This window comes from Endozoicomonas sp. ALB115, assembly GCF_049310245.1.
Taxonomy (GTDB): domain Bacteria; phylum Pseudomonadota; class Gammaproteobacteria; order Pseudomonadales; family Endozoicomonadaceae; genus Endozoicomonas.
This window is the reverse complement of sequence record NZ_JBLYZG010000008.1, coordinates 57,348-145,290: the sequence shown is the minus strand read 5'-3', so window position 1 is coordinate 145,290 and position 87,943 is coordinate 57,348. Positions and strand designations below refer to the sequence as shown.

The following is an 87,943-nucleotide window of genomic DNA, read 5'->3' as shown; positions in this document are numbered from 1 at the left end:
CTGTTGCCGCTGGCGCCACTCCCGGCGCTGGCGCTGCTGGAGCTGCTGCAGGCTGGGGCGCTGGCTGGGCGTGAGTGGGAAAGGTGGCCTGGCCGATCGCCTCCCACTTCTTGATCTCGTTGGACGGGTCCCGCCCAGCTTCCTGTCTGATCTTCAGGGTGATCCGGCAGGGGATATTGACCAGCTCTTCAGTGGTACCGGCTTCAGGACGACCAATGGCGTGGGCAATGGCGCTGATCTCTTCCCGGGCGATTTTCTGCGCTGTTTCATTGAGGTTGATGATGTTGTGGTTGCTCCACACTTTGCGACCAGAGTACTGGCCATCCATCACCGTCCAGGTGAGTTTCAGGAACTGGCCGTTACCGGCCTTGGTGGTTTTCATCTCCGCATCGGTGATCATGGCCACATAGTCACCGTTGGGCAGTGGTTCAAACCCCTGGGCCGGGCTGTAGTCGTTGGCTTTAAATCCTAAACCTGCCATGGTCAGGCTCCTTGCTGGTTGCTGTTATTGGCGGATGTGTTCAGTGCCTGGCTGAATGCGTCCCAACTCATGGGCAGTTCAGCAGGCAGTGAGTAACGGTTTTTGGCCACAAAGGCCGGGCGGGCTTCGGTGTACAACACCCGTTGTCCGGTGGCGATGCCCTTGGCCTTGGTTTTGCCAAAACCGGATTCTTCTTTTTTGATCACCGTCTTGTAGTTGGCGAACAGGACACAATCCATGCTCTCCTGGACCAGTTCCGAGGCCCGCTTGTGCAGCTTGATCTGGTAGCGGTCGTAGCTGTCCACTTCCGGTGATTCAAAGCGCTTGATCTCGGCATGGGCGATCAGGATGATGGTCATGCCTTTCTCATTGCGCAGGGCATTCAGCCACTGCATCAGGTTGCGCCAGTGGGACAGGGCCTCCACATACCCCTTGCCGTAGCCAAAGTCCTCGATGGAGTTTTTGTCATGCTCCGCGCACGTCTGGGCCCAGATCAATGGCTCCAGGTGGTCAAGGCTGTCCAGCACCACCGTCTTGTAGTCGTGCTCTTCGTGGTAGAGGGCAGACAGTGCCTCGATCAGCTGGCTGTACTGGGTCAGCATGGGAAAGGCGTCCACTGCCAGGGTGCCCAGACCGTCCTCGGTGCAGAGGAAGATCGGTCTATCGGCACCGGCCGCCAGGGTGGTCTTGCCCACACCGGCATCGCTGTAAATCAGCAGGCGGGGCGCGGTAAAACCGGCCGCCCGGCTGATGGAGTTGAGAGAGAAAGCCATCAGTTGCCCGCCTCCAGTCGTTCAATTTTTACCGATGCCTTGCGGGGCTTGCTGGTCACCGCCTGTGCCACAATGGCGTACTGCTGCGGGTTCAGGTCCTTCAGGGCCTTGAACTGGCGGGTATCCAGTTCCGGCTTCAGGCGCACCACGTTCTGCACCACCTCGTTGGGCAGCTGGCCGTTGATCTCGGCCCACTTCTTGCCGTTCAGGGTGCGGGTCATGCCGCCGGTGGTGGTGACCTTGTAGTAGTCACTTTTCACCGTGGCGCTGCCTTCCTCCTTAACCCCCACATGGGTGAGGATCTGCTCCTCAATGGCAACACGGGCATTGCGGGCCTCGGCCTCCTGGCGCTTGGCCTCTTCCAGCTCATAAGCCAGCCGGTCCAACAGGCCTGGCTCATTCAGTGGGCTGTGTGCCGTGGTGGTCTGGTTCTCGTTCATGGTCTACGCTCCTGGCGTTATTGTTGTTGTGTCGTTTTTATGGCGTTACGGGGTCTGCTGTTAATGGAACTGGCTGGTGTCTTCCTCGTTGGTCATCGGTGTGTTCGGGCAGTCGATGGCGTGATGACTGGCGATCATCGCCTCCAGTGCTTCCGGATCCTCACAGCTTTCTGTCCAGTTACAGTGTGGGCAGCTGTAAGAGCTGGCCGGTTCTGGCAGTGGCTGTTGGTTGACCGTGCGTTTGCCATGGTCGTCCGGTTTGCTGATCACGCCGGAGGCTTCCATGGTGTCGATCATCCAGGCAGCGCGGTTGTACCCCACTTTCAACTGTCGCTGCAGGTTGGAGATGGAGGGGTTGGTCATGGCCAGTACCAGGTCAACCGCTTCCTGGTAGAGCGGATCGTCCTCACTCTCAAAGGCAAGGGTGGGCTGGTCGAGATCGGCCTCAGGCAGTTCCCCGCCCATATAGGCAGCGGTATCCGGAATCACGATCAGTACCGTTTCCCCTTCGGCGTCGGCCAGGTCATGACGGCCCGGGGTATTGCCCGGCATTTTCAGCACGGCTTTTACGCCATCCTTAAAGGTCACGGTGTCCACTGCTGCGGTCAGGGTGACCCGGTCACCGGACGCCATCAGTCGCACAGCCTGGGCGACAGCAGAAGTACACCGTTGTTTGATCCGGAACAGCACCTCTTCCTGTTGCAGTTGCGGCAGCTTCTGCCAGACATCGGGCATGGCTTTCAGCTCATCCAGTACCAGTGACATCAGATCACCCAGCAGGGTGCTGGCAGAGAGGATCATCACCTCATCGTCTTTCAGCTGGCCGAGCGAATCCGCCAGACCGTTTTCGTCTGTTTTTTCCATGGTCGTTTACCTGGTTAGGGTTGGTGGGTTACAACTGTCTGGTTGCGGATCTACCGATCCGGGTCCAGTACGTCCAGAAGTCGTTCGATCGCGGTGAAGCATTCACCTTCTGCATGTTGCTGGTAGTTCTTCAGGGCGACGTTCATTACTGCCAGCTCTTTGGGGGAGAGGGTTTCAAAGGTGCTGGCCAGTTGTTCCAGTTCAGTGACGATGACATCGCTTTCGTCTTCGGCGTCCTCAGGAATTTCGATCAGGATGTTGCCGATGAGTAGATTTACAGGAAGACGATTTTCGTCGTAAAGGGAATTTCTTTCAGTATCATTTTCTGTTTGAGTATCAATACAATGCCAAAGGGATTCGGAGAATTGATGAATCTCGCTCAGGATGTTTTTCTTGGTCTCGCAGCTTCGACGGATCAATTCACTTTGTTGCAATTCCAGTGTTGAAATTTGCTTGCGCAACTCTACTAACTGATTGTGGTTTTCCAACTCCTGCTCCGCCAATAATTTAATATTTGAAATAGCCTGCTGCCTTTCTTTGTCCATGGTTCTCTTCTCGATCCGAACTATAGTGCTGTTGTTGGAATAAATAGTGAATCCAATATGGATTCATGTCAATACCTAATAGGTACAAATTTTTTTATTCATGGAATCCTGCTTGGTTTTGATTAGCCGTAGACGATCTGAAAAGGGTGACGGAAAAGGATTTAACTGTTTTTATATAGGCGTCAAAACAGTTCAGAAAAACCAGCAGTTAAGTGTAGAGATGGCAGGTAGGAAGCGATGATTGGGCAGAACATAAAGATGTTGAGAGAAGGGAAGAGCTGGAGTCAGGAGCAGCTATCAAAGGAATTGCATTCCTTAACGGGGCGTAGAATTACACAGCAAAGTATCGCCCAAATAGAAAATGGTCAGACAAATAATCCCCGCTATTTGGAGGATTTCGCCAAAGTCTTTGGGGTTACTGAAAGTCATATCCGCTTTGGAGAAGCTGACGCCACTGACTTGCAGGTCGATGAAAGGAGCGAATTTTCCAGGCGTCTGAATGAAGCCCTGGACAACATCGGTTTTCCTGCAAAAGGTAAAGGGAGACAAATGGAGCTTGGGAAGCTATTTGGTATATCCCAGCATGCCGCCCGGAAGTGGCTGGAGGGAGAAGCGATACCCCATACCAAGAGACTTCCGGACATTGCAGACAAACTGAAAGTCAATGCCGAGTGGCTATTAAGTGGTCGTGATGGTGGAGATGAACTTTCCAATAAGGAAATGGCCCAGGAGCTTCTGAAAGAGTTGAAGATCATCAGTCAGCGTCAATCAGCTATTGAGAAAACTATGAGCCGCTTATACCACCAGGTGTCAGCTATTCAGATCGGTCAGGTGGAAGTTGAACAAAAGCTTGATGAACTGCTTGGCAGTGTCGTCAAACATAAGTGAGTTTTTAATCAAAGCTCATGGTTGTACCAATAACTACACCGCAAATATCACCATCCCTTGGAAACTTCTGCGTAACATACTGAGGATTCAAGGGTTTAAGGTAGAGGGTACTTCCGTCTTTTACCAGCTGCTTGAAGGTTACCTCATCACTATCAGGCATTCGTACAATCACGTAATGGCCGGGCATGGCCTCCCTGGCGGGATCAACAATAATCCTGCAACCAGGTAAAAAAGACATTTGTCCACTATGCGGCGACACCATTGAGTCGCCTTTTACTGCCAGGGCGTAAGCACTGGTACTAAGTCGACCAAAATAGGCTACATGTTCGGTGGTGTCATCAACGGGAGGGAATGGCCCGCCAGAATCACAAAAAGCTCCTGCCTGGACCCAGGAAAGTACAGGGACGTGTCGAGCCGTTTCAATATCGTATCCTGCCAGCACCAGGTCAGCAGATGTCGACAGGGTCTTAATGTCATGCACCGACTCATGAAAAGAATCCAGCCAGCCAATCGGCTTACCGCATACCTCTTCAATTTCTCTGGCAACTTTTGAGCCGATGCCCCTGGTGGGATTCTTTCCCATAAAGCGACTGACATTACTGTGAGTGCGACCAATTGCATCTGCAAAAGCGCTCAAGCTCTTGAAAGTTGCCGCAAGCAAGCGAGCGTTGTGACGTCTTATTTGTTGTATATCCATGCGGAATATTAAAACGGTTTGTACCTTTATGGTATATATCCAAAAAGGATTTTTTTGTTTGTAAAAATAAAACCAAATAGGTACAGTTACAGCATGAAACTAATAACTTATTACAAACAGCTCAATGCTGAACAAAAAAGGGCTCTGGCTAAGAATGTCGGTACATCCCTGGCTTACCTGCGCCATTTAGCGCACGGGCGAAAAATGGCTAGCCACAAGCTAGTCAAAAAAATCGTAACAGCCACTGATGGAAAAGTTACACGACAAGAACTTCGTCCAGATATCTACGGCTAAATAAGGCAGGAGGTGTTTATGAATAGTGGGTTAATGGCTATTTTTTCCCCGCAAAGGACATCCCTCACTACACCCTCTCTAACACCGGATACCCAGTAGACATAAAGAAAAACCCCGCACTGCGCCAACAGGATACGGGGTTTTCAAGGAAGAGAGTTGATCATGACATATTTATTTTTCAGGGGGAAGCATGGCCATACTTTTCGGGGCATCGCCTGACTTTGCCCGGCAGTTCGCCCATGCAATGAACGACGCCGGCCTTCGTGGTCCCGAGCTTCCTGTTGCCGATGGTAAAATCCAGCGTTTCCATGTGGAGGGCGACAAACCCGGCAAGAAGAACGGCTGGTATGTGCTCTATGGTGGACGTTATCCCGCAGGCTCCTTCGGCAGTTGGAAGACAGGTGACAAACACGTCTGGTCATTGCACGACCATCGTGAACTGTCGGCGGAAGAGTTCCAGGAGCAGGAGCGGATCATGGCCATGGTCCGGGCTGAGCGGGAGCGGGAACAGCAAAAAGTCTGGGCCGATGTGGCCAGGGCATCCCAGGACGAGTGGGAGCAGGCCCGGGCCGCCGATCCGGAGCATCCTTATCTGGTCAGCAAAGGGGTGGGTGTCCACGGTATTCGCCAACGGGAACAGACTCTGCTGATTCCGGTGCACGATGAGCAGGACGCGATCTGTTCCTTGCAGTACATTTGGCAGGATGAACAGGGACAGTTCCAGAAGCGTTACAAAACCGGTGGCAAGAAAGCCGGTGGCCTGCATCTGATCGGTGAGGTTACCGACACTCTGTACCAGGCGGAAGGGTATTCCACCGCAGCTACTATTCATGAAGTTACCGGCTGTGGTGCCGTGGTCTCCTTTGATTCCGGTAATCTGGAAGCGGTTGCCCGCAGGCTCCAGCCGGTTGCACGACAGCGGATCATTGCTGCCGATAATGACAGTGCGACGCCCAATAATCCCGGGCTGACTGCGGCCATCGGTGCGGCACAGGCAACCGGTGCGACCGTGGTGTTCCCTCAGTTCCCCCCGGGCAGCGCCGGTACCGATTTCAATGACCTGAAACAGGTTGCCCCGGAATTGATGCTGGAGCAGTTAAAAGCCCCCTCCCGTTTAATGTCTTCCAGTTTCAGCCTGGTCTCTGTGGGCGAGATGGTCAGTGAGCCCCGTCCCATCAGTTGGCTGATCAAAGGGTTTCTGGAGACCGATTCACTGGCGCTGATGTTTGGTGAACCCGGTTGCGGCAAGTCCTTTGTGGCCATCGATATGGCCTGCTGCATTGCCACCGGCAACCCGTGGCACGGTGCGGAGATTAAACGACCGGGACCGGTTATCTATCTGGCCGGTGAAGGTTTGAACGGGCTCTCCCGACGGTTCAAGGCCTGGGAGATAACCAACGGCCAGAGTCTTGCCGGTGCTCCCCTGTTTGTCAGCAAGTGTGCCGCCAGCCTGTACGATGCCGCCAGTGCGGCACAGGTCTGTCAGGCGGTGGAGATCATGGTGGAGCAGAATGGCGGGCAACCCCCTTCCACGGTGGTTGTCGATACCCTGGCCCGGAACTTTGGTGGGGCGGATGAAAACAGCACCCAGGATATGAACCAGTTTGTCCGGCACCTGGATGACTTCTTTCGGCGCAAGTATGGCTGTTGTGTGTTGATCGTCCATCACACCGGGGTAGGGAGTCAGGATCGGGCCCGGGGGAACTCGGCATTAAAGGCGGCACTGGATGCAGAATATGCCGTTCGCAAGACCGACGACACCGTCAAGATTACTTCCAAGAAGATGAAAGATGCTGACGAACCGGATCCCCGTGAATTCAACCTGAAGGTGGTGGAACTCCCCTGGCAGGATGAGGACGGGGAGGTTCAGACCAGTTGTGTGCTGGAGGATCTGGAGGCCCCTGCTGTGCAGAATCTTGTTCGGCAAGCCAAGACCATGGGTAAGACCAAAAAGGCCGCGATTGCCCTTCTGGGGGATCTCTATGAGACTCACAGGCAGCGTTTACAGGAAGGTGGTCGTATGGATTGTGAGGCGCGGGTCAGTTTTGTGGATTGGCGTGATGCCTGCCTTGAAAGTAACCCGCCGGTGTATACCCACCGGAACAATTTCAACCGGGATAAAAAGTTTTTCGAAGACTCAAAAATCATTCGAATTGACGGCCCTTATGTGTACCTGGTGGAGGGGTGCTGAGATGGATTTTCTGACCAGAATCGACTGCGAAAAATCATGGTTAAGTTGCCCTCTGTTTTCTGGAATTGATCAAAAATTGGGCAAAAGCGACATCAAAGTGACATCAAACTGGCCGGTTTCATTTGATGTCGCTCAAAAAATGTACAGCAAACCGACATCAAACGACATCAAAAGCGACATCAAACCGACATCAAACGACATCAAACGGTCTAGCGTGGCGACATCAATCAGTCCCCCCCCCTTTAGGGGGGGACCTGATGTCGTTCGCGACCCGGATTTTGCCACCGGGTTTCAGGGAATTATTTCCGGAATATTTTCAGCAGTGTTTTCCGGAGGTCTGGCATGAGAATTTCGTTACCCCTGCCACCGACGGTAAACCATGTTTGGAAGCACCGGGTTATTCGCAAGGGCCACAAGCATATCCCGTCGGTGTACATGTCCGAGGCGGGCAAAGAATACCGTCGTCGTGTTCAGGTGGCCTGCACCGAACAGGGGGTTCACAACCGCAAGCTGGCAGGTTCCCTGCGGGTGATTGTCCGCCTGCACTTTCCCACCAATCACCGCTCCGATATCGACAACCGCATGAAGGCGTTGCTCGATGGCCTCACCCACGCCGGTGTCTGGATCGACGACAGCCAGATTGATCAACTGGTGGTGATGCGCGGGCAGAAGCTGCCCCCGGAAGGCATTGCCCTGGTGGAAGTTATGCCCATGACCTCAGGAGACCCACGCCATGCAGAGCGATAATCACAAGGATTACCTCGACAAGATCTGGCTCAATACCGATGAGCTGTTTGAATACCTGGATCAGCAGTTCAGCAAAGGCACCTTGCGGAACTGGCGAACCCAGAAGAAAGGGCCCAGGCACTCCCGCATTGAGGGCAAGGTGCTCTATGCCCGGGGCGATGTGGACCAGTGGTTGAATACCCAGGTGAGAGGCGCGGGCCAATGAGTGTTGAGATGGATCTGTTTCTGGATATCGAGGGCCTGACCCGGCAGCTGGATCAGTTCCGAAGACGGCAGGTGCCCTTTGCTACGGCGCTGGCCATGACCCGGCTGGGTGGGATAGCCAAGGGGGAAGTGGAAGAGGAGATGCAGCGGGTCTTTGACCGTCCAACCCGTTACACCATGAACTCCCTGTTTCTCCGACCAGCCCGGAAGCGGGATGTCAATCCCAAAGCGGTGGTCTGGTTCCGGGACTGGTCACCCAAGGGAACGGCGGCCACCAAGTACCTGGCACCGGAAGTCCATGGTGGTGAACGGAATACCAAGCGTTCGGAATCCCTGCTTCGTCGTCGTGGCCTGCTGGGATCGGAGGAGTTCCTGGTACCATCACGCACCGCCAAGCTGGATCGCTATGGCAACATCAGCCGTGGACAGGTAGTGAAGATGCTCTCCAATGTCCGCGCCCAGTTTGATACCAGTCAGAACACCACCAATTCCCGCAAAACCCAGTACTTTGTCGGTCGTCCCGGAGGCAAGGCCAAGGGTGTCTGGATGCGGCGGGGAAGGAAGGTACAACCCTTCATGATGATTACCCGGCAACCCAAATACCGTCGTCGTCTGGACTTCCATGGCGTGTCAGAACGGTCAATCCGTCGCCATTACAACAAAGAGTTCGGAAAGGCGCTCGCTTATGCCATCGCGACGGCAAACCGTGGCTAGGGCAGGGGGGGAGCCCATTGGGTCCTTCCCGGGGCATTTTTGGCGCGGGTAGTTCGAACCCCGGTGAAAGACGACATTTTGAGAATTTCTAAGGGCAACAACATAACAGGGAGCCGGAACGATGCCGCTGTTGAGTACCAACAAGCTCCATGAGCTGACAGGCAAAACCCACCGAACCATCAAGGCCCGGCTGGAAACGATCGAACCGGTGATTGAAGGCCGCAGCCATCTGTACGAGAGCAAGACCGTTTTGCCTTTGCTCTACGATGCGGACAAAACCGCCGGTGACTATGACCTGGAACAGGAGCGGGCACGACTGGCCAAGGAACAGGCCGACGGCAAGGCGCTGGACAATGCCCGGAAACGGCAAGAGCAGCTGGACGTACCCACCATGGTGGAACTGGTGGCCGGTGAATACGCTTTCGTCCGTGCCAACCTGATTGCCATTCCTGGCAAATACTCACGACGGCTGGCGTTGATGGATTCACCAACGGAAGTGCAGGAGCTGCTGATGGAAGTTGTCACCGAAGCGTTAAAGGAGCTGACCGCCGATGAGCCAGGCAGTATTGAATCCCGATGCGATTGACTTCGCCCGGCAGCTGCTGGGCAGGGCACGGCGGGAAAACCTGAAGCCGCCACCCAATATGGGACTGGTGGAGTGGGCCGATACCTATCGCTACCTGTCGGCGGAGTCATCGTCCGAGCCGGGCAAGTGGAAAACCAGCAATGTGGAGGTGTGCCGTGGTCCCATGGAGGCCTATTGTGACCCGGCGGTGAAAGTGGTGACGGTGATGTGCTGCACCCAGCTGATGAAAACCGAGCTGATCAACAACATCGTCGGCTATCACATTGACCTCGACCCAGCCCCCATGATCGTGATGCAGCCCAATGAGAAACTGGGGGAAGCCTGGTCAAAAGACCGGCTCAGTACCATGCTGCGGGACTCGCCTACCCTCAAGGGGCGAATCCGGGGCGATAAGATTCTCCATAAAACCTTTGCCGGTGGTCATGTATCCATCGTCGGCAGTAATGCCCCGGGGGATCTTGCCATGCGTCCGGTGCGGGTGGTGCTCTGTGATGAGGTGGACAAGTACCCGGCCTCTGCCGGTGATGAAGGGGACCCGATCGCCCTGATCGCGGAACGGCAGGCGGTGTTCTGGAATGCCAAGCGGGTGCATGTCTGCAGCCCCACCATTGAGGGGAAAAGCCGGATAGCCCGGGAATACAAACTGTCAGATCGGCGGGTGTTTGAAGTGCCCTGTCCGTCCTGCGGTCATCGTGAAGAGATGGTCTGGGCCAATGTGGTGATTCCCAAAGACGACAACGGCAAGAAACTGCCGGAGCAGTCTCACTATCGTTGCCCTCACTGTGAAACCCCCTGGACTGAACCCCAGCGACAGCAGGCCATTACCCAGGGAAGCTGGCGGGCAACCCGTCCCTTTACCGGTCATGCCGGGTTCAATGTCTCCAAACTGGCCAGCCCCTGGGAGAGCATTCCCCAACTGGTGGAAAAGTGGATCAATGCCCAGGGCAATACCCAGCTGTTGAAAACCTTTATCAATACCCAGCTGGCCCAGACCTGGAAGCAGAAAGGCGATGCACCGGAGTGGCAGCGACTCTATGAGCGTCGGGATGATTACCCCATTGGCAGGGTGCCTGAAGGGGGACTGTTCCTGACCGGCGCGGCGGATATCCAGAAAAACCGGATTGAGATCGAGATTGTCAGCTGGGGGCGGGGTAAACGATCATGGTCTGTGGATTACATCGTGATCGAGGGAGGCATTGAAACTCAGGAAGTACAGGACCAGCTGAGCCGGTTGGTCAACGGCACCTGGAAACACGCGAACGGTGTGGAAATGTCCCTGCTGCGTTTTGCCATTGACACCGGCTACAACGCCCAGGTGGTTTACAACTGGGTGCGTAAACATCCGGGACTGGTGATGGCGATCAAGGGAATGCCCCCGGGCCCTTATCCTATCCTCTGTCGTCCATCCTATGTGGATCTCAATTTTGAAGGCCAGCATGTGCAGAAAGGGGTGCAGCTGTGGGGCATTGGCACCGATGCTGCCAAGACAGAACTGTACTCCTGGCTGCAGCTGGATTTCACAAAAGACCATGATTCGTCATCACAGCCGCCCGCTGGCTATTGCCGCTTTCCCCAATACAACGAAGACTATTTCAAGATGCTGACTGCCGAGCACCTGGTGGAAAAGCAGACCAAGCGGGGGATGCAATACGGCTGGGAGAAGTTCCGGGAGCGCAATGAAGCCCTGGACTGCCGGGTCTATAACCGTGCTGCCGCTGCCGCCGTCGGTATCGACCGGTTTGAGGAAGAGCACTGGCGGGAGCTGGAACAGGCGCTGGGACAACTCTCTACACCGTCGTCTGCTGCCCCGGCACCAGTGGCAGAACAGCAACGTACCCGCAAAGGAAGATGGATAAAACGCTAATGGCCTTTACACAACAGCAACTCACCGCACTGGAAGACGCCATCGCCATGGGTACCCTGGAGGTGGAGTATGGCGACAAGAAGGTTCGCTATCGCAGCCTGACCGAAATGATGCGGATCCGGGACATGATGCGCCGGGATATTGAGAAACCCCAGCACGCCAGGGTGGTTTCATTCAGCAAGGGATTACAATAATGGCCAGAAAAACGGGTGAGGAGATGGGACTTTACGAGCGGTTACTGATCAACGTCGCTCCCCGTTTTTACATGCGACGGCTGCAGGCCATGAGCGCGGCCAATGTGTTCAAGCGCCGGTATGAAGGGGCGGCCAAAGGACGCCGGACGGAGGGCTGGGTCGCCCATGGCAGTTCTGCCAATAGCGAAATTGGTAAAGACTTTCAGACACTGATGTTCCGCAGTCGGGACCTGTTGCGGAATAATGCCTGGGCACGACAGGCCCAGCGGGTAATCCGGAACAATGTGGTCCGTTATGGCATTGTGGCCGAGCTGAAAGGGCAGAACCAGAAAGCCCTGAAAAAGCGCCAGAAGCTGTGGTGCAGCTGGGCCGAGTCCATCCAGATAGACGCCGATGGCCAGAGAAATATCTACGCATTGCAGGCACTGGCCATGAACACCATTTTTGAGTCCGGTTCGGTACTGATCCGTCGTCGTCGACGTCGGGCCAGCGATAACCTGGCCGTTCCCCTGCAGCTTCAGGTGCTGGAACCGGACTGGATTGATACCGGCAAAACCCAGACGCTGGATAACGGTCACAAGATCGTCCAGGGCAAAGAGTTCAATGCCATTGGTCAACTGGTGGCTTACTGGTTGTTCGATCAGCACCCCGGTGACTATCACCACTTCCGCCGTTATAACGCCCAGTCCCGTCGGGTGGATGCCTCGGAAATTCTCCATGTGTTCGACTCGGATCGACCGGAACAGATTCATGGTGTGCCCTGGCTTGCTGCCGCCATGCTCCGGCTTCGGGATTTTGATGAACTGCAGGATGCCAAGCTGATGCAACAGAAAATTGCCAGCTGTTTTGCCGTGCTGGTGAAGGGGACCGATGCCAACAGTGTCTCATTGCCCAAGAAAAACAACGGTGACCCGACGCTGCCGGTAGACTCGATCGAGCCGGGTATGGTGGAGTATGTAGGGCATAACGACATCACCACCGTGACACCGCCCGATGCGGACAATGGCACCGACTATACCCGCACCCTGTTGCGTGAAATTGCCATGTCGTTTGGTATCACCGCCGAACAGCTGACCGGTGATTACTCCCAGGTTAACTTTTCCAGTGCCCGAATGGGTCGATTGGAGTTTGTGGCCAATGTGGAGCACTGGCAGTGGAATATGCTGATTCCCGGATTCTGTGAGCAGGTTTATGGCTGGTTTGATGAAGCGGCCCGGCTGATTGGTGAGTACGAACCGGTCACTGCCGAATGGACGCCACCGGCGGTGCCTGCCCTGGATATGGAGAAAGAGGGCAAGGCAATCCGGGAGTATATCCGTGACGGCCTGATGACCCAGTCGGAAGGCGTCCGTCGTCTGGGTTATGATCCGGTGAAATTTTTTGAAGAGTATCAGGGTGATCTGCAGCGGTTGGATAAGATGGGGATTGTGTTGGATACGGACCCCCGGAAAACCGCTCGCGGGGGGACGTTGCAGGCAGAACCTAACGACAGTGATTAGCCACAGGTTTCTCTGGCATTGGCTGATACCAGATTATAGGCATCCCCAATCTCAAGAACTTGCCCATGCATGTTATTATGTGATTTACACATAGGGACAATGTACCAGCTATTATCAATCATTAATCCACCTTTCTGTACATGGGCACCTACCTCCGCATAAGAGAGGCAATTCTTTACAGAACAATAGATAGATGATTGACCACTGAATCTCTGCCAGTGATGTAGCCAGCTTCTGCATTCGCAAGTATTGTCACTGGTTCCGTTGATGTTTTTAACTTTCACTTTCAGCTCCTGCTTTAATATTTTCAGCCGATAAATATATGGCTGTAATTAAGAGCAATAGGGTGGGGCTAGCAGCCACCCTATTGCAGGTTGGAAGAATTACTTCTTCCGTTTTTTCGGGAACTTAAAGCAGAAAGCCTTGAGCCCGTATTGATGGGCGTAAATGCGTTTTCCAGCTTTCTTGTTAAAGTAGCTGGTGCAATACACCACTTCATAGTCGTCATCACGCATGAGCGGATTCCTTCTATTGAGCGGCGGCCAGAAAACTCAAGACATAATCGAACGGGGGGATTGACCCGATTGCCGATCAGGTCTACCATTCCGAGCAGGGATCGCCAAATTCCTGCATTATGGCTTGAGAGATATGAGTCTCACCGCATTAGTCTCATACCTTTTGAGTATCAACGGCTTGGAGTGCCACCTCGAAGTCGTTCTCTTACTTTTTCTTATACCTTTTGTTGATATTCCTCAATCTTGCTTCTGCAGCGGACCTTGAAACTCCGTACATCTCACATAGTTCATCCTCTGAATTACACTCCAAAGCTACTTCAAGCGGCATAAGGAACGCACTGGCAAATTCGTCAGCTTGCCATTCGGAGTCTTCATAGATTTGATGTTCTCTGCCTTCATTGCTTCTGGCGAAACTGGCAGTACCTTTATGAAGAAAGAAATGTCCAACTTCATGGGCGAGGGTAAAAATGTCACGGGGATTTTCTGCACAGGCGCCATCATAAACTTTCTGGGTGCAGCGCATGAGGTTTTTGTCTGGGTAAGTGTGAGCAGCGTCTCCACCAAGCTCATGATTTTCTACCACTTCGAATTCTAACCCCATTATTGGGACGAGCAGCAGTTCGATAAAGCGGACGACATTGAGGCGTTCCTTGGGATCCGCAAGGCCACTGCGAATCCCGGAAGCCGTCTTCTCTATCTTTTTAGCACTTAGTGGAGGCACCATGCGGCCTTTTTTTCGCTGGATCTTCATTTGTTTTTTAGCATCCTCTTAATATCATCCTGTTTTTCTTTACTTAATCCTGAGAAGCTGCGGGCAAACATGGTTACCATTTCCTTAGTATCATCACTGCAGCCAGAGCCCTTCACACTGTATTCAAGTCTAGATACGTCTACTGATTGATTTAGTTTTTTAACATCCTCTCGATTGAGCATTAGCAGCTTAATAATTTTGTCCACCAGTTCCGTTGTTATTGTTTTTTTCCCTGTCTCTACAGAGGAAAGGTAAGCAGAAGACACTCCTACACCATCAGCCATTTCCTTCAGAGTCATGGCGTGGTCAATTCTGTATTTCCGAACCTCCTTGCCGAACGGGGTGATCATATTTGCTCTCCAAAATTTTCGTTATTGAAGCTACTGCTTCGGGCTGATTAAAGTATCAGGGGTTAACTGTCTTAACTCAGCCTGTACACGATGTTAACCAAAAAAGGTTAATCCTGCAAACTTTAATTGGTTTTTTCTATACATAATTGGTCGTTTGATTATAGGAGCGATCATTAATCTTGTCCGGTAATATCAATTTGTAAAAAACGACAACGTACGAACACAACAGAAAAACATTGTGCTGAGAAATACCCTCCTGTGACAAAAAATGCCCCCGCCTGAACTACCACCACTCCCAACCCCCTTCCCCCCTGCATACCATCGTGTCTGAACCAGCGAATTTTCCAACGGGAAGCCGGACACAATGGATGAAGATCATGTAACCGAACCACAGCAGACCCGCGATATCCCTCCCATGCAGCTGGAAGCCCGGGCCATGCCGGACAGCTGGAATGAGGAAGAGCGGAGTCTGGACGTGGTCTGGTCTACCGGTGCCCGGGTGCGTCGGTACGATTGGTGGAAAGACGAAGAGTTTAACGAAGAGCTCTCCATGGATCCGGCCCATATCCGCATGGGGCGCTTCAACAACAACGCGCCGGTCTGTGACTCCCACGCGACGTATTCACTGCGCAATGTGATCGGCAAGATTCAGCCAGGGACGGCATCTACTGACGGGGCTGAAGGCCGTTGTCGTGTGCTGCTCTCCCAGCGGGAGGAGATCAATGGCGTGGTGCAGGATATCCGCGACGGCATTCTCTGCAACGTCTCCATCGGCTACCGCGTATTCAAGTTTGAAGATGTGACGGAGAACGATGACAAGATCAAAACTCTCCGCGCCATCGACTGGGAACCCTATGAACTCTCTTTTGTGCCCGTGGGCGCAGACGATGAGGCCGGTACCCGCTCCCAGAGCATTGACAGCAACCCCTGTGAATTTGTAACCCGGGCCGCAGCGCCCATCACCCCTGAAAAGGAAACTCCAATGGAAGAGAATGAAGATCTGTCCCAAGATGGACAGCGTTCCGACAAGGGCCAGGGCGGCGCTGCACCGACAACGTCGCCTGATAACACCATCACCCCGGACCAGGTCCGCAGTGCCGCCGATGCTGCCGTAAAAGCGGAGCGCCAGCGGGTCGCCGATATCCGTCAGGCGGTGCGTGCTGCCCGTCTCGGTGATGAGTTTGCCGATGAGCTGATCACCAACGGTACGGTGATCGAAGAGGCCCGCAAGCTGATTATCGACAAGTTTGCCGACCAGGGTGACCAGCAGGAGAGCCGTGGTTTTGTCACGTTCACCAATACCGCCACCCTGGATGCCAAGCGTGCCGCCATGGAAAACGCCCTGATGCACCGGGTCAACCCGTCCAAGGTGAAATTAACCGACGACGGTCGTGATTTCCGTGGTCTGCGCCTGCTGGATCTGGCCCGTGATGCGGTGGAAACCGGTGGTGTCAGTACCCGTGGCATGAACCCCCTGGAAATTGCCAGGCAGGCCATGTCCACCAGTGACTTCAAGCTGATCCTGGCCAATGTCACCAACAAGACCCTGCAGGACAGTTATGCTGGCAGCCCGCAGACCTTCCGCCCACTGGTGCGCCAGGTCAGCCTGAACGACTTCAAGCCGGTGCAGCGTACCCGCCTCGGGGATGCCCCCAACCTGGAGAAGGTGAACGAAAACGGCGAGTTCAAGTACGGCAAGCTGGGTGAAGAGGCGGAAAGCTACCGTCTGGAAACCTACGGCAAGATCATCCCGATCACCCGTCAGGCCATTATCAATGACGACCTGGAAGCGTTTATGCGCCTGGCCCGAATGTATGGCCGTTCCGCTGCGGATCTGGAGTCCGATCTGGTCTGGGGACTGTTCACGCAGAATCAGAAGATGGCGGATGGGAAAACCATCTTCCATGGCGACCACCTCAACTACAACAGCTCGGCCACGGGCATCACCATTGCCTCCATTGGTGCTGGCCGTACTGCCATGCGCAAGCAGAAAGGCGTTGATGGTCGTCTGATCTCGGTCATGCCGGAATACATGATTGTCCCGTCCAGCCGGGAAACCGAAGGCGAGCAGTTTATCAGCCAGAACCTGGCAGCCACCAAAAACGAAGACATCAACCCCTTTGCCGGGCGTCTGCAGCTGATCGCTGAGCCCCGTCTGGAAGAGAACGGCGGCAATGCGAAGGACTGGTTCCTCGGTTGCGGCCCTGACCAGATCGATACGATCGAACTGGCCTATCTCTCCGGCGATGAAGGGCTGGTGTTGGAAGAAGAGGCGGGCTTTGATGTGGATGGCATCAAGTTCAAGGCACGCCTTGATGTCGCGGCCGCCTTTATCGACTGGCGCGGCTTCTACAAGCAGAAAGGCTAAGGGCAGGATAACGGGGGCAACCCCGTTATCTGTTGCATAGATCCTCCAGAGGACAGGAACATGGCGAGAAACAAGATACAGGAAGGACGGTTGATCACCGTCATCGCCACCGGTGCCATCACCAGTGGCCAGGGCGTGTTAACCGGGGCGTTGTTTGGCGTGGCAATGACCGACGCCGCCACCGGTGAGGCCTTTGAAAAAGACACCTGTGGTGTATACGAACTGCCCAAAACCGTGGCAGACGACATTACCCAGGGGGCCAAGGTGTACTGGACCGGTTCGGCGGTGAGCAAAACCGCATCGGGCAACACCCTGATCGGCTGCGCCAGTGAAGCGGCCGGTAACGGGGCGGCGGTGGTACGTGTTCGTCTGAACGGTACCGTCTGATCATGGATTTCGGGCAGCTGGCCAACGGCATGCACCGGGCGATTCTGGCCAGTCCCCTGGCGGAGTCGGCCACGGTGGCGGGCGTGACCACCCGGGTGATCTTTTTTGGTGAATACCTGGAAGCGGACCCGGTCAGTGGTGCCCCGGTGGCGTCTGCTGAGCCCAAGATTGCCGTTCGGCTCAATGACTTCAGCCAGCCACCGGAACCGGAAGACCGGGTACAACTCCGTGGCCTCAGCTACCGGATAGACGAGATCCGGCCCGATGGGGAAGGCCTGGCGGAACTGATGCTGAAGCGGGATTACTGACCATGAAACACCATCGGCAAACCATACGGGCAGCGATAGCTACCCAGCTGAAAGGCAAAACAGACGCCGGTGACCGGGTGTTTGTCAACCGTCAGCGTACCCTGAGGCGGGACGACCTGCCCTGTCTGCTGGTGTACACCACCACCGAAAGCTGTGATACCGGCTATGCAGAGCAGACCGCGCCCCGACAGGACAAACGACGGTTGACCTGCGTTGTGGACATCCGGGCAGAAAGCCGGAACGGACTGGATGACCTGCTGGATCGCCTGGCCTTTCAGGTGGAACAGGCCGTGTTTGCCGATGTCAGCTTTGGCCAGACCGTGGCAGACGGTTTTCTCAACAGCACCAATATCCAGTTCAGCGAAGAGGGTGAGCACTGCATTGGTGCCTGTGAACTGAGTTTTGAACTGCACTACTACACCGATGCCAGTCCCAACCCGGACAGCTGGCCCTACTGGAACAGTGCCGGGGTGACTATTAATACCGGCAGCGGTGAAAGCACTGAACAATCCATCAACCTACCGGGGAGTGACCAGCCATGACGCTGCATATCAAACCCAGAAACGGCCTGCAGGTGCGTACCCCGGCGGGTCATCATCTTCGGGCTGAAGGCGAACAGGTACCACACAATAGCTACTGGCTGCGTCGGCTGAAAGCCGGTGATGTGGTGCTGGTCGAGAACCCAACCGAACAGCAGGGAGCGAAGGCGAAATGAGCATCAGCTTTAACCAGATTCCCAACGGCCAGCTGACGCCGTTTGTCTTTGTGGAGTTTGATAACTCCCATGCCAACCAGGGCCCGGCCATCCAGAATTACCGGGCACTGGTACTGGGTCAGCGTCTGGCATCCGGCACCGTGGCAGCGGATGTGCCGACCCGGGTGACCAGTGAGGAGCAGGCAGCGGAATACTTTGGCCGTGGCTCCATGATCCATCAGCAGGTGCAGGCGTTTCTGGCCAATAACCGGGTGACTGAGCTCTGGGTGATTGCCCGGGATGATCTTCAGGCCGGTGTACAGGCGACACTGGATCTGACCATTACCGGCACGGCTACCCAGTCTGGCACTTTTAACCTGATGATCGGTGGTCGTCGTGTACGTGCCGGTGTCACCGTAGGGGATAACAGCACCGCCATTGCAACGGCGGTGGCTGCGGCCATCAATGCCGATGGTGAGCTGGCGGTCACCGCTACGGCGTCGGCTGCCAAGGTGACCCTGAGGGCACGGCACAAGGGCGAAGCGGGCAACGGTATTGATGTGCGCTGCAACTACTACACCGGGGAGCGATTCCCGGAAGGGGTCAGTGCCCCACGGCAGGCCCGACTGTCGAACGGTACCGGCAACCCGGACATCAGCCCGGCCATTGCCGCCATGGGCGATGAGGCCTATCACATCATCGCCATGCCGTACACCGATGGTGCCAACCTGACGGCACTGGAAAGCGAACTGGCCTCCCGCTGGGGACCGGAACGGCAGCTGGACGGGCTGGCCTTTGCCAGTGCCAACGGTACTCACTCGGAGCTGGGTACGCTGGGGGATTCCCGAAACTCTGAGCATGTCAGTATCGGCGGTTTTTCCGGGGTACCCACCGTGCCCTGGCAGTGTGCCGCAGCCCAGGCGGCAGTGGTGGCGCTCCATGGTCAGATTGACCCGGCCAGACCGTTTCAGACCCTGCCCATGGTGGGCGTGCTGGCACCCTGGCCGGAAGACCGTTTTACCCGGCAGGAACGCAACCTGCTGCTGAACGACGGCATCAGTACATTTACCGTGAGCCCCGGTGGTGAGGTGCTGGTTGAGCGACTGGTCACCACCTACAACCTGAATGCCCAGGGGGCACCGGACCCCAGCTATCGGGATGTGAATACGCTGCTGACCCTGAGTTACCTGCGGTTTGATTTCCGTACCTACATCACCAACAAGTACCCACGGCACAAGCTGGCGGGCGACAGTGTCCAGGTACCGTCCGGACAGGCGATTATGACGCCCTCGCTGGGCAAGGCCGAAGCCATCGCCAAGTTTATGCAGTGGCAGAACCTCGGTCTGGTTGAAGAGCTGGACCAGTTCAAGCGGGACCTGGTGGTGGAGCGGGACCCACAGGACCCGAACCGGCTGAACTGGCTGTTGCCACCGGATCTGATCAACCAGCTGCGTATCAATGCCGCCCAGATCCAGTTCCGGGTCTGACGGCTGAGCCACAGGGAGAAGAAAACCCATGAGTCAAATGAGAAAGGGCGGCATCATCGAAGTGACGGTGGACGGCAGCCGCATGGATGCCAAAGGGGCCTTCAGCTATAACCTCGGGCATCCCCAGCGGGAAGCCCTGGTGGGGGCCGACAAGGTACACGGCTATAAGGAGACGCCCCAGGTGGCTTACATCGAGGGTGCCATTACCGACAACGTCAACCTCGACCTGAAACAGCTGGTGAACTCGGTGAACATTACCGCCGTGCTGCGTCTGGCCAATGGCAAAAGCGTGGTCCTCAGCGAGGGCTGGTATGCCGGTGAAGGAACCGGCAATTCCGAAGAGGGGGAGATCCCCTTGCGCATTGAAGGCCTGCGGGCAGAGGAGATCAGCTGATGACGGCAGTCGCCTACACCCTGAAGCATCCGGTCGTGGTGGGAGAAACCCATGTTACCGAGCTGACCTTCCAGCGCCCCAAGGCCAAGCACATGAAAGGCATACGGCTGGGGAACGAGATTGGCATGGACGACATTCTGCTGCTGGCCGGTCGCATTGCCGGTCAGTCGTCGCTGGTGATGGACGAGCTGGATATTGAAGATGTGATGGCAGTGGCGGAGGTGATCAGCGGTTTTTTGCCCGCTGGCGATGTGACTGGGCCGACTGGTTCGGAATAATCGCCGGTACCTTCCACTTTCCCCCCTCTGAACTCTGGGCCATGGATGACCAGGATCTGGAATTCTGGATTCATCAGGCCCGGCAATGGATTGAAGCCCGGGAGCCCTCCTGATGTCGCGCAATAACCCGAACCTGAGAATTGAGATCAGCGCCCTGGACCGGCTGGCGCAACCCATGCGCCGGATTAACCGACGGTTCGAACAGCTGCAACGGCCGGTGGGCCGTCTGCAACGTTCCCTGCGGGGTCTGGGTCGTGAAGCTGGCCTGCAGCGGATGGGCACGGCCTTTGCCGGTATCGGTCGCAGTGTGGGCAAAGTGGGCAAGGAGTTGGGGGGCGTTATCACCAAAATGGGCGTGCTGGGTGGCCTGGCCGGTGCCGGTGGTTTGGCCGTTGGCAAGTCCTTTGTGGACACCGCTGCCCAGTTTGAAAAGTTTGAGACCATTCTTTCCCGGTTGGAGGGCAGTAAAGAGGCCGGGAAAAAATCAATGGCATGGATTGAAGACTTTGCCGCCAAAACCCCTTACGAACTGGAACAGGTCACTGATGCTTTTGTAAAGCTCCGTGCTTACGGCATGGACCCGATCAATGGCGATCTGCTTCGGACCCTGGGTGATACCTCGGCCGCCATGGGCAAAGACATGATGCAGGCGGTTGAAGCCATTGCCGATGCAGTGACCGGTGAGAATGAACGACTGAAGGAGTTTGGAATCAAGGCGGCATCATCGGGCAACAAGATCGTTTATGAATACACCAACAGTGCCGGTAAAACCATGCGCAAGGCGGTACAAAAGGGTAATCGTGAGATGATCCAGAGCACCTTGCAGATGATCTGGAACGATAAGTATGGTGGTGCCATGAAAGACCTTTCCGGCACCTGGCAGGGAATGATCAGCAATCTGTTGGATCAATGGAGCCGATTCAAGCGGCTGGTCATGGAGTCAGGCCCGTTTGAGTTATTGAAAGAGAAACTGGGTGGGCTTCTGGATCGCCTGAACCAGATGTCCGAAACCGGAGAGTTAAAACGGCGAGCTGAAGAACTGGGTAAAACACTGGTCTCCGCGTTTTATAAAACCCGTGATGCGGTCAAAGAGCTCTACAGCGGATTTCAGCAGTTAAAACAGCATCTGCAGCAAATTATTGATTTCGGTTCTGCTCTGGTTGAACGCTTTGGTGGCGTTAAGGTTGTACTGACTGCCCTTGCGGTGCTGATCGGTGGCAAGCTGATTATTGCGATGGGAGCGCTGTTGCTGGCCTTTAAAACGTTAGGCGCTGCCATGCTGTTAACGCCTTTCGGGTTGATTACAACCGCCATCGCTGGATTGGTATATGCAGGCGTTGAGCTTTATCAGCGATTTGAAATAGTGAGAAAAGTATTCAAAGCACTTTGGGCATTTAATGACAAGTACAATCCTTTTCTCGGTATGGTTCGAGCCGCTAATCACTTAATAAAAGTGCTGACCGGCTTTGACATTCTCGACAGCATCAAAACCAAACTGGCCAACCTGCTGCCCGCCTGGATCACCCGCAAACTGGGCTGGAGCATTGACAGTAACGTAGCAGAGCCCACCACGGCCACACCCTCAGCCGGTGATGCCCGTTCAGCGGCAGCGGTGCGTCAGCAGGCCGCCAGGCAGCAGAGTGTTGATGTCCATAACCGTGCTGCCGTTACTGTGGACTTTGCCAATGTTCCCCGGGGAACCCAGGTGAAGACCCGGACTGACCGGGGTACCGATCTCGATACTTCCCTTGATTACGCCATGAGCTGGTAAGGAGTCGTTATGACCTGGCGCGAACACTATCAACAGGCCAGCTTCCGGGGCGTTCCCTTTCATACCCGCACCCACGATGCCAGCGGTGGCCGTAATACCGACAGTCAGGACTCTGTGGACCAGGAAGACGCCAATACCGAAGACACCGGTCGTAAAACCCGACGGTACTCGGTAGAGGCCTATGTGGTGGGTCTGGATTACCAGTGGATGCGGGATGCCCTGTTAGCTGCCCTGGACCAGGCAGGCCCCGGTGAACTGGTGCACCCCTACCTGGGGGTGCTGCAGGTGATCTGCGACAGCTGGCAATTAAGGGAGTCAGCTGACGAGGGTGGTATGGCCCGGTTCTCCCTGACCTTTACGGAAAAGGGCGACACCGTTCTGCCAAGGGCCTGGACGGATCGGGCCAGCACCATCAGCCAGCTGGCGGATCAGGCAGAAGCGGCCAGTATCGAAGCCTATGCCGACACCTTTTCCATTGAAGACAAACCGGATTTTGTTGCCCGGGATGCCCTGGAACAGTTGGCCAGCGTCACCGACCAGATTAACCAGGTCAGTGCCCGGTTAGGTGGTGCAGGTTCGTACAGCAGCCCGGTAATCAGCCAGTTAAACAACAGTGTTAATGCGGCCACTGGACTGATGAGCAACGTCCGCAGCCTGGCCACACTGGGTAACCCCCTGGAGGGGCTTGCTGCCCTGGGCAGCCTGCTGAATTACGACAGTGGTGCCAGTTCTGTCAACCCCATCACCGCATCCCGCCAGCAACAGCAGACCAACCGGCTGGCCACCGAAGCCCTCACCCGTGAAGCGGCCCTGATTACCTCAGCGCGGTTGGCCGTGGATGCCCGGTTTGACTCGGTCAATCAGGCTGAGGCCACCCGTGACACACTGCTGGATGCACTGGACGATATTGCCGGTAACACCCTCAGTGATAACCTGTTTGACCAGCTGCAGGCATTACGGCAGGGGCTGTACCAGACGTTGCCGGATCAGACTCTGCCAAGTGTCGGGGAATACACGGCATCAGCCACGCAACCGGCTCTGGTCACCGCTTATGAACTCTATCGGGATCCTGACCGGGGAGAAGATATCGCCCGTCGCAATGGGGTTGCACACCCTGGCTTTCTGCCCGGTGGCCAACCCCTGGAGGTGCTGACCCATGGCTGAGGATATCCGGCTAACCGTGGGCGGCAAGATCTGGACCGGCTGGGAGTCGGTCACCATTCGTACCGGTGTGGAATTTCTGGCCGGTGCCTTCAGCCTGAATGTGGGCAGCCAGTGGCAGGGCATGATGGGCACGGATCAACTCTGTGCTTTGAGCCTGGGAGAGCGCCCCCTGGTGAATGGCTATCTCGACAAACTTCACAGCGTAAACGACACTGATCAGCAATCACGACAGTTGCAGGGCTGGGATCGGGCTGCTGATCTTTCGGCCTGCACGGTGGAACCGGCCCAGTTTCGTAACTCGAACCTGCTGGCCATTATCAACGCCATCGGCCAGCCTTTTGGGGTTACCGCTACCAGTCAGCTGCCCCTGCAACCGGTGCGACGGTTTGACCTTTTTCCCGGTGAGACCGGATCAGAAGCGCTGGACCGGTTGGGCAGAACCTGTGCGGTATTGATCTTCAGTAATGGTCTGGGACAGCTGCAGGTAACTCGAGGCCGTTCTGCGGTTCGTTCCCAAACCGCTTTGGTGGAAGGGGAAAACATAGTCTCATCAGAACTGCGGGTTGATCGCACTCAGCGTTTCTCCCATTACCAGGCACTGGGGCAGCTGGCAGGCATGAGTGATGAGCTGGCACCGGCCCAGCGCTTTGCCATTGCCGGAGAGGCGAGAGACCGCCAGATCAAAAGACACCGACCGTTTACCCTGTTGTCAGAATCCTCCGTAGACAATGCCCAGTGTCAGCGCCGCGCCCAATGGCAGGCTGCTGTAGCCGCTGCCCGTGGCTGGCGTCTTCTGGTACGGGTAAAAGGCTGGACTGGCATTAAAGGTGAGCTCTGGCGACCCTGGGTGAATGTGCCGGTGCGTTCTGGCTGGCACGGCATTGATGAAACCCTGCTGGTGATTGGCTGCACCTATACCGGCAGTCGTTCAGCCCGTTTTACCGATCTGGAACTGGTCCGGGCCGATGCTTATGAACTGCAGCCGGACAGGAGTGACTGATGGAGTTTCGACAACAGTTGGCCAGAGCCCTGGCCCCGTTAAAACATCGCCTGCAGTTGATGATTGGTCGGGCGGTGATCCATACCATAAACGACGGTAGCCAACTGCAAACCCTGCAACTGGGGATACTGGCCGGTGAATTAAAAGAACCGGTTGAACGGCTTCAGGAGTACGGTTTTACCAGTCATCCCAAACCGGGAGCAGAAGCGGTAGTGTTGTTCCATGGCGGTAACCGGGACCATGGGCTGGTGATTGCCGTGGATGATGTCCGCTACCGGTTGAAGCAACTGAAAGCCGGAGAAGTGGCGCTCTATGATGACCTGGGCAACCGGATACACCTGGCCAGGGATGGCCTTTCTATCAAGGCCGTAACGGCCCTGACCGTCGATGCGCCCCAGACAACATGGAATGGCAATCTGGCCATAAATGGCCAGTTAACCGCCACGGAAGATATCCGTGCTGCCGGTATCAGCCTGAAAGGACACAAACATTCAGGCGATAGCGGTGGTACCACAGGAGCCCCCCAATGAGTGATTTACGACTGGTGATGTCCGGCGGTGGTGCCGATCTGGAGGTGCTGGCCGGTGACCTGATGACCGATGACGGGCTGGAGACCCAGATCATTGTCAGCCTGTTCACCGATAAACGCCTGCCGGACGATATGAGCGTACCGGAAGGTTTTGACCGACGGGGATGGTGGGGCGATGCCCTGAATGCCGAGCCCGGCGATGAAACCGGCTCTCTGCTCTGGCTGCTCCAGCGGGAAAAACTGACTGCGGCTGTCGTCAGCCAGGCACGGCGATACTGTGAACAGGCATTGGCCTGGCTGGTGAAAGACGGCGTGGCAGAAAGTGTCAGCGTGGCCACAGAAGTGCACCGTCCTGACGCCCTGTTAATCAGCGTGACCATACAAAGGCCCCGGAAGCCTCCTTTAAGATACCAGTATCAGGCCCCCTGGGGCGCCCAGTCCAGCCGGAACTGATTCATGCCATTTTTACGACCATCCCTGAAAGACATTGCCGACCGCATCACCGCCGATCTGGACAGCCGGATGGGCGGCGCTGCTTTTCGTCGTTCCGTTAAAAGCAAACTGGCCACCTCCCTGGCCGGTGCGGTTCATGGCCTTTATGGCTACCTCGATTACCTGGCCAGACAGATCAATCCTGCCACGGCAACGGATCAATACCTGCGGCTCTGGTGTGTGGTCTGGAATATCCTGCCCCGTGAGGCGGTGATTGCCAAAGGGCAGGCGACGTTTACCGGTAATCCGGGGGCAGCGGTGCCCACGGGTACCCTGTTAACCCGCAGTGACGGGGAGCCGTTTCGGGTCGTCACCGGCGTTACGCTGGCCAGTGGTACTGCCATTGCAGATATAGAAGCCGTGAATGCCGGTCAGGCTGGCAATACGGAAGCGGCAGTACTGCTGCAGTTGCAATCACCCATTGAAGGCATACAGGCCGACGCCACCGTCACCAGTGATGGCATTACCGGAGGTGTCGAAGCGGAAAACGACGACAGTCTGAGAGACCGGTTACTGCTGAGAATCCGCAAACCGGCCCGGGGCGGCAATGGTGACGATTATGTCCGCTGGGCGCGGGAAGAGCCCGGGGTGGATCGGGCCTGGTGCTACCCCAACAAGATGGGGCTGGGTACGGTCTCCCTGACATTTACCGCCAGTGATATGAATAACCCGATACCTGACGCTGACCTGGTGACTGCTGTCACGGAGCGTATTGATGCTGTGCGCCCGGTGGCTATGAAAGAGCGGTACATCTATGCGCCAATTGCCGATTCGCAGACCATTACCATCACCAATCTGAAACCAGACACACCTGAAGTTCGTTCCGCCATTGAGGCTGAGCTGAAAGACCTGTTCTACCGGGAGGCCAAACCGGAAGACGGCAATGGTCAGGGAGTCGTACCGATCAGCCTGGTGCGTGAAGCGATTTCGGTGGCCAGTGGTGAAACTGACCATGACCTGGTCAGCCCGTTGGATGATATCCGCCCTGCCGAGGGTGCCATGGCGACTTACGGAGGGGTGACATGGCAGACCGCCTGACCCGTTATGCCGAACAGCTACGGCAGCTGCTACCCCGTGGCCTTGCCTGGAATAGCGAACAGGACAGTACCCTCAATGACCTGGTGGAAGGGCTGGCAGAAACCTTTGCCCGGGTGGATCACCGGTCAGACGAGCTGATCCGTAATGCGCTGCCGCAATACACCACGGAGCTGTTGCCCGAATGGGAGCAGGTGGCGGGCCTGCCGGAAGAGTGCCGTTCACTTTCTGAAACACAGGAACAGCGTCGTTCAGCACTGGTGGAGAAGCTGGCGGAAGTGGGCGACCAGTCCCGTACTTTTTATATCCAGCTGGCGGCGCGGCTTGGCCACGCCATCACCATCACGGAATTCAGTCAGCCAAAGGCAGGCATGGCGACAGCGGGCGAGCGTTGCTACGGGGCAGACTGGCATTTTGTCTGGCAGGTGAATACTCCCCATGCACTGACCATCAGCCGGGCCACGGCAGGACGCAGTGCCGCCGGTGAACCGCTTGCCAGCTGGCAGACCAATCAGCTGGAATGCCTGTTCCGGCGACTGAACCAGGCGCATAAACAGGTGCTGTTTCAATACGGATAACAACGACGGAGAACGATTATGCATCGGATTGATGGCGACGGGGCCACCAATGACAACCGCTTTACCAGCGGGAACCCCCAGGCGGGTATTCCTGCCACGGTGATTACACAGGAATGGTTGAACAGTATTCAGGAGGAGCTGGTTAGTGTGATTGGGGCTGAGAAGCTTGATAAAAGTCAGACTAACCAGTTGCTCAAGGCTATTCAAGCCATGACGGCCGGGCAGGATGTGGGCAAGTTGGCACTGAGGATTGTGGATCCGAGCAATCTGCCGACATTGGCACCCAATGAGTTGGTGCCCATGGGGCAGTTGCTCAACAGGGCGGATTATCCGGAGCTATGGGAATATATTCAGGCCAGTGGGGCGATGGTTAGCGATAGTGTCTGGCAGCAGTCTGGTCGGGAAGCCTTTTTCAGTTCTGGAAATGGTTCGACTACGTTCAGGCCGGGTAATTTGGTGACGGGGGTGTTTCCAAGGTTTCTGGATCTGACGGGGCTTTATGATCCGGATCGTAATAGTCGGGTTGGGGGGAATGTTCCAGGGAGCTGGCAGGGGGATGCGATTCGAAATATAACCGGATCATTCCATCCGAGTTTCAACACGCTAGGTTCAGCGGGTATCGTTCATAGTGATAGCTCTGCTGTTGGTGCTTTCAAAAAAGGCAATAGCGAAGTAACTCGCGCCCTAGGCATTGCAAACGGCTATTTGTGCAGCAATCTTGAATTCGATGCATCACGAAGTGTTCCAACAGCTTCCGATAACCGTCCCGTCAGTATTGCTATCCTACCTACCTATATTTACAAGTAATGGGAGCCATTATGACCATCCACCACAGCTTTGATCGTCCGTCTCGCCGTTATTTGGGGCCATGCCCAATCCCTGCCAGCATCCTAGATCCGGTTAATGAATCCGCTGCACCCGCAAACACACTGCCATTTGCACCACCAGAGCCATCTGATAATGAAACGGTGTTGGTAAATGAAGCCTTTGATAACTGGGAGCTGGTACCCGACTTTACCGGCACAGTTTATCAGAAGGCCGATGGTCTGCCGGTAGAGCATAAAGAGCTGGGCCCATTACCAGAAACCTTGACCCCGCTGAAACCAACAAGCCCACACGATGAATGGAACGAAGCCTCCAACAGCTGGATCAAAAATAAAACCGCTGAAAAAGACGCCCTGTGCAGTGCAGCCCTTGAAGCCCTGAAGCAGGAAAGAAACCATCACCGCCAGCACGGATTCAGTTACCAGTCTCACCAGGTAGAGGCGACAGCAATAGACCAGGGCAATATTGTTGCGGTGATCACCGGTTACACCGAAGGCATACGTACCGAAAATAAGCCGGTCTACTGGAAGACAGGCCCAAACAAATACCTGCCATTGAATGGCAAGTCTGACGCCGTTGCCCTGGGAACAGCAATAGACGACTTTGTTCAGAAGCTGTTCCGGATTGAAGCCCAGCTGGCACAGGAAGTGGCCGCCATGACCACCGCAGAATTACAGGCATTTGATGCCAAAGCCCGTTTTCAGGAAACCCTGAACACCGCCGTATAAATCCCACCGTCACCTGCCGTGACTCTTCGTGAATCCCCATGAATAACGCCTGCGTACTGCGGGCGTCGTCCTTCTTACAATGGCATCAGGATCACTCACTGCTGCGTGCCGTACATGGAAGACATGAATAATGAACTCAGTGCCAAAGTTTTAACCGTATCCATCGCCGCTGGCGCGGCCGTGGTGCGACTAGTGATGGACGCCCGTCATATCACCCTGGTCGTCATTCTAAGAGCCGTCTTCGTCGCGGCATTCGTCGCCTACCTGGTGGGGGAAGCGCTCACTGGCGTCAATATCTCCGAAGGCCTTAAAAACGCACTGGTCGGTGTTGCCAGCCTGTTAAGCCGTGAGCTGATTGAGGGCCTGATACAACTGGCTCAGCAGTGGAAGAAAAACCCGAAAGAATTTCTGAACAGCCTGCGCAAAGGAGGCAAATGATGTACCGATGGAGCGAACGATCCCAACGCCGGATGCAGGGCGTAGACCCACTGCTGACCCGCTGCGCCACCAATGCCCTTGCCCAATCCCGCTACGACATGACCATCCCCTGGATGGGCGGAGTACGAACCCCGGAACAGCAGCAGGAGATCTACGACCGTGGCGCATCAAAAGCAGACGGCACCAACCACCTGTCTTATCACCAGAGCGGCAAAGCCCTGGATATTGAGCCGGTAGGCTACAACAACACCAGTCCCGATAAGGCATACCTGGCCAAGGCCCGCAACCACTTTGCCCAGCAGATGTTCAATGAATTCTCCCGCATGAAAGCCAACGGCATGATACCGGAGCATATCAACCTGCACTGGGGCGGACTCTGGGGCTCTACCGGTTGGGATCCGCAACACTGGGAACTGAGGGAACAGTAATGGAATGGAATGGCCTGAAAAAAATAATCGGCAAAGCTGCACCCCTGATTGGCAGTGCACTGGCTGGCCCTGCCGGTGGTACTGTAGGAGCCATGCTGGCCAATGCCCTGGGAACAGAACCGGAAGCGGATGCAGTGGCTCAGGCCATTCAGCAGGACCCCGGTGCGCTGCTAAAAATAAAACAGTTTGAGCTGGAGAATGAACAGCGCCTGAGGGAAATAACATTCAAAACACTTCAGGTTGAACTGGCAGACAAAGCCAACGCCAGATTGGAGCATAAGGACAGCAATATGCCCGCCATTATCGTATGGCTGCTGACGACCATTGCCGCTGGCCTGACATGGGGAATGTTTAATACGGAGATACCTGAGGCCAACAAGGACGTTGCTTTTATGCTTTTCGGTCAGGTGGTGACCCTTTGGGGAGCCTCAATTACCTACTGGGTTGGCACTACTCGAAGCAGCAGTGATAAAAGTAAAATGTTGGGGATAAACAGGCAGCAATAACTGCCTGTTCATCATTAGTGATCAGGAGCAGGCTCTTCAACCGGGATTTGCTCCTTGCTGACTACCTTACGACCTTCACCATCACTGCTTTCTGGCAGGGCTGCATCATCCTCTTCCATCGCACTTCGAAGATCAAAGTACATCACCGGGCAATCACTGTTCAGGTTGTCAGGGGTATCGATCATTTCAAAGCCATACCTTTTATAGAACTCAATAGCTTCGGGCTTAGAATCGACGGTTAACAGACGACAGCCAACCCAGGGACGTATGGTTTCAATAGCCATCCAGATGGCAAAATCCATCAGAACCCTGCCTAACCCTTTATCTCTATGCTTTGAGCAAACCATCAGCCGGGATATTTTCAGGGCAGGTAGGGACTGGTACTTCAACCCCTGCAACCCCTCTGGCAGAGTGGCTTCCTTAAAACAGACCTCGCTGTTGGTGAAAGAGACATAGCCAACCACCTTATGTCTCTGTGGATCATCATCAGCCACGTTAAAGCAGGCAACGTAGGTTTTGGTAATATCCTCATCATGTAGATACAGGGCTTCCTGCTTGAGGAAATTCTTCAACGGTAAAAAGGCTTTATCGCCGGAGGATATATTTTTCAACTTGTGGCACCCGGCAATAGGTGCAGGATCAAGGAATTCGACAGACATCCGTATCGTACTTACAAAAAAACAGTGGCGGATACAAAACTGGCACTTATCAAAGTGCCAGTCAGGAAGAGATGTTTTACTGGAAATCAGGCTCCAGTAGACAGAGACTTCTTAAAGCCAGAGAAACGCTTTTTGGCACGCGCATAGCTTGCCTTGGCATTAGGGTTGGATTTACGTTCCACGAGAAGTTGCTCTAAAAAGCGCTTGCCATCGACACCGGACAGTTCGGTCTTACCGAATGCATCACTTTTAATAGCCATTGTTATCACCTTTCGGAGTAACAGGGCACCTGTTGCGAAAAGTCCCCTGCTGGCCTTACAAGGCCATGTATTTGCTGTCCTGTTAGCGACGCAGAACAGATCCCTCTATACGAAATTCATTGACTGCAATAATATTAACGGCTCTTGACGGCCTTTCATTACCTGTCATAAAACGTAATTTACGAAGAAAATGTACCGTGTACATCGATTTGTATCAAATCATTTTTTGTTAAATTTCATAAAAATTTGCGAAATTTGCACAAATCTACCAACAACAATAATGGAATAAATCGATGAAGCAGAAGCTGATCAGCACTCTTAATTGGACCTTTGGCGTGATCTTCGCTCTGGCTGGAATAGTTACATTACTCACTTCGCCGATTGGTGGCCTGCTATGGCTTGTCATAGCAGGCCTGCTACTTCCGCCAGTCAGAAATTTTGCCTATGGGAAAACAGGTAAAGTGCTGGCGCTAAAATACAGGGCGGCTGCCCTGACTGTACTCTATATCGTTTCCCTTCTCTTTATTGGCCAGGCTGAACAGCAGGAAGAGCATGAAAAAGCCCTGGCGCTGGGCTTCAAGGATGTTGCTGAGCAGCAAATAGCTCTCGGTCTCGGATTCGATAATGGTGCTGACTATCAGCAATACCTGTCGGATCTCCAGGCGGCAAAAGAGGCTCAGGTTGCAGCTGAGAAGGCCAAGGCTGAAGAAGAAGCCCGTCTGGCAAAACTGGAAAAAGAGCAGGAAGAAAAAGCGTGCAGAGAAAGCATAGAGTGCTGGGGTAAACGCAATATAGGCGAAGCCAGTATAGCCTGTGATGGCCCGATTGAGCGCTTTGCACAATATGACTATGAGTGGACTGAGGGATTCTTTGGTGAAAAGTTCAGTCGTGCCATATGGACTGATAGAAAAGCAGGACATATCAAGTACGTTGGTGACCAGATTAAATTCCAGAACGGCTTTGGAGCCTGGCAGAACTATAGGTATGCGTGTTACTTCGATACAATCAGCCGTGAAGTGCTAAATGTTGAGGTCTTTTCCGGCCGGTTATAGCGTCTGATCTAGGCAAGACATGAGGTCGGATCGTTCCGGCCTGTATTCCCCCCCCTTATTCCTTCCGATTTGCTTCCAAAATGAGTTCAGGACCCCGTTGTTTAAATAGCACTATCGTATTTCTATAGATATACGACGACGGTTAAAATATGGGGCGTTTTTGGGGCTAAATTAAGAGTTATTCAGAGATATATAGAGCTATGGTACAATTACTTGCTTTCTTTAGTTCCTTATAAATCAATAAGTTATGATGTAAAACTATAGCTCTAAATAAATATATTGCATCATCGGAGTGTGGTTGGAGAGGTCTGTATTATTCATTCAATTCGGTAGTTCAGGTGGTGGTGTCTGATTCTTGGGGCAGTCCAGATCCGATTAACCTCACTCTGGCTCTCGGTTTTCATCCAGCTGCCATAGCGTTTAACCAGCATCGAGTAATCCGTGTGCCCCATCTGATCGGCAATAAATGCAATGTTAACATGCGGGTAGTTTGCCAGCAGGCAAAAGTATCACTGGTTTGACAAATTGTTTTGTATGACCGAACCAGTAATGCAATGCCGTTTCGCGCCAGTTTATTCCTTGCCAAAATCGGCAGCATATCAAATGTGCAAGATTTTTTGTTGATTAACCTTAAGTAAACTCTATATTTACTTTAAGTTAGGTTGTAGTAGAATAATACAATGTTCAAGGTGGTTTACTCAAAGCAGGCCGTTAAAGTTCTGAGGAAAACTTCAGAGCTTGACCGGTTGAGGATTCAAAAGGCCATCAACAAGCTTCCAGACGGTGATGTAAAGAAGCTGGCGGGTGGATCAGGCTATAGGCTGCGGGTTGGAGGCTGGCGCATTGTTTACGAGATTGAGCATGACAGGCTGATCATTGAGGTGATCAAAATTGCGCCGCGAGGCAATGTTTATAAGCATTAAAGATGGGGGCAATGTCCCCAAAGGTTTTGGTGATGGTCGATATACTGAAGCATGAAGGGAAACCGGCTTTTGTGGTTATGCCTTATGACGAATATCAGGCAATGCTTGAGAAGCTGGAGGACCTGGAGGATTCTGATGCTGTTCATGAATTTCGGGCTGCGTTACGGCGGGGTGAGGAAGAGTTGATACCTGCTGAAGTAGTGAACCGGTTGTTGACTGAAAATACTGTGAAGGTGTGGCGAGAGTATAGAGGCATGAGTCAAAAGTCCCTCGCTGAAAACACCGGTATTTCCGAAGCCATGATCAGCCAGATTGAGAGTGGCAAGAAGCAGGGTTCCCTGAAAACAATTACTAAAATTGCACAAGCCCTGAATCTTACCGTTGATGACATTATTGATTAACCCATTTTACGCACCACAAGTCACCGGCCAGAGCGCCGGTTTTTTATTGCCTGAATTTGCTTCACCGAACACCCATCGTCAATATTTCTGCTTAATCCGTCGAAGAATCATCAATGGCTGTGTTGATGGGACATTAAGTTAAAACGGTAAGTGTACTTTTTCTCCTCTATCTCACTGTGTTGCGTCGTATAAAATCCATAGCGGCCAGCAAGGTGTGCCACTGTATCATCATGGTTTCTATGAATGCTGATCAGAAAGCTGGCTTGAAAATCGCCTGTTTCTGCAAGAATTCCATCAATAATTTTGTTGGCGGTATGGGAACCCATGCCAGCAAGAATGACCAGCTCATCTTTACAGTTGTGTATTTTAACAGTGGCTGCATCCACGCAGGTAGCTGTCAGGTTAGTGGGCAGCTGAAGAGATTGAAGTCGGGCAATGACATGTCTGGAGCAATCAATACAGTGGACTTCTCTGGATACGTTGTTAATGGCCAGGGCCATTCCGGCTTTACCGTGGTCACAGCCGAGATCCCAGATGATGTTGAAATCAGCAGCCAGCTGGACCAGTCTGTTCAAACGACGGGACAGTTTGGGGATAGTAAGTGCTGGCTCCGGGGCGAGGATGGAATACTCAGCGAAAGGTTTAGTGTGCTTTTCTTCTGGCCCGGAGCTGTCAGTAATATACCCGTTGCTTTTGTTATTGATTGCAAGGGGTTGCAAGAGCTGTGAGGAGCCAGTTGCACAATGCTCACTTATATCATCGGGTATGCTCTGAGAGGCGTTTCCTGCCTGGTGTGTTGTTGCCTCTAACATAGTGTTTGTGACGTTATCGCAGCATCGACATTTAACTGATTGTTCTGGAGGCAAAAAGTTCAATTTTCCGTCTGCTTATATTCACTCCCATGATTTTCGTTTGGAACTTAGTACGAGAATGGAGGTCAAACCTGACTAAATTGAAATGGCTATCAAGTCAGCGATTTATGCGGCAGCAAATGGTGAGCTACTTAACTCATTTCAACATACAGGAGTTTGGTTATGTTCGTTAGTGCGATGAATTCAGGTCAGTTGATACACCCTGTACTCCCATCAGACACTGTTTCCAAGGGTGGTTTTTTTAGATATGTCAAAGAGGGTTATCTCAAATATGACCCAGTGGATGGAACTACAACAAGATTTCTCCCTACGGCATTCGGCATCGGGGTTTCTGCTGCTGGCGGAGCTGTTGCCTTTGCCAAGTTGGCTGAACGTCTGGATAGAGTTCCTGACACAGTCAGACCAGGTACAGGTCTGTCTGATCGGGTGATTGAAGTGATAGAATCAGCAATTAAAGAAAACCCATTAGCTTGCGGTGCAGTTGCTGGAGCAGCAGTTGCTATTGTGGGGTTTTATTCTTTGTACAGCAGTCTCAAGCCTATAACGAAGGAATCCATAGAGGCTGCTCGGGACGCGGTGAGGCATGAGCTACAGAGGGCCATTCAAGAAACTGAGGTTCATCAGGATCAGATAGCTAAATATAATAAAAGTTTATCGGAGCTCAAGGCTCTCCTGCCGGCGGAGGCCGCAGCATACAAGCAGCAATCACAGGAACTGTATAATAAATGCATGGCCAACTACAGGGATGAGGCTAATTTTATGGCGGGAAAGTTGAAAGGTTTTGTGGATGGCATTATGTCGTCTCGCCTCGACAATCCGGGTGATGCACCCCGTGAATATGATGAGCGTGATCTTTACAGGGCTGGTGTGGAGTTAACAAGTTTTGTCCGCAACCTTGATATGGACCAGGGATATTTAATGTTTTCCCAGGTTCGACTGCTGAAGGCAGTCAAACCGGTGTTAAGTGATAAAGAATATGACGAATTTAACCGCATTCTCTGGAGCTTTCCTGAAAGGCCCTGTCTTTACGTCGAGCAGGGCCCATTAGCCAGAGAGTATTCTGAAACTTTGAAATATAGTGCGTCAGAACAAAAACAGTTAGGCGTATTGCGGGCCAGGATCAATCAAGTACTGAGCCAATACCCGGACTTAAAGCCTGATGCTGCGGGTAACATTCCCAAGCCATCGTTTGAGAAGTTCCTGAAAAATATGCCATTTTGATTCGGATGATGTCTTGTTAATGAAAAAAGGCCGGGTTCTGTTGACGTTTTGTTGCGGCCATAGTTGAAGAATTATGTCAACAATAACAAAGACAATTACAGAAAAACAGCAAAGTTGAAGTTAAGAAAGTGATAGAAGAGCTGGCCATGACTTATGAAGCCAAGATCACGAGTTACATGCAAAGACAGGCATCAAAACTGCTGAAATCACAGGCTGGTCAGGACGCTTCACCACCTCTGCCTGCCCATGGTCGCAGGAAAATCAAAAGGCCAGCTGAAGACCCCATGTCTTCTCATAAGCGAAGAGTTGACATGGTCGTGGCCTTTGAAAAAGCCCATTATCGGTTGAAAGAGGGTGACCCCGGCTACAAGGAGTTCATTTTACTCAAACAAACAGTCGATAAAGTGCTTAACAATGAGCAGATTCCTTCTGGTGTGCATATAATCCGGTCAAACACATTACCGCTATTTGTGCAGTAAACTGTTTCAGTCATGGTCAAGATGGGGTGTTGCCAATGAAAGTAAAAATGATCGGTGCGCTGTATGCAGCAATCATGCTTATGGGATGTGAAGCACCGTATGACAAGCCGGTGGTCGATAATAAAACTGCTGAAGCCATCTGTCAGGCCAAAGAGAACCTGCCCGGTGGCTGGACAAAATCTGAAGTTACTCCAGAGGTTCTGAAGGCGGTAAAGCTGGTGGTCAAGGGAATGGAGAAGTCGGCCAAACTGAAAAAAATGCTGGCGGTGCACTCTCAGATTGTTAATGGGGTTAATTACGCGCTGGAGTTTCAGTTGGAAAATGGCACGATCTGGAGTGCCATTGTCTATCGCGATCTTGAGGGAAAATACAACATTACCCAGGCACCCATTCCCGGACTATTCTGTGACCACTGACCGGTTTCATGTCTGATCGGCCGATCATGTGCTTTTGCGACAGCAGCCGTTTTATGGAATGATTCACTCCGATAATAATAATTACCGGCTGCTGTTGAGGTTCCCATGTCTGATCAACCCCGTGTGCTCTATGCAGTGAAAGATCACATTGCCTACGTCACCATGAACCGTCCTGAGAAACATAACGGCCTGGATATGGCCATGTTTCGTGACATGATTGCTACCGCAAAAAAAATCCGGAAGGATCGCTCGATCCGCTGCGTGATTCTCTCCGGGAATGGCTCCTCTTTTTGCTCAGGACTGGATTTTCAGGCCGTCAACAAAGACCCGGGCATAGTGGCAAAAGTCTTTCTTAAATTGCCGTGGACCAAACAGAATATTGCCCAGGAGATAGCCCATTGCTGGCGAGACCTGCCGGTCCCGGTTATCTCCGTTATTCATGGTAACTGCTTTGGTGGTGGGATGCAGATTATCCTGGCCACGGATTATCGCATTGCCAGGGCGGATGCCAGCCTTGCCATTATGGAGATGAAGTGGGGCTTGATTCCCGATATGAGTGGTATGGTTACGCTCTCCCGGCTGACCCGTATTGATATTGCCCAGGAGCTGACCATTACCGGGCGTAAATTCACTGCCCGGGAGGGGCACGAGTTCGGTTTGATCAGCCGGTTGGCTGATGACCCGATGGCGGCAGCAGAACAGCTTGCCCAAACCATTTGCAGGCAATCGCCGGATGCCGTTGCCGCAGCCAAATACCTGTTCAGAAAAACCTGGAAAGCCGACACCTGGAAAGCCCTGCGCTGGGAGCGCTGGGTTCAGGCACGCCTGCTGGGGCGTAAAAACCAGCGCATTGCCATGAAAAATGGTCTGAGTAAATCAGGCGATCCTCTGCCGTTTATTGACCGGCGCTCATTTTGACAGGCAACCGGTTTACATAGTCGTTAATTGCTAAAGCCTGCATCTGATAAAGAGGTCGTCGTCTACCAGCCATTCGTCCATCATCTTTTTCTGGCTTATAGAAATACAATTGACAAAAGTCTCTGGATTATCTTCCGGGTTCGGAAGCTTGATTACGTTTTCAGCAATAAGAATGACATCACTGTGTATCACCCCACCCCTCCTGCCAAGGATTTCAAATAAAATAGATCCGGCGAATTGCTGACGCTGAATCGGATCATAAAGCGATGGCATAAGCCCAATGGATAGACCGATATCCCGATCCTGATCTGCTTTATCACCAGTAAGATAAATTCGTGCATACAATGCATGTCCTTTAATTGAATGAAACAAGGGACTGATGAGTTGTTGACTAACACCACTCCTGATCTTATCCAGCTCATTTTTGAAACCGGGTATCTTCCAGAGTAAAACGCCGTTGCCGGTGGTTGCTTTGTGGATTTGCAGTTCCAGCTCAAGCTTCTGTATTTGTGATTGCTGGCTAACAATGGCTCTGCACAGTTCATCGACGCTATCGGCCTGGTTTTGATAGGCACGCCTTAGCCCGGCAAAGCCATTGAGTACCTCCCCAAACTGTTTAACCATGGCTTCGTACTGGGCATAGGCTATTGTCGGAGTCGCCAGTGCCCCTGCTGTTGCTCCTTCAGTCTCGCTGGTTGCAGTGGTTGGCTCAGGCAGTATCAGCGGGTTGACCCCAGGCTTTTTGCAAACAGAGGCCAACGTCCGGGCGGGATGTTCATCATCATTATGGTAATGGGCGGGCAGTTCATGCAGAGACAGCCACTGGCCGCATTCGATGCCCGGAGGAGAATCTTCAGCGCCCTTGAAATTATTCAGCATTACGCCTCTGGCACAGGCAACCTCCAGGCTTTTCGACAATTCAGTCAACACCTGGCACTGTGCAAACTGATTAATCTCAGGACAAAATTTTCTGGCACACCGAATGTCAGCGGGCAGGGGCATGGCATCAATGTCGTCTTGGTGAGGTAGTGTAGATGGCGACTGCCTTGCCAGGTCGATGACCCCGCAATGCTGATCACCCTGAGCGCTCTCCGGCGGGTAGGGTGCGCTTTCAATAACATGGGAAGGATCATAAATTTTACTTGAGTCGCGCGTCTTGATTGACTTACTGGTTAAATTTGAACACGGGAAGCAATACAGCTGTGGCAACAGATCAGCGTCAGCTGGCCTGCACCTGAAGCAGGCACCACTGGTGGTTCGGAATAATATTGAAGTTTTTTCTTCGGATGACCGGTGAGCAGGGGCTTTATCTTTACCCTCAGTATTGAGCGGCGGTGACTCAACCTTGCCAGAGTCAACGGGAGTGGAATGGGCAGGATAAAAAAACATATACACCAACTCCTCTGGTCAGGCATTAAAAAACCTTGAAAAGCATAAATCTGTAAAATGACCGTCAGGGCTCAACCCTCCGTCATTGGGACTTATTGACAACAAATCAGATATTTGGTTCACCAGATAAAATGACCGGATGCTGCTGCGGTCCTGATGCCTGATCAAATATAATACTCTGGCATTATATTTTGGTCATTTGATGTACGTTATGTTATAACGATTTGGATTTTGAGATTGGGTGCTAGTCCCTCCGGAACAGGGTGAGGGCAATACCGAAAGGAATCGCAGAAGATGACCATCAGCCTTTGCCGGACAGCCCGTGGAAAAGACAGTAAGCAATTGCTGTCTTTTCTTATGGTGGCTGTCTATCTGCTGGTGGTGCACTACACACTGAGCCACGTCCATACGGCTTTGGAGGAAAATCAGCAATCTGAAATATTCTGGCAGAATCCAGTTATTTCGATGGTCGATGATGCCAGTGATCAACAGCACAATGAGCACCCGCATTCATCGGCCTGTATGCTGGTGTCTCAAGCCGCTTCACCCGTTCATTGGTGCAAAGTAAAGGTGCGGTTTGGTGCGGTACTTAACGACCGTCCCTATCGCTTATCAATCCATTCTTCCACGCCAACCAAAAGACACACCCGCGCACCGCCTCCCAGGTGTTGATACCCATACCGTTCGTGCTGAGCTTGTCGAAGTGCGGTGGCACCACCCTTCGACAAGCTCAGGATGAACGGGGTGTGCGGGTATTAACGCTAGCTCTGAAGTTTGATGGTTCATCACTTATTTATTTCTTTCTTTCAGGAATTGTGTATGCGTTGTGTTGCAAAAGTGGCCGCTGTTGCCTGTGCCTTGATAACAGCAGGTGTTTCCGCTGATGGGCATCGTCATGCCGGAGCCCATGTACATGGAGCCGGTCATTTGAATTTTGCCATTGAAGGTCGTCAGGTTCATATTGAACTGGAAACGCCGGGGTTTGATATTCTTGGTTTTGAATCCATCCGTTCGGAGGCTCAGCGCAGGCAACTTAAAGATGCCTTGCAGGAACTGGAAAAAGACGATTTATGGTCTTTTACGCCAGCGGCGTCCTGCACGTTGAAAGCGGCATCGGCTTCGGCCAGCGGTGAGCATGGAGAAGATCATCATGGTGATGCAGATGGACACCACCATGACAAGCATGAACATGACGACCATCATACAGATGGTCATCAGGATTCCCACCATCACAGTCATGGACACGATGACCACCATAGCGATGGTCACCATGAGTCAGCGCATATGGATATTGCTGCTACTTATGTTTATGAGTGTGCCAATATTGCCGGGCTTAACAGCATCTCTACCCGACTGTTTCAGCGGTTTGCAAACAGTGAACAGTTGAAGGTTCAGGGCTTTACCGATTCTGGCCAGGTAGCGGGTCAGATGAACCGTGAGCGACCAGAGGTGCGCTTCTGATATGAGCAGTCTCGGTCAACCGGTGATTCACCTAAAGGATGTCCAGTTTGGCTGGCAGCCGGGAACTGCGGTTCTGGATATACCAGAGCTGTTAATCCATCAGGGTGAGAAGGTGTTTATCCGGGGGCCTTCAGGGTCGGGTAAAACGACGCTGTTGGGGCTGCTGGGCGGCGTGCTCACACCGGTTGCCGGTGCTGTCTCTGTGCTGAGAAACGACATTGGTCGTTTCTCCCCGGCACGGCGGGATCATTTCCGGGCCAATCATATCGGTTTTATCTTTCAGATGTTTAACCTGATCCCTTACCTTTCAGTAGTTGACAATGTCACACTGCCGCTGGGGTTTGCCAGCAAGCGCCGTGAAAACGTGCAATCCATGGGCGTTGATGCCGGGCAGGAAGCGATTCGACTGCTAAACCATCTGGAGCTGACCGAGCCGCAGTTGCTGCAAAGGTCAGTGACGGAGCTCAGTATCGGCCAACAGCAGCGAGTGGCAGCAGCCAGAGCGTTGATTGGTCGTCCTGATCTGGTGATCGCAGATGAGCCCACCTCGGCGTTGGACAGCGATACCCGTGAGGCATTTATTCGTCTGCTGTTTGCTGAGTGTGAGGCTGCTGGCAGTACGCTGGTTTTTGTCAGCCATGACTCTGCCCTGGAAGCCTTGTTTGATCGCTCTGTGGCCTTGAATGAAATTAACCGGGCCAGTCAACATCGGCCTTTAGGCCAGCCGGAGGTGGTGTAATGTCAATACTTCATCTGGCGGTGAAAAGTCTGAGTAATCGCAAAACCACGGCATTGCTGACCATTTTCTCCATTGCCATCAGCGTAGCTTTGTTGCTGGGCGTGGAAAGGGTGCGGGTTGAGGCCCGGAACAGTTTTACCAGTACCGTGTCCGGTACCGATCTTGTGGTTGGTGCCCGCAGCAGTTCGCTTAATCTGCTGCTTTATTCGGTGTTTCATCTGGGTAATGCGACCAATAACATTACCTGGGAAACCTACCAGGAATTGTCTTCCAATAAGGCAGTCGCCTGGACTATCCCTATTGCCCTGGGGGACTCCCATCAAGGTTATCGCGTGGTGGGTACCGCTCAAACCCTGTTTGAACACTTCCGTTTTGGTGATGATCAGCCCATCAGTTTCAAAAATGGTAAGCCATTTGATGATCTCTATGATGCGGTGATTGGTTCTGAAGTGGCGGCGGTTCTTGGCTATCAGGCTGGTCAGGAAATAGTGCTCAGTCATGGTGTTGAAAGCCGGAGCCTGCAGACGCATCAGGATAAACCCTTCAGGATTTCTGGTGTGTTAAAGCCCACCGGCACCCCTATGGACCGAGTGGTAATGATCTCTCTGGAGGGGATTGAGGCGTTGCACATTGACTGGGTCAATGGGGCAGCACCTAATGCACTGTTCTCGGTTTCTTCCGACAGGGCACGGGCCATGGATTTGCAACCGTCCAGCATTACCGCCTATTTTGTTGGTTTGAAGTCCCGGGTGGCGGCTTTTCGGTATCAGCGGGCAGTGAATGAGTATCGCCAGGAAGCACTGACGGCTATTTTACCGGGTGTCGCCCTGGGAGAACTCTGGCAGTTGGTGGGTTCAGCGGAAAAGGCATTGCTGGCGGTTTCTGTGATGGTGGTGATTGCGGGGTTGGTGGGTATGCTGACCACCATTCTGACGTCGCTTAATGAACGGCGCAGAGAGATGGCCATTCTCCGTTCAGTAGGTGCCCGGCCCTGGCATATCTTTACCCTGATGATGACCGAGTCCCTGATCTATGCCATCACTGGTACACTGTTGGGCTTCCTGCTGATGTATGGAATGCTGTTCGCCATTCAACCGGTATTGCAAGTGCAGCTGGGTTTGCACATTACCATTGCGTTACCGGGGATGTTTGAGTGGATTCTGGCGGTCGTCATTGTTATCTCGGCGACCATACTGGGTGCAGTGCCTGCCTGGCGGGCCTATAAAAATTCATTGGCGGATGGTCTGACGGTCAGGCTGTAGGAGAGCAAATAATGATAGCTGGAAGACAACACCCTGGCTGGATGGCCGTGGTGCTTATGCTGGCTTTTATGCCGGTGAACTTTGCCATGGCTGCAAGCACCGAAAAGCCTGCGATCAAAGAGATCAACTGGGATGATCTGATGCCGCCGGTGGATGAGGACATTGTCCGTAAATATGAGGCGGGTGAAATCAGTCAGGAAGAGGCTATTGAGTATATTGAAGAGCTGGGCAAGATTCCGGTAGCAAGTATGAATCAGCAACGGGTCAAAATTCCCGGTTACCTGGTACCGCTGAATATTGGCAAGGATCAATCAGCCACAGAGCTGTTGCTGGTGCCAACCCTGGGAGCCTGTATTCATGTACCGCCACCGCCACCCAACCAGACCATTTTTGTCCGCTATGACCAGGGCATAAAAGTCACAGAAGCGGGCTATACCCCTTACTGGCTGGAAGGAGTGATCAGGGTTGAAAACAATACCTCCGAGTACACTGACGTTGTCTATGCCATAACGGTGGAGAGTTTGAAGGAGTTTGAATAGAGAGAGAATGCTTTGCCCCGATGCTCCGGGGCAAGGCATGTTTCCCTGGCAACAGTGCTGTGAAATGGTGCATTCAATGATAACTTGTGAAGACTGCCCCTAATCGTGTTATAACATCCTATCCTGATTGGCTCCTCTGATAACCGTACTGGCGAGTGACCATGGAACCTGCACTGCATTCTGCTACGTCCCCCATTGTCAGGGAAATTGCTGAACTCCTGATGTCCAGGGGCTGGACCCTGTCTACCGCTGAATCCTGTACCGGTGGTGGTATTGGTCATGTCCTGACCGTGTTGCCGGGAAGCTCGGCCTGGTTTGACGGTGGTGTCATCTGCTATGCCAATGGCGTAAAGGCCAATCTCCTGCATGTGCCGACAGTGTTGCTGAATAAATACGGTGCGGTCAGTGAGCAGGTGGCCATCGCCATGGCCCGGGGTGTCCGCAAGCTGCTGGCAACGGATATCTCTATAGCCGTGACCGGCGTTGCCGGACCGGGGGGGGCGACACCGGAAAAACCTGTGGGAACCGTCTGGATTGCCTGGAGTGCCGGCCAGGAAACAACTGCAAGGCACTTCCATTTTGAGGGTGATCGTGATCAGATCAGGGCGCAAACGGTTGTTCAGGCGTTGCTGGGTGTTCTGACCCTGTTGACCTGAGAAACGTTAACCTGAAAAAAGATTCCTTCCTGTCGAAGCGATAAATATACTGGACAAATATCCAGTATCTGTTTAAATATACAGTATTACTTATTGAGCTGTTCCTGATGAAATCAGAATCGAACTGAGGGCGTGAAAAAATGGATGATAACAGAAAAAAAGCGTTGGCAGCAGCACTTGGCCAGATTGACCGACAGTTTGGTAAAGGTGCCATCATGCGGATGGGGGATCAGAAGCAGGAAGCAATTCCCGCAATTTCTACCGGTTCTCTGCAACTGGATATTGCCCTGGGCATTGGTGGCCTGCCGAAAGGCCGTGTTATTGAAATCTTCGGCCCTGAATCTTCCGGTAAAACCACGCTGACCCTGAGCGTTATTGCCCAGGCCCAGAAGCACGGTGCCACCTGTGCCTTTGTTGATGCTGAGCATGCCCTGGACCCACAGTACGCCGGTAAGCTGGGTGTAAATGTGGATGACCTGTACGTCTCCCAGCCGGATACCGGTGAACAGGCGCTGGAAATTACCGATATGCTGGTTCGTTCCGGTGCCGTGGATGTTATCGTGGTTGACTCTGTCGCTGCCCTGGTACCCAAGGCTGAAATTGAAGGTGATATGGGGGACTCCCACGTTGGTCTGCAGGCCCGTCTGATGTCTCAGGCACTGCGTAAGCTGACCGGTTCCATCAAACAGACCAACTGCATGGTCATCTTTATTAACCAGATCCGTATGAAGATCGGTGTGATGTTCGGCAACCCGGAAACCACTACCGGCGGTAACGCGCTGAAATTTTACTCTTCTGTACGTCTTGATATTCGTCGTACCGGTTCGGTGAAGCAGGGCGATGAGGTGATCGGTAACGAAACCCGCGTTAAAGTGGTGAAGAACAAGGTATCGCCACCATTCCGTCAGGCTGAATTCCAGATTCTGTATGGTCAGGGCATCTACCATATGGGCGAAGTGATTGATCTGGGTGTCAAGCTGAAGCTGGTGGACAAATCCGGTGCCTGGTATGCCTATAAGGGAACCAAGATTGGCCAGGGTAAAGCCAATGCTGCCCAGTATCTTTCTGATAATCCGGAAGTGGCGGCTGAAATCGAAGCCCAGATCCGTGCTGAGTTAATGAGCACTCCAGAGAAGGACGCTGCAAAAAAAGCCGAAGTTGACGCCGGAAAAAGTGCTGGCAAAAAAGGTGACGACGATGCAGCGGCAAGTGTACAGCAGGACGAGCTGCTGGCTGAGTAATTGAATGTCTGCTGATGTCATTCAATCGGTAAACGATGTCCGCCGGGCTGCTATGGATCTACTGGCCCGGCGGGAACATGGTTTTACCGAACTGGTCCGAAAACTCTCGGGCCGTTTTCCCCGGGAACTGGTATTAGACGCGCTTACCCGCTTGCGGGCAGAGCGGCTGCAAAGTGATGACCGCTTTGTTGAAAGTTTGGTCTACAGTCGTCAACAGCGGGGCTACGGTCCGGTTCGTATTAAATCGGAACTGTTTCAGAAAGGAGTTGATAGCGAGTTGATCGGTCAATACCTGCTGGAGCAGGACGATCACTGGGATGAACTGGCAAAAGCGGTAAAAGAGCGAAAGTTTGGTGCCTCTGTACCCCGGGACCATAAAGAAAGAGCCCGGCAGACCCGCTTTCTGGCCCAGCGCGGCTTCTCCATGAGCCAGATATACTCCGCTTTCTCTTCTTCATAACAGGCAGTGGCATTATAATTCCGGGAGTGAACGTAAGGTTGCCTTCATTATCATTGATGCAACCTGGCAACAGGCCAGGAAAATGTATCGTCAAAGCCCCTGGTTGCATGGTTTGAATTTACTGAGCTTGCAGCCTGAAGAGCCATCCATCTACCGTCTCCGAAGTAATCGTCAGGAGCAGTACTTGTGTACCGCTGAAGTGGCAGCAAGAGCACTGGGCGAGTTGGGTGAAAACACCAATCGTCAGCTGATGGAGGCCCTGGTTCAAGTCTATTGTGACCGCTATTTATGGGCACGCAAAGGCCAGCGAAGGGAGGAGGATTCGCGCTCTCTGCACATACTTAAGCAGTACCGCTCTGCTGCTCATTAGGCCATCAGTGAAAAAAGCCCGGTAAAAAGCCTGTTAATGATGGGGTGAAGTGATCATTTTTTCCCACCATTCCTATATAATCCCCGGTTTGCGTAAATTTACTGTGAAAAGGCTGCTCATTGTGATTGCGCTGCCATTTTTGTGTTTGGGAGTGAGCGGCCTTTTCCGCTCATGGCTGACAAGAGATAACTCCCCCGGTGGGAACTGTATATGAAGACTAACGAAATACGTTCTGCTTTTCTGGAATACTTCAGGGAAAACGGCCATGAAGTGGTTGCCAGTAGCTCTCTGGTACCCCATGACGACCCAACCCTGCTGTTTACCAATGCCGGGATGAACCAGTTCAAAGACACTTTCCTGGGGCGTGAGCAGCGTGACTACAACCGTGCCACCACTTCCCAGAAGTGTGTACGTGCCGGGGGCAAACACAATGACCTGGATAACGTCGGTTATACCGCCCGTCACCACACCTTCTTTGAAATGCTGGGTAATTTCAGCTTTGGCGATTACTTCAAGAAAGAAGCGATCCACTTTGCCTGGAACTTTCTGACCGGCACGCTGAAACTGCCTAAAGAGCGTCTTTGCGTCACCATCTATGCCTCTGACGATGAAGCCTACAATATCTGGTTAAACGACATTGGTATTGCAGCGGAGGATATTATCCGCATTGGCGACAACAAGGGAGCGCCTTACGCTTCCGATAACTTCTGGCAGATGGGTGATACTGGCCCCTGTGGCCCCTGTACCGAAATTTTCTATGATCACGGTGACCATATCTGGGGTGGTCGTCCGGGTACGCCAGAAGAAGACGGTGATCGCTTTATTGAAATCTGGAATATCGTATTTATGCAGTACAACCGTCAGGCCGACGGTGACATGCAACCACTGCCCAGGCCATCGGTTGATACCGGCATGGGCCTGGAGCGAATTGCCGCAGTGATGCAGCATGTCAACAGCAACTACGAGATTGATCTGTTCCAGTCTCTGCTGAACGATGCTTCTGATATTATCGGTGGCGTTGCCACCACGGAAGCGTCCCTGCGGGTTATTGCTGACCATATCCGTTCCTGCAGTTTCCTGATCAGTGATGGCGTTATGCCCTCCAATGAAGGCCGGGGCTACACGCTGCGCCGGATTATCCGTCGTGCCTGCCGTCATGGCCACAAACTGGGGGCCAAAGAATCCTTCTTTTATAAGCTGGTGGGGTCACTGGTGCAGGTGATGGGTGACGCTTATCCGGATCTGGCGAAGAACCAGGAGCACATCGAGCGGGTTCTGCTGCAGGAAGAGGAACAGTTTACCCGTACCCTGGATAAAGGGATGAAACTGCTGGAAGAGAGCATTGCTGCTCTGCAGGCCAGCGGGCAGGGGGATGTGATCTCCGGTGAAACCCTGTTCACGCTGTATGATACCTACGGCTTCCCGGTGGATCTGACGGAAGACATTGCCCGTGAGCGTAAGCTGACAGTGGATATTGAGGGTTTTGAACAGGCACTGGAAGCTCAGCGTGAGCGTGCCCGTGCATCCAGCAAGTTTGGTGTTGATTACAATGACCAGTTGGTGATCGAAGGCTCAACTGCTTTTACCGGCTATGAGAACACGGCGGGTCAGGCTCGCGTTCACTCCCTGTTTGTGGGTGGTGAGCAGGTAGAACAGATCAATGAAGGCCTGCAGGCAACGGTTATTCTGGAACAGACGCCATTCTATGCGGAGTCTGGCGGCCAGGTGGGTGATACCGGCCTGCTGAATTTTGCCACCGGTTCTGTACGTGTTGTGGATACTCGGAAGCAGGGTGATCACCACCTCCATATTGTCGAAGTGGTATCCGGTGAACTGAAGTCTGGCGATGAAGTAGCCGCTGATGTTGATGCTGACAAGCGTCATGCTACCTCACTGAATCACTCGGCAACTCACCTGCTGCATGCGGCCCTGAGACAGGTGCTGGGTGATCATGTAACCCAGAAAGGTTCTCTGGTTGATCCGGAGCGTCTGCGCTTTGACTTCTCTCACCTTGAAGCGGTGAAGCCGGAAGAGTTAAAGGTCATAGAAGCGCTGGTGAATGAACAGATCCGTGCCAACACTCCGGTACAGACTGAACTTATGGATATGGACGCAGCCAGGGCAAAGGGAGCCATGGCATTGTTTGGTGAAAAGTACGCGGACGAAGTGCGAGTACTGACCATGGGCACCGACAACTTCTCCATCGAACTGTGTGGCGGTATTCACGCCAGTCGCACCGGTGATATTGGTGCGTTCCGAATTGTTGCGGAAAGTGGCATTGCCGCCGGTGTGCGTCGTATCGAAGCGGTGACCGGTGCGGGTGCTGAAGCTTTTGTGCAGACGCGCTTTGCCGAGCTGAACAACGCTTGTCGTGTGCTGAAAGCCAAACCGGAAAGTCTCGACGCCAAATTGCAGGCGCTGGTTACCCAGAGCAAGAGCCTGGAAAAAGAGCTGCAGCAGCTGAAGCAGAAGCTGGCCAGCGCTGGCAGTTCTGACCTGGTGTCTCAGGCGGTTGAGGTAAATGGCGTTAAGCTGCTGGCGACGGAGCTTGAGGGTGTTGACCCCAAATCATTGCGCGACATGGTTGACCAGCTGAAGAACAAACTGGGCTCTGGTATCGTTTTCCTGGCCACCAAAGCGGATGGCAAGGTGCCTCTGGCTGCCGGTGTGACCAAAGATCTGACCGGACGTGTCAAGGCGGGTGATCTGCTGAAGATGGTGGCTGAGCAGCTGGGTGGCAAAGGCGGTGGTCGTCCTGATTTTGCCCAGGGTGGCGGTACTCAGCCAGAGAATCTTGAAAAAGCGTTGTCGTCTATTAAAGGGTGGTTGGAAGCGCAGTTGTAAGCGGTTTTGTCAGGATGGTTAGCTATTCTGACAAGTCAGCCTCTATGGGTCAGCCCGTTTTTTATTGCTTTGAGGCATACACCCCGGAGGGGATTCATGGTACATTTTGCCATCCACTGAATGATAGAGATGGCAGCTTTTGCTGTCCGGCTTCTGAATGTCTGTATTCTGTAAATTATGTTGGGCTGTTGCAGCAGGAAGCTGGTACAGGGAAGCTTGATCATCAGGAGGCTGTCCGGGAATAGTGTTCGCAGTAAGGCGCTCTATTCCCGGTCAGCCTCCGGGTCATGGCTGATTGAAGTAGAACGAATAAAATGGCGCTAATAGTACAGAAATTTGGCGGCACCTCAGTAGGCACCACTGAACGCATTCAGGGTGTTGCTGATAAGGTCAAAGGGTTCCGCGAACAGGGGCACGACGTGGTCGTTGTGGTTTCCGCCATGAGTGGTGAAACCAACCGGCTGGTGGAGCTTGCCCGATCCATGCAGTCACAGCCGACGCCACGGGAGATGGATGTTATCCTCTCGACGGGCGAGCAGGTGACCATCGGTCTTTTGAGTATGGCCCTGAATGAGCGGGGCTGCCCTGCGACGTCCTATACCGGTAGTCAGGTAGCTATTGTTACTGACAGTGTCCACACCAAGGCCCGCATCCAGCGCATTGATACCGAGCGTATCGTCAGGGGCCTGGAGTTGGGGCGCGTGGTTGTGGTGGCCGGTTTCCAGGGGCGTGACGAAGAAAATAATATCACCACCCTGGGGCGGGGAGGTTCGGATACCACGGCAGTAGCCCTGGCAGCGGCCCTGAAGGCTGATGAATGCCAGATATACACGGATGTCGATGGTGTTTACACCACTGACCCGCGAGTGGTTGAGGGAGCCCGTCGGCTGGACAAGATCACCTTTGAAGAAATGCTGGAAATGGCCAGTCTGGGCTCCAAGGTCCTGCAGATCAGGGCTGTCGAGTTTGCTGGCAAATACAATGTTAACCTGAGAGTTCTGCACACCTTCCAGGATGGCCCTGGAACACTGATTACACTGGATGAGGGTATCGCCATGGAATCACCGGTAGTTTCCGGCATCGCATTCAACCGAGATGAAGCCAAGCTGACCATTAAGGGCGTGCCCGATATTCCCGGTGTGGCATCCCGGATTCTGGGGCCGGTCAGCCGGGCCAATATTGAAGTGGATATGATTGTCCAGAATACGGCTGAGGACAAAACCACCGATTTCACCTTTACCGTTCATCGTAATGATTATGAGCGGGCAAAAGTGGTGGTTGAGCAGATTGTTAAAGAGCTCGAAGCCCTTGAATACCACGGTGATATGAAAATCGCCAAGGTTTCCATTGTCGGCGTTGGCATGCGCTCCCATGCGGGGGTAGCCACCAAGATGTTTGAAGCGCTGGCGGCTGAAGGGATTAACATCCAGATCATCTCAACGTCCGAAATCAAGGTTTCCGTTATCATTGCAGAGAAATACCTGGAGCTCGCTGTTCGGGCGCTCCACTCGGCTTTTCAGCTGGACAGGGAACCAATGGAAGATAATGGGGTCTAAAACGTCAATATAAATAAAATCGTGAGCCTCGTAAGGGGGCTCTTCTGCTCCAAACCCACCTGAAATTGCAAGGGTGGAAAGAGCAACAGGTATTCAAAAGCAGTCAAAAGTAAAGCGCGTAGAGTTATCAAGCCCAAAAACCATTTCCGGCAGGTAGAAATACGAATGGAAATCCTGAACTTGGTGACTAGACTGGGTTTGCTGAATAATTCTTAAGCATGAACGGTTGAGCTGACATATACTTCATTACTTTGAACTGAGTACTAAAGCAGTTTAAAGGTCAGGCAATTTTAAGGTGAAATAATGTCTGTACTGGGGTTGGTGTCGTGTAATTTCACGCGATCATTCTGGGTGATATCATCAGCTTCTAACCAATGCACCAGCGTGCTCAGAATTGACGGTTGTTGACTTAACAGAGATGTAAATAAGGAGATTGAAATGCTGATTCTGACTCGCCGCGTAGGAGAGACACTGATGGTAGGGGACGAGGTCACTGTCACTGTTCTGGGTGTTAAAGGTAACCAGGTTCGTATCGGTGTTAACGCACCAAAAGAGGTTGCAGTTCATCGGGAAGAAATTTACCAGAGAATTCAAAAAGAAAAAGAGCACAAGAAAGGAGGAACTGGTCGCTCTTATGAAGAAGATGAAGGTTACGAGTCCGGATACGAGTCTGAATCTTACGAGTCTTACTGATAACTATTAAACTGTCGTTTATATCTCTGATTTGATTAAGGGAACCTTGTTAATCCCGGCAGACAGTTTCAAAAAAGCCTGAAAGTTTGTCAGGCTTTTTTGTATCTGTATTTGGTCAAATGGTATCGAATGATTGTTCGCAACGCGATGTCTTAAGGGGCTATTCTGCTCATCACGGGACTTAGCCCGGATATTTCATAAACGTGCTCCCGATCTCGCTTGTCCTTTGCCGCTCTAAGGGAGTTTTGCTCAGTCGACCGTACTCCCCGGTACGGTGCTCCCTCACAAAATCCCTTAGAGCGACAAAGTCCTGCGCGAGATTCGGGGCAGTTTATGAAATATCCGGGTTAGGAGGCTGGCCGAGAATAGACTGCCCTACGCGGCAACTGCTCCTGCGTTGTTCTAGCTCCTGCATCCATGCAGTCGTGCGGTGGCAGCAAATTGGTCTAAAAAGTCGGAAATTTTTAGCAAATAGAACCACTATTCACTAAAAATTTCCGACTTTTTATCCTCAATTTTCTGCCATCCTCGCTACGGGGTCGCCTAGTCGCCTAGACGGGCGCTATTCTCGGTCAGCCTCCCAGACGGCATGATTGGTATCATGACCCTGAATTAAAAAAATCTCTTAAAGCAGGAACTTTTGTCAAATGCGCTGATCTACAGTTCAGAAGCTGAATGGTCAGACAGTCAAAAAAAAGGGTGTTTCTGACTCATCGCCTCATTGATTAGTCCCCTTTTTGTCAATACGACCGGAGTTATTTATCATGCATCCAACAACAGCAATCAGTGTGCCAGCGGCCAGATCAGAAGCCGGTGGGCTTCAGACACTTGATGATCTGAAAAAACTGCATGGGGCAGCGGAGGCCTTTAATAAATGCATCGAGAAAGTCCCTGCATCGGATCAGACACCATCGCTGAAACAGTTGACACCAGATCTACCACCTGAACCGGGTATCACCACTACTACCGATCAACGCAAGATTGCCGAGCTGCCTGTTTCCATGATGCAGCAGTCATCAAAAGATGGTTTGTCCGGTGCAATGCAACAGCATGGACAGTTACCGGATGTTGCTGTCAATAACAGGCAGCCGGACACAATTGACCCAATGGTGGAAGATATCTTCCACTGCCAGAGAGATTACCTGCGATTAACAGCTCAGTTCAGCTTTAATTACGGTGTTTTTGATGCCAGTTTCAGCCCAGAGGATCAAGGCCTGGTTATCCATGGCTGCTCCAGGGACGATTATCGCCTTGGCATCTGGCGACCGGGTACGGATGGCAAATGGCTGGATGAACACAAATGGCATTCCCTGGCTCCTAACGCTGTCTTGCGTTACGACAACGAGTCGGGGGGGCTCACAATCCTGAGAGACAACCACGATGGCAGTGTCCTGGTGAGTAAGAGTAAAGATATTGATCCTGGCCAGGATGAGGTGGCGTTTGATCGCACCCCCGGAAATGAAGAAAGCCCTAAAGAGATGCCAGACTGCAGCCCTTTGCAGGACAAGATCATAACCAGGGATGTTCAAACCGGTAAAATCAGCGTATGGGGGGAGGATATCAATGGCCGTTGGACCCCTCTGACCCAGAATAAAGAGATCCGTCACTGGCCGATGAAGGATTCTGTTCAAATATGCTTCGGGGCCAGGAGCAATTGTATACTGACGTGCGAGGACAGAACAGCGACCTTTTGGAACTGTGATGATCAGAACAAGTGTCTGGAGAAAATAAAGACCATTGAGTGTAACAGCAAGATTTTAAGCGTCCAGTTCAGTGATGATGAGCGGCATGCCCTGATCTTGACCGAGGGTAACGAGGAAGTCTTTGTGGGATGCGATGCTGATGGCAATTGGTTGCAGATTGGGGAAATCATTCATCCTGAAGGTAGGTTAAATCACCTCAACGAGCATGAGGGAAGCGTAGATTATGCGTCCATTAATGCCTCCGGCCAACACACGTTGACTGTTGATAAAGATCGTAACGCCTTGATTTCTGGCTACAATGATGACGGTGCCTGGGTAGTACAAACTGAAATGCAGAATTGTGCCTATGCACGATTCAGTCCCTCCGGGCGTATGTTACGGGCAAGTCTTTATAAACCAGAGGGCAGCGGCAGCGAAACCATCTGCAGACCGACCAATGTCATCTATAAAGTCCTCGACTGCCGCAGGCCGGGTAAAGCTCAAACCCTAGAGCACCCAGGCAGTAGCGACATCATCTTCAGCCCCTCAGAGGACCTGATGTTGAGCTATGGCTTTGATTCGGAATTTGCCTGCATTTGGGGTGATGATGGGGCGGGTAATCTTGTTGAGAAAGCAAGGGCAGGTAATTATCAGATGGGGATTTCCCATGCTGCCTTCAACGCTCAGGAGGACAGTGTACTGACCCTTGATCTTAGAGGGAATCTCAAAATTCAGGGCCTGGACAGTCAGGGAAATCTGCATAAACAACTGGTGGTTAAACATTCAGATCATATTCTTGATGCCCAGTTTTCCCATTCAGGGAACCTTGCCTATAGCACTAGTTTGGGCACCGCCAGTATTCTCGGGCGTGAAACGAATGGTGAGTGGATCAAGCTGGCGCAGACGAACTCGACCTCGAATCTTGGTGTCTACGGGATCGAAGGAGTGCGTTTTAATGGTCCGGAAAATCATTTTCTGACCTACGGCAACAAACTAGACAGTAACGACCAGCGCCAGCCAGGCCTTGTGCAGCTTTGGGGTATTGATGCTGACGGCAAATGGGTTGAAAAAGACAAGATAGTACTGGATCATCGCGTTGGAATGGTCAAGTTTAGCCCCGACGGTGATCATTTATTTATCTACTGCTTCAATGAGCAAAAAGATCGTGATGCTGATTCAAATTTCAGTACTGTTTTAGTCTGTAAGATTCCTGCAACTTCGGGGCAGGAAACAGCACATACCTGAGGCTTTGGAAGATGGCTAAAAAATTCCCTGGTTAAAAAAAACTTGCTTTTCAAGGCGCTCAGGGTAACATAGCCATCGTTCCCGGTGAGGTGGCCGAGAGGCTGAAGGCGCTCCCCTGCTAAGGGAGTATACGGTTTGTAGCCGTATCGAGGGTTCGAATCCCTCCCTCACCGCCATATTTCCTTCTTTTGTTTTCAAAAACTTTTTCTACTCCTTATCACCTTGAATGTATTTTAAGGCAGTTTGGATGTATTCAGGCAGGAAGGCTCTGTCACGCTTTGGTGGTAAAGAATCACTACTCATTGCGTTCCTTTCAGACTGTAATATTTCATTAGCTATTTCAAGAACGCTGCTACAAGAAGTGCTTTCCTGCAATGCTGGTTCACCTTTCGTTCGTCTATATCGATTAATGGCATTCAGCAATTCAAAGTATTCAGATTCTATTTTGTCTTCTTCGCTTTGCTCATACCAGTCATTGACTAGCTTGGCCATCTCCGGGTTGACATCCTCAAGTGGATTGTCTGGCTCATTTGGCTGGTCCATTAAAAGGCCTAATCGCAATATATGCATCGTGGCTTCGGTTATGTTGCCGTCAATGGCATCTGCGGCAATAATTAATGCCTGTGCGGTGGTAATCCAGGGCAAATCCAGTTTTTGTATACCCAATAGATTTTCGGTCCCGTGGATTAATGACACAATCTCGTCAGACTCCCTCTGAAACTCAGGAGCTTGCCAATTAAAATCAACCTCATTGCTACTGTCATCAGATGCTTTACTTTCCGGTGACGGGGGGGTGTGTGTTTCTTTACTGGTATTTTTGGTCTGGGTATCAGGGTAATCCGTGCTTTGTTGCAAAGTATTGGAATCTTGTGGTGCTGATTTGTCCGCGGGAGCAATCAGGGATGATGAGCCTGGTTGATCAGCGGAACGTGACGAAACCGAAACCGGAACAGGATAACTGTTTGCCGAGTGCTCAGGCCTTGTTGACTGCCCGGGAGGTAAAGGTCTGGCGGCAAGATTTTGTACATGTGGTGTTGGGAGGTTTTGCGTCATATAGCTTTTGTAGGCTGCGGTCTGAGCCATTTGCTGCTGGAAATAATCACTACTGGCCGCTGAGTAAGCAGGCTGGGTATTTGCAAAACATTGCAGTTCGTTTGAGTACATCCAATGGTTCATTTGGTTCGCAGTAAATAAGTTTTGGTAATTGGCACCATTTGATTTTGTGGTTGAATTGCTGTTGTAAGCCGTGGTGTTGAGATAAGGTTTTGTGGGAGTAAACGCACCGAATTTTGCCTGATGACTCAAGTCCTGATTTTGCAGACGCTTTCTTGGTGATGAAAGGAGAGGGCTTGGTATAAAGTTTTCTGATTGTGCGATTGTTGGTGTGAGGGGCTGCTGTCCGTAGCCCATGATACTGGCATTTTCGCCTGCTCTGAATCCAGGATACGAAGTATGAAAGGCTTGATTGCCCTGCGAAAAGTGCCAGAAGGCTGACTCTTTCGTGTCTGAAAACCGCGTGCCCGGATAAATAGAATGACTGGCATAAATGTTCGCAGGCTGGTATGTCGTAAAGGATGAGCCGGTCTTGCCCATTTGATTTTGTGGTGGAACGGATGCTTGGTCACAAATCTCACTCAGGAGGTCAGTAATTTCGTTTTGTGTTTGTAGATCTGTTGTGGGTTTTGCCAGCACCTGGTTACATTGTACCTTGTCCAGATGGCTGTCAGAGCGAGTAATCTGATGGGCTGGTATGGGCTGGCTGGCTGAGGTCATGGAGGTATTACTGTAGTGGTTGGTTGCCGGGTAGTTCAGGGGCTGCTGATTAAAATATGGCTGGTGTGCATAGTCAGCTCTAACTCTACCGGGTTGTAAGGGGTTGCTTGAAGGTTGTTTTGAATGAAAGCAATGCAGATCGGGCTTCAGGCCTTCTGTTCGAATGGTTCTGGTGATTTTAATCCGTTCATGTTGAACGGCTCCGTTTGGATCTGGGCCATTGGTAGCAGATTGACCATAAGCTGTTTGCTTTGGTGCGGAGCTTGTCGGGTAATAAATACTGCTTGTCTCGTGAGGAAAACCTGGATTCATAAAGTCAACCAACTATTTTAGTTTGATTTAAATGATCATAAAGAGACCCATTCATGGCTCATAAGTTCAAAATGATAATCTGTCCGGCGTTATCGAGTGGATGGTCCTTGACTATATCTCTTTTATCTTTTCCATTTTTATACTCAATTCTGTAGGCTGTATGTCTCTTATAAAAACGACAAAGTACAGAGATCTCCTGAGTTTATGAATAATCAATTTGATGTGATTGTATTCGGGGCGACCAGCTTCGTTGGACAACTACTTTGCCAGTACCTGGTTGATAGATTTAACGACAATGACCAGGAACGCCTTAACTGGGCGATAGCAGGGCGCTCTCAAGCGAAACTGGCTCAATTAAAGCAGAACTTACAACAGCCTGAGCTACCTGTGCTGCTGGCTGACGCTGCTGATGAGACTTCATTGAAAGCATTGTGCCAGCAAACCCGGGTCATTGTTTCGACAGTGGGACCTTATGCACTTTACGGCGAATCACTGGTCAAGACTTGTGCAGAAAGTGGTACTGATTATTGCGACCTGACCGGAGAGGTGCAATGGATCCGACAGATGTTGGACCGGTATGAGGAAACGGCACGCAACAGCGGTGCACGCATTGTTCATTGCAGTGGCTTTGACTCAATACCTTCTGATTTGGGCGTGTACTTTACCCAGAAAAAAGCCAGGGAAGTTTTGGGTTCATTCTGTTCAGATATCAGCATGCGGGTGAAAGCCGCCAGAGGTGGTATATCCGGTGGCACGCTGGCCAGTATAACTAACCTCACCCGTGAGGCGGCAAACAACCCGGCATTACGCCGACAGTTGGCCAACCCTTATCTGCTCTGCCCTGACAATGAAAGCTTGAAGGCCAGACAGGAAGTTGTTAAAACACCGACGTATGATTCCGGCTTTGGGGCGTGGCTGGCACCTTTCATTATGGCTGGCATTAATTCCCGGGTGGTCCTTCGTTCCAATGCATTGGCTGAATTTCCTTATGGCAGGGATTTCAGGTACAGCGAAGCCATGCTGATGGGGGCTGGTTTTAAAGGTCGTTTACAGTCTTCCGCCCTGGTTGGCGGACTGGGTCTGTTTATGCTGTCCATGGTGATTAAGCCAACCCGCTGGTTTATGGAGCGATTTGTGTTGCCCAAACCGGGTGAGGGACCTTCTCCCGAAGCCCAGAAAACCGGGTTTTATGATATTCGCTTTCTGGGCAAAACAGCAGATGGCCAGGAAATTCGCACCCGTGTTGTTGGCCAGGGCGATCCGGGGTATGGCTCTACCGCCAGAATGCTGGGGCAGGTGGCTGCAGGATTGGCCCTGGACTTCCACGATAAGCAGCAGAAGAGCGGGAGGGCGGGCGGTTTCTGGACAACATCCACGTTATTTGGTGATCGGCTTATTGAGCGGCTGGAAAAAGATGCTGAGATAAAATTTGAAGTAGTACCTTCCTGAAATAGCCTGATGCTATCTGTCTTTCCCGGATAGGTAGCAACCGTTTCGGCTGACTTTCTCTCCACAATTTGCTCCGTTTTCTTGCAGAGCTTTTTTCATCTAATTGAAACTTGATAGCAATAAATCTGTAACAGTCATCGCCTAATCTCTCAGCAAATCATTCTTTCAATAACAGTGTGTTTACTTAACGATGAGGGATAATCATGGAAGCCGGATCTTCAAAGTTACAGAACCATCGTGATTTTCATGAACAGCTGGAGTCGCTGGATGATCAGCCAGATAACTTCTCTGGCAACAGTACCCTGGATGACGTGGTAGAAAAAAGTCGGCGGAACTTTATGAAAGGTGGCCTGGGTCTTGCCATGGCAGGCTTTCTGGCTGGCTGTATGGGCACGACCGGGCAGAGTCATAATGCTCTGGGTGGCAGTACTGTTGGAAACCTGCGGCGGGCGGACATCGGATTCAAGCCCATTCCCATTGAGCAGGACCCCATGTTCGATGCCATCAATGTGCCTGAAGGCTATACGGCCAGCGTCTTTTTTTCATGGGGTGACCCGGTAGAGAAAGGTGCCAGACCCTGGCGGCCAGATGGCAGCAACAGCTGGCGGGAGCAGATGAAGCAGGCAGGCCAGAATCACGATGGGATCTGGTTCTTCCCATTTGCGGACCAGCCGGACGACCATGGCCTGCTGGTCATGAATCATGAGTACATTAATCCTACGCTTCACCCTAATGGTCTGACCATCACTGAAAACCCGCAGGGATTTAAACAGCGCCCGGCGCATGAAGTGAAAAAGGAGATGGCGGCCCACGGTGTCAGTATTATCGAAGTTCGCAAGCAGTCGGATGGTCACTGGCAGCAAGTCAAGGATTCCCGCTATAACCGCAGGATCACCGGGTTTACCCCCATGGATCTGACCGGCGAAGTGTCCGGTACTGATTTTCTGAAAACCGTGGCAGACCCTGCTGGGCTTGAGGTGCTGGGCACTTTGAATAACTGCGCCATGGGTGTAACACCCTGGGGGACTTATCTCACTTGTGAAGAGAACTGGAAGAACTACTTTGTTAACCGTGATGCTGAAGATTATCAGCAACGCCCAGCCCACCAGCGGTATGGTGTGGCCCAGGACAAGAACAGTAAATACTATGCCTGGGAGTCAGTAGAACCCCGTTTTAATGCGACACCTGATCACCATGCCCCTCATGGCGGTTATGTTAACGAACCCAACCGTTTTGGCTGGGTAGTGGAAATTGACCCTTTTTCACCGGACAGCACCCCGAAAAAGCGCACCTCCATGGGACGACTGGTCAGAGAGTGTTCAACACTTTCGCTGGGTGATGATGGTCGTATGGCATTCTATTTTGGCGACGATACCCGCGGCGAATACGTGTATAAGTTTGTGCCGGATCAGGCCTATAAACCCGGTAATCCAGCGGCCAACCGGGATATTCTGGATCATGGCACTCTTTATGTGGCGGTGTTCCATGATGATGGCCGTGGTGAGTGGCGGCCACTGGTGTTTGGCCACAACGGCCTGACCCGTCGCAATGGTTTTACCAGTCAGGCCGATGTGCTGGTACACGCCCGTCGTGCTGCGGATATTCTGGGGGCCACAACCATGGACCGCCCGGAATGGGTTGCCGTGCATCCGCAGACCCGGGAAGTCTATGTCACGCTGACCAATAATAAGCACCGGGGCCAAAAAGAGGATCAGCAAACCAATGCCGTCAATCCCCGGGAAGATAACCGCCATGGTCAGATTGTTCGTTTTACCGAGGCAAACGCTGATCCCACGGCCACCCATTTCAACTGGGAGATGTTCCTGCTGGCCGGTGACCGCCCTGGCGCGACACTGGCGGATGGCAGCCCGGTACCTGAACACTTCGTGGGAGATATCAAGGGTGATATTTTCTCTTCGCCGGATGGTATCTGGTTTGACTATCAGGGCCGCCTCTGGATTCAGACCGATTACGGTGACGATGAGGAACGCAACAGCAATATGGGCACCAATCAGATGCTCTGCTGCGATCCGGTCACCGCAGAAGTGAAACGCTTTCTGACTGGCCCGAGAGGGTGTGAAATCACTGGTGTGACCACCACGCCTGATGGCAAAGCCATGTGGGTTAATATCCAGCATCCGGCCATCAGCTTTCCGGCCAGTGATGGAATTACACGGCCCCGGTCGAGTACTGTGCTGATTACCAAAGATGATGGCGGGGTGATTGGCACTTGATTGAACCGGGTTTCGTTTTTACCAGGGGCGAATTGGCTGATTCGCTCCTGGTCTTTACCGCTGGTGCTGAAAAGGCCTTTTTATTACCTGTCTACAGGAACTTTTTTCTGGCTTGAACATCCAAGTGGTTAAATTACGTTAAATACCCATTTTTTAATCAAGGATATGCTCAACAATGAATGTCAACCCAGGTGCTGGCACCAATGCCAATGCCAATGGCGTGAATAACACTTCTGAATTCGCTGATATTGTGGTTACGGGAGTTACCACTCTATCGTTTTTTTTGGGCTATGGTGTCTCTACTTATGCTGGCGACAACTATCTGAATCGCGCCTGTCTTGCTGGCGTTGTTGGCGCCACGGGATACCTGTTAGCTGAAAGTGTCCATCACGGTGTTGCCGCCCTCTGGAACTCAGCTGTGGCTGTACATGATTCCGTAACCACGCTTATGACTAATCTGCCCATTACCCCTTTCAATGAGGAATCTCACATTGTCAAAGCATCAACCTACGCAGGAGCTTACTTAGGCTTGAGGTACAGCCCCTTGCGGCAGCGACCAGCCCGGAACCTTGTCGATCCGTCAGCACCTCCTGATCCTTACATTGACAACACCTTTTACGCTGCCCGGGTTCTGATGGCTGGCACAAGCTCGGCCATGTTAGGTGGGGGTGTTGGATATCTATTGGGGAAAGGGCTGGACCTTACCGCAAAGGCAGCCATTTCCGGTGCCAAAATGGCTGCTGATCGTCTTGGATTGAAAACCACTGTGAGCGAGAGCCCTGAGGTTGCCTCGGGTAGCTCAGGGAGAATCCATCAGCATTCAGAGTCTGCTGAAGAAATCCTGCTGAGCCGTTCCGCAGAAATGGTACGGCAAAGATCACCTGACGGAACTGAAACAGAAACTCATTTCCAGGAAGCTGGCCGAGAATAAAAATTTCCATTTTGCAAACACAGCCACGTGTTGCGTACCAACCCCCGTAATGTCTGAACGGCACGGGTGTGGTCGTGAATGTGCCGAAAATTCCCTCATTACCTGCCAGCAGGAACTTTTTGCTGGCTTGGGCATCTACAGGGTTACCTCACGTTAAACGTTAGATTCTTCCATCGATAGCGGCTTAACTATGAATATCGACTCAGGCGCAGGTTCGACGACCAATGTTGTTATTTCTTCCTCTGTAGCGAAGGATGCCCTGACCTTGGCAGGTACCCTGTCAGGGCTTGCTTTCGGCTTTCTTGTAACCCGCCTCCCGAACGACGACAGTTTTCGGAATCGCGCCTTATATATGGGCGCTTGCAGCGTTGCGGGGCACCTCATCGCCAAAACTGCCTATCACAGTTGTGCCGCCTTCTGGCAACGAGCTGTGGAAATTCCTGATACAGTATCCACACATATCAATAACCCTGATGTTACCCCCACCAGTCAGGATTCTCATATTGCCCGGGATAGCGGCTCAACTGTGAATACCAATTCAGGTGCAGGTTCGACAACCGACTTTGTTATTTCTACCTCTGTAATCAAGGATACTTTGTCTGTGGCAGGTACCCTGTCAGGGCTTGCTTTTGGCTCTTTTGTATCTATGTCCTCGGACGACGACAATGTGCTGACTCATCGCGCATATTTGGGCGGTTGTGGCACTGCTGGATACCTTATTGCACAAAATGCCTATCACGGTTGTGCCGCCTTCTGGAAAGGCTCTGAGGTTATTCGTGCTACCGTATCCACGTGTATGAATAACCTTGGTTTTACCCCCTTCAGTCAGGATTCTCATATTGTCCAGGCATTTACCTGCGCAGGAGCGTGGTATGGCCTGTGTTGCAGTAGTGCCCTCGAAGCTCCATTACTGATTCTGTCAGAAGAGGCAATAGAAATTGAAAGACGTGGGCACTGGGGCCGCAATTATGAGCCTCCTCCTTGCTGGCCTCCTCCTGATGTTATGGACCGAATCAAGTCTGGCTCAGGCTCGGTAATGCTCGGTGCCGGTGTCGGATATCTGGTGGGAAAAACGCTGGACTATACGGCAAAAGCCGCCTTTTCCGGTGTCAGAATGGCGGCTGAATGCCTTAGATCGATAGCCACTGGTCGCTGAACAGGTAGACAGCCACCTGTTTGTGCACAAAGCCCTCTAGTTCATGGTTTCAATGAGTTTGATGTGTACCATCTCCGTTCACCCTGAGCGGAGTCGAAGGGTGCTTAGCGCGATCTATCAGAGTCCGGAGTTTCCGCCCTTCGACAGGCTCAGGACGAACGGAGTGCGGAGGCACGACAACCCGTCAAAACCTGCCAGCAGGAACTTTTTCCTGGCTTGAGTATCTACATGGTCGCCTTCCGTAAAACGTCACGTTCTTATATCTGAGAGGGACTTAACAATGGATATCAACTTTGGTACAGGCTCAACGAACAACATTATTGTTCCTGCCTCAGTAATGAAGGATTCTCTGGCTTTGGCTGGTACCATGACAGGGCTGGCTTTTGGCTTTCATACAGCCCGCTTCGCGGTCGATGACAATTTTCTGAATCGCGCCTTATATGCGGGCGCTTATGGCTTTGCGGGAAACCTCATCGGGAAAGGGGTCTATCACGGTTGTACCGCCTTCTGGCATGCTTCTGTGAAAATTCGTGATACCGTATCCACGTATATGAATCACCTTGGTATCACTCCATTCATTCAGCAGGATTCTCATATTGTCCAGGCGTGTACCTACGCAGGGGCGCTCTGTGGTCTGGGTTGCAGTAGTGCCATCACAAGTCCATTAATGCTACTGGGGCCACCAGAAAAACATGCGGCCATACGTGCGAATCATCCTGATGCTTTGAACCGAATCCTGTCTGGCACAGGCTCCGTCGTGGTTGGTGGAGGTGTCGGGTACCTGGTGGGAAAAGCGCTGGACTATACAGCAAAAGCAGCCTTTTCCGGTGCCGGAATGGCTGCAGAACGCCTTGGTTTGACAACCGCTGTGGGCGGGAGCCCTGACGAACAGACCAAGAATAATCTCGACTGAGTCAATTGATGCAACTGAAAGGATTATACAGCAGAGATCACCAGACAGAAGCAAAGGATAAGAGTGCTTCAGCAGCGGGTGATGAATCTGTTACGATTCCATCCTGTAGAACCGGTTTTGCGACAACCTCGGGACCATGGGAATGAGTCCGGAGAGGTTGTGGCAACGAGGTGTTTATTTATGTATTTCAGAGCTTGGCTGCACTAACCCGGGAACATCTCCTGGTGGTAATCTACCCGCGCACTCCTGCTTAAATTCTGCCTTTGGCTATTTTCTATAGGTGTTTTTCTTTCATGCCCCGTTATGCTGCCAGTGTTCAATACGATGGCTCCCGTTTTTTTGGTTGGCAGGTTCTCAAGACCGGTTTGCCCACGGTGCAGGCTGCTGTAGAAGCTGCGCTGTCAAAAGTGGCAAACCATCCTGTTGCCGTTGTCTGTGCAGGAAGAACCGATGCCCGGGTTCATGGCTGTAACCAGATTATTCATTTTGATACGGATGCCGTTCGTACCGAGCGGGGCTGGGCTTATGGCGCTAATGCCAATTTGCCGGATGACGTGGCCGTAAACTGGGTGAAGCCGGTTTCTGATGATTTTCATGCCCGCTTTTCTGCCCTGTGGCGACGTTATCGTTACGTGATTTATAACCATCCCATTCGGCCAGCACACCTCTCCAAAGGGGTGACCTGGAACTATCGGCCATTGGATGTTGAGCGCATGAAGGCAGCAGCAGGGTGCCTGGTAGGCGAACATGATTTTACCTCTTACCGTGCGATTCAGTGTCAGGCAAAGAACCCGGTCAGAAATGTGACCCGGCTGGATATTTCCCGCCACGGACCACTGATTGTTATTGATGTGCAGGCCAATGCGTTTTTGCATCATATGATTCGTAATTTTGCCGGGGTGTTGATGGCGGTGGGTTGCGGCAAGCGTGAGCCTGGCTGGGCAAAAGAGGTGCTGGATGCCCGGGATCGTGCCCAGGGTGGGGTAACCGCTTCGCCCTGTGGGCTTTATTTTGTCGATGCGGGATACGATAAGGTGTTTGGGTTGCCGGCCAGTGAATCGAACCCACACTTTATTGCGCCATTAATTCCGCTTTAAATCGGCGGTTTTTCCGGAGCTGGCATACGTTTTCCGTGCAATGGATGGGTTCCTCTCTATTGCTCTGAAAACTCTGTTCGTCCTGTAGCGGAGAACTTACTGAGCTGCAGAACCACGTTCATTCTGAGGCTGTCGAAGGGGGTGGACTGTGAACCAACCGTAAAGACGGTGCCAATCACCCTTCGACTCCGCTCAGGGTGAACGGAGATTGTGCTCATTAAAATCGTTGAAATGATTTGCCAGGTGCAGTAATCACCGAAATGTTCTGATAAGATCATTGATCGCTCAGGGGTTGCCTATTCTTTCGCATTGATCTTCGGATTGACAGTGTGAAAGCACCTTCAAACCCTTACCCTGTGGTTGGCTCTGTGTCCCGGGTAATCTCCCGACACAGGGCGTGGGAAAGAGAACACCGGGAAATGGAAGTATCTCCTCGTATAAAAATCTGCGGAATTACCCGTGTTGATGATGGTTTGATCGCTGCTGATAGCGGGGCGGATGCCATCGGTCTGGTGTTTTACCGGAGAAGCCGTCGCTGTGTTACGGTTGAGCAGGCCGTGGAGATTGTCCGGGCTCTGCCGCCGTTTGTCTCGGTGGTTGGGCTGTTTGTCGATGCCTCCGATGAGCTGATTCAATCGGTTCTGGACGCGGTTCCTCTTTCACTTCTGCAATTTCATGGCAATGAACCGGAAATCCAGTGCGCCCGCTGGGGGGTACGTTATATGAAGGCCTTCCGTGTTCGTCCGGATATTGCCGTGGCCGACATGGTGGCTCCCTATACCAGTGCCTGTGGCTACCTGCTGGACAGTTATAAGCCCGGGGAGGTGGGTGGCACCGGTGAGTCTTTTGACTGGGATTTGATACCCCATGAGCTGAATAAACCGATGGTGCTGGCCGGAGGTCTGAGTCCTGATAATATCGCTCAGGCAGTGAACAGGGTTCGACCCTATGGAGTTGATGTCAGCAGTGGCGTAGAGAGTCAGCCTGGCATTAAGGATCACGATAAAATCAAAGCCTTTATCAAGGCGGCAGGAAGATGATGGTCGATCAAGAAATTTTTGAGTCCCCCGTTCTTTCTTCTGAAGAACACAAGTACGATCAACCGGATTTAATGGGGCATTTTGGCCGTTACGGTGGACGTTTCGTGGCTGAAACCCTGATGGGTGCGCTGGAAGACCTTGACCGCACCTGGCGTGAGCTCTGGCAAGACAAGACCTTTCAGGAAGATTTTGATCGTGACCTGGCTGACTTTGTCGGCCGTCCTTCACCGCTCTATTTTGCTGAGCGATGGACTCGGGCGCTGGGTGGCGCGAAGATCTACCTGAAGCGTGAAGATCTCAATCATACCGGTGCCCACAAAATCAACCATGCGGTTGGTCAGGCGCTACTGGCCAAACATATGGGGAAAACCCGGATTATTGCCGAAACCGGTGCCGGTCAGCACGGTGTCGCCTCGGCGACGGTGGCCGCCCGCCTTGGGTTGGAGTGTGTGGTTTATATGGGTGCCAAGGACGTAAAACGTCAGGCATTGAACGTCTATCGCATGAAACTTTTGGGGGCTACCGTGGTACCGGTAGAAACCGGTTCCCAGACGCTGAAAGACGCGATTAATGAAGCACTCAGGGATTGGGTAGCACGCCCTGAAGATACCTTCTATCTGCTGGGCACAGTTTGTGGCCCTTCACCCTATCCTGAAATGGTGCGTAATCTGCAGAGTATTATTGGCCGGGAAGCCCGTCGGCAGATTCTGGAAAAAGAAGGCCGCCTGCCGGATGCCCTGGTTGCCTGTGTGGGTGGCGGTTCCAATGCCATGGGGCTGTTCCACGAATTTATTCAGGATAAAGAGGTAAAGCTGTACGGTGTTGAAGCGGCAGGGCACGGTGTTGATACCGATAAGCATGCGGCCCGGATGAGTTCCGGTCGTCCGGGCGTTTTGCAGGGCGCAAGAACCTATCTGATGACCAACGAACATGGCCAGATTATTGAGAGCCACTCTGTGTCGGCCGGATTGGACTACCCGGGGGTTGGACCAGAACACAGTTACCTGAAAGATATCGGCCGTGCACAATACCCGGCGGCAACGGATGAAGAAGCTCTTGCGGCATTTCGCCAGCTGACCCGTCTGGAAGGCATTATGCCAGCGCTGGAAAGCGCCCATGCCCTGGCCTGGGTTGATAAACTGGCACCCACGATGGACCAGGACCAGATCATTATCTGTAACCTGTCTGGTCGTGGTGATAAGGATATTCATACCGTTGCCGCTATTGATGGCCTCGAAGTATAAGGTGGGCACAGCATGAGTCGTGAAATAAACAGAATCAAAGCCCGCTTTGAAACCTTGCAGGGGCGTGAACGTAAAGCACTGATACCCTACATTCTTGCCGGTGACCCTCCGGGCAAGACCGTCGAGGTCATGCACCAGCTGGTGGACCATGGGGCGGATATGATTGAGCTGGGTTTTCCGTTCTCGGACCCGGTGGCGGATGGTCCGGTGATTGCCCAGGCCCATGAGCGGGCGGTATCACACGGTGTTACATTGCATGACGTTTTTGCAATGGTTTCTGAATTCCGGGAAAGGGATAATGACACACCGATTGTCCTGATGGGCTATCTCAATCCGGTAGAGATCATGGGCTACCAGCGGTTTGTTGAGTTGGCCAGTCAGGCGGGTGTTGATGGTGTGCTGATGGTGGATCTGCCACCGGAAGCCGCAGGTGATTTACTGGATATGCTGCATAACCGTGGTATTGATATGATCAACCTGATTACCCCGACCACATCCGATGAACGAATTGCCAAGATCTGCCGGGTTGCCAGTGGTTATCTCTATTATGTATCCCTGAAAGGGGTAACCGGTGCGGCAACCCTGAATACGGCAGAAGTTGAACAGCGGGTCAACCACATCCGGCGTTTTGCTGACGTTCCGGTGTGTGTTGGCTTTGGTATCCGCGATGGTGCCTCGGCTGCCGCCATCGGGCGAATGGCAGACGGTGTTATTGCGGGCAGTGTGCTGGTATCTGAGCTGGCTCAGTATGGCAATGAGGGACAGGCCTCCATTGACCGCGTTGCCAGTCGAATTGCCGAAATGCGCTCAGCTATGGACGATGACAGGACGAATGAATGAGCAACTGGTTAGTCGATAAACTGATTCCATCGTTATCACGCGCTGCTATTGCGCAGAAAAGCAGCAGTGTGCCAGAAGGGCTTTGGCGCAAGTGCGTAAAGTGTGAGGCCTTTCTCTATCGCCCCGAGCTGGATAGAAATCTGGGTGTTTGTCCCAAGTGCCAGCATCATATGCGAATCAGTGCCCGCACGCGACTGGATTACTTTCTTGACAAGGAAGGAAAGGCAGAGCTGTTTGCCGACCTTGAGCCCAATGACCGGCTGAAGTTTCGCGACACTAAAAAGTACCGTGACCGACTGGCAACGGCGCAAAAGCAGACCGGCGAAAAAGATGCCCTGGTGGCCATGCGGGGTACCGTCGAGGACATTCCGGTCGCGGCCGTTGCCTTTGAGTTTTCTTTTATGGGCGGCTCCATGGGGTCGGTGGTCGGGGAAAAGTTTGCCCGTGCTGCCGAGTTATGCCTGGCAGAGAAGATGCCGCTGATCTGTTTTTCAGCCAGTGGCGGTGCCCGAATGCAGGAAGCCCTGTTTTCCCTGATGCAGATGGCGAAAACCAGTGCGGCCCTGGAAAGAATGCGCCAGGCGGGTATTCCTTATATCTCTGTGATGACTGACCCGGTGTACGGCGGTGTTTCTGCCAGTCTGGCCATGCTCGGTGATATCAACATGGCTGAGCCCGGTGCCCTGATTGGTTTTGCCGGTCCCAGGGTGATTGAACAGACCGTCCGGGAAAAGCTGCCGGAAGGCTTCCAGCGCAGTGAATTCCTGCTGGATCACGGTGCTATTGATATGATCGTTTCCCGTTCTGATTTGCGATCCACTATCGCCAGGCTTTGCCGGAAAATGCAGGGCAGGCCGGATGCAGATGTGGAGCTTGCTGATCCTGCAGAAGAAGTTGCCTGATCCCACCTTTTATCTCTCTCATTCCCACGCAGGCCCTGAGGGGCTTGCATGGGAATGCATACGTCTGGAGATGTGACGTTGTCTTCTTTTGAAAAGAAAGAAAAAAGCCTTGCACAGTGGTTAACCTGGATGGAAGAAACTCGTCCGGAGCATGACATCGACTTTGGGCTGGACCGGATTCGGCTGGTGGGTGACAGGCTGGATTTGCTCAAACCCGCGCCGTTCATTATCACCGTGGGGGGCACCAATGGCAAAGGCTCGACGCTGGCCGTTCTTGAAGCTGTTTTGCTGGCTGCCGGTTACAGGGTAGGTCTATTTACATCACCTCATTTTCTCAAGTTTAACGAAAGAATTCGCATTAATGGCGAACAGGTCAGTGATGACTGGCTATGTGATGCTTTTGAGACGATAAATGAAAGTCGAAAAACGACATGGCTAACCTATTTTGAATTTGCCACCCTGGCTGCCGTTGACTGCTTTAAAAGGGCGGAGGTGGATGTGGCATTGATGGAAGTCGGCCTGGGTGGACGACTGGATGCTACCAATGCGATTGACCCGGATGTGTCGGTAATTACTACGGTGGCGCTCGACCATCAGGAATACCTTGGCTTTAGCATTGAAGCGATTGCCAAAGAGAAGTCAGGAATATTTCGTGCCAGTAAACCTGCGATCTTTGGTGATCAGCCCGTGCCGCAGGCAATCACCGACATGGCTGAGCGTCTTGGCAGTCCCCTGTATTGCAGAGGAGAGGCGTTTACCCTGGCAAGATCGGGTAATACGTGGCACTGGTCAGGTAGTGAAAATCAACAGCTGAACAACCTCCCTGTTCCCAATGTCGTGATTGATAATGCCGCGACGGCATTGCAAGCGCTGCAATTTTTGCCAGAGCCTATCGCTATTGAAGCTGTTCGAGAAGGTTTGTCACAGGTATCGGTTACCGGACGGTTCCAGAAGCTGATGATGGAAAATGAATCAGGAGAGTCTATCGATGTGGTGCTGGATGTTGCCCACAATCCTCAGGCAGCAGAAATGCTCAAGCAGCGTCTGGACGAGTCTCCGGCAGAAGGTAAGACACGAGCAGTGATTGCCATGTGTAAAGATAAGGATTATATGGCGGTTGTTGACTGCTTAAGTGGCGATATTGATGAGTGGTACGTTGCTCAGTTTGAGTCTCCAAGGGCGCTGGCTGAACAAGAGCTGGCAAAGAGGCTGGTTGATCGAGGGTATTCAGTTAATCGCTATCAGCAGGTTGCTGAAGCATTGCATCATGCACTTGAACGCTCAACATCTGGAGATAGGGTGCTGGTTACTGGATCATTTATGACGGTATCTGCTGCCTTGACCAACAGCCACTGAGTACACGATTTCAGTGAAATTGATGGACTCCCTCTATCAATGACTTCCAAACTCCGTTCGTCCTGAGCGGAGTCGAAGGGCGTAAACACCATGCCCTGGACAAAGATTGTGCCAATCACCCTTCGACTCCGCTCAGGGTGAACGGAGATTGTACGTCTTAAGTTCATTGAAATGGTGTGCTGAGTTTGCCTTCCACGGTCCCCGACGGAATGCAGCTAACCCCATGGACAATAAAGGTTTCACGAAAGGCACACAATATCGAGTCAAAACAGGCTGCTCCACATTCACCAAGCCCGGGGCAGTCTCACAAATTACTCAAATATCAGGCCAGAATTGTTCATTCATAATTTGTTCGTAGGACCATGGGCATGAGTCTGGAAAATGCTCCTTGCTGATGCCGGTTTCCTTAAAGGCAGAAATCCGTGCCGCTGGATAGGCATCGACCATGGCGTTATTAATCTTTGGCTTTAGCCCGGGGTTCTCTTTCATCAATTTCCGAATGCGAAATCGCTGCTCTTCGATAGACCCCTGCCAGCTACTGCTCCTGTGATCAGGTTGATAAGCCCACTTCAGCAAATGCATGAGCAGAATATCCAGCCGGTGACTCAACAGCCGGTATTCGCTTCTGCCCATGCTTTCAATTTCCTCAAGGATATTGTCCAAATCCAGTTCTTCCAGCCTGCCCTGGCGAACGAGTTCTGCCTGTTGCTGTGTCCAGCTGTAAAAATCAGTTTCGTATAATGGTTCAGCCATGCTGATAAGTCCCTTCGGTAATGCACGCTTAATTGTTGTAGGTTTAGTTGGAATTCGCTTAAGATGCAATGAGTTTCAGGCATTGACCTTTAATTGACTTCCCGCCATCTGTGCAGGAATGAATACTGTTTATCTATCATTACGGAGCGTATCTTGGGCGAGGGACTTAAGCAAAGACTAATAGGTGCTGTGGTATTGCTGGCCTTATTGATCATTCTCGCGCCCGCACTGTTCAGGGGAGGGGAGACTCATCCTCTGGTCACCTCCAGGCCTCCCCCGGCAGCCCCTAAGCTTGAATCCCCCCCAGTGCCTGCATTTGTCGACCAGCTGGATATTCCCCCGGATGTTGTTGAAGTGGTGCCTTCCTCCACTGAAACTGTGCTCGAGCCAGAAAGTGATCGTACTGAAAAAGCCACAGGTGTGGATGAATCAGGACATCTGAAAGCCTGGTCTCTCCAGTTGGCAACCTTTGCGGATAAAAACAATGCCCGAAACCTGGAAAAGCAGCTAAAGACTAAAGGGTATAGTGCTTTTCAGAAGAAAATTTCTACAGAGACAGGCAAGGTTTTTTATCGGGTCTACATAGGGCCGGAAGTAAGGCCGGATGAACTTCAGCAGCTAAAGGTTACCATCAAGAAAGAGTTAGGGCTTGAGGGTATACTGGTTCGTTATGTTCCATAATAGGCTCTCTTACGGTAGACATTCCGCCTACTACCTTCCTCGGGAAGTCAAAGACTGAACCACGAAGGTCACGAAGAGTACGAAGAGATTTTCTTGCCCTTCGTGCTCTTTGTGTCCTTCGTGGTTCCATCTGAAACTCATGGAAAGGGGAGGGGTAAGGAATTGTCCCGAAATAATTTCGGCATTTTGAGTTCGATCTCCGTTCATCCTGAGCTTGTCGAAGGGTGATAGGCACAATACATGAGGCCGGAGTTCCTGAGCTTAATGTCGACCCTGAGAATAGGCTCAAAACTCGAACTTATGGTGACGCTTGAGGTGACAAATTCAGGAAAACTTATGACAATAGATACAATGATTGACCTCAGGGATAAGGATCGCAAGGCAATCTGCACTATTGCTGAACAGATATTTGCCCCGGATACTTAAATCTGGGCTTACGGCAGCCGGGTCAAGGGAACCAATCATGACAACAGTGACCTGGATTTGGCTGTGCACTTTCCCCCGGATCAGGCAAGATGACAGACTATGAGCAGTTGAGCCTGTTTCTCGAAACCCTGCGGGACTCCAATATACCCATTATTGTCCAGGCACTTGCCTGGCAAAGTATTCCCGATAGTTTTCGTGAGGAAATAGATAAAAAACACCAGGTGCTCTGGCGCTGACAGTGAAGGAGCAACCACCGGTAGTTTTGCCTGAAGATGGGCAATCCAAAGATATTCGGTGCCTTGGTCATGAACCTCATAAAAAAATCACGAATAAGTGCTTTTCCGGTCGTGATTACTTCGTGGCTGTCGTGTAGAATCCCCGTTCTTGTAAAGCTACTAAAACAATAAGGCCTCAAACAGGCCTTATTACGTTAGGGAGCCGCATAAAATTTTTACGCTGATACAACTTTTGCTTGAGTAGATTGGTTGTTCTCCGCGCAGCTGTTTCGGCATATGCTTAAGCCGATGGGCGGTAGCGTACTTTTCGGTTGGTTTATAAGATTGAGCAGCTTATAAAACGGCTGCTAACCTTTCTTTCTACTGCTAAGTATTCACCAGTTAGTGCTGAAAAATATAGATGATGGCAATGCAGGTCGCTACCGGCAGCAGAATGTTGTTATTGCTGGTGCAGAACACACCCCCCCGGACCATTACCACCTACCACAGCTGATAAATGATTTGGTTAAATGGTACCATCCGCCCGGCTGTTAATGAACTTTGATTTGATGGGCAGTGGTTATTTACCGGTCATTATCCGCAAAGAAAACCGTCTGGCCTATTATGAGGCGCTGGACAAAGCGCCTACCCGAGAGGACTACGGGGGATTTATGGACATAGTGGCCAGCGCCCAGGAAGAGGCTTTGAATCGTTATATCAGTATTATTGAATAATAATAGTTATAACCGCATCAATGGATTCTGAGATGACCCTGAATACTTCATACCTGAAATTGCTGACGCAGAACTGGTTTCAGGCCTGTCGCACGGCTACCCGGTTGTCTGTTTCTGTCGTCAGGCTGAAGGCAGATTTACCGCTGACAGCGGACGATTTGCAAAACGCAGATGAAGACCTGATGGAAAAGCTGGATGCTTTTCGTGTTCGCTATGGTGATCTTCAGGACTGTCTTGGTGGTAAAGTGTTCCGTACTTTGCTGATGGCTGAGGATGAAGAGCCGGTCAGTATGGCAGATATTCTTAACCGGATAGAAAAACGAGGGATTCTGGACTCTGCTGATCAATGGCGTCAGTGGCGTGAGATCCGAAATGCGTTTGCCCATGACTATCCGGAAGCAGAGGCAGAAAGAGTGAATGCGTTAAACATGGCATGGCAGAATACGCCATTGCTGCTTAAGGTGGCTGAGAATGTCTACCGTTACTGTGAACAGCAAGGAATAGAGCTAACGGAGATAGAGCGTGCGGATATCTGAGGCGATGGCACAGAGTATCGTCGAACTCGCAAGAAAACATGTAGCAGAAAATGCCCGCGTCTGGCTGTTTGGCTCCCGGGCTGATGATACAAAAAAAGGGGGGGATATTGATCTTTATATTGAGGCAGACAATATCGGTAATACCCTGGAACGAAAAATTAACTTCCGGTTGGCATTTGAAGACCGCTGGGGTGAGTTGAAAGTGGATATCCTCATTCATGATACCCGGCATGAAACGCTGGCCATTCATGAAATTGCCAGGCAAGGGGTCAGGCTTGGTTAGTGATTAAAGATTAAACGACATTGACAACAGACCTGGATTGTCTTTTTACAGCGCTTTTCACAGCCTTTCTAAATAGGTTATGCAATATTGAGACTCACGAACGAAGAGCAAAACGCCATTAGAAAGGTGATATATCAGGCAGACCCTCAGGCGCAAATATGGTTGTTTGGCTCAAGGGCGAATGACCAGGCAAAAGGAGGGGATATTGACCTGCTCATCCTGTCAAAAACACTGGGTTTGAAAGACAGGACGGGCATACGGCTGGCGCTGTACGAGATTATCGGAGAGCAGAAAATTGACCTGGTGATTGCCGCAGACGATACTGATCCATTCACCCGTATCGCGCTGGCAGAGGGAATCCGGCTATGACTAACGAGTCAGGCAAAAAGCAACAGGCAGGGAAAAAAAATACCGACAGAATCCTGTTATTAGAACAGCAGCTGTTGGCCATGGCCCAGATGGAAGCCCTGCTAAAATGGTCTCTGGATCGCTGTCAGGCCATACTACTGACTAATGACCAGATGCCGGAACAGGAAGACTTGGAAAAATTCGAATCACTCACCGCACGATTTGCCCGCTTTAACGATATTCTGTTACAAAAAATATTTCGCCTGATCGACACCATTGACCTGGAAGATGTCGGCACCGTCAGGGACAGAATCAACCGTGCAGAAAAAAAAGGGCTGATTGAGGATGCCCACCGGTTTATCGAAATCCGGGAATTGCGTAACAGCATTGCCCACGAATACCAGCCGGAAGCGCTGAGGGTTATTTTTCCTGAAACGTTGCAGGCTACACCCATTTTGCTGGATATTGCTGATCGGGTACGAAAGTACTGTCTGCGGTATAATTCCTGAAAATTGACCTGGTCATCTACCGACGAGGAAAACCCCGGGAAGCGATTCACCATGAAGCCAGAAATACCGGGATTCAATTGAATGGCAACCGAGCAGGGCAAAGGAATGGGTAGCGAACGACAAATAGCAGACGTTATCGGGCGCACCCTCTGGATTTGTGACCGTCATGCCTTGCGCCTTGAATGGGTGATGGCCGAAGTGAAAAGCCTGTTTCCATTGAGTGCCAAAGCGTTTGAAAACCTTGCCCCGGCTGAAGTGGCGTACATGGATCAATTTGCCACCCGGTTCAGTAAATTACAGGATGCCATGGGCGCAAAACTCTTCCCTCAGGTGCTGGATTTGGTGGGAGAGCAGGGGGCGTTGAACACCTTTATCGACAAGCTCAACCGGCTGGAAAAAAAAATAGGGGCGATTGATAATGCAGCCCAAGGGCCTCTATTTCGTGAGATGCGCAACGCTTTTGCCCATGACTACCCGGAAGACAGTGAACTGAATGCCGAGACGTTGAACCGGGCCTTGCCGCTGGTCAGCGAGTTGTTAACGGTCTATCGTAATATTCGGGATTTTGCCTTGCGCTATGGGGCTGCTTTACCTAGTACATGATTTCAATGAGTTTACCAGGTTGTTGTTATCATATGCCTCTGCACTCCGTTCGTCCTGAGCCTGTCGAAGGGCGCAAACTCCGGCCCATGATAGATCGTGCCAAACACCCTTCGTCCGTGCATCCTGAGCCGAGCCGAAGGGCGCTCAGGATGAACGGAGAGGGTACACGTCAATCTCATTGAAATGATGTACCAGGGCGAGCAGTAATGGCTGTCAATAAAGGTGAACTCCGCTGAAAGCCCGAGCGAAGCGGTGGCGTTGTCCCGGCAGCGAACTAAAAATAGAAGAGGCAAGGCCAATTAAAAATGATCGACTACGACAAGTTTAAACAGTCACTCACTCTGCTGGAATCCCAATATCATCATCTGCAAACACTTGATGACACATTACCCGCCTGGCTGCAAGAGGCAGTATCGGAGTCCGTTATCCAGCGATTTGAAACCTGTTATGACTGCATGTGGAAAGTGCTAAAGCGCTATTTGAAAAACAGCCTGGGGTTACCCGACGTCCCCAACAGCCCGAAGCCATTGTTCCGTATTGCCAATGAAAACCGACTGTTGCCGTCGGATGTTACCCAGTGGCTGATCTATGCGGATAGCCGCATTGATACATCCCATGATTATGATGGTGAAAAAGCAAAGTCAGCACTTGATTTAATGGGTGCTTTTATTAAGGATGCGGTTGCCTTATACGAAACCATGAGCGGGGAATCCTGGTTATGAATTGCTCTACCGATCATCCCCCGGAACACCTTGACCTGACACACGATGAACTGTTACTGCTACAGGCATTGCTGAAAAAACATTTGCCAGATATCGAAGTCTGGGCTTATGGCTCAAGAGTCAATGGCAAGGCCCATTCAGCATCGGACCTTGATATGGTTGCCTTTTCCGGCCCGGAACAGGCGATTGCGATAGCTGAACTCAGGGAGGCGCTGGAAGAGAGTAACCTGCCATTTCGGGTCGATCTTTTTGTTTGGGATCAGGTGCCTGAGAATTTCCGGAAAGTGATTCGGGAAAAGTATGTTGTTGTTCAGTAGTCGTTTGGTTTCAGGCTGAGGATCAACAGCAAAAAGCGAACCAATCCCTTAGCAGCTAGTCTGGCGAAGAATGCAGAAACCTTTAAAGCAAGCTTAGACGTAAGTCGAAAAAGGCAGCGATAAGCGCTCAATATTTGTCTGAACTCCTCGCCGAGTGTGAGCTTCCATGATTTTTCCCGGTATCTGACCCTGACTTTCTTTTTGTTCCTTTTCTTCTGAATGATAAAATTCAAATGACACAATATTCCGAACATAATGCTGTACAAGCCATGGACGACGATATGATCTCCCTTTCTGAGATCGCAGCGATCCTGTTCCGAGGTAGACGTTGGGTTATTGGTATTACACTGGCTTCGTTAGTCCTTGCCCTGTGCTACCTTTTTGCGGTTAAGCCGGTTTATCAGGCAAGTGCATTGATAAAAATTGAACATAGCCAAAGCAGCCTGATTTTAAATTTGCGGGATACTGAACATGTGGAGGATCTTTCAATCAGCTCAAGTATTGCCATAGAGCAGATGAGGAGTCCTGGCTTTATTCATAGTTTCATTGCAGCAAAGCAATCTCAATCCGATACTCCTGCGCCCAATGTGGCACAAGACGTTCAGGGCCGATTACAGGTTGCTGAAAAAGGTAGAGGCACTGGTATTCTTGAAATTACGCTGAGCGGCTCGAATCCTCAGGAAAATATCAAATTATTAAATACCCTCATTGATTACTATTTTGAACAACGTAATCAAACACTGGTGAGTTCTATTGAAAAATCACTGGCGTTATTGAAAATCAGATTGTTTACAACACAACAAGAGATAGCACAGGCTCAAGAACAGGACGTTCCTGTAAAAAGTGCTCGGTTGAATGAACTGAAATTGGCTCAGAACGCAGTCCAGAACAATATCGATATATTGGAAAATGCCAAAGCTATCGCTTTAAATGATCGTCATGTGCTCAGTGATCCGGTGTCCAGCGATGATCCGGTTAGCCCCAAATACACCCTTGTTATCGTATTGGCAGTTATGCTGGGAGGGATGCTGGGAATTGTAGTAGTGTTTGTCCGTGAAATGATGCGAAAGGTGCTATGCACTTCAGAAGAAGCAGAAAATAAAACCGGGCTTACTGTATTTGCAGAAGTGGCCAGCGCTGAGGAATTAAAAACGACACCGGGATGTCGCGAAGGTTTCAAAGTATTACGTACCAACCTGCTATACCAGTTGGAAAATGCAGCCAATAATCGGGCGATGGTTTGCAGTCCGTCTCCGGTTATTGAACAGGACCATGTCATCATCCAGTTAGCCAGTGAGCTGGCCGAAGCGGGTAAAAAAGTATTACTCCTGGATGCAGACCTTCGCCAGGGTAGAATGTTCAAGCATTTTGATACAGCTGGAGAGCATGGGCTGGCGGAAAAAATGATCAATAACGACCACTCAGCGATCACAGTCAGTGAAAACCTGGACTTGATTTCCGGTAATAGCTATCCAGATAATCCATCTGAACAGTTAATGAGCACCAGGTTTCAAAAACTTCTGGACTGGGGATCCAGTCATTATGACGTGGTATTAATCAGTGTGCCGCCCATTCTTAATGTGACTGATGGGGCCGTTGTTGGCAGCCTGTGCGCCACCGATTTGATGATTATTCAGGCGGGACAGACCTCTGTAAAAGACATTGAAGCAGCTAACCGACGCTTGCAGCAGGCTGGTGTGGTGATTGATGGTGCTATTTTTGTTAAAGAGCAAGACTAAGGTTTTACTTTAACAGTAAAATTTGTTGGCTATTTCTGGTTCTGTTGGTTTGCCAAACGCATGATACAAAGTGATTTTCCGCATATTTGTAAGTTTTGAAATCGTATAATCTTCTCGTAGATATTTTTATCCTGGCATTCAGCTCGTCGGTCGGGAGCAAATAACAAACCCTACATTGCTACTAAACCAGCCAGCCCAGTAAATTCTGGATAATGTATGCAAAGCATTATCCAACACTTAAACTACTTGAACATCCCATAATGAAAACCATCCTAGTCACAGGCGGTGCCGGCTTTATTGGCTCTGCACTGATTCGTTTTTTAATCAATGAAACCAAACACCGGGTCATTAATGTTGACAAGCTGACCTATGCTGGGAATCTTGAGTCACTGTTATCGGTATCTGACAGCGAACGTTACCATTATGTTCAATCAGACATCAGCAATATCGCAATTATCCAGCAGCTGTTTACAAAATTTCAGCCCGACCTGGTAATGCACCTGGCTGCAGAAAGCCATGTAGACCGTTCCATTGATGGCCCTTCAGAGTTTATTCAAACCAATATTGTTGGTACCTATACCTTACTGGAAGTGGCCAGAGCTTATTGGAATAAGCTAGCTTCCGAGAAAAAGGCTGCCTTTCGTTTCCATCATATTTCCACTGATGAGGTATACGGTGATCTGGAAGGAACCGATGACCTGTTTACCGAAACAACTCCTTATGCCCCAAGCTCACCCTATTCAGCCAGTAAAGCAGGCTCGGATCACTTGGTCCGAGCTTGGCATCGGACTTATTCTCTACCAGTAATTATCACCAACTGTTCCAACAACTATGGCCCTTATCACTTTCCCGAAAAACTGATTCCACTGGTGATTTTAAATGCCTTGGAAGGCAAGCCGCTGCCGGTTTATGGCAGTGGCAAACAAACTCGAGACTGGCTTTTCGTAGAAGACCATGCCAGAGCACTTTACAAAGTGGTAACTGAGGGTAGGGTAGGTGAAACCTATAACATTGGCGGCAATAACGAAAAACAAAATATAGAAGTAGTTCTGGCTATCTGTTCCTTGCTGGAAGAGTTGGCTCCAAATAAGCCAGAAGGTGTTGCAGCCTATAAAAACCTGATCACTTTTGTTACCGACCGTCCGGGCCATGACCATCGTTATGCCATTGATGCCAGCAAAATTGGGCTTGAACTGGGATGGAAACCACAAGAAACTTTTGAAACCGGGCTACGTAAAACCGTGCAGTGGTATCTGGAAAACAGTGAATGGTGCCAACATGTCCAGGATGGCAGCTATCAGCGGGAACGACTGGGTTCAATTAAGGAATAAACAATGAAAGGAATTATCCTGGCCGGTGGCAGCGGTACCCGGTTGCATCCGATCACATTGGGTGTCTCCAAGCAGCTGCTACCGGTCTACGACAAACCGATGATTTATTACCCGTTATCAGTGCTGATGCTGGCGGGTATTCGGGATATTCTGATTATTACCACGCCGGAAGATCAGCTTCACTTCTTTAATGTTTTGGGGGATGGCAGTCAGTTTGGTATTAACCTGAGCTATGCCATTCAGCCGGAACCGAAAGGGCTGGTGCAGGCTTTTACCATTGGGCGAAACTTTATTGGACCTGACCGGGTGGCGCTGGTGCTGGGAGATAATATTTATTACGGGCAGGGTTTTACCCCAAAATTGCAGGAAGCAGCGGCCCGTAAAGAGGGAGCCACTGTCTTTGGCTATCAGGTGGCTGACCCAGAACGTTTTGGTGTTGTAGCGTTTGACAGTCAGGGTAAAGTGACCTCACTTGAAGAAAAGCCTGCAAAGCCCAAGTCTCACTATGCGGTGACCGGCCTCTATTTTTATGATAACGCTGTCGTTGACCTGAGCCGCGAGATTCACCCTTCTGAGCGGGGCGAGCTTGAAATTACCGATCTGAACCGAGTCTACCTGGAACAGAATAAACTCCACGTAGAGCTGCTTGGCCGTGGCTTTGCCTGGCTGGATACCGGCACCCATGATGCGCTGCTGGAAGCGGGCCATTTTATCCAGACCATTGAGCACCGACAGGGTATGAAAGTGGCTTGCCTGGAGGAGATCGCTTTTAACAATGAGTGGCTGACCGTTGACGATCTTCGCCAGAAAGGTGAAACATTGAGCAAAACCAGTTACGGGCAATACCTGTCAAGGCTGGCATTTGAAGCATTGCAGGGAGCGTGATAATGGAACCGGAATTTATTTATTTTAACGAAATCACCGATGGCCGGGGTGGCCTGGTGGCGTTGGAGCAGAACCGTAATATCCCTTTCGAGATCAAGCGGGTCTATTATATTTACGGTACCCCGGAAAATGTACGACGGGGGTTTCATGCACACAAGGCGCTGCAGCAGGTTGCTGTATGCGTGAAGGGCGCTTGCTCGTTTTTGCTGGATAATGGTCGGGAGACGGTGGATTGTCGGTTAGGCTCACCCACCACCGGTATTCTTATCGGTACCATGCTTTGGCATGAAATGTACGATTTTACTGAGGATTGTGTGCTGATGGTTCTGGCCAGTGAGTTGTACGATGAAGTGGATTATATTCGAGATTATGAACAATTTCTGCAGGCTGCAAATTGATGTTTATTCATCCTTTATCTGATGTTCAGTCAGAGAAGATTGGTTATGACACCAGAGTTTGGCAGTTCTGCGTAGTGCTGCCCAAAGCTAAGATTGGCAATAATGTTAATATCTGCTCTCACTGCCTGATTGAAAACGATGTTGTCATTGGCAATAACGTCACGGTTAAAAGTGGTGTGCAAATCTGGGATGGTATTACCATTGAAGACAATGTCTTTATTGGTCCTAATGTCACTTTTACTAATGATAAAACTCCCCAATCAAAACAGTATCCAGATGAATTCCTCAAGACACGGGTATGTAAAGGTGCTTCCATTGGGGCTAATGCAACGATTCTGCCCGGTATTATTATCGGAGAAGGAGCAATGGTTGGAGCTGGTGCTGTAGTGACTAAAAATGTAGCTGCTGGTGCTACTGTCTATGGCAATCCTGCTGGTCAAATCACTAGGTAACCCATCAGGTTATACAGTCTGATGAATGAGTATCCGGATTAGACTGTACCACACTACTAATTTCCATTAGATATAGATGTTTGACAGTGTTGTTGTTCCGGAAAGTGTAATTAAGAAGCCATACAATGATTCCATTTCTAGATATAAAAGCCATCAATGCTCAATACCGGGAAGCATTGATTGAAGCGGCAAGCCGTGTGATTGATTCCGGTTGGTATATTCTTGGCAATGAAGTAGAACAGTTTGAAGCAGCATTTGCTCAATACTGTGAGACAGAATACTGCCTTGGTGTCGCTAATGGGCTTGATGCTCTGGTTTTGATTCTCAGGGCTTATAAAGCACTGGGTATGATGGCTGAAGGTGACGAAGTGATTGTACCTGCCAACACTTATATCGCTTCTATTCTGGCTATTACTGAAAATGGTTTAAAGCCTGTATTGGTGGAACCGGATGCCGAAACCTATAACCTGAACCCGGCACTCATTGAACAACATATTACCGGAAAAACCAGGGCAATTCTTACGGTTCATCTCTATGGGCAGGTGACGGGTATGGATGAAATCAATGCTATTGCCCGGAAATACAACCTGAAAGTCATTGAAGATGGGGCCCAGGCCCACGGCGCACTTTATAAAGGAAAAAAAGTGGGTGGTCTTGGTGATGCGGCCGGTTTCAGTTTTTATCCGGGCAAGAACCTGGGCGCAATAGGTGATGCCGGGGCCATTACTACCTCCGACCCAGAACTTTTCAGGACCATTAAAGCGCTGAGAAACTACGGCTCTCACGAGAAATATAAAAATCTCTATCAGGGGGTGAATAGCCGATTGGATGAAATTCAGGCAGCGATGCTGGGCGTAAAACTGCAGTACCTGGACAGTGAAACCAGTCGTCGGCAAACCATAGCCCTTGCCTATACCCGTGGTATTAGTAACCCACTGATTCGGCAACCACTGATGAAAAGCAGTACCATGGAAAGCATTCAGAATCATGTGTTTCATCTCTATGTAGTGCAATGTGATGACCGTGCTGGCTTTCAGGAATACCTGGCGGAGCAGGGAATAGCCACACTGATTCATTACCCCGTTGCACCGCACAAGCAGCAGGCGTTTGTCCATTGGTCGGAACTCTCCTTTCCGATTACCGAGTCCATGCATGAAAAGGTGCTAAGTTTGCCTGTCAGTCCGGTGATGACGGATGATGAGCTAGAGTCTGTGATTGCCGCGTGTAACGGGTATTGTGGCTGACTATGACACTGATTAAAACAAGTCTTCTTAATGCTGTAGCGGTGGTGGTTCGGATGCTCACATTGCTGGGCATCAATAAAATCTTGGCAATCTACGTGGGGCCAGCAGGCTATGCCGCACTGGGGCAGTTTCAAAATGCGGTACAAATTATTACCACGATTGCTAGTGGTGCCATTAATAATGGCGTGACGAAATATACTGCGGAATTTTATGAAGATGAGCATCAGCAACAAACAGTTTGGCGCAGTGCAGGTACTATTGCATTAATGGGTTCAGTACTGACCGGTGTCTTAGTGGTGTTATTTCGGGAACCATTAGCTAAATGGTTTTTGCACGACACAACACTTAACGGCGTTTTTGTCTGGTTTGGGGTAACACTCCCCTTATTTGTTCTGAATACGCTCTTGCTGGCAATTCTCAATGGTAAAAAGGAGATTCGCCGTTATGTATTGGCTAATATCTCTGGTAGTGCATTTGCATTGCTTGCTACTGTGGTAATGGCTGTTCAGTATGGTCTTTACGGTGCGCTGGTTGCGTTGGCCGTCTATCATTCACTGTCTTTCTTTGTCACACTCGGGTTGACTTGTAAGGCGCATTGGTTCCGCATTCAATATTTGTTTGGCTACATAGATAAAGTTGTTGTAGAAAATTTGGCTAAATATACAATAATGGCATTTGCAAGTGCTGCATGCGTACCGATTAGTCATATGTTGGTGAGAAACTATTTGGGGGTAACATTAGGATGGAACATAGCTGGATATTGGGAGGCAATGTGGCGGTTGAGTAGTACTTATCTCTTATTTTTTACAAGCACATTGGGGGTGTATTATCTGCCAAAATTGGCAGCCCTACGTACTCGAACTGAAGTTACACGAGAACTGATTTCAGGATATATAATCATTCTTCCCGCTGCTGTTGTTTGCTCTGTATTGATCTATTTTTTTCGTGATTTTATTATTCGTTTAATGTTTACTTCAGACTTTAAACAAATGTCGGTCTTGTTTTTTTGGCAACTAATTGGTGACATTTTTAAAATATCGAGCTGGTTGTTAGGTTATGTATTAATTGCAAAGTCAATGTTTATTCTTTTTATTGTGACAGAGGTGATATTTTCTGCGTTGTTTTATATTTTTGTTTTTTCTCTTGTAGATTTGCTTGGTATAGAGGCAGCATCTTTATCTTATGCAATCAATAATTTATTGCTTTTTATATTTCTAGTTGTTGCGTACAAATTTTTAATAAATCTAGAAAATATATATAATAAAAGTAGTTAGAGTTACCTGTTTTAATTTTGAATTTAAGAATATTGTTTTTGGACAAAGATGAGTAGAGTTTATTCAAAGCTTAGTTATAGGCCAGAAATTGATGGTTTAAGAGCTGTAGCTGTTTTAAGTGTCGTACTTTATCATGCGAAACTATTTTTTTGGGGGAGAGACTGGTTTGAGGGAGGCTATATTGGAGTTGATATTTTCTTTGTTATTAGTGGATATTTGATTGCTAGGATTATTCTCACGGAGTTTAATGAAAATAGAGAGTTTAATTTTTGTAATTTTTATGAACGCCGAGCTCGTAGAATTCTACCGATATTTTACCTTGTTATATTTTTATCTATACCATTTGCTTGGCAAACATTAATTCCAGAAGATTTTATTGAGTATGCTGAAAGCATTTTGACTTCACTGGTATTCGGGTCAAATTTTTATTTTTATTTTAACACAACTGAATATGGGGCAAATTATGCTCTTTTGAAACCATTTCTTCATACATGGAGTCTTGGTGTAGAAGAACAGTTTTATATCATTTTTCCATTCTTAGTTTGGCTTTCTTACAATAAAATTAGATGCAACCTTTTGACTATCTTGATTGGCTTCTCCTTTATCAGTCTTGTTTACTCGATTATTATGGCAAATAAAAATCCTGATTTGAATTTTTATTTGCCAATGAGTCGGTTTTGGGAGTTGGCGATTGGTTCAATGTTGGCAATAAGAGAGCTGTTCTTCAGAAGGCACTGCAATGTTTTTTTAAATAAACAGTTGCCAAAATTGGGTTTGTTGTTAATTACTGGTTCTATTCTAACATTTGGTTCTGAAACACTGCATCCAAGTTTATACACACTTATTCCATTATTAGGGGTAGCCTTGATTATTGAGTTTTCTTCAAATGAGGAAATAGTTGGAAAGATTCTATCCAGTAAGCCATTTGTCTACGTTGGGCTGATAAGTTTTTCAGTATATATGTGGCATTTCCCAATATTTGCATTTGCTCGTGTAGGTGCAGTTGATGTACTGACTAATTTCGAAAAGGTTGGATTGATTTCTTTAACGTTTGTTGTTTCTATATGTTCTTATATCTTTATTGAAAGGCCATTTAGAAATCGTGATTTTATTAAAGGTACTACATTTTCTGCTATTTCTATTATTTCAACTCTGACACTTCTAACCATCTTACTTTCTATTATTATTACTGGTGGTTATCCAAATAGGTTGAATAAAATATATTCTAGTGAGGCAAAGTTTTTTGAAAAGGAGTTGGAGGTAGTAAGTCCATTGCAAGCACCTATAGATATTGATGAGCTTGGCAGCGTTGTTTTGATTTTAGGTGATTCTTATTCAAGTAACTGGGGACGAATTGGTAAATTTATAGATGAGAAGTATGATGTCTTAAATCTACAATATTTAGGATGTGATATTGAAGTTAAAAATAAGTCAAAAATAGTAATGAATAGGGTTTCAAGTAGAAAAGATTGGGAACAGCAATGTATTCAGACAGTTTCACTTTTAAATGACAGAGCCTTTCTTCAAAAACTAAAGGCAGTATTTTTAGTTTCACATAGACCTTATTCTTACCAGGTAAACCAGTTTAGATTTGACCTACTTTCATTAATAAAAAATTACTCAAAAGATACTGAGCTTTTTGTGATGGGTAATTATTTTCAACTTGATCCTAATGAATATTCAGGTTGTTTAGGTTTAATGTTTAGTGGAAATGCTGATAATGCATCAATTTGTATAAATCAAAGTCAATATTTTAGACCTGACATTGAGGTGTCAGAGATTAGAGATAAAAAAATTGATGGTAGCAATATTGACTATTATTACATCAGTTTATTTGAGTTACTTGCTGATGAGGGTGGCGTCTACCCATATGATTACCGCTCAGTTCCTTTTATGGAAGACTGGAATCATTTGACGAAAAGTTTTATAAATTTGATTGTAATTAGGATGATAGAATATGAGGGGGGTGATCCATCTATTTTGGCAATAGGAAAGTTTCTAAAAAAGTCAAATTTATTGAATTAAAGCTACATTAACTATCAATTACTTTTTTGTATTTTTAGCTGTTAATGGATGGATTATTATGCTTCATATGGTGGTGCCATTTCATGGTTGAAAAAGTAAAATGAAAAACCTGTTTTTTAAAGTCAAAAGGTTTGGGGTAAGGCGACTTTGGGTTTTTATTTTCATCTCGTTATTGTCAAAGGTTAGAGCTTATTTCTATCGATTTATTCTGTCTGATAATAGTCCAGATGGTGATTTGTCAAATGTTTTGCAGGCAGTTAATTATGTTGGAAGAGGAAGAATTGTAATTGAATCTTCCCATATTGGTGTATGGCCATCACCAAAATTGTTAACATCTAATACTTATATAGAAGCAAGGGGAAATGATGCTCTGGTTTCCATTGGCAGTAATACATATATCAATAATAATGCAGTAATTATTGCGGATCAGACAAGTATTTTTATTGGTCAGAGATGTATTATTGGGCCGTGTCTTTTTGCTGTGGACTCTGATTTTCATGGTTTATCTATAGTGAATAGAAGTAATGGTTGCTATGAATGTGCACCAATAAAAATAGGAGATGATGTTTTTGTTGGTGAAGGTGTAAAAATATTAAAAGGTGTTACTATTGGCAATGGCTCTGTAATTGGAAGTGGATCTATTGTAACAAAAGATGTTGAACCTTTTTCTTTATATGCAGGAGTTCCTGCTAAATTTGTAAAACTTATCGAAGATGTTGATTAATGATTCAGGATCCTTTAGTTACAATTGTTTGTTTACTATACAATCAAGAATGTTTTGTACAGAAAGCGTTAGAATCAGCTTTTAATCAAACATATTCTAATTTGCAGATTATTATTTCTGATGATTGTTCGACTGATAAGACATACTCTATTGCAGAAAACGTAGTTGAAAAATACACAGGTAATGCCGAGGTACTATTAAGAAGAAATAAAAGCAATCAAGGGTTGGGTGAACACTTATCTAACGTACTGGCTCTGACCAAAGGGGATTACATTTTTATGGCGGCGGGAGATGATATTTCCCAGGATGCCAGAGTAGAAAATGTAATGGATTTTTGGAAAAAAAAAGGAAATTCCTGCAAAGCAATATTTACAAATTTAAAAAAAATTGATGATAGTGATAAAGAAATTGGGTTAATGTTTTCGAGGGAGCCGAGATTTGCAAGAAATTTAAAAGATTTTATTTCGGGTGTGACATGCTGGTGTGTTGGTGCTTCACTAGCATTTCATCGTTCATTGTACGATAAATATGGTGGCTTTATCAAAGGTGTTGGGCAAGAGGATGGATGTTTTGCTTTTAGGGCGATCCTTGAAGGTGAGATTCTATATATAGATAAACCTATGGTTTTATATCGATTTCATGATTCAAACATATCTCAGAATCTTGATGTAAAAAGAATGATAAAGTTCAAAATGTTAGAGAAATACATGTTCTCTAATTTTTTAGTTGATGCAAAAAAAGCAAATCCTAATGCCTGGTTATTATTCAAGCTGAACTGGATGGTGTTGAAGAGCAAGGCTTTTTCTAGATTGATTTCTTTTCCTATTATTGGTTATGGTTATTTTGGATTACGAAAAATGGCGCGCTCTCTTTATCTTAAAATCAAAGGTTAGGTGGGGAGTGTGGTTCTATCATTTTTGCTTTTTTGTGTGTACTTATTTTATACACTATTAGTTATATTTTCCTCAATTTCTACACCAGCATCACACTTTTTAGTTGGTCTTATTTTTGTGTGGATTACGTGGATTACTTTTTCTTTAGGTTGTTGGAGGAGAAAAAAATACGTTCCACCGAGCTTAAATATATCTTTGTACTTTCAACGATTCTTTTTTTTACTCTCATTCTTGATGATTCCAACATCGATATATGCTGCATATTTTTATACAGGGAGTGGTTTAGGTGATATTTTATCATCATTTCGACAGGGTTCTAGCAATTATAATGAATATCAACGTTATTTTATGGAAAATAGCTTGCATGTATTTTCAGAGAAAAAAATTTTAGCCATTCTTTCTCTTTTTTTAATGAAAATAACATTGGTTTGCTATTTTATATTGTGTGTTTTCTCAAGGTCTAATTGGTATCTTTGGGTAGGTTTGATTATTACTGGATGTTCATATGTGTATTTTTCTTTAGCGCGAGGTACATCTTTTGAGCTTTTTGAAATTCTGCTTTTAGTTGTTTATAGTTTTTTTATGTCATGGAAGGGTAAGAAGATAGGAGCCAATTCTTTTTTGAAAGTGACTGTTACTCTGTTGGTTGTTATTGTTAGTGTAATCATTTTTTATAACAATATTTCTTTGCGCTATGGAGGACAGCTAGCTGATTTATGTACTAGCCAAGTACTGTGTTACTCAAATGATAGTTTGCTTTCAAATATATCTCCAGCATTGGCATATTTAAGTGTGAAGTTATCTGCATATTTTGCATTTGGGATATATTACGTCTCTTATTTTTTTGAATACTTTTTATCGGAATCAAATTATGGGCTTTTTTATATATTAATGCCTTTAAATAACTTGTTATTTAATATAGAGCCTGAGTTCTTGTGTGCTAAAGATGTTGATTGTGGGGCATCTTGGGTTCCTTACAGCTTAAACATGTTTCTATTATTAGGTGCTATTTTATATTTTATAATTATTTTCTTAATTGGTAGGACTTCTCAGTGGTTGACATGCTTATTAGGCTCAAGCAACAGATTAGAGCCTGTTTGTGCCTTGTCACTTCTATATTTCATTTTTATGTTTATGGTTTCACTGCCTGTTGGGAATTTTTTAGTAGGTTCTAGTGCAAACATTCTATCATCACTGTTTTTGTTAGTTTGTATCATTTGTCGCAAGCTTTTATCTAAGCAGAAGAAAATAAGGGTTTAATGAATATTTTAATTTTAGCTACTAAGTATCCTTTGCCAGAAGAATCCCAGTGGTTAACTAGTGAACTAGGAGAAGAGTTACTCAAAATAGGCTGCAATGTAACTGTTCTTTGCATTGAATGGGGCTCTGTAAATACTAATAATCATTATCATAGAGATGGACTTAGTATATATAGAAAAAATGTTTTTGGATCGGGGAGTGGTGCCTTATCTCTATTGTTTCGTTGGTTCTTTTCTTCTCTGAAATTTGCACCATTTTGTCTGCATGCTGTTGCTGCGCGTAAAAAATATGACTTGGTTTTATCTTTTTCTCCATGTCTTGCTATGTGGTTTCCAATTTTATGTGCAAAATTTTTTTCGTGCTATAGGCATATAATTTACTGGGATTTTTTTCCGATTCATAATGCTCAGATCAGTAATAAAGTGCCCCGCTTTGGTCTGCCAGTATTGAAGCTTTTTGAGCGTTTTTTGCTTAATAGTGTGGACCGTGTGTCATGTATGAGTCCGGCAAATTTAAAGTACTTTGATGGTTATTTTGGACGATCATCTAAAGAGAGGGATATTATTCCTATCTGGACATCTTATTTGGATTATTCCCATGCAGGTAAAAAATCTGTTAAAAAGAGTGATAGTTTCGTTACGTTAGTATTTGGAGGTCAGCTTGTTCATGGGAGAGGAGTGAATACGTTATTAGAAGCTGTAAGAGATGCAACTTTAAAGAATAACAAAATTAGACTTATTGTATGTGGTTCTGGTTGTCTAGCAAAGGATGTCCTTGATTTTTCTCAGCGGTATCCCAATCATTTTCACTACCTTGGTCAAATATCAAGAGATGACTATTTGAGTGTATTGTCTTCTGCAGATATTGGTGTTGTTGCAACCTTAGAGGGTGTTTCTTGTCCGACATACCCGTCTAAATCATTGGACTATATGGCATGTTCATTACCAATTATTGCTAGTGTAGAAGCGTCAAGTGATTTTGGTAGCATAATTGAAGAAA

100 protein-coding genes, 1 tRNA gene and 2 pseudogenes (1 of these 103 running past the window's edge) are annotated in these 87,943 nt (G+C 50.2%); 87 read left to right on the top strand and 16 right to left on the bottom strand.

The features are described 5' to 3' along the window. The 5 genes from ACO6VE_RS06075 to ACO6VE_RS06055 form a co-directional block, all read right to left on the bottom strand. A partial coding sequence (locus ACO6VE_RS06075; RefSeq protein ID WP_422460294.1) for a DUF669 domain-containing protein occupies positions 1-481 on the bottom strand: 481 nt, incomplete at its 3' end. A gap of 2 nt (positions 482-483) precedes the next feature. After that, complete coding sequence (locus tag ACO6VE_RS06070; protein WP_422460292.1) at positions 484-1,254, bottom strand: ATP-binding protein; 771 nt, start codon at positions 1,252-1,254, stop codon at positions 484-486. Continuing rightward, positions 1,254-1,694 carry a DUF7173 family protein gene (locus ACO6VE_RS06065; protein ID WP_422460290.1) on the bottom strand — a complete coding sequence of 147 codons (441 nt, stop codon included), beginning with the start codon at positions 1,692-1,694 and terminating at the stop codon, positions 1,254-1,256. The genes ACO6VE_RS06070 and ACO6VE_RS06065 overlap by 1 nt, the downstream gene beginning before the upstream one ends. A gap of 60 nt (positions 1,695-1,754) precedes the next feature. Continuing rightward, on the bottom strand, positions 1,755-2,558 hold the full coding sequence (locus ACO6VE_RS06060; protein ID WP_422460288.1) for a DNA translocase FtsK: 804 nt from the start codon (positions 2,556-2,558) through the stop codon (positions 1,755-1,757). Positions 2,559-2,608: 50 nt separating this feature from the next. Continuing rightward, a complete protein-coding gene (locus ACO6VE_RS06055; protein WP_422460286.1) occupies positions 2,609-3,103 on the bottom strand; it encodes a hypothetical protein in 495 nt (164 codons plus the stop codon). Positions 3,104-3,340: 237 nt separating this feature from the next. On the opposite strand from ACO6VE_RS06055, the gene ACO6VE_RS06050 reads away from it, so the two are divergent. Then, entirely contained in the window at positions 3,341-3,991 is a 651-nt protein-coding gene (locus tag ACO6VE_RS06050; RefSeq protein WP_422460284.1) for a helix-turn-helix domain-containing protein, read from the top strand. Positions 3,992-3,995: 4 nt separating this feature from the next. Here ACO6VE_RS06050 and ACO6VE_RS06045 read toward each other — a convergent pair whose 3' ends face one another. Then, entirely contained in the window at positions 3,996-4,574 is a 579-nt protein-coding gene (locus tag ACO6VE_RS06045) for a LexA family protein (RefSeq protein ID WP_422460282.1), read from the bottom strand. A 207-nt stretch (positions 4,575-4,781) separates the two neighbouring features. Between ACO6VE_RS06045 and ACO6VE_RS06040 the strand changes: the two genes are divergently transcribed. The 10 genes from ACO6VE_RS06040 to ACO6VE_RS05995 all read left to right on the top strand — a co-directional run bounded on the left by ACO6VE_RS06040 (position 4,782) and on the right by ACO6VE_RS05995 (position 12,981). After that, positions 4,782-4,982, top strand: coding sequence for a transcriptional regulator (locus ACO6VE_RS06040; RefSeq protein ID WP_422460280.1), 201 nt, complete (start codon positions 4,782-4,784; stop codon positions 4,980-4,982). Positions 4,983-5,172: 190 nt separating this feature from the next. Further along, entirely contained in the window at positions 5,173-7,173 is a 2,001-nt protein-coding gene (locus ACO6VE_RS06035) for an AAA family ATPase (RefSeq protein ID WP_422460278.1), read from the top strand. 1 nt (position 7,174) lies between these two features. Continuing rightward, entirely contained in the window at positions 7,175-7,519 is a 345-nt protein-coding gene (locus tag ACO6VE_RS06030) for a hypothetical protein (RefSeq protein WP_422460276.1), read from the top strand. After that, on the top strand, positions 7,516-7,920 hold the full coding sequence (locus ACO6VE_RS06025) for a RusA family crossover junction endodeoxyribonuclease (protein ID WP_422460274.1): 405 nt from the start codon (positions 7,516-7,518) through the stop codon (positions 7,918-7,920). Before ACO6VE_RS06030 ends, ACO6VE_RS06025 begins: the two co-directional genes overlap by 4 nt. Next, positions 7,907-8,125: a helix-turn-helix domain-containing protein gene (locus ACO6VE_RS06020; protein ID WP_422460272.1), complete on the top strand. Its 219-nt coding sequence runs from the start codon at positions 7,907-7,909 to the stop codon at positions 8,123-8,125. Before ACO6VE_RS06025 ends, ACO6VE_RS06020 begins: the two co-directional genes overlap by 14 nt. Further along, on the top strand, positions 8,122-8,838 hold the full coding sequence (locus ACO6VE_RS06015; protein ID WP_422460270.1) for a hypothetical protein: 717 nt from the start codon (positions 8,122-8,124) through the stop codon (positions 8,836-8,838). The genes ACO6VE_RS06020 and ACO6VE_RS06015 overlap by 4 nt, the downstream gene beginning before the upstream one ends. Positions 8,839-8,959: 121 nt before the next feature. Next, on the top strand, positions 8,960-9,424 hold the full coding sequence (locus ACO6VE_RS06010; protein WP_422460268.1) for a hypothetical protein: 465 nt from the start codon (positions 8,960-8,962) through the stop codon (positions 9,422-9,424). Beyond that, positions 9,390-11,288 (top strand): phage terminase large subunit family protein, encoded by a 1,899-nt coding sequence (locus tag ACO6VE_RS06005; protein WP_422460266.1) that lies wholly within the window; start codon positions 9,390-9,392, stop codon positions 11,286-11,288. Before ACO6VE_RS06010 ends, ACO6VE_RS06005 begins: the two co-directional genes overlap by 35 nt. Then, complete coding sequence (locus ACO6VE_RS06000; RefSeq protein WP_252018471.1) at positions 11,273-11,482, top strand: phage head-tail joining protein; 210 nt, start codon at positions 11,273-11,275, stop codon at positions 11,480-11,482. The genes ACO6VE_RS06005 and ACO6VE_RS06000 overlap by 16 nt, the downstream gene beginning before the upstream one ends. After that, positions 11,482-12,981: a phage portal protein gene (locus ACO6VE_RS05995; protein ID WP_422460264.1), complete on the top strand. Its 1,500-nt coding sequence runs from the start codon at positions 11,482-11,484 to the stop codon at positions 12,979-12,981. The genes ACO6VE_RS06000 and ACO6VE_RS05995 overlap by 1 nt, the downstream gene beginning before the upstream one ends. Here the strand turns inward: ACO6VE_RS05995 and ACO6VE_RS05990 are convergent. The 4 genes from ACO6VE_RS05990 to ACO6VE_RS05975 all read right to left on the bottom strand — a co-directional run bounded on the left by ACO6VE_RS05990 (position 12,978) and on the right by ACO6VE_RS05975 (position 14,597). Next, entirely contained in the window at positions 12,978-13,265 is a 288-nt protein-coding gene (locus ACO6VE_RS05990; protein ID WP_422460263.1) for a hypothetical protein, read from the bottom strand. The two genes, ACO6VE_RS05995 and ACO6VE_RS05990, sit on opposite strands and share 4 nt — an antisense overlap. Positions 13,266-13,364: 99 nt before the next feature. Further along, positions 13,365-13,496 carry a hypothetical protein gene (locus ACO6VE_RS05985; protein WP_422460261.1) on the bottom strand — a complete coding sequence of 44 codons (132 nt, stop codon included), beginning with the start codon at positions 13,494-13,496 and terminating at the stop codon, positions 13,365-13,367. A 205-nt stretch (positions 13,497-13,701) separates the two neighbouring features. Then, positions 13,702-14,247, bottom strand: a complete 546-nt coding sequence (locus tag ACO6VE_RS05980; protein ID WP_422460259.1) for an ImmA/IrrE family metallo-endopeptidase — start codon at positions 14,245-14,247, stop codon at positions 13,702-13,704. Beyond that, the gene (locus tag ACO6VE_RS05975) at positions 14,244-14,597 is read right to left on the bottom strand and encodes a helix-turn-helix transcriptional regulator (protein ID WP_422460257.1); all 354 of its coding nucleotides are present in this window, start codon (positions 14,595-14,597) and stop codon (positions 14,244-14,246) included. Before ACO6VE_RS05975 ends, ACO6VE_RS05980 begins: the two co-directional genes overlap by 4 nt. 364 nt (positions 14,598-14,961) lie before the next feature. Here ACO6VE_RS05975 and ACO6VE_RS05970 point away from each other — a divergent pair, with 364 nt between their 5' ends. From ACO6VE_RS05970 to ACO6VE_RS05875, 20 genes are all read left to right on the top strand, one after another. Continuing rightward, the gene (locus ACO6VE_RS05970; protein WP_422460255.1) at positions 14,962-16,965 is read left to right on the top strand and encodes a prohead protease/major capsid protein fusion protein; all 2,004 of its coding nucleotides are present in this window, start codon (positions 14,962-14,964) and stop codon (positions 16,963-16,965) included. 60 nt (positions 16,966-17,025) lie between these two features. After that, a complete protein-coding gene (locus tag ACO6VE_RS05965; RefSeq protein WP_422460253.1) occupies positions 17,026-17,352 on the top strand; it encodes a DUF2190 family protein in 327 nt (108 codons plus the stop codon). A gap of 2 nt (positions 17,353-17,354) precedes the next feature. Then, positions 17,355-17,660 carry a head-tail joining protein gene (locus ACO6VE_RS05960; RefSeq protein WP_422460251.1) on the top strand — a complete coding sequence of 102 codons (306 nt, stop codon included), beginning with the start codon at positions 17,355-17,357 and terminating at the stop codon, positions 17,658-17,660. A gap of 2 nt (positions 17,661-17,662) precedes the next feature. Then, positions 17,663-18,202, top strand: a complete 540-nt coding sequence (locus tag ACO6VE_RS05955) for a hypothetical protein (protein WP_422460249.1) — start codon at positions 17,663-17,665, stop codon at positions 18,200-18,202. Further along, complete coding sequence (locus tag ACO6VE_RS05950) at positions 18,199-18,375, top strand: DUF2635 domain-containing protein (protein WP_422460247.1); 177 nt, start codon at positions 18,199-18,201, stop codon at positions 18,373-18,375. Before ACO6VE_RS05955 ends, ACO6VE_RS05950 begins: the two co-directional genes overlap by 4 nt. Then, positions 18,372-19,841 (top strand): phage tail sheath subtilisin-like domain-containing protein, encoded by a 1,470-nt coding sequence (locus ACO6VE_RS05945; RefSeq protein ID WP_422460245.1) that lies wholly within the window; start codon positions 18,372-18,374, stop codon positions 19,839-19,841. Before ACO6VE_RS05950 ends, ACO6VE_RS05945 begins: the two co-directional genes overlap by 4 nt. Before the next feature lie 28 nt (positions 19,842-19,869). Beyond that, positions 19,870-20,235: a phage tail tube protein gene (locus tag ACO6VE_RS05940; RefSeq protein ID WP_422460243.1), complete on the top strand. Its 366-nt coding sequence runs from the start codon at positions 19,870-19,872 to the stop codon at positions 20,233-20,235. Beyond that, positions 20,235-20,513 carry a phage tail assembly protein gene (locus ACO6VE_RS05935; RefSeq protein ID WP_422460241.1) on the top strand — a complete coding sequence of 93 codons (279 nt, stop codon included), beginning with the start codon at positions 20,235-20,237 and terminating at the stop codon, positions 20,511-20,513. The genes ACO6VE_RS05940 and ACO6VE_RS05935 overlap by 1 nt, the downstream gene beginning before the upstream one ends. Before the next feature lie 112 nt (positions 20,514-20,625). Beyond that, a complete protein-coding gene (locus tag ACO6VE_RS05930) occupies positions 20,626-22,284 on the top strand; it encodes a tape measure protein (protein WP_422460239.1) in 1,659 nt (552 codons plus the stop codon). Between the two features lie 9 nt (positions 22,285-22,293). Then, positions 22,294-23,448, top strand: coding sequence for a DNA circularization protein (locus ACO6VE_RS05925; protein WP_422460237.1), 1,155 nt, complete (start codon positions 22,294-22,296; stop codon positions 23,446-23,448). Continuing rightward, positions 23,441-24,448, top strand: a complete 1,008-nt coding sequence (locus ACO6VE_RS05920; RefSeq protein ID WP_422460235.1) for a phage baseplate assembly protein — start codon at positions 23,441-23,443, stop codon at positions 24,446-24,448. Before ACO6VE_RS05925 ends, ACO6VE_RS05920 begins: the two co-directional genes overlap by 8 nt. Next, positions 24,448-24,978, top strand: a complete 531-nt coding sequence (locus ACO6VE_RS05915; protein ID WP_422460233.1) for a phage baseplate assembly protein V — start codon at positions 24,448-24,450, stop codon at positions 24,976-24,978. The genes ACO6VE_RS05920 and ACO6VE_RS05915 overlap by 1 nt, the downstream gene beginning before the upstream one ends. Then, entirely contained in the window at positions 24,975-25,430 is a 456-nt protein-coding gene (locus ACO6VE_RS05910; protein ID WP_422460231.1) for a phage GP46 family protein, read from the top strand. Before ACO6VE_RS05915 ends, ACO6VE_RS05910 begins: the two co-directional genes overlap by 4 nt. Positions 25,431-25,433: 3 nt before the next feature. Then, positions 25,434-26,507: a baseplate J/gp47 family protein gene (locus ACO6VE_RS05905; RefSeq protein ID WP_422460229.1), complete on the top strand. Its 1,074-nt coding sequence runs from the start codon at positions 25,434-25,436 to the stop codon at positions 26,505-26,507. Then, positions 26,492-27,082, top strand: a complete 591-nt coding sequence (locus ACO6VE_RS05900; protein ID WP_422460227.1) for a YmfQ family protein — start codon at positions 26,492-26,494, stop codon at positions 27,080-27,082. Before ACO6VE_RS05905 ends, ACO6VE_RS05900 begins: the two co-directional genes overlap by 16 nt. 18 nt (positions 27,083-27,100) lie before the next feature. Then, complete coding sequence (locus ACO6VE_RS05895; RefSeq protein WP_422460225.1) at positions 27,101-27,889, top strand: hypothetical protein; 789 nt, start codon at positions 27,101-27,103, stop codon at positions 27,887-27,889. Positions 27,890-27,900: 11 nt separating this feature from the next. Continuing rightward, complete coding sequence (locus tag ACO6VE_RS05890) at positions 27,901-28,635, top strand: hypothetical protein (protein WP_422460223.1); 735 nt, start codon at positions 27,901-27,903, stop codon at positions 28,633-28,635. Positions 28,636-28,758: 123 nt separating this feature from the next. Beyond that, positions 28,759-29,073, top strand: coding sequence for a hypothetical protein (locus ACO6VE_RS05885; RefSeq protein ID WP_422460221.1), 315 nt, complete (start codon positions 28,759-28,761; stop codon positions 29,071-29,073). Next, complete coding sequence (locus ACO6VE_RS05880; protein ID WP_422460219.1) at positions 29,070-29,501, top strand: M15 family metallopeptidase; 432 nt, start codon at positions 29,070-29,072, stop codon at positions 29,499-29,501. Before ACO6VE_RS05885 ends, ACO6VE_RS05880 begins: the two co-directional genes overlap by 4 nt. Then, positions 29,501-30,007, top strand: coding sequence for a hypothetical protein (locus tag ACO6VE_RS05875; protein WP_422460217.1), 507 nt, complete (start codon positions 29,501-29,503; stop codon positions 30,005-30,007). Before ACO6VE_RS05880 ends, ACO6VE_RS05875 begins: the two co-directional genes overlap by 1 nt. 14 nt (positions 30,008-30,021) lie before the next feature. Here the strand turns inward: ACO6VE_RS05875 and ACO6VE_RS05870 are convergent, their stop codons facing one another. Beyond that, positions 30,022-30,666 (bottom strand): GNAT family N-acetyltransferase, encoded by a 645-nt coding sequence (locus tag ACO6VE_RS05870; RefSeq protein WP_422460215.1) that lies wholly within the window; start codon positions 30,664-30,666, stop codon positions 30,022-30,024. An 86-nt stretch (positions 30,667-30,752) separates the two neighbouring features. Continuing rightward, positions 30,753-30,926: a hypothetical protein gene (locus tag ACO6VE_RS05865; protein WP_422460213.1), complete on the bottom strand. Its 174-nt coding sequence runs from the start codon at positions 30,924-30,926 to the stop codon at positions 30,753-30,755. A 293-nt stretch (positions 30,927-31,219) separates the two neighbouring features. Here ACO6VE_RS05865 and ACO6VE_RS05860 point away from each other — a divergent pair, with 293 nt between their 5' ends. From ACO6VE_RS05860 to ACO6VE_RS05850, 3 genes are all read left to right on the top strand, one after another. Beyond that, positions 31,220-31,978, top strand: a complete 759-nt coding sequence (locus tag ACO6VE_RS05860) for a hypothetical protein (protein ID WP_422460211.1) — start codon at positions 31,220-31,222, stop codon at positions 31,976-31,978. Positions 31,979-32,658: 680 nt separating this feature from the next. Further along, positions 32,659-32,901, top strand: a complete 243-nt coding sequence (locus ACO6VE_RS05855) for a type II toxin-antitoxin system RelE family toxin (protein WP_422445286.1) — start codon at positions 32,659-32,661, stop codon at positions 32,899-32,901. An 11-nt stretch (positions 32,902-32,912) separates the two neighbouring features. After that, positions 32,913-33,302, top strand: a complete 390-nt coding sequence (locus tag ACO6VE_RS05850; protein ID WP_422460209.1) for a helix-turn-helix domain-containing protein — start codon at positions 32,913-32,915, stop codon at positions 33,300-33,302. A 110-nt stretch (positions 33,303-33,412) separates the two neighbouring features. Here ACO6VE_RS05850 and ACO6VE_RS05845 read toward each other — a convergent pair whose 3' ends face one another. Further along, a complete protein-coding gene (locus tag ACO6VE_RS05845; RefSeq protein WP_422460207.1) occupies positions 33,413-34,021 on the bottom strand; it encodes an SAM-dependent methyltransferase in 609 nt (202 codons plus the stop codon). A 315-nt stretch (positions 34,022-34,336) separates the two neighbouring features. On the opposite strand from ACO6VE_RS05845, the gene ACO6VE_RS05840 reads away from it, so the two are divergent. From ACO6VE_RS05840 to ACO6VE_RS05825, 4 genes are all read left to right on the top strand, one after another. After that, entirely contained in the window at positions 34,337-35,395 is a 1,059-nt protein-coding gene (locus ACO6VE_RS05840) for a hypothetical protein (RefSeq protein ID WP_422460205.1), read from the top strand. 146 nt (positions 35,396-35,541) lie between these two features. Next, positions 35,542-35,874, top strand: a complete 333-nt coding sequence (locus ACO6VE_RS05835; protein ID WP_422460203.1) for a hypothetical protein — start codon at positions 35,542-35,544, stop codon at positions 35,872-35,874. Between the two features lie 35 nt (positions 35,875-35,909). Further along, on the top strand, positions 35,910-36,290 hold the full coding sequence (locus ACO6VE_RS05830; RefSeq protein WP_422460201.1) for a cystatin domain-containing protein: 381 nt from the start codon (positions 35,910-35,912) through the stop codon (positions 36,288-36,290). A gap of 105 nt (positions 36,291-36,395) precedes the next feature. Then, positions 36,396-37,208, top strand: coding sequence for a crotonase/enoyl-CoA hydratase family protein (locus ACO6VE_RS05825; protein ID WP_422460199.1), 813 nt, complete (start codon positions 36,396-36,398; stop codon positions 37,206-37,208). A gap of 30 nt (positions 37,209-37,238) precedes the next feature. Here the strand turns inward: ACO6VE_RS05825 and ACO6VE_RS05820 are convergent, their stop codons facing one another. Beyond that, positions 37,239-38,597, bottom strand: a complete 1,359-nt coding sequence (locus tag ACO6VE_RS05820; protein WP_422445272.1) for a hypothetical protein — start codon at positions 38,595-38,597, stop codon at positions 37,239-37,241. A gap of 294 nt (positions 38,598-38,891) precedes the next feature. Between ACO6VE_RS05820 and ACO6VE_RS05815 the strand changes: the two genes are divergently transcribed. The 14 genes and pseudogenes from ACO6VE_RS05815 (at position 38,892) to ACO6VE_RS05750 (ending at position 53,521) form a co-directional block, all read left to right on the top strand. Continuing rightward, complete coding sequence (locus tag ACO6VE_RS05815; RefSeq protein ID WP_422445270.1) at positions 38,892-39,269, top strand: hypothetical protein; 378 nt, start codon at positions 38,892-38,894, stop codon at positions 39,267-39,269. A 147-nt stretch (positions 39,270-39,416) separates the two neighbouring features. Next, complete coding sequence (locus ACO6VE_RS05810; RefSeq protein WP_422445268.1) at positions 39,417-40,058, top strand: ZrgA family zinc uptake protein; 642 nt, start codon at positions 39,417-39,419, stop codon at positions 40,056-40,058. A gap of 1 nt (position 40,059) precedes the next feature. Further along, positions 40,060-40,797: an ATP-binding cassette domain-containing protein gene (locus ACO6VE_RS05805; protein WP_422445266.1), complete on the top strand. Its 738-nt coding sequence runs from the start codon at positions 40,060-40,062 to the stop codon at positions 40,795-40,797. Continuing rightward, positions 40,797-42,059, top strand: a complete 1,263-nt coding sequence (locus tag ACO6VE_RS05800; RefSeq protein WP_422460197.1) for an ABC transporter permease — start codon at positions 40,797-40,799, stop codon at positions 42,057-42,059. Before ACO6VE_RS05805 ends, ACO6VE_RS05800 begins: the two co-directional genes overlap by 1 nt. 11 nt (positions 42,060-42,070) lie before the next feature. Beyond that, on the top strand, positions 42,071-42,598 hold the full coding sequence (locus tag ACO6VE_RS05795) for a DUF3299 domain-containing protein (RefSeq protein WP_422445262.1): 528 nt from the start codon (positions 42,071-42,073) through the stop codon (positions 42,596-42,598). A 161-nt stretch (positions 42,599-42,759) separates the two neighbouring features. Then, positions 42,760-43,254, top strand: a complete 495-nt coding sequence (locus tag ACO6VE_RS05790; RefSeq protein WP_422445260.1) for a CinA family protein — start codon at positions 42,760-42,762, stop codon at positions 43,252-43,254. Between the two features lie 140 nt (positions 43,255-43,394). After that, positions 43,395-44,495, top strand: coding sequence for a recombinase RecA (gene recA / locus ACO6VE_RS05785; protein WP_422445258.1), 1,101 nt, complete (start codon positions 43,395-43,397; stop codon positions 44,493-44,495). Between the two features lie 4 nt (positions 44,496-44,499). After that, a complete protein-coding gene (locus ACO6VE_RS05780; RefSeq protein WP_422445256.1) occupies positions 44,500-44,955 on the top strand; it encodes a regulatory protein RecX in 456 nt (151 codons plus the stop codon). Positions 44,956-44,992: 37 nt separating this feature from the next. Further along, a pseudogene (locus tag ACO6VE_RS05775) lies at positions 44,993-45,325 on the top strand (DTW domain-containing protein); the annotation flags it as partial. A gap of 210 nt (positions 45,326-45,535) precedes the next feature. Further along, positions 45,536-48,169 (top strand): alanine--tRNA ligase, encoded by a 2,634-nt coding sequence (alaS, locus tag ACO6VE_RS05770; protein WP_422460195.1) that lies wholly within the window; start codon positions 45,536-45,538, stop codon positions 48,167-48,169. Between the two features lie 314 nt (positions 48,170-48,483). Further along, positions 48,484-49,725, top strand: a complete 1,242-nt coding sequence (locus ACO6VE_RS05765; RefSeq protein WP_422460193.1) for an aspartate kinase — start codon at positions 48,484-48,486, stop codon at positions 49,723-49,725. 438 nt (positions 49,726-50,163) lie between these two features. After that, positions 50,164-50,328: pseudogene (csrA, locus tag ACO6VE_RS05760) on the top strand (carbon storage regulator CsrA); the annotation flags it as partial. Positions 50,329-51,182: 854 nt separating this feature from the next. Continuing rightward, on the top strand, positions 51,183-53,345 hold the full coding sequence (locus ACO6VE_RS05755; protein ID WP_422460191.1) for a hypothetical protein: 2,163 nt from the start codon (positions 51,183-51,185) through the stop codon (positions 53,343-53,345). Between the two features lie 83 nt (positions 53,346-53,428). Then, a tRNA-Ser gene (locus ACO6VE_RS05750) sits at positions 53,429-53,521 on the top strand. A 31-nt stretch (positions 53,522-53,552) separates the two neighbouring features. Here ACO6VE_RS05750 and ACO6VE_RS05745 read toward each other — a convergent pair. Continuing rightward, the gene (locus tag ACO6VE_RS05745; RefSeq protein ID WP_422460189.1) at positions 53,553-55,430 is read right to left on the bottom strand and encodes a hypothetical protein; all 1,878 of its coding nucleotides are present in this window, start codon (positions 55,428-55,430) and stop codon (positions 53,553-53,555) included. 204 nt (positions 55,431-55,634) lie between these two features. Here ACO6VE_RS05745 and ACO6VE_RS05740 point away from each other — a divergent pair, with 204 nt between their 5' ends. The 11 genes from ACO6VE_RS05740 (at position 55,635) to folC (ending at position 68,592) form a co-directional block, all read left to right on the top strand. Continuing rightward, on the top strand, positions 55,635-56,879 hold the full coding sequence (locus tag ACO6VE_RS05740; protein WP_422460187.1) for a saccharopine dehydrogenase family protein: 1,245 nt from the start codon (positions 55,635-55,637) through the stop codon (positions 56,877-56,879). Positions 56,880-57,082: 203 nt separating this feature from the next. Then, positions 57,083-59,113 (top strand): PhoX family protein, encoded by a 2,031-nt coding sequence (locus ACO6VE_RS05735; RefSeq protein WP_422460185.1) that lies wholly within the window; start codon positions 57,083-57,085, stop codon positions 59,111-59,113. A gap of 175 nt (positions 59,114-59,288) precedes the next feature. Continuing rightward, positions 59,289-60,044: a hypothetical protein gene (locus ACO6VE_RS05730; RefSeq protein ID WP_422460183.1), complete on the top strand. Its 756-nt coding sequence runs from the start codon at positions 59,289-59,291 to the stop codon at positions 60,042-60,044. A gap of 190 nt (positions 60,045-60,234) precedes the next feature. Continuing rightward, the gene (locus tag ACO6VE_RS05725) at positions 60,235-61,200 is read left to right on the top strand and encodes a hypothetical protein (protein ID WP_422445240.1); all 966 of its coding nucleotides are present in this window, start codon (positions 60,235-60,237) and stop codon (positions 61,198-61,200) included. Positions 61,201-61,480: 280 nt separating this feature from the next. Then, complete coding sequence (locus ACO6VE_RS05720) at positions 61,481-62,113, top strand: hypothetical protein (protein ID WP_422460181.1); 633 nt, start codon at positions 61,481-61,483, stop codon at positions 62,111-62,113. 293 nt (positions 62,114-62,406) lie between these two features. Next, positions 62,407-63,210, top strand: coding sequence for a tRNA pseudouridine(38-40) synthase TruA (truA, locus tag ACO6VE_RS05715; protein ID WP_422445236.1), 804 nt, complete (start codon positions 62,407-62,409; stop codon positions 63,208-63,210). A gap of 329 nt (positions 63,211-63,539) precedes the next feature. Beyond that, positions 63,540-64,250, top strand: coding sequence for a phosphoribosylanthranilate isomerase (locus tag ACO6VE_RS05710; RefSeq protein ID WP_422445234.1), 711 nt, complete (start codon positions 63,540-63,542; stop codon positions 64,248-64,250). Between the two features lie 71 nt (positions 64,251-64,321). Continuing rightward, positions 64,322-65,494, top strand: coding sequence for a tryptophan synthase subunit beta (gene trpB, locus ACO6VE_RS05705; protein ID WP_422460298.1), 1,173 nt, complete (start codon positions 64,322-64,324; stop codon positions 65,492-65,494). A gap of 24 nt (positions 65,495-65,518) precedes the next feature. Beyond that, positions 65,519-66,334 (top strand): tryptophan synthase subunit alpha, encoded by an 816-nt coding sequence (gene trpA / locus ACO6VE_RS05700; protein WP_422446139.1) that lies wholly within the window; start codon positions 65,519-65,521, stop codon positions 66,332-66,334. Further along, positions 66,331-67,236 (top strand): acetyl-CoA carboxylase, carboxyltransferase subunit beta, encoded by a 906-nt coding sequence (gene accD, locus ACO6VE_RS05695; RefSeq protein WP_422445232.1) that lies wholly within the window; start codon positions 66,331-66,333, stop codon positions 67,234-67,236. The genes trpA and accD overlap by 4 nt, the downstream gene beginning before the upstream one ends. 54 nt (positions 67,237-67,290) lie before the next feature. Beyond that, positions 67,291-68,592, top strand: coding sequence for a bifunctional tetrahydrofolate synthase/dihydrofolate synthase (folC, locus tag ACO6VE_RS05690; protein WP_422445230.1), 1,302 nt, complete (start codon positions 67,291-67,293; stop codon positions 68,590-68,592). 315 nt (positions 68,593-68,907) lie between these two features. Here the strand turns inward: folC and ACO6VE_RS05685 are convergent, their stop codons facing one another. Continuing rightward, positions 68,908-69,345, bottom strand: a complete 438-nt coding sequence (locus ACO6VE_RS05685; protein WP_422460179.1) for a DUF29 domain-containing protein — start codon at positions 69,343-69,345, stop codon at positions 68,908-68,910. Between the two features lie 153 nt (positions 69,346-69,498). On the opposite strand from ACO6VE_RS05685, the gene ACO6VE_RS05680 reads away from it, so the two are divergent. The 24 genes from ACO6VE_RS05680 to ACO6VE_RS05565 form a co-directional block, all read left to right on the top strand. Next, a complete protein-coding gene (locus tag ACO6VE_RS05680) occupies positions 69,499-70,026 on the top strand; it encodes an SPOR domain-containing protein (RefSeq protein ID WP_422460177.1) in 528 nt (175 codons plus the stop codon). A gap of 426 nt (positions 70,027-70,452) precedes the next feature. After that, entirely contained in the window at positions 70,453-70,545 is a 93-nt protein-coding gene (locus tag ACO6VE_RS05675) for a nucleotidyltransferase domain-containing protein (RefSeq protein ID WP_422446137.1), read from the top strand. Then, complete coding sequence (locus ACO6VE_RS05670; protein WP_422445224.1) at positions 70,542-70,688, top strand: hypothetical protein; 147 nt, start codon at positions 70,542-70,544, stop codon at positions 70,686-70,688. The genes ACO6VE_RS05675 and ACO6VE_RS05670 overlap by 4 nt, the downstream gene beginning before the upstream one ends. A gap of 384 nt (positions 70,689-71,072) precedes the next feature. Then, a complete protein-coding gene (locus ACO6VE_RS05665) occupies positions 71,073-71,222 on the top strand; it encodes a hypothetical protein (protein ID WP_422445222.1) in 150 nt (49 codons plus the stop codon). Further along, complete coding sequence (locus ACO6VE_RS05660; RefSeq protein WP_422445220.1) at positions 71,198-71,401, top strand: hypothetical protein; 204 nt, start codon at positions 71,198-71,200, stop codon at positions 71,399-71,401. Before ACO6VE_RS05665 ends, ACO6VE_RS05660 begins: the two co-directional genes overlap by 25 nt. Positions 71,402-71,433: 32 nt before the next feature. Continuing rightward, positions 71,434-71,937, top strand: a complete 504-nt coding sequence (locus ACO6VE_RS05655) for a hypothetical protein (protein ID WP_422445218.1) — start codon at positions 71,434-71,436, stop codon at positions 71,935-71,937. Then, the gene (locus tag ACO6VE_RS05650) at positions 71,924-72,220 is read left to right on the top strand and encodes a nucleotidyltransferase domain-containing protein (RefSeq protein ID WP_422445216.1); all 297 of its coding nucleotides are present in this window, start codon (positions 71,924-71,926) and stop codon (positions 72,218-72,220) included. The genes ACO6VE_RS05655 and ACO6VE_RS05650 overlap by 14 nt, the downstream gene beginning before the upstream one ends. An 87-nt stretch (positions 72,221-72,307) precedes the next feature. Then, positions 72,308-72,589: a nucleotidyltransferase family protein gene (locus ACO6VE_RS05645; RefSeq protein ID WP_422445214.1), complete on the top strand. Its 282-nt coding sequence runs from the start codon at positions 72,308-72,310 to the stop codon at positions 72,587-72,589. Next, positions 72,586-73,077, top strand: a complete 492-nt coding sequence (locus ACO6VE_RS05640) for a hypothetical protein (protein ID WP_422445212.1) — start codon at positions 72,586-72,588, stop codon at positions 73,075-73,077. The genes ACO6VE_RS05645 and ACO6VE_RS05640 overlap by 4 nt, the downstream gene beginning before the upstream one ends. A gap of 81 nt (positions 73,078-73,158) precedes the next feature. Continuing rightward, positions 73,159-73,680, top strand: a complete 522-nt coding sequence (locus ACO6VE_RS05635) for a hypothetical protein (protein ID WP_422460175.1) — start codon at positions 73,159-73,161, stop codon at positions 73,678-73,680. 305 nt (positions 73,681-73,985) lie between these two features. Further along, positions 73,986-74,402, top strand: a complete 417-nt coding sequence (locus tag ACO6VE_RS05630) for a nucleotidyltransferase substrate binding protein (protein ID WP_422460173.1) — start codon at positions 73,986-73,988, stop codon at positions 74,400-74,402. After that, a complete protein-coding gene (locus ACO6VE_RS05625; protein ID WP_422460171.1) occupies positions 74,399-74,719 on the top strand; it encodes a nucleotidyltransferase family protein in 321 nt (106 codons plus the stop codon). The genes ACO6VE_RS05630 and ACO6VE_RS05625 overlap by 4 nt, the downstream gene beginning before the upstream one ends. 233 nt (positions 74,720-74,952) lie before the next feature. Next, positions 74,953-76,458, top strand: a complete 1,506-nt coding sequence (locus tag ACO6VE_RS05620; protein ID WP_422460169.1) for a Wzz/FepE/Etk N-terminal domain-containing protein — start codon at positions 74,953-74,955, stop codon at positions 76,456-76,458. A 260-nt stretch (positions 76,459-76,718) separates the two neighbouring features. Next, complete coding sequence (gene rfbB / locus ACO6VE_RS05615) at positions 76,719-77,789, top strand: dTDP-glucose 4,6-dehydratase (protein ID WP_422460167.1); 1,071 nt, start codon at positions 76,719-76,721, stop codon at positions 77,787-77,789. 3 nt (positions 77,790-77,792) lie between these two features. After that, on the top strand, positions 77,793-78,674 hold the full coding sequence (gene rfbA / locus ACO6VE_RS05610) for a glucose-1-phosphate thymidylyltransferase RfbA (protein WP_422460165.1): 882 nt from the start codon (positions 77,793-77,795) through the stop codon (positions 78,672-78,674). A 2-nt stretch (positions 78,675-78,676) separates the two neighbouring features. Next, entirely contained in the window at positions 78,677-79,072 is a 396-nt protein-coding gene (locus ACO6VE_RS05605) for a sugar 3,4-ketoisomerase (protein ID WP_422460163.1), read from the top strand. Next, complete coding sequence (locus tag ACO6VE_RS05600) at positions 79,072-79,524, top strand: acyltransferase (protein WP_422460161.1); 453 nt, start codon at positions 79,072-79,074, stop codon at positions 79,522-79,524. The genes ACO6VE_RS05605 and ACO6VE_RS05600 overlap by 1 nt, the downstream gene beginning before the upstream one ends. Before the next feature lie 125 nt (positions 79,525-79,649). After that, the gene (locus ACO6VE_RS05595; RefSeq protein ID WP_422460159.1) at positions 79,650-80,768 is read left to right on the top strand and encodes a DegT/DnrJ/EryC1/StrS family aminotransferase; all 1,119 of its coding nucleotides are present in this window, start codon (positions 79,650-79,652) and stop codon (positions 80,766-80,768) included. A 2-nt stretch (positions 80,769-80,770) separates the two neighbouring features. Further along, positions 80,771-82,042 carry an O-antigen translocase gene (locus ACO6VE_RS05590; protein ID WP_422460157.1) on the top strand — a complete coding sequence of 424 codons (1,272 nt, stop codon included), beginning with the start codon at positions 80,771-80,773 and terminating at the stop codon, positions 82,040-82,042. Between the two features lie 48 nt (positions 82,043-82,090). Next, positions 82,091-84,067, top strand: a complete 1,977-nt coding sequence (locus ACO6VE_RS05585; protein ID WP_422460155.1) for an acyltransferase family protein — start codon at positions 82,091-82,093, stop codon at positions 84,065-84,067. 100 nt (positions 84,068-84,167) lie between these two features. After that, positions 84,168-84,791 (top strand): acyltransferase, encoded by a 624-nt coding sequence (locus tag ACO6VE_RS05580; protein ID WP_422460153.1) that lies wholly within the window; start codon positions 84,168-84,170, stop codon positions 84,789-84,791. Further along, positions 84,791-85,684, top strand: coding sequence for a glycosyltransferase (locus ACO6VE_RS05575; RefSeq protein ID WP_422460151.1), 894 nt, complete (start codon positions 84,791-84,793; stop codon positions 85,682-85,684). The genes ACO6VE_RS05580 and ACO6VE_RS05575 overlap by 1 nt, the downstream gene beginning before the upstream one ends. 234 nt (positions 85,685-85,918) lie before the next feature. Further along, positions 85,919-86,944: a hypothetical protein gene (locus ACO6VE_RS05570; RefSeq protein ID WP_422460149.1), complete on the top strand. Its 1,026-nt coding sequence runs from the start codon at positions 85,919-85,921 to the stop codon at positions 86,942-86,944. Next, a protein-coding gene (locus tag ACO6VE_RS05565) for a glycosyltransferase family 4 protein (RefSeq protein ID WP_422460147.1) crosses the window boundary here: on the top strand, positions 86,944-87,943 show its 5' portion. Its footprint extends 185 nt past the window's final position; only the first 1,000 of its 1,185 coding nucleotides appear in the window; the start codon lies at positions 86,944-86,946; its stop codon lies off the right edge, out of view. The genes ACO6VE_RS05570 and ACO6VE_RS05565 overlap by 1 nt, the downstream gene beginning before the upstream one ends.

Coding starts and splice junctions, on each gene's coding strand:
- ACO6VE_RS05915 (WP_422460233.1), top strand. CDS start 24,448: ATGGAGTTTCGACAACAGTTGGCCAGAGCCCTGGCCCCGTTAAAACAT.
- ACO6VE_RS05910 (WP_422460231.1), top strand. CDS start 24,975: ATGAGTGATTTACGACTGGTGATGTCCGGCGGTGGTGCCGATCTGGAG.
- alaS (WP_422460195.1), top strand. CDS start 45,536: ATGAAGACTAACGAAATACGTTCTGCTTTTCTGGAATACTTCAGGGAA.
- ACO6VE_RS05815 (WP_422445270.1), top strand. CDS start 38,892: ATGACCATCAGCCTTTGCCGGACAGCCCGTGGAAAAGACAGTAAGCAA.
- ACO6VE_RS06025 (WP_422460274.1), top strand. CDS start 7,516: ATGAGAATTTCGTTACCCCTGCCACCGACGGTAAACCATGTTTGGAAG.
- ACO6VE_RS05725 (WP_422445240.1), top strand. CDS start 60,235: ATGAATATCGACTCAGGCGCAGGTTCGACGACCAATGTTGTTATTTCT.
- ACO6VE_RS06060 (WP_422460288.1), bottom strand. CDS start 2,558: ATGGAAAAAACAGACGAAAACGGTCTGGCGGATTCGCTCGGCCAGCTG.
- ACO6VE_RS05955 (WP_422460249.1), top strand. CDS start 17,663: ATGAAACACCATCGGCAAACCATACGGGCAGCGATAGCTACCCAGCTG.
- ACO6VE_RS05960 (WP_422460251.1), top strand. CDS start 17,355: ATGGATTTCGGGCAGCTGGCCAACGGCATGCACCGGGCGATTCTGGCC.
- recA (WP_422445258.1), top strand. CDS start 43,395: ATGGATGATAACAGAAAAAAAGCGTTGGCAGCAGCACTTGGCCAGATT.
- ACO6VE_RS05975 (WP_422460257.1), bottom strand. CDS start 14,597: ATGATCACCCCGTTCGGCAAGGAGGTTCGGAAATACAGAATTGACCAC.
- ACO6VE_RS05685 (WP_422460179.1), bottom strand. CDS start 69,345: ATGGCTGAACCATTATACGAAACTGATTTTTACAGCTGGACACAGCAA.
- ACO6VE_RS05895 (WP_422460225.1), top strand. CDS start 27,101: ATGCATCGGATTGATGGCGACGGGGCCACCAATGACAACCGCTTTACC.
- ACO6VE_RS05850 (WP_422460209.1), top strand. CDS start 32,913: ATGTCCCCAAAGGTTTTGGTGATGGTCGATATACTGAAGCATGAAGGG.
- ACO6VE_RS06035 (WP_422460278.1), top strand. CDS start 5,173: ATGGCCATACTTTTCGGGGCATCGCCTGACTTTGCCCGGCAGTTCGCC.
- ACO6VE_RS05870 (WP_422460215.1), bottom strand. CDS start 30,666: ATGTCTGTCGAATTCCTTGATCCTGCACCTATTGCCGGGTGCCACAAG.
- ACO6VE_RS05825 (WP_422460199.1), top strand. CDS start 36,396: ATGTCTGATCAACCCCGTGTGCTCTATGCAGTGAAAGATCACATTGCC.
- ACO6VE_RS05590 (WP_422460157.1), top strand. CDS start 80,771: ATGACACTGATTAAAACAAGTCTTCTTAATGCTGTAGCGGTGGTGGTT.
- truA (WP_422445236.1), top strand. CDS start 62,407: ATGCCCCGTTATGCTGCCAGTGTTCAATACGATGGCTCCCGTTTTTTT.
- ACO6VE_RS05625 (WP_422460171.1), top strand. CDS start 74,399: ATGAATTGCTCTACCGATCATCCCCCGGAACACCTTGACCTGACACAC.
- ACO6VE_RS05795 (WP_422445262.1), top strand. CDS start 42,071: ATGATAGCTGGAAGACAACACCCTGGCTGGATGGCCGTGGTGCTTATG.
- ACO6VE_RS05790 (WP_422445260.1), top strand. CDS start 42,760: ATGGAACCTGCACTGCATTCTGCTACGTCCCCCATTGTCAGGGAAATT.
- ACO6VE_RS05720 (WP_422460181.1), top strand. CDS start 61,481: ATGGATATCAACTTTGGTACAGGCTCAACGAACAACATTATTGTTCCT.
- ACO6VE_RS05640 (WP_422445212.1), top strand. CDS start 72,586: ATGACTAACGAGTCAGGCAAAAAGCAACAGGCAGGGAAAAAAAATACC.
- folC (WP_422445230.1), top strand. CDS start 67,291: ATGCATACGTCTGGAGATGTGACGTTGTCTTCTTTTGAAAAGAAAGAA.
- ACO6VE_RS05755 (WP_422460191.1), top strand. CDS start 51,183: ATGCATCCAACAACAGCAATCAGTGTGCCAGCGGCCAGATCAGAAGCC.
- ACO6VE_RS06010 (WP_422460268.1), top strand. CDS start 8,960: ATGCCGCTGTTGAGTACCAACAAGCTCCATGAGCTGACAGGCAAAACC.
- ACO6VE_RS05860 (WP_422460211.1), top strand. CDS start 31,220: ATGAAGCAGAAGCTGATCAGCACTCTTAATTGGACCTTTGGCGTGATC.
- ACO6VE_RS05595 (WP_422460159.1), top strand. CDS start 79,650: ATGATTCCATTTCTAGATATAAAAGCCATCAATGCTCAATACCGGGAA.
- ACO6VE_RS06005 (WP_422460266.1), top strand. CDS start 9,390: ATGAGCCAGGCAGTATTGAATCCCGATGCGATTGACTTCGCCCGGCAG.
- ACO6VE_RS05580 (WP_422460153.1), top strand. CDS start 84,168: ATGAAAAACCTGTTTTTTAAAGTCAAAAGGTTTGGGGTAAGGCGACTT.
- ACO6VE_RS05880 (WP_422460219.1), top strand. CDS start 29,070: ATGATGTACCGATGGAGCGAACGATCCCAACGCCGGATGCAGGGCGTA.
- ACO6VE_RS05970 (WP_422460255.1), top strand. CDS start 14,962: ATGGATGAAGATCATGTAACCGAACCACAGCAGACCCGCGATATCCCT.
- rfbA (WP_422460165.1), top strand. CDS start 77,793: ATGAAAGGAATTATCCTGGCCGGTGGCAGCGGTACCCGGTTGCATCCG.
- ACO6VE_RS05940 (WP_422460243.1), top strand. CDS start 19,870: ATGAGTCAAATGAGAAAGGGCGGCATCATCGAAGTGACGGTGGACGGC.
- ACO6VE_RS05585 (WP_422460155.1), top strand. CDS start 82,091: ATGAGTAGAGTTTATTCAAAGCTTAGTTATAGGCCAGAAATTGATGGT.
- ACO6VE_RS05805 (WP_422445266.1), top strand. CDS start 40,060: ATGAGCAGTCTCGGTCAACCGGTGATTCACCTAAAGGATGTCCAGTTT.
- ACO6VE_RS05620 (WP_422460169.1), top strand. CDS start 74,953: ATGACACAATATTCCGAACATAATGCTGTACAAGCCATGGACGACGAT.
- ACO6VE_RS06015 (WP_422460270.1), top strand. CDS start 8,122: ATGAGTGTTGAGATGGATCTGTTTCTGGATATCGAGGGCCTGACCCGG.
- accD (WP_422445232.1), top strand. CDS start 66,331: ATGAGCAACTGGTTAGTCGATAAACTGATTCCATCGTTATCACGCGCT.
- ACO6VE_RS05965 (WP_422460253.1), top strand. CDS start 17,026: ATGGCGAGAAACAAGATACAGGAAGGACGGTTGATCACCGTCATCGCC.
- ACO6VE_RS05810 (WP_422445268.1), top strand. CDS start 39,417: ATGCGTTGTGTTGCAAAAGTGGCCGCTGTTGCCTGTGCCTTGATAACA.
- ACO6VE_RS06045 (WP_422460282.1), bottom strand. CDS start 4,574: ATGGGAAAGAATCCCACCAGGGGCATCGGCTCAAAAGTTGCCAGAGAA.
- ACO6VE_RS05945 (WP_422460245.1), top strand. CDS start 18,372: ATGAGCATCAGCTTTAACCAGATTCCCAACGGCCAGCTGACGCCGTTT.
- ACO6VE_RS05885 (WP_422460221.1), top strand. CDS start 28,759: ATGAATAATGAACTCAGTGCCAAAGTTTTAACCGTATCCATCGCCGCT.
- ACO6VE_RS05780 (WP_422445256.1), top strand. CDS start 44,500: ATGTCTGCTGATGTCATTCAATCGGTAAACGATGTCCGCCGGGCTGCT.
- ACO6VE_RS06040 (WP_422460280.1), top strand. CDS start 4,782: ATGAAACTAATAACTTATTACAAACAGCTCAATGCTGAACAAAAAAGG.
- ACO6VE_RS05865 (WP_422460213.1), bottom strand. CDS start 30,926: ATGGCTATTAAAAGTGATGCATTCGGTAAGACCGAACTGTCCGGTGTC.
- ACO6VE_RS06065 (WP_422460290.1), bottom strand. CDS start 1,694: ATGAACGAGAACCAGACCACCACGGCACACAGCCCACTGAATGAGCCA.
- ACO6VE_RS05835 (WP_422460203.1), top strand. CDS start 35,542: ATGACTTATGAAGCCAAGATCACGAGTTACATGCAAAGACAGGCATCA.
- ACO6VE_RS05765 (WP_422460193.1), top strand. CDS start 48,484: ATGGCGCTAATAGTACAGAAATTTGGCGGCACCTCAGTAGGCACCACT.
- ACO6VE_RS05985 (WP_422460261.1), bottom strand. CDS start 13,496: ATGCGTGATGACGACTATGAAGTGGTGTATTGCACCAGCTACTTTAAC.
- ACO6VE_RS05920 (WP_422460235.1), top strand. CDS start 23,441: ATGGCTGAGGATATCCGGCTAACCGTGGGCGGCAAGATCTGGACCGGC.
- ACO6VE_RS05890 (WP_422460223.1), top strand. CDS start 27,901: ATGACCATCCACCACAGCTTTGATCGTCCGTCTCGCCGTTATTTGGGG.
- ACO6VE_RS05930 (WP_422460239.1), top strand. CDS start 20,626: ATGTCGCGCAATAACCCGAACCTGAGAATTGAGATCAGCGCCCTGGAC.
- ACO6VE_RS05730 (WP_422460183.1), top strand. CDS start 59,289: ATGAATGTCAACCCAGGTGCTGGCACCAATGCCAATGCCAATGGCGTG.
- ACO6VE_RS05995 (WP_422460264.1), top strand. CDS start 11,482: ATGGCCAGAAAAACGGGTGAGGAGATGGGACTTTACGAGCGGTTACTG.
- ACO6VE_RS06020 (WP_422460272.1), top strand. CDS start 7,907: ATGCAGAGCGATAATCACAAGGATTACCTCGACAAGATCTGGCTCAAT.
- ACO6VE_RS05600 (WP_422460161.1), top strand. CDS start 79,072: ATGTTTATTCATCCTTTATCTGATGTTCAGTCAGAGAAGATTGGTTAT.
- ACO6VE_RS05635 (WP_422460175.1), top strand. CDS start 73,159: ATGGCAACCGAGCAGGGCAAAGGAATGGGTAGCGAACGACAAATAGCA.
- ACO6VE_RS06000 (WP_252018471.1), top strand. CDS start 11,273: ATGGATAAAACGCTAATGGCCTTTACACAACAGCAACTCACCGCACTG.
- ACO6VE_RS05800 (WP_422460197.1), top strand. CDS start 40,797: ATGTCAATACTTCATCTGGCGGTGAAAAGTCTGAGTAATCGCAAAACC.
- ACO6VE_RS05740 (WP_422460187.1), top strand. CDS start 55,635: ATGAATAATCAATTTGATGTGATTGTATTCGGGGCGACCAGCTTCGTT.
- ACO6VE_RS05820 (WP_422445272.1), bottom strand. CDS start 38,597: ATGTTTTTTTATCCTGCCCATTCCACTCCCGTTGACTCTGGCAAGGTT.
- ACO6VE_RS05980 (WP_422460259.1), bottom strand. CDS start 14,247: ATGAAGATCCAGCGAAAAAAAGGCCGCATGGTGCCTCCACTAAGTGCT.
- ACO6VE_RS05570 (WP_422460149.1), top strand. CDS start 85,919: ATGATTCCAACATCGATATATGCTGCATATTTTTATACAGGGAGTGGT.
- ACO6VE_RS05950 (WP_422460247.1), top strand. CDS start 18,199: ATGACGCTGCATATCAAACCCAGAAACGGCCTGCAGGTGCGTACCCCG.
- ACO6VE_RS05630 (WP_422460173.1), top strand. CDS start 73,986: ATGATCGACTACGACAAGTTTAAACAGTCACTCACTCTGCTGGAATCC.
- ACO6VE_RS05745 (WP_422460189.1), bottom strand. CDS start 55,430: ATGAATCCAGGTTTTCCTCACGAGACAAGCAGTATTTATTACCCGACA.
- ACO6VE_RS06070 (WP_422460292.1), bottom strand. CDS start 1,254: ATGGCTTTCTCTCTCAACTCCATCAGCCGGGCGGCCGGTTTTACCGCG.
- ACO6VE_RS05605 (WP_422460163.1), top strand. CDS start 78,677: ATGGAACCGGAATTTATTTATTTTAACGAAATCACCGATGGCCGGGGT.
- ACO6VE_RS05905 (WP_422460229.1), top strand. CDS start 25,434: ATGCCATTTTTACGACCATCCCTGAAAGACATTGCCGACCGCATCACC.
- ACO6VE_RS06050 (WP_422460284.1), top strand. CDS start 3,341: ATGATTGGGCAGAACATAAAGATGTTGAGAGAAGGGAAGAGCTGGAGT.
- ACO6VE_RS05935 (WP_422460241.1), top strand. CDS start 20,235: ATGACGGCAGTCGCCTACACCCTGAAGCATCCGGTCGTGGTGGGAGAA.
- ACO6VE_RS05670 (WP_422445224.1), top strand. CDS start 70,542: ATGACAGACTATGAGCAGTTGAGCCTGTTTCTCGAAACCCTGCGGGAC.
- ACO6VE_RS05900 (WP_422460227.1), top strand. CDS start 26,492: ATGGCAGACCGCCTGACCCGTTATGCCGAACAGCTACGGCAGCTGCTA.
- trpB (WP_422460298.1), top strand. CDS start 64,322: ATGGGGCATTTTGGCCGTTACGGTGGACGTTTCGTGGCTGAAACCCTG.
- ACO6VE_RS05840 (WP_422460205.1), top strand. CDS start 34,337: ATGTTCGTTAGTGCGATGAATTCAGGTCAGTTGATACACCCTGTACTC.
- ACO6VE_RS06055 (WP_422460286.1), bottom strand. CDS start 3,103: ATGGACAAAGAAAGGCAGCAGGCTATTTCAAATATTAAATTATTGGCG.
- rfbB (WP_422460167.1), top strand. CDS start 76,719: ATGAAAACCATCCTAGTCACAGGCGGTGCCGGCTTTATTGGCTCTGCA.
- ACO6VE_RS05655 (WP_422445218.1), top strand. CDS start 71,434: ATGACCCTGAATACTTCATACCTGAAATTGCTGACGCAGAACTGGTTT.
- ACO6VE_RS05830 (WP_422460201.1), top strand. CDS start 35,910: ATGAAAGTAAAAATGATCGGTGCGCTGTATGCAGCAATCATGCTTATG.
- ACO6VE_RS06030 (WP_422460276.1), top strand. CDS start 7,175: ATGGATTTTCTGACCAGAATCGACTGCGAAAAATCATGGTTAAGTTGC.
- ACO6VE_RS05875 (WP_422460217.1), top strand. CDS start 29,501: ATGGAATGGAATGGCCTGAAAAAAATAATCGGCAAAGCTGCACCCCTG.
- ACO6VE_RS05575 (WP_422460151.1), top strand. CDS start 84,791: ATGATTCAGGATCCTTTAGTTACAATTGTTTGTTTACTATACAATCAA.
- ACO6VE_RS05660 (WP_422445220.1), top strand. CDS start 71,198: ATGGTACCATCCGCCCGGCTGTTAATGAACTTTGATTTGATGGGCAGT.
- ACO6VE_RS05925 (WP_422460237.1), top strand. CDS start 22,294: ATGACCTGGCGCGAACACTATCAACAGGCCAGCTTCCGGGGCGTTCCC.
- ACO6VE_RS05735 (WP_422460185.1), top strand. CDS start 57,083: ATGGAAGCCGGATCTTCAAAGTTACAGAACCATCGTGATTTTCATGAA.
- ACO6VE_RS05855 (WP_422445286.1), top strand. CDS start 32,659: ATGTTCAAGGTGGTTTACTCAAAGCAGGCCGTTAAAGTTCTGAGGAAA.